Origin of the sequence: Nocardia sp. 2TAF39 (genome assembly GCF_052114905.1) — a bacterium.
Lineage (GTDB): Bacteria > Actinomycetota > Actinomycetes > Mycobacteriales > Mycobacteriaceae > Nocardia.
The window spans coordinates 1-104,501 of the sequence record NZ_JBFRFQ010000023.1; the positions used below are offsets into that span (position 1 = coordinate 1).

The window sequence follows — 104,501 nt, forward strand, 5'->3', positions numbered from 1 at the left end:
GATGACAGTTGGCGCTATCACCGTCACCGCCCAGGCCACGAGTTCCGGGCATGACACGACGAGCAAGGGAATGGGGACTTCTACTTGGCCGCCAGCGGCGACCTACACTTGGCCACCCGTGGGGACTTTCTCATGGCCACGGACACCGTGTAACTGCGGGAGCGCTATACCTCCGCCGAATACGCTGAGGCCTTGAAGATTCGGGATTTACGAACAATAGTGTCGTCCGGTAGTGCGCACACGGCCTTCGGATCGGCGAGCAGAGGTGGCTAAATCGTTGCTGCAGCAGTCTATTGGCCAATTCGTTTAGCGTTAGGTTCGTTCGGCGATGTAGTCGTTCCAGTCGCGCTTGGCCCAGTGGGGCCAGGCGACGGCGTTGCCGACCGGGGGCCAAGGCGGGGAGTTCGCCCTCACCGCTTCTGAAACACTCCACTCAGCAGCCGAAGTAGTAAGCCGCCGCAAGGCGGCCCGGTCTACACGCCGGGCTTACCGTGCGCCGAATGCCTTCATCTGGTTCCAGTCGAGTCCGGCGTCGTTGACGTCGTCCTCGGTCAGGAGAATGTAGTGCCACTTGCCATCGACCCTTCCGCTGTTATTGACGGTGTTGGCCCAGGTCTTGGCAGCCTTTGCCTTGGCCTGGACGTCCTCGGCATGGGCTTCCTTGTTCATCTTGGTCTCGATGAGCCAGCATGTTCGCTGCCCGTTCTCCTCCTCGATCGCGACGAGGTCGGGGTTGTACTCGCGGCCCTCCTGGGTCCACGTAATCGGCAGGTCGTTGCGGTGGAGGCGTGCCCACACGATGACGGTCGGGGTCCCGTCGAGCGCCTGAGCAGCCTTGTACTCAGGCGAGGTATCGAACCAGGCGTACTCATACAGGGACTTCTTCCAACCGCCGTAGGCGACCGACTTTGAGTGCGGCTCGGAGTGTCCGTCGACGTGCTCTTTGGTGGTTTGGCGCTCTTTTTCGAGTCTTTGCAACCGCACCTCGTCGGAGAACACAACGTTCTGGTTGGCGACCTTCTTCAGTTTGTCCGAAACGAGGTTGGTGAGCCTTCGGGCAGCACGCTCCCAGAACGCGGATAGGTACTTTTGCGCGTCGGTTCCCATTGCATCGACGACCAGATCGGCGAGGCGTTGTGCGGCGCGTGCTTCCCCCGCCTCTGGGCGGACGCTCGGGACGCGCATGATGGCCTTCACGAGGCCGGCGCGAGAGGTTTCGAGCGGGATATCGAGGGCGAGGGCCTCGACCCTCGCCTCGGCTTGGACGCCACGGACGGTGCCGCCTTCGTCAGGCCGCAGCAGTGTCCGGCGCAAGTCGGTATCGGCCTCGGTCGCGAGGGCTTTACCGAGCGCCGTGAAGGGGGCGTCGTCATGGATCTGGTTCAGGGAGACAACCGCTTTGGAAGCCACCTTCTCCGTGTAGGGGATCACAATCTCGGCCCGGTCCAGAAGCGGGGAGTGCTTGCGCACTTTCGACTCGGTCTCGTCTGCCGCATCCTTGGCTTGTCCCAGAAGACTTTCCAGGTCGACGATTCCGCCCGCTGGCTTGGGCTCGGCAACGTGGGTACTGGACGTCATTGAATGAGTCTGCGCGGCGTCCGGCGCCGTCTCGTCGGTGGTGCTGTCGCTCGGTGCCGGGTTCGGCGGGATGACGTCAGCCTCTTCATTGACGATCTTCTTGCGAGCCACGAGCTTTCCTGCTGCGGTGCGGCGGATCTCGGCGAGCACGGCGTGGTCGATGAACTTCTCGTTGAGCGCTTGCCGCTTGGCTAGCAGGGCCTCGTATCGCTCGTGAGCGAGTACCTCGACGGTGTCGAGCATCTCAACACCGGTGTACTCGCCGAACGGGAGTCGCATGCCTCGTCCGAGAGTCTGCTCGGTCAGCACCGATGAGACGCTAGCGCGCATGGAGGCGATGACGTAGACGTTCTTGACGTCCCAGCCTTCTTTCAACATGCCAACGCTGATGATGATGCGAACGGGTGAATCAGGGTCCTCCACGTCCTCTAGTGCGGCCAGCGCGGTTTCCTTCTCGTCGCCCTTCAGGTTCGAGTGGACGAGCAGCGTTCGGCCTATCCAGGCTCCGTTGTCGAACGATTCACTGTCGAACAATTCCTGATACCGGTCTGCTTCGGCCGTATCTTGAGCGATGACAAGCATCACCGGATTGATTCGCGAGATTCCCTCTTCGTCGCACCGCGCGTGAGCGAGGCGCTCCTTGTAGCGCAGCAGCGTGACCCCGTCGAGGAGTTTAGTGTGGTCGTCGCTCCGGTCGTCGTTGCGTGCGACCAGGACGGGCGTCTTGACGAGTTTGTCCTTGATCGCGCGAGCCAACGGATAGCGGTAGACCACGAGATTCTCGTCTGTCTTCGCGGGGGTTGCCGTCAGACCGACCACGAGTTCGGGCTGCAGGTCGGTGATGGTCTTCGAGAACGCCGCGCCGCGGTAGCAGTGGTGCTCGTCGGCGAGGATGACCAGGTCGTCGAGGCTGCTGAGCCAGCTGAACAGGGATCCGCCCAGCCACTCCTGGTACTCGTGTGTCGCGCGTCCCTCACCTGTCTTCGAGGTGAGGGCCTGGACGGTGAAGACAAACAGCTTCGTTCGGCTGCTGTCCTCCATCACTTTGCGCGTCGCCGGGCTTTTGAAGTTGTCGGCCGTGATCACGAACGGCTCGGATTGCATTGCGCCGGTTAGTGATTTGCGGTGGCCTGGGCTGAAGTTCTTGATGCTCTTGTCGCGGATCGTGCGGCCCGGGGCGAGGAGCAGAAAGTTGCGGGCAGGGGTCTCCAGCCCGGCGAAGTACTCGATGAGTCCGGCCATGACGAAGGTCTTGCCAACTCCGGTAGCCGAGTCGACCACACACTCGAACGGAGCGGTGTTCATATCGACGTCGAAGTGCATCGAGGTCATCGCCGCGACGCTTTCGACCGCTTCGCGATTGGGATTGCGCAGGTCGAGCCGGTGGGCAATCTCGGAGAGAAGGTCGTCGTCGATCTGGATGCCGCTCATGAGTCGGCTCCCCCCGGTTCCTGAATAGCGCGCTTGAATGGAGTTGTCTTCGCTGCCCGTCGACGGTAGGTGTCGAGAACAGCTTCTGGGATCTTCGTGAGCCGAGATCCCTTCCGGGACTTGCGAAGAGACTCCTCCGCATCCAGATCGATCTGAGTCGCCCAGACTTCAACGATCTGCTTCTCGGGAAGTTGGTCGAGGATCGCCGACACGGTGCCGTGTCCGACGAGACCGTCCAGGATTACATAGCGCACCTGACCGCGCTTGGCTGCGAAGATCCCATCGGGCCGGTAGCGAACGCCGAGTTGGGCGCACATTGCTCGCGCGAGGTCGCCTTGGGTTGCCCACTCAGCGAGGACAATAAAATCATCGATGCTCTCGAACATCGATGGGCCGACTTCGAGATGCGAGAATCCGCCCCCGCCATGCCAATTGGTCGTGGTCTGGTTCTTCGTTTTCGTGACGTTCCGGAGCGCCTTTATCGCGTTCGTGTCGACATCGACAGCTTTCACCACCTTGTTCAGGACACGGTTGAACTCCTGTGCCTCCTCGGGCGTCAGGTCGTCCAACAGGTTTGCATCTGCTACACGCTCCGTCGATGTCGTAACCCCGCCTGGGTCATCACCTTTCACCACCCGCGCCAGCCGTGGCTTCGTGTAGGTAGCCACTGTGGCTGGGAGCAGTTCGACGGTCACCCAGCGGCGCCCCATCTTGTGTGCGACCGCTGCGGTTGTTCCAGAGCCGCCGTAGCAGTCGAGCACGATGTCTCCGGGGTTCGAGCCGATGTGGATGACCCGCTGGAGCAGTTCCTCCGGCTTCGGGGTGGCGAAGGCGTGCAGGTCCGGGAACAGATCGCGTACCTGGTTCTTGCCGCGCAACGACCCGCCGACATCTGATGCGAACCACAGTGTCTCCGGGACGCGTCCCTCGTCAGCCAAATGCTTCTTGCGTTGGATCCGTTCCTTGTCGAGGTCGAGAAAGACCAGCTCGGGCCAGTGTCCCGCCTCGTACCTGGCGCGCGCCGCCTTGGCTGCTTCTTCCAGCGGCTCCGCAAGCATGATGGCCGGGACGCCCGGCTTCACTTGATCAGGGGTAGTGCCACAAATCATTGCTCGGCGTTCCTCATCGCCGATGTCGCGCAGTTCGTACTTCGCGTACTCGTTCATCTGGTCAAAGAACCAAGACTGCGCCTTCCCCCAGCATCGCCCAGGGGTTGGGTACATAAGCCCGCCGGTGACCGGGTGCTGGATGCCGTAGACCATCGGGTGGTTGGTCGCAGCCTTTCCGGCCGTTGCGTCGCCGTCGCGCCACGGTACTGGATCACCATCCCGGGAGCGGTAACGAGATGTGTTCGAGGATGCAAGCCGCTTCATCCGGTTCGGGACCCAGCGATCGGTCTTGCCATACACCAACAAACTGTCGTGCGAGACCGAGAAACCTGTCGTGTCGTTTCGCGGCGATGTGGCCTTCTGCCATACGACTTCTGCAAGGAAGTTCTCCGCGCCCAGTTCTTCGTCCAGCACTGATCGGCAGCGGTGCACCTCGGCATCGTCGAGATGGACCCACACCGAGCCATCGTCAGACAGCAGCGGTTTGATCTGCCTCAACCGGTCGCGAAGCATCGTGAGCCAGACCGAGTGCTCGATGTTGTCGTCGTAGTTGGTGAACGCCTGCCCCGTGTTGAAAGGAGGGTCGATGTACACCAACTTCACCTTGCCGAGGTAGCACTCGGCGTACTCGGGCACCTTGTTGAGGACGTCCAGAGCATGCATGGCGTCGCCCGTGATCAGGAGGTTGTCGGTCGTAGGCTCGGGCAACCCATCAGGCCGATCTTCGGGCGGCGGCGCTTCGATGCGCTCAACCTCATTCAGGAGGCGAACCTCGGAGACGCGGTAGTCGGCTCGATCGACGAATGTGTAGTCGTACTTGCCGTCCCCGGTGGACAGGAGCGTTTTGTCCTTGTTAGTCCAGGTGAGTTCGAGCCCTCCGCTGTACCCCGCCGCCATGCAACCTTCCGTCCATTACGTCCCAGCCCGCAGGCGCCAATGTTGTCGACCAGTCAGGCGCCTGCGTGGAAGACGGCCCGCCTGATCCGATTTCAGCCGAAGTATTCTCACGCTGCCCTGGCTACCCCGGTAGACCCACCCCAAAATACATGCAAGTGCGAACCCTCGTATGGCGCCAGCTTCGATTTCAGGCCAGGACCGGTCGGCGTGGTGGTGGCCGTTGCCGGGTCAGTGTCCGATAGGACCCGGTTTCGATGCCGGTTCCCGACAGCACCCGCAGCGAGTCGACCTTGCTGTTCGGCTCGATTATCCTGGCCAGCACCAGGTCTCGGAAACCTCATCGCCACCGGCTGCGGCATCCAGGCCGAGCGCCTGGTAGGCCCGGCGCAACGCCACCCGTAGATCACTCGCCCGGGATCCGGTGTTTTCCAGAGTCCCACTGACGTGGGGAATGGTGAGTTGGCTTGTGCCGCAGCCGAGATCGAGCCGTGCTCGCCGACAGGTCACCGCCGCCGAGATCCGCGCCACACGCTGACCACGCGGCCAACGTCCGCGTGTTGGCGGCCGGTCGGGCGCATAAGCATCACCGCAGTCCGCATCCGGGGCACCAGATCAGTCCGGTCGTCCTCGGTGCGCAGCAATCTGCTCAGCCCATACCCCATGCGAAAAAGCTCGCCACTCGCCGACAAACCAACACTGCATAAGATCGAAAGCGGCAGCCAACGAGCGAAAGGAGGATCCCTGATCGCGGCTACGTACAGGACGTTTGCAGCGTTCGGGTATGGATACCCGTCTGCCGGCTGCCAGCGAACATCGTCTGCGTCGTCCAGACGGCCGACACGGCCGGTTGGCCACGTTGCGGGACACACACCCGAAGCTGCGCCTTGTCCGCCAACGTGTCGGACTCACCGGCGGTGGTGCGGCTGGTACAGCAGGCGCAGGAGTCGGTTTCCTTGGAAGACGACGATCGAGGACAGCATGCCTCGTTTGATGTCGCGCACCCGCGGTGCTGCGGGGCCGTCGCTGTTGAGCAGCCAGTCAGCGAGCAGTTCCGGCAGCGCGAAAACCAGGCGGAACTGCGGCGACCCATCAGTGGGGACGATGACCCAGTCGCCCTCGTGTTTTCCGCGATGGACGAACTCGATGTGCACGGCGATCTCCGAGCCGGGGTGCCGGGCGAGATAGGTCCCGAAGTCTGCCCTGGACTCGATCCTCAGAACCAGGATGAAGGGCGCGGAGGGAAACCCGACGATCAAGTCACCGAGTCGGTCGCTGTGCATGTCGGTCACGATCGTCATGAGCCGGGCGTGCGGAAGCACCTGCGAACTTCGTTTGCCAGGCATGCGACCCACATTCATGTATTGCGAGACCTCCTTGTCCGGGATCCACTCGTTCTGTGCGTCTGTCTCGGCGCTCTCAGCGGGGGTTTCGAATCCTCCGGTCCATGTGCCCAGTGCGCGCCGGAGGGCTGCGCGCACTTGCCCAACTGGGAAGCGGTTGATCTGGCGCGTTAGCGCGAGATCGCGTGTCGCGTCCGCGATATCGCTGACTAGTGCGAGAAGCTCAGCGAAGCCAGAACCGGACAGATCGACGAGCGAGATCTGTTGGGCCAGCGCGTATCGCTGCGCCTCCGGCGCGAATCCGCTGGCCGAGAACAAGGTGTAGCGGTACTGGTATCGCCGGATCGGCACCGAGTGCACGCCCGAGGAGAAGGGCGAGTACTGCTCGTTGACGTCGTGGATGGTGCCGTGGGCGTTGCGCACCACCGCTATTCCGACCTTCTGTTTGGTGAACTTGGCTTCGACGAACAGTCGCAGTGGAAGGGAGAACGGGACAGGTAGGTCGAGCTCGCCGATGACGTCGGCTTGATGCTCGCCGCCGCGCCCACGCACGAGCAATCCGTGCTTGGCCTGCTTGAGCGCATCGGGATCCTGGTGCTCGGACACGAGGAGCTTGTAGCCGTTGTCTTGTAGCAACCGCGCCAGTACCTCTTCGAGAACGATTCCACGCAATGCTTCGCGACCAATCACCGAAACTCCCTCCCTGAATCCGAAGGCACCGATAGTAGTTCGCGACAATAGGAGGGGCTGGCGGATCAACAGCACGATCGCCCCGCTCGCATGCCAGAAGCATCAGGATGACGCACGGTAATCGGCGAGCCTATCGGGCCGGGCAACCGGACCGGCTGACCGATCAGCTAACCGCATGCCTGGCGGTGCGGGTCCAACTGGCAGGTGACCAGCCTGGTGCTAGATCCCAGTCGACACTCGGACTCCGCCACACAGTCCCACCATCGCCCACGTAACCTGGGAGAAAGTCAGCCGGGTCGGCATCCCCTGCATCCATTCATGGGCTGCGGCGCCTGACTGGACGTGGCCGCGAGGAACCTCGTCGTCGTTATTGTTCGGTGAATTCCTCAGTCCGGGACTACAATTCGTGATCACACCCGTCGGATGAGTGGGAGGGGAAATCTTGTCGGGCCTGGCTGCGCCCCCTGTGTTGGTCGACCGTACCGACGAGCTGTCCCAACTACTGGATCGCGTAGACCTCGCGATCCAAGCCAACGAGAGTGCTGTGGTCGTCCTGCGTGGTGAGGCCGGCGTCGGCAAAACCAGCTTGCTGGCGACCTTTGCCCACCGTGCGGTGCAACGGCACGCGGAGGCTGGTCTGTTGTCCGGTTATGGGCAGGCGATGCTGAATTCCCTTGCCTCGGACTCTTTTCAAGCCGTCCGAGAGTGTCTGCGATCTTTGACCTCATCGGCCGAGCGTTCCGGGTCGCGGACTCGGCTCGAACGGGTCGCGTCGTCGTTCCGCCAGCATGCCCCGGACTGGATCGAGTCGGTTCCGGTCGTCGGCCACCTCCTCGCCGCGGGTGTGCGCACCGGACAGACGTTCGCCCAATCCGGCCATGAGCAGACCGAAATCGATAGTCGGCTCGACCAATTGATCCGCCTTATCGAAGACCTGCTCACCGACAGCCCGGTGCTGATGGTCCTCGATGATCTGCATTGGGCTGATACCGCAACCATCGACTTGCTGACCACGATCGCGCTGCGAGTCAAGGGTCCGCTGATCCTGGTCTTGGCCTATCGTCCTGATCAGCTGTACTCGGCCGAGCAGACACATCCATTGCAACGGGCCGTCTTTCGGCTGTGCCGGTATCTTCCCGACACCGGCGTCATCGACCTGCCTCGGTTGTCCAACACCGACACCGAACAGCTTGTACGCCAAGCCGCGAGCGATACCGCCGTTCCACCTCATGTCGTGTCCAGGATTGTCCGCCTGAGTGCGGGCAACCCATTGTTCGCCGAATCGTTGGTGCGTCTCGGCGATCGGGCGGGCGGGGCGGCACCGCAGCAGATCACTGCTGTGCTGGAAGAGCGACTGTCATATCTGACTGGCGCCGATCAGCAGCTACTCGAAATCGCCGCATTGATCGGGTACAGCTTCGAGGTCGACTACCTCGCGCAGCTGGCCCGCATGGACATCGACGACGTATACGAGCGTCTGCACCTGCTGTTCGCCGAACACGGACTGGTACGCCCCGCCGAGCCGCGCGGAGACTTCGACCGCTACCTCATTCACCACCCGTTGTTCGCCCAGATCCTGCGCGAGCGCGGGGCTTCCAACGCACCGCGCTGGCGACGACACCACACTCGGCTCCTGGCCATCCTGGAAGCCGAGCCAGACTGGGACGACGAACTGCAAGTCCGGGCAGCAGCAGTGGCCGTCGCGGCACGGGATCGGGTGAAGGCAGGCGCTCTCGCGTTGGCGGCGGCGCGACGCCAGTTCACCTTGGGTGCGGTGTCCAAGGCTCGTGATCTCGCACGGATCGCGGTCGAGCAAACACCCTCCTTCGACGCATCCGCTCTGCTGGCCGAATGCCTTTCTGCTGAAGGTGACCATGTTGCGGGCACCGAAGCCTGTGCCGCGGCCCTCGCCCGCGCCGCGACCGAAACGGTTGCCCCGGCGCTGGAAGCTCATGTGCGGCTGCTGTGGGCTCGCAACCTTCGCATGACCGGCCGCTGGGATCAGACCAGCCAGGTACTCGACGGGCTGATCGATGCCCATCCTGAACCGAGCGACATCCGGGCGCAGGCGCTGATCCTCAAGGCCGAAGTCGAATTGTGCGGTCCGGTACAAGACACATCGTGGTGTATCGAGCTGTGCGATGCGGTCACGGCGATGGGTGCCGACGCGGAAGTGCAGTCTCGAGCACATGGGCATCGCGGACTCGCCCACCTGGCCGCCTACGAGCCCGCCGATGCTGAGCGCTGGCTGATGCTCGCGATCGAGGTGGCTCGGACAACCGGGCACCCATACGCCGAATACGAAGCGCTGCATTGGTTGAGCAAGAAAACCCTGGCTTGCCTGGAACTCGACCGCTCGTGGCAGCTGCTCGAACAACTGGCCCGCATGTCCCAAACTTCGGGCGTCGCCAGCGAGAACCCGCCGCACCTGCGTGACTCCAGCAGGGTTCTCGGCTTGCAGCACCGGCTCACCGAATCCGCCGAAGCATTCGCCCGTTACCTCGATGTCAGCCTGCCTTCGGCGCTCGGTCGGGTCGCGACCACACTGGCCTGCCAGATCCGCGAACTCGAAGACCTGTCCGGGCCATTCGCTGGGGAGCGTCTGCTCATCGAACTCCGCAGCGCGTGCCGTGAGGATCTTATTGCCGCCGACCGATGCAACCGACTCGCCGACTATCTGCGCGCACTCGGGCATCGGGCTCGCGAGTGGGACCCCGTCGCATTCGCCGTCACGGAATTCGGCGTCGCACAAGACGATGCCCAGGCCGCAGACGCGATCTTCCGGTTCGATGTGCCCAGCCTGTCCCAACTACGCGCCGCGGTCCGAAGCAACGGGGCCGGGTCGTGAAGCCTGCCGCGTATGACGAATTCGCTCTCGCGCCCGGCCTGATCCAGCTCAACCACGCCTCCTACGGCCTCACATCACGACAGGTGATGACCGAAGCCGAACGCATCCGCACACACATCGAATCCGACCCAACCCGACACCTCGGCGCCGAACTCACCGAACGCCTCACCGCCCAAACCACTCTCACGGCAACAACATTCGGCTTCAATCCAGGCCGAACAACGTTGTGCACCAATGCCACATCCGGCGCGGCCGCGATCATCGAGTCGCTTCCACTGGCGGGCGACGACACAGTTGTCGTGCTCGACACCGAATACTCCTCTATCCAGCGGGCTTGGGAGCTCGCGTGCGCCAAGACCGGTGCACGCCTGGTCATCGTTCCGGTGTCGCTGCCATTCCACGGTCCGCAGCAATTGCTGGACGAACTCGAGGCTTTCGTCCCGGACTCGGTGACCTATCTGCAGATGAGCCTGATCTCCTCATCGGCGGCCATCCGGCTACCCGTCGCCGACATCTCCCAGTGGGTGAAACACCGCGGCGGCCAACTGATTCTCGACGCCGCCCACGGTCCCGGCCACATCCCCATGTCTCCAACGCAATGGGACGTCACAGCGATGTTCGGGACCCTGCACAAATGGCTACCCACACTGCGACCCGTCGGATTCCTCTGGCTCGCACCGGAACTCACCGCCCAAGTCCGGCCCGCCGAAGTATCCCTGACATGGGACTCTCCCGACCTGATCGAACGATTCTCGTGGCCGGGAACCTTCGATCCCGTCCCACGCCTATGCCTGGACACCGCAATAGCGCAGTGGAACCAATGGCGCGGCGGCAACCAATTCTCCTACTGCGAACAGGTCGCTGACAGCGCATCCGATGCCATCACCGGCCTCGGCGGACAACCGACCGCGACCACCGAATACCTGCCACCACGGATGCGATCGTTCATCCTCGACGGTGTGAGCGTGGCCGAGGTCAAAGCAGCCCTGCACCCAGCCGACGTGCGAACATGGATCGGTCCCGGTCCGGCCGGTGAATGCCTGCTGCGAATATCCACCCACATCTACAACGACCAGCGCGACATCGAAACCCTTACCGCCCGGATCCAGGAGGTACTCGAACGATGATCGTGCCTCCCATTCCCAACCGGCTCGAGAAGGCGATCATCTTCCTGCGCGGCGAGCCAGACGGACGATCCTGGCTGGATGCGCTGCCCGCACGCATCGCCAACTACGCCCGGCAATGGGATCTGACCCTGCACAGCATCGCTGACAGCGGAGCCATGTCCTGCTGCGTCTACTGCACAGCTCCTAACGGCACGCCAGCGGTGCTGAAGATCCCCGTCGATCCAGAATCCGGATACACCGAGATGGCGCTCCTGCAACGCTGGGCCGCAGCAAACGCCGCACCAGCAGTACTGCAGCGCGCCAGCACATCCGGAGTCTTCCTGATGACCCGCATCACCCCCGGCACCATCGCCTGGCCCGACAACGACGCGACCGACTCAACCCAATTCGGTGAACTACTCACCCAACTGAATCAACCCCACCTGCCGGAACCACCCAAGCTCAAAGACCTCGCCGACATCGCACACATGCGCATGGACTGGGCCCGTGAACGATTCGCCGACCCCCAATACGCCGAAGCGATGCAGCGATTCGGCGCCACAACCCATCTCGCACACGCCGAGAACGTACTCGACGCACTGCTACACACAAGCTCGGCCCGGCACGTGCTCCACGCAGACCTGCAAGCCAAGAACGTCCTTCAAGGCCCCAGCACCTGGTACGCCATCGACCCCCTCGGCGCCGTCGGTGACATCAACGCCGAAGCGGGCCTGTGGATTGCGATCCAGAACGGCCCCACCTCCATCTCAGAGCGACTCGACCACCTGAACAGTCACCCGCTACTGGACCACGTCCGTTTGCGCGCATGGACATTCGTTTTCGCTGTCGCCGAATACCGCTCCTATCTACCTGCGCCTGCCGAACGGATCGAGATCTTCATCGAGAACGCTGATCCCGTGCGGATCGTCGACGAAGTCGGGACAGTGTGAACTGCGGTAGGGTGCTGGGGGTTCAAGCTGGACAGTTCCACCGTTGAATTGGGGGGCGTATGGGTACGTTCAAAGCTGATCTGGAGACGCTGGGGAAGCTCGGAACAACTCTGCACGACCTGGCCCGTGAGGCCGAGGGCGTCAAGCCGAAGCGAACATCCGATGTGAGCCCGCACGAGAAACTGCAATCCGTCAGTGCCGGTCTGCTGTTAGAGAGCGAACAGCTTCTCGGCGTTCTCATTCCAACGGTAAAAGAGCGCCTGGGCGAGACCGGTGACGTGATGGCCAACGTCGCCCGCCAGTACAAGGACACCGACGACAGCAACGCTGGCAACATCATGGATCTCTATCGCAAGTCCACCGGCGACTGGACGGTGTAGGGGCGGGAATGACTCTGAAGAACTGGATCGAGTACGCCGATCCGTCGAAGCTGATCACACTCGGTGATTCCTGGATCACCTTCGGTGCGGACCTCGAGCACCTCTTCGACCGGTACGTCGACGCCGTCACGAAGGTGAACGGCACCTACTGGGACGGACAATGCGCCCAAGCGGCTCAAGAACGTGCTCAGGCTGACCAGAAGACCATGCAGACGCTCGCCGATAAGATCGGTGCTGTCGCACAGCGCGCCAAGCAGGGGTATGACGAGATCGATGCACCACTGCGGCGGGCTCGGGGTGCTCTGATCGAAGCGGAACGGCGTGGCTATGCCATCGCCGACACTCTCGCGCTGAGCATTCCGCCTGGGAAGTCGGTCATCGATGCGGACAAGCAGGCACTGCTTGACCTCCAGTCCGAGCTGAATGACGCGGTCCGTTCCACCGTGCAAGCCGACAGTAAGGTCCGCGACGACCTGAACAACGCCCGTGCAGATCTGCGGGCGGCCTTCGTCGCCACTGCTGCGCTCGGTGCTGACCAAGGCAAGGCAGACGGCGCGAGCCTAACTGCTGACTCGGGAATCCTGGGCCCGGACGGCGTGCAGCGCCTCATCGAGGCTGGTCAGCTGACACCTGAGCAGGTCGCGGCGTTGCAGCGGGGAGAGACCTCGACAATTCCCGCTTCGCAGATGGAATACCTCAACGGGATCAGCCAGTCGCTCGATGGCAAGAGCCCCCAGGAAGTCCAGCAGATCATGAGCAAGCTGCCACCGGATGCGCAGCGCGCGTTGGCGAACTCGCTGCAGATCGTGTCGAATCCGTCGATCAATGCGGGCCCGGTTGCCACCGGGGACAAGGACCTGCCCAATGGCGGCAAGGGTGGTCTAAGCCAGTTGCCTGCGAAGATACGCGAGTCGCTGACCCGTGATGACCTGGTCACGAACGAGTCCAGCTACCTCGTGAACCATGAGATGAACCTCAACGGAGTGGCTGACAACCAGGCGATCGCAAAGATCATCGGAGCGGGTGATCCGCAGTACCAACTCGGCACCGATGTCGATCGGAAGCTTCTCGAGGTCGGGTCGAAATACCTCGATGGATACGAGCAGTACAAGGGCTCCGACCACGGCTTGGGCGGAACCTCGCTGAAGATCGACGGCGGTGATGGTCCGTCGCCAACCCAGTTCGGCCAGCGAATCAGCGAGGACATGTTCGCTGTCGGGGGTAGGGACAAGGAGGCGGTCGAAGAGTTGGTCACCGGGCCTGATCACGAGCAGTTGCTGAACAATGTGTTCACCCACGAATGGAGTGATCAAGGCCAAGCCGTATCGACCATGTTCGACTTCGGCGACCGTGACGCAACTGTGGAGGACCCCGGAAACCCTGCCGACGTACAGACCGCCGAGCGGACGGGCAAGATCATGAGCTCGGTCGGACAGTACATCGCAGGTGGCGACGGTACCGGCGGAAATCCGGCACAGCGCTGGCAAGAGCTGACAGGACTCGAGTACGGCGACCGTCATACCAGTGGCGCATTGAATCCGAAGCTGATTCAAGAGGTCTCGCAAGGGATGTCGCCGTACGTCGACACCTTGGCCGGGCACCCTCGGCCCGAACTTCCCGGGTTCGATGTCCCCCGGCACGTCGACGGCGACAAGGTGACCAGCTGGCTCGATCCCCAGGGCAATGGCACATACCAAGGCGCCGCGAATATCTTCGCCTTGATGAATACCGACGATCAAGCGGGTGCCCACCTCAACGGCGCGGCAATGCTTGGAATCCTTCGCAACGAAGCAGAGTACGCCAACAACCCATACCAGCCAGGATCGACGGTCGGACTCACGACCGCAGGACGACTGAACGGACTGATGGATGCCGGTCTGTACATGGAGTCCAAAGCAGAGCACGACAACCAGTACGCCGACGAAAAAGATATGTACGACAGGCGACTTGCTGCCTACGAAAGCATGAAGTCGATCGGCACCCGCGGGCTCACCGAGAGCTTCTCCGGTGGAAAGTTCGGTGGCGACTTCATGACCGGCGGAGGTGAGTGGTTGAAGGCGAATCTGATCGGTCCCAAACCCGACGGCGTATCGGAGACGGTTGAACTACGACCGCCCGACTTCGCTCAGCGAAACTACGAAGTACTGGCTCGCACTCAGGTACCGACCGATCTGCAGAGCACCTATCCCGACCTTTTCGAGAACGGGAGCCTCAAACCTTGGACGGCCATACAACTGGATTCGAATCAGTCGGAGCTGACAGCACAGGCGAACGAACTGTTCAACTCGATCGGCCGACCGGGGGATGGTCACGGACACACCCTGCGCGACGCTTGGGAGACCGTCACCAACTCGATACCGAAGTCCAGATGAGGTTCCGGAAACGGCTTTTCGCCGTGTTCCTGGCGGCTCTCGCAGTTACACAGTTGTCCGCTTGCGCGGACAAGCCAGCACCGCAGGAATCATCGATCCCTTACGCGAATGTCTGGTCGGCCGACCCTGGAATCGACCTGTTCTCTCGAGAAGCTGAACTGGTGCGGGCCGCACATGAGTCAGGCTGGCTTGTCTACAACGCCGGGACGAACTACGCCTACTCCGGTTACCCGGAGGCGGTTTCGGAGTTGGCCGGCCGTGAGCCCACTGGCGATCTGGAGCGCGATTCTGCATCTGGCTATCTGTTCACCCATGGCAAAGGGACCCAGAGCGGGGACTGGCTGAAGGACGCGAACGAAACGGACTACAGCCACATCACCGCGTTAACTGCTGCTGGCAACAGTGTCACGGCGACAGTGTGTCGATATGTGGTGCCGACAGGAGGTGTCTCAAGCTCGGCGGAGCGCTCTGAATTCGCGAGGGACATGTCCGTGATTGAAATTCGACTGGAGAATTCCTCCAACGATCCAGGTCTGCCGGGTGTTGCTGATCGTGCCCCCGATCAGCATGATCCGGCAGCGCGCCGCCCACCCACATGGAATGTCTTCGGACGCTGGAACGTCACGTCCATCAGGCGCGAATTCAATACCGACCCCCCAGGGTGTAGAACATGGTTTCAGCAACGGTTGCCGTGGCTGAAGAACGAGCCGGGATCTCCGACACTACAATTTCCAGATTCGTTCACTGTTCCCGCGCAACCGGTGGCGATCCAGTACCCCGAATGGATTGGCTCATCAACGTAACCAAAAACCAAGTAAGGCTTGCGTCAAGGACTTACTTGGCGGGGAGGGCTGGCTCTACGATTCCTGCGATCTCCTGAGCATGGTCACACGCGTTCCAGTCAGTGAGTGCTCCCGTGCTGCTCACTGATACGTCGAGAGTGCTGTCCGGACCGGTCATGACTACGAAGCAGGCTTCTCCTTCAGGGCGCCGGTAGGTAATCGCGTCGCGACCATTGACCTTTATTCCTGCGGCTTTGCCGCCTTCGCGCTTCCGGAACTCATCGAGCGTCACATTGGTCGAAGAAATCGTCAATGAACCCACCCCCAGGATGTGGCCACGCACTTCTTGTTTGCGCTCGAAGGCACAGCTGATGAACGCATAGTCATCATGAACTTGATCGGTGCGCTCTCGGGTTTTCGGGTCGAACCCCGCTTTGGCGACGGTGTCATCGCCGATTTCGAAACACGGATCGAACTTCACTGGACTTCGGGAGTTACGAGGCTGAGTCGGGGCAGGCTTGACGGATACGGCGATGCTGGGTGCTGTGGTCGTCGATGTGGCCGCGACCGTCTGCTCACCCCCATCCTCACGACTCGAGCAACCGCCAGCCACAATGGCGGTCGACACCAAAGCCAGAGCGATGTAACCGTGATTCATTGAGCCCTGTCACCCATCTCCGGCATATCTCCCAAGAGTTTGATTCGGTTCGCGTTGAGCTGATCGGCCTCTGCAATGAGCTGGCCCGCGCGAAGGTAGGCTTCTTGCAGGCGCATGGCTCCGTCGATCAACTGGTTGATCACCTCGACCCCTTCGGCCGCCTTGTTCGAAAATCCCTGTTGCAGCTCCTGTCCAGAAGGGAAACCGCCAAATCCCTTCGCGTCTTGAAGACGAATCAGCTTGTCGCGGATCTTCGTCAGTCCGTTGACCATCTGGTCGTACAGCCGGACCGCTTCCTCAACAGCCAGCGGATCGAACTCGATAACTCCAGCACGGGCTGCGTCGTTGAACGCATTGATCCTGGTTTGCCCGTAGTCGATATTCGCTGTGCTCACCGCTGCCCCCAATCTGCTGGCTTCCGAAGCAGATTACACGAGGCGACCACGGGTTCGGCTGCCCAACGTCTGGCCTTGCGCCCCGGTTGGTCCAGCGCTTCCGGGGGTACGGGTTGCAAGCCGTACCGAGCCTCAACTGCGAAGATCTGCTCGATGGGGCGTGTTAGGCTCCGGATGGACGGATCGGTGATGCCTAGGGGGGAATGACCACGATGGGCGATCAAGACAAGCCCTCCACGGGGTCGATTCCCGGTTTGCAGGATCTGTTGGACCAGCACGACGTTCAGGTCGCTGCGCAGCGGTCGGCCGATTCGCAGTCGCGAGTCCGCCGCGATGACGCGGAACTCAGCGACCTAGGTGCAGGCGCTGACCCGGATTACGTCAACAGCGAAGAGCACTTCGAGGGCATGACCCTGGAAGCCATGTACGCAGCGGTCCACGGTGACCCTGGAGGTTCGGGTGGTTTGGACGCGGCGGGCCTTCAGACGATGCGCAGAACTTGGTTCGAGTGCTTCTCCGAGCTCGCCAATCTGTCGACGTTCAACCTGATGGGGCTGAATCGGGTCTTCGGCAACGGGCTCTGGCAAGGCGCGAGCGGATCAGCGGCTCAGGGTGCCTCCCAACAGTATTCGGCCGTTGCCAATCAGGTCGGCCGGGTGTTCGAGACGATGAGCCAGCGACTGGACTCTCTTGCCTGGGCCGCAGAGGCAGTGCGGATCGCGGTCCCGTCTCCGCCGTCGTCGGTCGTGATGGGGCTGGATCCGGACAACCCTGCCCAGTCGATGCTGCCAGGTCTGATCAATCCTGAATACTCCGACCAGCTCGACAACGACCGAGCAGAGGCCCGGCAAGCGGCCATCAGGGTTCTCAACACCGTCTACAAGGAGACGTTCCCGCCTGCCGGATCCGGGGTGCCCACGTATGCGACGGTTCCGCAGATCGGGGCGAATGGGGACCCGGGCGTCGTCGGCGCGAACGATGGCACCGGTACCGGACGTACTGGAGCTGGCCCCGGCACGTCCGGAGATCCATCCGGCGCTGACAGTGCTACGGCACCGCAAAATGCCGTATCTGATAACTCGTCCCCGACCGCGACCCAGCCATCCGGTACGAGTCCGGCAGGGGTGCGCATACCGGACGTGACGGGCACCGGTCCGAGCACGACAACGGCACCTGCGGGTGTTGGTAACGGCCTCAGCACGCCCGGAGCCTCGGGGTTGACCGGACTCGGGCGGGGAGCAAACGGTGTGGGCGGCCCCGGCACGAGTCCTCGGATGGGTGGCTCGGGTTCGTCGGTTCCAGGTGCACCTGGTGCTGCTGCTCCTGGGGCGGTCAGCTCTGCTGCGGGCGCGGCGGCAGCAGCTCGGACTGGGATGGGCACTTCGGGACCAATGGCGCCTGGTGCTGGTGCTCGACGTAAAGACGGTGAAGGCGACGGTGAGCACCATGCTCCCGACTATCTGCGGGGAGTCGCCTCGGACTGGACTGAGGGGTTGGATACGCCTGTCGAGGTGATCGGTGATGCTGGTTTCCCCGGAGTGGATCCGTTTGCCATCGTCGAGGCGATTCCGCCGACACCGGTCCGCGCTCCGCAACCAACAACACCGACTTTCGTTGAGGCTGCACCCGTCGAGCCGCGAACCGCGGTCGACGCCGCATCCGCGCCGCCTGCGAATACGCTGCCAGCGTCGGATCCCTCTGCATCCCCAGACGCCGAAGCAGAGCGCGGCGAGTCGGCTGGGTTCTCCGGGACGGGCCCCTCGCTCGATGACCTCTTCGCCGAATACGGGTGGAGCGCAGATGATGCCGATGCCGGAACGGCGACGGAGCAGCCAGCCGGTGAGCCCGGGAAGCGAAGGTCGGGCGCCGAGTAGTGAAGACCCAGACGGTGTGGACCTTCACTCCGGACGAATTCGCGTGGATCTGGACCGAAACCGGGCTCGACGTATATCCGGACCCGATCGCCGTCCTCGAATCAGCCACGACCGCAGAGGAATACACGCCGTTGATCCAGGAGATCAGCGCCCGCTACCCACGCGGAGCGGATCCTGATCTGACCGGGCCCCTTCGGGTTCTCGCACATCCTGATCTACGCATCGTCTGCAAAGGCCGATCCCTCAACTCTCCCAAGCGGGTTCGCTCGCTCGGTGCGGCGACGGCAGACCTCGGCGTCATCCTGTTCCAAAAATCCGGTCCAACCCCAGATTTCGGCGGCGACATCAAACTCGTTGTCACCCAACGGCACCACCTCGCCAAGCACATCGCCGCGACCATGCCGCCATCCCCGGCCGGTGCTGTCGAAACGATGATCGGCTACACGCCACGGGTGCGTGGCGAACAGCCGCCGACCTCGTGGAAACCAGCGCCCAACGGCGAACGTGCCGTCGAGGAACGCATCCGCGCTCTGCTGCGGCTACCCCGTACCACCGAGGGCCACTTCCGGATCCAACGCCACACCCACGGTCAACGGCCGCAGCCACCGGAATACCTGAGCTGGATCGACATCCGCAACAACCACCCAGCCGCAGGTCGCTACCTCATCGACGTCAACGACAACGACACCACCATCACACCCGCCTCCCCAGCAGTTATCGTCCGCGAACTGCACCGCTGCGCTGCACTCGACCGCGTTTGAGGAGTGGCTTACCAATACGGGCCACGCCTGTGATCCAGTTCGGCCGAATCTCCCTCCGTCACTGGGAATGAGAAGTCCGGCAGTCGGCGCGTTCCGGCCGCGATCTCGAAGCACAGATCGCTGTAGCCCGCGGCCAGCTCGGTGAGGCGATGCTGGGTGTAGCGAGAAACCAGTGTCGACGTGCTTTGCGTGGAGGCGACGCGGGCATCGACCGAGAACTGAGCGAGCCGGTCGATCACCATGCCGACCGTCTCGGTGTGCTGGTATGCGGCAGCAAAGGCTGGCGGTTGATCGGCGGTAACCCAGCTGTCGATGCGCGACACCAGTCGATCGCGCTCGCGGTCGATTGCGCCGATATCGGCGTTCTCGTCTTGACGGGCCTCGTGCAAGCTGGCCAGTTCGTAGGCGCCTTGCAGGATCGGATGCTGGATGGCCACTGTTCCAGCGCAGGCTTGCAAGATCATGTCCTTGGACGGCAGCGGTGTCCTCATGACTGCCTCACCGTGTGGGCCAGCCGCCCAGAATCTGTGGTCGCCGAACCCTCTGCTCGCGGTGACCGCCGCTGTCCTAGTTGACGGTCGGATGGAATCGCGGTTCGGTGGTCGGAGGCGGTATCCAGCATGAGCCAGCGCGCGATTTGAGTGCGTGTGCGCTCGAAGATTGTTGTCGGGGTGATCATTTCGTCTCCTCGATGTGCGCTTGGAGTTCCTGTAGTTTCCGGAGTTGGTCGGCAAGGTGGTGATCCAGTTCGTTGGATCGCTCTGATCGCAGGGGAGTGGTCGCGGATCGTTGTGTGGGGTCGGCGGCAGTGGAGTGGGCGTGTGGGGTGGCGATCGAGGGGTATTCCGTGCTGAGGGTGTCCAGCGCCCGCCCGAGAACCAGACATTGGGGTGGGCAGCTGTGGTGGATGCTCATGGCGCGTATCGCGTCGTTGTCGGTGAGCACGCCCGGGTCTGTGAGACAGTCGTGCCGGTACGCACCATCGTCAGGATCGAGAGCCGTTGGTGTGTTCATGAGATCGCCTGTGCCGCCGCAGCGGTGTCGTTGATGATCAGCGCTCCGACCCACCGGCACGGTTGGGCGTCCCATGTGCGGTGTTCGTCGATCCGGTTGTCGGACACCGGGACCGAGCCGCAGAACACGGCGGGACACGCCACGCTGACCAATCGGTTCTCGCTGTCGAACTTCGCGCGCCCGCAATCGGCATACAGCCGCACATGACCCTCGCCCGCAGCGATGTACCTGGGCGCAGGTAGGTGATAGCGAGAGGTTGCGCGGCCCGAGATACAGGGCGTCTGCGGTGGATGCGATTGGATCCAGCGTCGCCAGTTGCGAAGTGCGAGGCCCGCCGACATGGCATCGGTGGGGAAAATGTGCAAGGCGCGCGTCCTGTCGTGGTATCGGTCATTGAACATGGGGCAGTGCACTCCTTTTTCACGGGATGATCGGCGTTGGTGGGTGGAAATGCTGTGGGGGACAGTGCTGTTCACTGCGGTGTGGCGTGTTGGGGTAGTCGGCGGATGCCGCAGGCGAGGTCGTCGGCGAGGTCCTGATACGCATCGGCGGCATCGGCGAGTTGCAGCGAGGCGTCGTAGAACAGTCCCTCTGGGGCGATGGCGAGGGTGATATGGGTGTGCACGGTCAGCTGCGCGAGCTGGTCGATGACCTGCCCCATGGTGTGGGTGTAGGTCTTCGCGGCAGGGAACGGAACTGGTGTCGCCTGCCGCACCCACTCATCGATGTCGCGCATCAACCTGGTGCGATGCCAGTCGAGTTCTTCAAGTGCGCACCAGGGAGTGCTCTCCCGGGTCTGATGCAAGCCAGCGAGCTCACCGGCGGCGTCGAGCATCGGATGATCGGTCATGTTCGGGAATCCTCGGCAGGCGGCCAGCACGGCATCCTTGCCCGGGAGTCCGGTGACGGTCACCGGTGATCCCCCAAGGTTGGAAGTCGCCGCGCCCGCCGCGCGATATCGGTGGTCAGATCGGTGTAGCCATCGACCAGCTCCGCCAGCCGGTACCAGGCCGCGTGCACGGCCGGGTCGGCGGGATCGATAGTCATCAGCAGGTGGTAGGCGTATACCTGTGCCTCGGCCAACCTTGCTATCACCGCTCCCAGCGTCTCGGTGTGCATCCTCGCCCCCAGATGCGGGATCGGCAGCCGGTCGGTAACCCACACATCCACCGCGAACGCGAGTTCATCTCTACGGCAACGACACTCACTGCCGAACGTGGCCCCACGCCGCTGATACAGCAGCCCGAAGTCGTGCGCCAGCTTCGCCAGTGGATGGATTCCTACGTGGTGCCCCCGGATCGCCGACAACAGCGCCTCACCCGAGGGGAACAGCACTACTGCGTCGGGTTCGGAACGGCCCGAACCCACTGTGCTCGTATCTGGACCTGGAACGGCGTGCATAGCTCACCGCCACACCACAGCAGAGCGTGCCGGGCTGACGTACCGACGAGCAGCGGATATCACGCTGGTACGCGACGGCAACGAATGCGCGGTCGAGGGCAGCGATACCCAGTACCACCCGGTCGGGTGGTCGGTCATCGGAAACCACACCCGCTCACCGGACTCCAGGATCCGTACGCCGCGCTCCTCCAACTGGGCCAGTGTGTGTACTCCGAGCCTGCCGCCCCACGCCGGGCCGACGAGGAAGATCCACTCGCGATTCGGTCGTGAGTAGCTGATGATCGGCACCGACACGCACCGGGTCTCTTCGAGCAGCTCCTCACGCACCTGCTTGCCGAGACCAGCGGGCATCGCCACCGCACCCAAAGCTGTCGTCGCAATCAACGACACACGCTCGAACGCGCACGACACCGCGAACCCCAACCCGCGATACACGTGGGCCACCTCGCCGACGCTGTGGCAGCTCTCGAACATCACCGCCCCCTCCGATGACGGCCAGCAGGTTCCGGCACCACCGAGAGGCGGGATCGCGACCCCTGCCGCGCCTCCGCCGCCACACGACGACCACGCGCCGCACCAGCACTGAACGACACGATCATCGACGCCCGCGCCAAAGCCTGTCGATCCATCACCAGGACACCCCCAACCACGGCAACGCCTGCGAACTGACCGCGATCCGTGCTCCACGCTTCAATGCCCGGCGGACCATCATCGCGACTCCCTGCATGGTTTCTGCCAAGTGCGTGCTCGGCGGCGGTCCGGGGGCGGCCACGCGCACGGGACCGAAGCCATGCCCACCAGTTCAAGAGCGGTCAAGCCCAATAGGGCGGCGTACGACTTGAGCGCCGCCAGCTGCTCAGCGGCGTGAACTGCTGCAAGAGCCTGTTCTTCCGACAGCGTGCGACCGGGAAGGAAGTTCACGACGCAGTCGCCCTGCCCCACGGCTTTCGCGTGGTGCTCCGTGAGATGGCTGAAAATCATCTGCGCGTCTACGTGTACGGACATGGGCGGACCCTCCGTGTGTGACATATAAAGAATGAATATTTCATTCTTGGTGACCATTGACATGTCTGACGATAACTTTGACAACTTGTCATCACAAGTGCAGACAACAGATCCGTACACAGTTTCGGATGCGCGGTAGGATCTGGTCAGACACAGAGGAAGGAGCTGTCGGCGTGCCGACGTCACCTACGGTCGCGCGGTCAGAGCTACTGCTTCGACTGAACCAGTGGAAGACCGAACAGAAGATCGACGTTCAGACAGCGGCCAAAGCCCTGAAGATCACAACCAACCACTGGCACCAGCTCATGAGCGACCGTCGTGCGCTCACCGATGAACACTTCAACGCGATGATGAAGCTGTTCGGCCTTGACGCTGATGATCGAAAGATCCTCGAAGATCTGCGCGTCGACGCGCGGGAACGCGGCTGGTGGATGGACTACACCAGCCTGTTCGACGATGAGCATCGCCGACTGTTCGGGTTCGAGCATGGTGCGCAGAGCATTCAGAGCTACGAAGGGCTCATCATCCCCGGACTGCTCCAGACCGGGGACTACGCCCGCGCCATCATGAACTCTGACATCGCTCGCATCCGTCCCCTGGATGCGGACCTGTATGTCGAGGTGCGGTTGCGACGTCAACAGCGACTGACCGGCGAAGATCCGCTACACCTGACTGCGTTGATCCATCAAGCGGCGCTGGAGCAGCGGACAGGCACGGATGAGGTTATGCGCGGGCAACTCCGGCACCTGACTGCAATGGTCCGTGAACACCCAGGAACGATCGACATCCGGATTGTCCCGTTCACCGCAGCCAACCGGCCGATATTGTCCGGTTCACCATTCCACATCATCCACTTCGCTAGCCCGATGCTCGGACCGGTTGTGTGGCACGAATCGGTGGCTACACGAGGCATTATCGATGATGCTGCGAGAGTGCGTGAGCTACGCATCCTGTTCGACCGTCAGTTGGAGTCCGCGATGAGCCGTGACGACTCGCTGACCCTGATAGACCAGATAGCAGATCGGATAGCCTGATAGACATGAGCGCAATCAAGCCCGTCACCAGCAACAACGGTGTCTTCTTCAAGTCGTCATTCTCGAACGACGGTCCCTCGTGTGTCGAGGTGAAATTCGATAAGGAACGGGTGCTCATCCGCGACAGCAAGCAGAACACCGCGTACGTCAACGCTCCTGATGAGCAGCCGACGATCATCTTCCCGGCTGCGCAGTGGGCCACCGTTCTCGACCTCACCCTGGCCGCCAAGTCCGGCCAGGTCGATTCCCTCACTATCGATCTCCGTAGCGACGGCGGGGCCGACCTCAGCGGCGTGGCCATCGGAGGCGATTCTGTGAGACTGACCTACATGCCGGATGAATGGGACGCCTTCACCAAGGGCGTCGCGGGCGGCGAGTTCGACTACCGGTAGCAACCGTCTCACGGCTCTTGGCGGAATCTCAGAACGTTCGGCGGTGACGTGGCGGATCCGCCACTGTTCTGAGGTCCTGCACTCTTCTCAGGCAGATTGGCACGGTCGGCCGGTGCGGGATCGAAGCAATCTCGGCCGACTACCCTGACCGCTCGTCGGCATTCCTTCTAACGATCGGCTCGAAGCGTGGCGGTCCGGCTGCGCTGTGACGCTGAGGACGGAAAATCCTGCTGCCATGTGAGGGGTCAGGACCGCGGTGACGCGGGGTGCTCAGGACCTGGACACTGGACACCATCGCACCGCCGTTCCTGCTGAAATTTCTGCTGCGCGGTACGAGCGTCGACCGGATTCGAGCCACCGCGACGGTCAATGTGTCTCCCTCGATGAGCGGGAGCAAGCTCGCTGACTTCGTTATCGCGCTGCCGCCGCTCGCATGGATCATCGCCAACGCCACCTGCCTGGCCGCGCTACCTACCGGAATCGATACCGCCCGCCACAGTCACATTCGGGGACGTAGTGGCAGCGGTCACCCGCCCGGGTCTCGCACTGAGACTCGTGTCGGAATTCTCCAGCCGCGACAAAACAACTGGGAAGCCATCGACGCCCTCGACGGTGCTGGGGCTGTCCCGCCCGGAAACACCCGACTGCTGGTGATCATCTCCGACGTGCGTTTCTCAGCCCAACCCCGTGCCAAGGCACAGAAACGCCTCGCCCGGCTACGCGCGAACGGGTGCGCGGTGCTGTGGCTGGCACCAAGAGAAAGCCGACCCGTTGACCGGCGCGACCGTGCGCACATCGTCACCGAACCGGCCACCGCCCACGAAATCGGACGTACCGCCACTGCTGCCGTACATACCGTCTGACCACTGACCCGGGCGTGCACCACGCACGGCGCGCGCCTAGCCGAAACCATGTAACCGGCACCACGGAATCGGCAATTTCTGGTGTGTTGCGTTGGCGCGCTGTAGATTTCGGTGGCAAGCAGGGGCGGGGAGGACTCGTCCCGAACCTCATGGGGGTTTGGTTATGTCCGGCAATTTCGACGTCCGTGGTTCCGATCTCGAGGATGAACGGATCATGGCGGAATATCGCGGTACCTCCGAACATGTCAACGATGACGGGGACCTGGCGGAGGCGGGCATGATCTCCGAGGTAGATCTACGACTGTGGGGCTACCGCAAGCAGGATTTGGAGTCGCTTTTCGGTCCTCGCACCGAGATCACAGCGAGCGGTCGCCAAGTATGGAACCTCGACCACGTCCGCGCGATCGAAGCCCAACAGCTGGCACCGTTTCGCGGACGCATCATGCGGGAGCTACGATACTGCCGCGATATCGAGACCGCCCTCGAGACACTTGAGCACATGTTCGACAAACTGGGCCAGCCCGCGATCGAACGGTAGAGACATCGGGTCAGGTTAGTGTCGGAATCGGGTGTGGGCGAAGGGGTACCACAGATGCAGCCCGTGGATCTGAGCACTATTGATTGGCAGTCCTTCACGGTCGACGTCGAGTTGAGCGGTTCGATTGTCGCTGGAGCCGAGCCGGATCCGGGAGTCCTCGGATGGTCGGGTCCAGCCCAGTACCTGGTCGGTGCCGCGCGGAACCATCGTGTGGGAATGCAAGTGGACCAAGAGCTTTAGTAGTGCGTGGCTCAAAAGCTGGCCGAAGATGCGGAACGCCAGGGGGCAGCCATAGCCGTACTGGTCAGCGCGGCGCTGCCCAACAAACCAGAGAAGATAGAGGGCTCCAGATGGGTCGACGGGATCCCGGTCTGCGACTTCGCTACCGCTGTGCATCTCGCGGGCCCGCTCACGGCAGCTGGTTGTGATCGGCAAACGGCACGCCTTGGCCAACGGAGCGCGGAAAGGCAAGGCCGACAAGGTCTACGACTACGTCACACGACATCATCGACACCATCTTCACCGTGGCCGGCATATTGAGGCAGCTGGCACGACATTGCCCCCGCCGCTGCGCGCCGAACTCCCACCCGGCGAACGCCTCGCACTCCCACCGGCCAACACTGAGGAGCCGGAAGTCGAGCCCGAAGAACAGAAGTGAGGCCGCCGATGCGGCTGCTACTGTGCGGGCATGTACCAGGGTCTGTGGAGCGCGACGACCTGCTTTGCTGGGCGCACGCTACTGCTGCCTGCTCCCTGTGATCGATGTTGGTCTTGCTCGATATGACGCGACTCTGGCCAGGAGATCAAAGATTTCAATTACGTAGTTGTCTGCTAGCTAACTAGCCTTATCCAGTTTCGACGGCACTCGTCCAGGACGATAGATTGTTGCTATCGAGTCTGTGATCGCTAACGCTGCTTGAGTTGCTGGCCAAGCTCGGCTTCGCGTGCGCCGCTGATGGTTTCGTGTCGTCGTGGGTACAGCGAATTTTCATGGCGGGCTGATCTGCACGCCGGTGCGACACCACAGTGTCCGCGTGTCTCACCGGCGTGTCGAAGATTGTCTTCAGATGTCAGTGGGGTCGGGCCCGGAGTAGGGCTGGCGGATGGCGGTGACGAGTAGGACGTGCTGGTTTTGGGTCAGGTCGGCGATGCTGATGCGGTAGGACGCCAGATCGTGGGTGTCGGGGTCGCGCCGGTGGAGCAGGTCGTTGACGTGGCGGCCGTAGGCGACCTGGGTGCTGGAGTTCCACAGGCGCTGGAAGTCTCGGTTGGGGCGAAGTTGGCGCATCAGGTCGCGGGCTTGTTCGGAGTCGCGGTAGGTGCCTAATGCCGCCCTGACGACGGCGACGGTGCGGTTGGCTTCGTAGCGCCAGTCGGTCAGGACTGCGCGGGCGGGCGGGGTGAACACCCATGCCCGCACATTCCCGTCTTCACTGATACCCGCGAGCAGTGATCGGTATCCCTCGGTCGAGGCCAGTATGTTCCACAGCGGGTCGACATACGCTGCGAAAACATCACGTCGCTCGAGCGCGCCCAGGTAGGTCATGAGGCCGACGTCGTCGTGCACACACCGGCGAAGGCTATCGGTGGTGCGCAGGTGCTCGGCGGGGGCGCGTAGCTCCCGCAGGTTTCGTGTGCGCGGGGGATCGAGTTCGTATCCGGCGATGAGCTTTTCGAGGGTTTCAGGTTTTGGTGTGGTGCGGTCGGCCTCGATGTCGGCCAGATAGCTGGTACTGATCCCGTGACGTTGCTTGGCAACCTCACGCGAGAGCCCCAACTCGGTGCGGATCTGGAAGCAGGTGCTGCCCAGGGTCGGGATGTGCGGCAGTGGCCCGCGTCGTGTGTGGTCGTGTGTACGGTGTGCAGGATTCTGGCTCATGTGCAGAGCCCCCCCATCTTTCTAGAGTCTTCCGCTACAGATCTAGCAAGGTTATGGTGATTGGTTGCCCCCGAGATGATGCTCTTGTTCCTACCAGACGGTCTCTGACACGACAAGGTCTTTCGCCGTGAGATCGCAATGAGGTAGCTCACCCACAAGCCATCCATGGTCGTGCTCTGCCACGAATCAGTCTGCCGTGCAGACGATCCAGCGAAAAAATTTCATTGACGTTCCCAGCGACAATTCACCGGCAAACCCGCTGGACAAGCCCAGAATAGCAATTTGACGATCTGATCCTCACCTAAAAATAGGTGAGCGTAAACCCTGGCATTCCAAGCGGTTTCACGGTTTGGATAGAGAAGTAAGTTCAAACCGATTGAAAGGAAACCGATGTGGATCCCCTCCAGATGTTGAACGACGGCCTGATCGTGGCATCCAACGCCTTGAACGTGGTGTGGCAGGCGCTGTCGATCATCTTCATGTTCGTGTGACCTGATATCTGAGAAGCGGACTCCCAGAAGCGTTTTCGCTTCTGGGAGGGCCGCCGACGACGCGCGCCCCCGCGTATTCACCATTCTTTTTCATTTATCGCCCTGACCGATGAAGGGTTTATTCGGCATGTCCAAATTACGGAAATCCGCTCGCTCACCTCTGGTGCAGCGCTGTGTAGTCGGCGATGTGCGCCGAAACCGTCTGCACACCAGTCTGTCTCGCGGCGGCAGGACGGTTGTCGCCGGTGCGGTGCCTATCGTGATGCTGCTGTCGGCGGCGACCACGAGCGCGATGAGCACGCCTGCGGCGATCACTGATCAGCCCGGTGTCACCAGCCCCGCGCAACCCGGCACCTCCACCCCAGCTCCGCCGCCTGAACCCGCACCGCCCCCGCCGGTGTACTACTCCCAGCCCCCCGAGATCCGCAACCAGTCCGGGACCCGCCCAGCACCGGCGGCGGACGAACCCGTGGAGCCGATCGCGATCGCGGATCTGCATTTGCCCGAACCAGTGGAACCGGTAGCGCCGATCGAGCCGCCGGAGAACACGATTCGAGTCGGGCAATGGGAAACACCACGCCCGGACTGGCTACCCCCGGAATGCGCCGACGCCATCAACGACGCTGCCGCAGGCGCTGAAGCACAGGTCGCGACCGCGCTGGATTCGGTCGGCATCCCCGCCGGACGCTCCGACCGGGTCAGCGGAGCCACCCTGGGTGGGGCCGCCCTCGGCGGTGCCGGTGGCGCTGTCGTTGCCGGAGCACCGGCCGCGGCCCTGGGCGCGGTCGTCGGTGGTCTCGTCGGCGGCACCGTCGGCGGAATCGCCGGTGCTCTGGTCGGCACGGTGATCCCGGTACCGGTCATCGGGACGGTGACCTCCGGTGTGGCCGGTACCGCGTTGGGGGCGGCGGTGGGCGCGGCCGTGGGTGCGGTCGTGGCCGGTGTGCCCGCCGCCGTGGTCGGTGCGGTGGCCGGTGGCACAGTGGGTGCGGGGTTCGGTGCCGGTGTCGGGGTAGGCCAGCCATGACCGGAACCACGAACAACCGTGCGCGCATCCTCGCGGCCGTCGCGATGGCCACCGCACTCGGCACGGCTGGCGCGATCAGCGCGCCGACCCCGAGCGCAGAAGCAGTGCCGATCAATGGGTGTCCCGCACTGTATGTGCTCGGAGTACAGGGCACCGGGCAGTCCTCACCCGGGGCGGACCCACTGGCCGACACCGGGATGCTCGGCGCGTTGCTCGGTCCGGTGGTGGCCGCTGTCCCGGATCTGGTGCAGCGCAGCTACATTGCCTATCCGGCCGGGTTTGGGGGCGCGGTGGGCACCGGCGGCGGCTCCGATGCCTACGCGGACTCGGTGCGCGAGGGCCTGGCCGCGCTCGGGGCCGCCGCTGACCGGATCGCCGCCGCCTGCCCTGACACCGCGCTGGCCGCGGTGGGGTATTCCCAAGGCGCGCAGGTGGTGTCGGAATTCGCGCGAGCTGTTGGTGCGGGCGAGGGACCGGTCGGACCCGAGCGGGTCGCGGGCATCGCTTTGTACTCCGATCCCGATCGCGCGCCGGGATCGGTGGTGTTCCCCGGCCGCCCCGGGCAGCTGTCCCCGGACCCGGCTCCGGGTACGTCCGGGGTGGCGGTGTCGGGGGTGGCGATCACCACCGCGCCCGCGTCCGGCAGCGGGATCGCCACAGACGAGGGCCTCGATTACGGCGCGTTGACAGGGCGGGTCGCCCAGATCTGTGTCGAGGGTGACTTGAGTTGCGCGGCACCGGATCACGCCGCCCTGTTGCGGATGGCCGCCGAGATCGCCGCCCAGGCGGACCTGCGTGATCCGGTAGCAGCGCTCGGCTCGATCCAGGCACGGCTCTCAGGCGTGCTCGGTGACGCCTGGACCACCGTTGTGAACCGCGACTTCTATCTCGGTCCCGGCGTCGTCGATTACGTGCCTGAGGCCAGTCTCGCCGAGCGGCTCACCGCCGCCGCCGATCCCCGCACCCCACCTCCGACCCCGGAGGAGACGGCCGCGGCGACGGCCCGGTGGGGGCGGATCAGCGGGGTCGTGGCCTCGGATCCGGTCGGGCAGTTGCCGAAACTGGCCGGGCAACTCTCGGGCGCGTGGGGGCAGTTGGTCTCCGACAACGCCGATCTGATGAATCCGGCTGTATGGCTTCGGTACTCCGACGTGGTCGGCCGCCACACCGGTTACGCCGCTGCCGGGCAGCTCGCCACCGGGGTCGCGTGGATGATCGCACTCGCCCGCGACCTCGCCGGGAGGCGGCCGTGAACAGCGAGTTCTATGACGCGCCGAACCTCGACGGCCACCGTGCCGGGGACCTGGTGCGGACGCGGCCGGTGTTTGTGCCGCAGCTGACCCGGGCGGCGGGAGCGTGGCAGATCATCTACATCTCCACCAATTCCCGCTCCGAACTCATACCGGCCTCGGGGATCGTGCTGATCCCCGAGGCGATCGCAGCACCCGGCGCCACCGCGATCCTGGTGTACTGCCCGGAGTTTCGCGGACTCGGCGGGGCGTGCGCGCCCTCGCAACTGCTGGCGATCGGCACCGAACCCGACACCGCCGGGATCGAAGCCGCACTAGGGCAAGGGTGGGTGGTCGCGGTACCCGACGGTGAAGGACTCGGCGTCACCGGCCACGGACCGCATACCTTCCTGGCTGCCCGTGCCGGGGGCCGGATCGTGCTCGATCTCGCGCGGGCGGTCTATCGCGGTGCGAATCTCGGTGCTCCGGTCGCGCCGGTGCTGGCCTGGGGATACGCCGACGGTGGGCGCGCGGTCGCCGCCGCCGGTGAACTGCACCCCTGGTACGCGCCCGAGGTGGATCTACGCGGCATCTGCGCCGGAGCCGTCGCCTCCGACCTCGCGGCGCTGGCCCCCGCGTTCAGCCAAGGCGCGGGCGCGGGAGTCGGCCTGGCCGGGTTGATTGGACTGTCACGGGCCTACGAGCACATCCCGCTGCGCCACGTCCTGAACGAGGACGGAGTGCGGGCCGTCGCCGAGGCGCAACATCTCACCGGCACCGAACTGCTGCAACGGTTCCCGCAACCCTTGGCGCATTGGTGCCGACGCCCCGACCCCTGGAACGACGTGTGGTGGCGGCGGGTGCTGGCGTTGGAAACCCTCGCCCACACCAAGCCGGTGGTGCCGCTGCATCTGTATCACGGCAGTGCTGATGCGGTCGTCCCGGTGCAGGCCGGGCGTCGCACCCTCATCGCCTACCGGCAACGCGGCACCGAGGTCTCCTGGCGCGAGTACGACGCCGGCCACATCGACACCGCGAGTGCCGCCACCAGCGATGTCCTCGCGAGGCTGGGCGAGGACATCACTGGCCGGCCGCCGAACCCGGGCTGGGTGCCGCCGGACTCCGAGCACGCGGCCCGCTCCTAGACCCCTCCGGGGAACCTGCCCGCACCCCGGCCCCCTCCACGGGGTGCGGGCAGGCCCCGGGCGAAACACACAGTCCCCCGAAACGCGCGGTCCCGGACGCACTCCGACGTCTGAGCCGTTCGCGGGGCGGAGGTCGCGCTTCTATACCAGTTCGAGATGCCCTGTCCTCCCCTGGTGCCCCCTCCACCGGGGGAGGACAGGTGCCACACAACAATCCACCCCCCTTGTGTCACACAAGGATCCAACGAATTACGGAGGCATCATGACCGATTTCTACAGCACACCGATCCTCGGGCAGGGCCGTGTCCCTGGTGATCTGATGCGGCTGCGCCCGGCGTTGGTCCCCCCGTTGCCGGGCGCGGCGGTCACCGCCCACGCCACCGTGGCGCCGACGTTGTCGCGCGGTCACCGCGATAAAGGCAGGTGCGAGGTATGAGAAGCTACCGCGTCTTGGTGATTGTGCTCATCGTGGTCATCGCCATCGTGATCGCAGTGTTCGTGATCACTGTTTGCCACGACGACGGCGACCGAGACGCCGCCCCGTATTCGGGGACGGCGGCGACGGCGATGGAGCAGTCTTTCCCCGACCTGGCACCGACTACACCGGGGCCGAGGATCGACGCGTTGGGCACCTTCCTGGCCGGTCGCGCGGCCGGGCAGGTCATGCTCGATCTGGGCCGTGCCGCAGCCCGGGTCCCGGCCCGCAACGCCACGGATGCCCCGATCGTGTTGTGGGGTTACACCGACGGTGCCCGCGCAGCGGTCTGGGCCGGGGGCCTTGCGCCCGGCTACGCCCCAGAGCTGGATCTGCGCGGGATCGCTGCCGGGGCCGTGGTCACCGACCCGGGCCAGCTCTTGCGGCTCGTGGATACCAGCCGGGCGCGGCCATGACCTCGCCGGGCTCCCCGCTGATTCGGTTGTCGTCGGTCGATGCTCGTGATCTGACCGACCGGATCCGGGTCGGTGTCGAGGCGGTGTGGGAGCTGGTCAAACAGGCGTATGTGTCGCGGGCGTGGTCGGTGCTCGGCTACGACTCGTGGGACGACTACTGCACTCGTGAATTCGGGAACAGCCGGTTGCGGTTGCCGCGCGAGGAACGCTCCGAAGTCGTCGCCTCGATGCGCGAGATCGGCATGAGCACCCGGGCGATCGCCGCCGCGACCGGCGTCAGTGACATCACGGTTCGGCGTGAGCTGGCAGGTGCGACAAATGTCGCACCTGAGCCGGTCACCGGAGTCGACGGCAAGACGTATCAGCCGAAACCGCCTGCGCAGGAGCCAGAACCGCGCTCGCCTCGTCGGCGTCCGATCACGGATGCGTTCTTTGATGCCGCCTACACCTTGACCAAGGACACGGCGCGGATCGCGCGCCTGGCTGCTGATGACCGGTTCGGAAAGAACTCGGACCGGATCGCTGGCTCGCACTTGAGTGATCTGGTCCGCGCACGCGACGCGGTGCAACGCGTCATCGATCTCCTGACCCCCGAAGGATAGCCATGGAACCAGTCCATCCACCCGTCGAGACACCGCCGGACCCGGAGTCGACGCTGCGCCCGGAGGTGGTTGCTGTGGATGCGGCCCTCGCGACGCGGTGGCTGCGGCGCAACACCAACAACCGCAAGGTCCGCGAGAAGAAGGTGGCGCAGTATCACGCCGAAATGATCGAGGGCCGTTGGAAATTCAACGGTGAGGCCATCAAGTTCGACAGTATGGGGAACCTGCTCGACGGGCAGCACCGTCTCGAAGCGCTCGCCCGTACCGCCGGGACCGGACTGGCGTTCCCGATGCTCGTGGTCGTCGGTCTGGGCTCGGATACGCAAGTCACGATGGACCAGGGTGTGAAACGCACCCCCGCCGATCAGCTGGAGCTGCGCGGCATCGGTTCGGCCACCACAGCGCAGCTGATCGCGGGCGCTATCAGGGTGCTCGAGCGGTGGCTCGACGGCAACGTGTTCGGTGATCAAACCCGGGTGTCGGCGTTGTCGGCGCCGAGGGTTGTCGAGTGGGCAGAGCGCAACCCGCGCCACGTCGAGATCATCACTGTGTATGCGAGTCGGGGGATCACGCGGATCAAGGCACGCCCGTCGGTGACCTCAGCGGTCGCGGTACGGCTGCACCACATCGACCCGGATGACTGCGCGGAGTTCTTCGACCGTGTGCTCAGCGGAGCGGGCCTGGCGCTCGATTCACCGATCCTCGCGCTACGCGAGCGGCTGGACAGGATCAGAACCAACAAGATCAAGACTTCCGATCGGGAGTTCCTGGCGCTGTTCGTCCTCACCTGGAACGCCTTCCGCCGCGGGCGTCCGCTGACCAAGTTGCAGCTGCCCAAGGGCGGTCTGACTCGCGCCAACTTCCCGGAGCCGATATGAGCAACCGAACGAACCCGACTGCTCTCCTACCGCCGGACTCCGAGCACGCGGCCCGCTCCTAGCCCCTCCGGGGAACCCTGCCCGCACCCCGAACACACCCCTCCCGGGGTGCGGGCAGGCCCGGCGAATCAACCGTTGCGAGAACTACTCCCAATAGGGGAGGTGAATGATGTTGCGCAAGAAGCCCAAGCCCAGTGAGCCCGACCCGTGGGCCTGGCTCGAGCAGCCGCGAATGGCACCGGCCCTGCACCTCGTGTCCGACCCCGAACCCGATCTCGACCTTGAACCCGAGACCGAGACCGAGACAGGGTCCGGGGCGAGTCCGGAACCACCGGCACAGCAGGGCCGATGGTTGGTGGCGTTGCCGCAGACTCCGGACGCGGCAGACACAGCGGTAGCACGGCCACTGTGGAACAGGGGCGGGTATGGGGTGGCGGGGCGTGTGTGGGCCGCGCTGGCGGCCACTGTGGCCGTGATGATCGGCGTGGTGGCCCTATGGGCCGACGACGCACGCGACAACGGTGATCCGGTGCGTGCCACGGCGGTAGCGCCGAGCGCGACAGCGGCGGCGGCCGAGGGGGCGTGCACCGGGTTGTCGGGCACCCTGGTCACCGACCGCCCCGCAGACACCACCGCCACCGTCGCGGGAGTGATCGCGGCGTTCGAGGCGGCCTACTACATCGATCGCAGCGCCGAGGCCGCGATGCGGCTGCTGGCACCGGAGTCCCGGATCACCGCCGACGGGCTCGCCGCTGGGATCGCCTCGATCCCGATAGGCAGCACCCATTGCGTGGCGATCACCCCGATCTCGGAGACAACCGCGAACGTGCACGTGGTGCAGCTGGGTCCGGACCGGCAACGGGTGGACTACCTCCAGGTCATCAACACCCGCCCCGGTGACGGTGGTGGACTGTTGATCAGCAACGTTCAGGGGCAGGGATGACCACGAAGCCAGCACAGACCCCGGCCCGCCGAATCCGCCCGCCCGACTCTGTCGCGGCGGGCACGAGCGTGTCCTCGTGACCGCGACACCGGCGGGCGCGGGCTCGCAGGCGCCGCTGCTGATCGCGGTCGCGGGTCTGGGGCCTCGTGCCGGGACCACGACCACGGCGGTGGCTCTGGCCCGAGCCTGGCCCGGTCGCGAGGCCGCGCTGGTGGTGGAGGCCGATCCCGCAGGCGGGCAGCTGGCCGAATTAGTGGGCGGTGACCCGTATCTGGGGTTGGCGAGCTTGGCTCGCACCATCGACCCGAACGCACACGTGCAGGCCGACCGAGTGCTCGAGCACGTGCAGTTCCTGCCCAACGGCGTGCCAGTACTGGCCGCACCACCAGGCCCAGACGCGACTCGCGCCGCCTTGACCGCCTCGCTGCTGGCTGGTGCGCACGCGGGCTGGCGAGCCCTCGGGGCGAGTGTGTTCGCCGATTGCGGTGCCCCCGAGCCGGATTCGGCTCTGGCCCCGGTCTTGGCCGCCGCCGATGCCTGCCTGGTCGTGGTCCGCGCCGACTACATCGACCCCACACGCGCCGCCCACCGCATCCTGGCGCTCACCGAGGGTTGCCGTCACCGTGGAGTGCTGCTCATCGGGGAGAGCCCGCACACCGACTTCGCCACGGCCCTGGCCCTGCCGGTGTTGGGAGCCCTGCCCGCCGCGCGGGCCTCGGCCGTGGCGCTGCTGCACGGGACTCGCCAGCCACGTCGCGGTCCTCGTCTGCTCCCGGCCGCCCGCACCATCGCGGCGGCCGTGCGCGAGCAGCTGCTTCCGACACGACCGGCCACGACGGGCCAGCAACGGCGCCCTCGCCCGCCGACCCGCCACGCCGCCGCCCTCGCTCGCCGCCGCTCGGCCCCGCCTCCCACGGTGTACCGGCTCGACCCCGCCACCACCACACCCGCGCCCACACCCAGACCCGCGCGCTCGCAACCGGATACCGATGCTGCCCGCACCCGAGCGCACGCTGCTCCCGCGCGTGTACCGGAACCCCGCGACACCGCTCCTGGCGGCAGCGAAGAGCAGATCCGCCCACGCGAGGACGACCGAGCCGCCGATCCCCCTGCCCCCCAACACGACCCCACACCGTCGAGCCCGTCTGGCAAGCAGGCCGAGCCGGTGTTGGCGATCAGGGTGTTCGGGCCGACCCGGGTCCTGTGGCGCGCACCCGAGGGCGGTGAGAGTGTGGAGATCACCGGCCAGTTGCGGCCACGCAGCCGGGAGGTCCTGGCTGTGCTCGCCCTGCATCCCGAGGGACTGAGCAGGACAGAGCTGATCGATGTCCTCTGGGGCGAGCACCCCCCGGCCAAGCTCACCGCCGCACTCGCCAACACCTTGAGCCGCGTGCGCACCGGTATCACCACCGCGACCGGCGGCCAGGTCACCGCGCCGCTGGCCGATGACCACATGCACTACCGGCTCTCACCCCTGGCGATCACCGTCGACTATTGGGAGTTCACCGCGGCCGTAGCCGAACGCCGCCGCGCCAGCAGCGAGGCAGACCAGGCCGCCGCGTGCGAGCGGGTCGCGGGTCTGGCCACCGCCGTCCTGGCCACCGACCTCACCGACACCTGGGTCGAACCACTACGCGAAGCCGCGCGCCGCGACGCCCTCAACGCGCTGGGCTGGCTGGCCGCCCGCACCACCGAAAACGATCCCCGCGCCACCCTCGGCCTGCTCGAGACAATCATCGAGATCGACCCCTACAACGAAACCGTCTGGCAAGACATTCTGAGCCTGCACGCCCGCCTCGGCGAACACGCCGCCCTCACCCGCACCTACTCACTACTCACCCACAAACTCGCCGAAATCGACCAAACCCCGAGCCCCCGAACACGCCAACTCATCGAACACCTGAACCGCACCACGAAATAGACGTCGAGTCGGCCCGGCATCGGCCATACGAGGCGCGAGAACACGATCGCCTCTCCCGGGTTGCCATTGTATGAATTAATCAACCGAACGGGGTCCGAAAATCGCGTATATGATGGAAATAGCGATGCACCGCGGCCCGTGGAAATACTTGAGCGATATGTTTTACGGCACAGAATATTTGCCTATTTTTCATTCCAAATGACTTCAAAGCCATATCGGGTAATGTGCAGAATTTCTCGTGATCTTGAAGAGGTAGATGCGGGGGGTGTTCGATGGTGGTATTCCGTGTGGTGCTCGGTGGTGTGGTCAAAACACGCCACCCCATCGCGGTAAAACCGCAGGTGAGGCGGCATATATCCGGGCGGGTGTCATCGAGGATTGTCTATATACAAAGCTATATAGACATGCTCCGTCGCCGCTCGACGGCGGTCTCGTGGCCCCTGGCCGATGGGTGTTCATCCCTGTAGGTATCTCCGTATCCCTGTCCCCTGTCCTTCTCCGTCATTCTTTCTCTTTAGTCTTTATTATTTTCGGCGGTGTCGTCGTCACGGCCAGGTGTGACTGTGCGCGTTTCATTTCATTCTTGCGTTGTCGAATATGTAGGCTCGCGGGATAATTTTCGGAAATTGTTGTGTTTTCGGGTTGTGGACTCGCTGTGAGCCGAGCTAGCGTCGAGACGTGCCCCGGAATTCGCCGGGGAATTCACGAAATCACATTGGTGCCCTCGCCACACGTATGCCACGATCCCCGTTAATGGGCCTGAAATTAGGAGACGAAATGACATCACCCGCTACCCCGGTACCCGCTTCCGGTGCCCGTCTGGGGAATGGTGAATTGCGGCGCATGGTCGCCGGTGTACTGGCCGATAATCCGGGGCGCGAGCATTCCCCCCGTGAGATCGCGAAAACCCTGTCGCGTTCTTCCGGTGCTGTCGGTAACGCGCTCGAGGCGCTGACCGCCGCCGGTCACGCCGACCGCACCGCCACCTCGCCACGCCGCTACCGCGCCAACTCCCACACCGCCGGAGCCGCTACCGCTGCGGCCACGCCTGCCCCGGCGGCCCCCGCTACGCCCGCTGCCCCCGCTACCCCGGCCCCTGCGGCCCCCGCAGCCCCGGCCGCGACCGCCCCGCGTAGGCGGCCCCGGGCTGCCAAACCGACGAGCGGGCCGGTGGCGCGTCCGAACGGGCAGATGTATCACCCGCGCAAGCTCGCGGGTAGCGCTGATGTGGATGTGCTGCAAACGATGCGTGAGGCCGAGGTCCCGGTGCTGCTGTACGGGCCGCCCGGAACGGGCAAAACGTCGTTGATCGAGGCTGCGTTCGGTGACTTGCTGACCGTGCAAGGCGATGGCGACACCACCGTCGCCGATTTCGTGGGCGAGTACACCCAAGCCCCCGACGGCACCTTCGTGTTCGTACACGGCCCCCTGGTGAGGGCGATGCGCGAGGGCAGGGTGCTGTTCGTCGACGATGCCACGCTGATCCCGCCGACGGTGCTCTCGTGTGTGTATCCGGCGATGGACGGCCGCCGCGAGATCGTGATCAAAGCCAACGGTGGTGAGGTCATCAAAGCCGAGCCCGGGTTCTACATCTGCGCGGGCCACAACCCCGGTGTGCACGGCGCGATCCTGTCCGATGCCCTCGCGAGCCGGTTCGCGTTTCAGGTGCAGGTCTCGAGCGACTACGACCTCGCCACCAGCCTCGGGGTGAATCCGAAAGCGGTTCTGGTGGCCCGGAATCTGGCCACCCGCCAAACCAAAGGCGAGATCGGGTGGGCACCGCAACTGCGGGAACTGTTGGCCTTCCAGAAGATCGCCACCGCCACCACCACACTCACCGCCGCCGCCAACCTCATCGGCACCGCGCCCGAGGAGGACCGCGCCATCGTCGCCGAGGTCGTCAAAATCCTTTTCGGTGCCACCCTCGAGCCCCTGTCCCTGGGCACCCGCCTCTGAAACCCACACCCCCGCACCACTATCGCCAGATAGGACACCCCCCGCCATGACCGCCGCCCCGCACGTGATCACCACTCCCACCGCCGCCGCGACCGCCGCGCCGCCCGCCCGCACCGGGTGGGAGACCCTGTCCGATGCGATGACCGCCGAAACTCCCGCGATCGCCGACCGCGACGACCTCACCGTGGTCATCGCCCCCGGCGCGGCCGACGGGAATCTCGCGATGTTCGTTCCGGACGTGTCCCTCATCGCGATCGAGGGCGCGAACCTGGGGATCGATCCTGCCACCGCCCGTCCGTGGCGGCCCGCCGACCGCAACCGCTACGCCCCTACCTGGGGTGCGCTCACCCACGAATGCGCCCACGCCACCCACACCCGCTGGAGTCCACCGCCGACCGCGCACCCGGAGACCGCAGGGGCGGCAATGCTTTTGGAGGAGTCCCGTATCGAGGCCGCCCACCTGCGTCGCCGCCCGACCGACCGGCACTGGCTGCGCGCGAGTACCCGCGAGCTGGTCTTCGCCGACACCGGCGGCGAGCTGGCCACCGCCACGCTCGCGCCCACCCGCTACTCTGCCGCCCACGCCGCCGCGCTCATGCTGGCCCGCATCGATGCAGGCGTACTCGACACCGACGAATGCGCACCCGCCACCACCGCGATCGAGGCCGTGCTCGGCCGTGACACGCTGCGGCAGTTGCGGACGCTGTGGCGCATCGCGCACCGCCTGTCTGACACCAACACCACCGGCATGATTGAGCTCGGGCGGCGCTGGGCCGAGATCGTCGGCCCCGAACCCCACACCACCCCCCAACCAGGCTCCCCATTGGGCGAAGCTGTCACCGGCGCACTCGGAAACGTCGCGAAAAATGTTGCCTCGCACCGGCTCCCACCCGATCCGGCCGACGTCGCCGACCGGGCCGCGCGGGAGGAGGCCCGCCACACCGACCGCGCCGACACGACAGCGGCGAACGTGTTCGGCAAACGTCCCCGCACCGGCCGGAGTACTGGGCGCACCACTCGTGTGCCTCGCGACAATGAACGCGCTGCCGCGCGGGTGCTGGCCCGCGCGCTGAATACCGCCAGCCAGCGCGAGCGGGCGGTCACCAAGACCACCTCCGCGCTGCCGCCGGGCCGGTTGCGGATGCGTGGCGTGCTGGCGCGGGAAGCCCAGCGTGCCGCCGGGGCGGTCCCGACCGCGCAACCGTTCACCCGCACCACCCGCAAACCCGTTCCCGTGCCACCACTGCGGATCGGGATCGCCTGCGACGTGTCCGGGTCGATGGACGACTACACCGCCGAGGTGGCCTCGGCCGCCTGGATCATCGCCACCGCCGCGAAACTCGCCGTGATGCCAGCCGAAACAGCCACACTCACCTTCGGCAAGGAGGTACTGCCGGTCACCTACCCGGGCACCGCCCCGGCGAAGGTGACCGACTTCGCCGCCACCGCCCTGTACGAGGCCATCGATACCGCCATCGACGCCCTCGACGGTGCGCTCGGACTCTCCCGGCCGCAGAACACCCGCCTGCTGGTCATCATCTCCGACGGCTGCTTCCGGGACGCGCCCCGCGCCGCCGCACAGAAACGACTGGATCGGTTGCGCGCCAACGGGTGCGCGGTGCTGTGGCTGGCCCCGGACGAGTCATGGTCCAAACCGCTGACCGGCGCGACCGTGCACGAACTCACCAACCCCGCCGCCACCGCCACCGCCATCGCCCGCGCCGCCGTGACCGCCGTACGCACCGCATAACCCCGACCCCGCCCCCGTGGCGCGGGGGCAGCGAACCCCGCGCCACGGCAGGCCCGACCGATTCCTGTACCCGCTGAATCTCCTATTCCCGCAAGCATTTTCGACAACCCACACAATCCCGGAAGGAACCCACAATGACAAACGACGACACGACAACCGCTCCCGCAACCACCCCAACAGTGCCCAGTGTCGACTGCCCGATCCGGGTAGGTGACGAGGTCACACCCGCCGATCGGCCCGACCTACGAGGCACGGTCACCGATGTGTACCGATACCACGGCACCCTCCAGTGCTGCGTGCGAACACCGGAAGGTGCGCGTGTTCTGACTCGTCCGTGGCATCTGCTGCCCGCCGACGGCGCCAGCGAGCAATGGCACCAGCAGATGCGCGAACTACTCGCGGCCCAACGCGCCCACGCGGCCGACCTCCTCGAGCGGCGGCATCACCAACTGGCCGACCGGGCCGAGGCACTCGCCCACCGGCTCGCGGCCCTGGCCACCACCCTGCGCCACGGGCACCTGCCCGACCTCGGCGACGACCCAGCCGAATTCGACGCCCGCGAACTCGACGCCGACCTCGACGAACTGCACGACCTGCACACCGACCTCACCACCGCCGACCTCATAACCGGCCACGACTGACCACAACCCGCTTCACCACCACCACCGCGCTCCACGCGGTGGTGGCCTCGTCTCGACGGGCCACCCTTGATCGCCATTGCCTCGCTAGGAAATGCGGAAGAGTCGAATTCCTCTCGCAGTATTCGAATTCCGGCGACGGACGAGAGGAATTCGGGTGTGGATCATTCTTTTCACGATCCGCTTGACATCGGCACGGGTATCGAGCGTCCATAGTGATGGGAACGACGCCGACCCCCCCGGGGGGATTTACCCGATACGGCGTGGTTTCCGTCCCGGCCGGGACATGACCGAAACATCCACCGAAATCCCGTAATTCATGGAGGGACCTGTCATGTCCACACGAAAGAAAAACAAAAACACCACCACCCGCCCGACACCGGACACCACCGACCCGACCACTACCGCCGCCGCCCGGGGCGGGGAACCGGTTGCCGGTGTGCCCGTGCTGCGCACCGACACCGACAAAGCGCTGTGGGCGGCGTTGGGCAACAATCCCGGATTCACCGCCGACGAGCTGGCCGGTGCGGCCGGGATCGGCGGTTCCACCACGCGACGCATCCTGTCGGGCTGGGAAACCGCCGGGACCGCCCACTCCCACCGCGACCCCAACTCCCCCCGCTCGGCTAAAACCTGGACCACCGCCGAACAGGCCACCGCCATCGCACCCGCCGAACCCGCCGAACCCGCCGAACCCGCCGGGACGGAACCGGTTGCCGTTGAGCCGACCGAACCCGTTGCCGTTGCCGTTGCCGTTGCCGTTGAGGCGAGCGAACCCGTGATCGCTTCGGTGTCTTCGCAATCCGGCGCGACGGCACAGCCCGACAGCGGCACCGCACCTGCCGACCCCGGGCCGGACACGGGACGGCCGGAATCGGCCGTATCTGCCCCCACGGGCGACGAACCCGCCGATCCTGCCCCCGATACCCCGGCCCCCGGTCCCGATGTGGCAGTGGTGCAACAGGAGTCACCGGAGCGGCTGGCTCCGGGTGCGCTGCGGGGACAGGTGGAGGACTTCCTGCGCGATCACCCGGACACCGAATTCAGCCCCCACCAGATCGGCAAAGCGATCACCCGATCGAGCGGGGCCGTGCACAACGCACTGGTCAAGCTCACCGAAACCGGTCTCGCCACACAAACATCGGCCGCGCCGAAGAAATTCCGCTTCGCCGCAACGTAACCGAGCGACACGCGCGTGGCATCGGGAGCTGAAACGACCGATGCCACGTGTTCCGCGCACATTCCCACCTCCATCGAATCGCATCGACCGATCCACCGATGACAGGAGACTTTCAATGACCAATTCCAGCCACTCGCCCGACGAGCAGGCGCGCGCCGAGTTGACCAAATACGCCGACAGTAAGAGCACTTCCGAACTCGGATACACACTCGAATTCTTGGATCAGCTCGAAGATTTCAAACGTGTGTTCCTCCAAGAGCCGGGCGGGTCGGTGGCCAGCGAGCATCTGATGCGTGAGGTTATCCTCGACACGCTCTGCCAGCGTCACCCGGAAATCGCTGCGGCATACCAGGCATGCAAGCTTGACGCGGCGAGTATGGAAAAGATCGGCGACATTGTGGCCGCCGCTATCCGAAGCTTGGGTCCGCGCTACACGTACCGGGACAACGGCGAGGTGGTGTGTGGCACCCTCGCCGAGTATGCGGTTGCGTGGCAACGCGCGCAAGCGGTCACCGGGCCGGACGCGACGCTGTCGGCCGAGCTGATAACCCAGGACGGTCACCGTGTCGCGGTCGAGATTGATGAGCTCGACGGTTACGACAACGGCATCACCAGCGGAGTCGTGTACCGGTTCACCGCAGGCGATGACGTGATCGAGCACCACGTACCAGACACCCCAACCGCCCCCACCGATGCCGTCGGGTCCGTCGGTGCAACGGTCGCGGGAAACAACGAACACGACGGCCGGGTGTTGATCGCTCACCTGGACGAGTCGTTCACCTACTTCGATACCGGAGAACGAGTGCAGGCCACCCGCGATGTACGTCTGCGGATCGTGGCGTCGACCGTGTGTGGCCATGACAACGGCACCATCTGCACGACGTGCGCACCGTCATGGCAGCTCGACCACGACTTCGACGACCCGTTCCCGTTCCCGCGCACCCGACGGGTAACCATCCGCGAACTGATCGACACCGGACAACTCAAGCCCGGCCAGACCCTGACAATGCCCGATTCCAGCCTCTCGGCTGTGATCACCGCCGAAGGACTGCTGCTGCCCGACGGCCGTGTCTTCGACAACCCGTCGGCCGCCGCCAACGCGATCATGAATCCATCGCCAACGCCGCCGCGAATCCCCTTGTCAGAGTTGATAACACCCGATGAACCGCCGACCGGCGCACCGCAGGGTCGGTCCCCGCTCGGTCTGCCCGAGACACCGTCGCAGAGCTGGAATGTCGAACGGCTCAGCCACGACCCGGGCTGCCCCGACCGCGACCGAGTTGTCGTGGTGGCTATCGACGCCAGCAACGCCGAACAAGCCGAGCGGCGAACCCTCGAATGGGCCCGACACCCCAGCAACCCGCTCAGCGAGCACATCGACGCCATCACGGCCAAAGCCATCGATCTCATAGGCCCGAACCGCTGGACGGTAGCCCTGGCCCCCAAAACCGATCAACGATGAATTCCACAACAGACGAAACCGCGAACGACACCGAAGCAACTCGGCCACAGCCACGCGGCATCGCAAACCCTCACACCGACACTGCGGCAACCGATCTCGCCACCGCCTGTCCCGGGTACCGCAACCGGTCATCGCGTCGGACTCGTTTGTCATTTCATGGAAAGGCTTTACCGGTCATGATCAACACTTCCACTCCGGCCGTCGTCGCGGCGGCGTTGCATGATGTGTTCGCGTCGTCGCGCCACGCCGCTGACAGTCTCGAGATGTGGTTGGCGGTCACCGCCGAGGCCACCCGCCAATTCACCACTTCCGCTGAACCCGCCGGACCCGGTGTTCCGGCATCGTGGGTTCCGGTGTTCGCCGTGTACCGCAACCAGCGCACCGACGCCGACTACCACCCTGGGATCGCCGCCGTGCGGATCACCACGGGGCCGCTGGCCGGTATCACCTACACCGACCCCGCCAGCGCGGCCCGCGCCGTCACCACCACCTGCCCCGACCCCGCCCCCGACGACCCGGCAGGGCTGGTGCCGACGTGGCGGCTGCGCGTCGACCACGCCCCAGACCCGGACCCGCATGCACATCCCCGCCGCGACCCGATGAACTACTAGCCCGCCTGCGCCCCTGAAACGGCCGGTGGGGCCGAGCGAAAGCTCGGCCTCACCGGCCGTTTCGTCGTCGGTCTATCAGTTGTGTGTGGGTTATGTCGTGTGGTCGATGGCGTGTTCGAGCCAGTCCAGCAATGCGGTGGTGGTGTAGCCGTTGGAGTGGACCCCGGTGGCGGTGAAGCGGGCTGCGTCGCTGCCTTGGCGGGCCAGATCGCCCAGCGCGGTGCTGGTGGCGGGACTGGTGGTGGCGGTGTAGGTCTGGGCGAGCGAGCCGAATTGGGTTCCGGTGAACGCGGAGGCGGTGGCCGCGAGGATGTCGGTGGCGACGGGGACGACTCCTGACAGCGTGAGCAGGGCGGCGAGGGGGTCACCTGCGGCGAGTTTCTGTAGGGCGTTCCAGGCGATTTCTTGTGCTTGGCCGATGTCGGTGGCGATCCGTCCGATGTCGAGGTTCGCGAGGACCCCGACGATCTGGGCGGCCACCCCGACCCAGCCGGAGGGGTCCAACGGTGCGGCCAACATCAGCGCGCGGGCCACGAGATGCAGATCGATACCGGCGACCATGCGAACGAGGGGGTTGAACTGGAGGTTCAGGTCCCCGGCGACCCGATGCAAGCCGGGGACGTCGCCGGTGGCGACGAGCGCGGGCAGTTGGGCGAGGTCATTGATGATGGCGGGCACGTTCGCGGCGAACCCGGACAGCCCACCCAGCACGGTGACCACCTGCGCGAGCACTTGGGAGGGGTCCAGTCCTCCGATCGAGGCCGGGGTCGTGGCCGGTGCTGTCCCGGCCGTACCCGTGCTGGGTACCGCCGCCGACGTCGAGCCCGGGACCAGGACGGGGGTGGGATCGGCCGGAGCCGGGTCAGGGGTGGTAGTGACGGCGCGGCCGACCGCGGCGAGGGCGGGGTATGCCTGGGGTGAGGTCGAGCAGTAGAGGTCACCCTCCGCGCAGAGGCTGCGGACACGGTCGGTGAGATCACCGAAGCCCTGCGAGCGCAGACCGGCGATGCCCTGGCCGGACACCGGATTGCCGAGTTGGGTGGTGGCCGGGTCGCGGCGCGGGTCGGAGACGAGTCCGACCGCGACGACTCGGGCGGCGGGTATCGGGCCGCGGTTGTTGCCGATCGCGGTGGCGAGGTCACCGACGATATCGGCGCCTTGGGAGTAGCCGGCGAGCACCACCCGCGTGCCCGAGCACAATCGCGCCAAGGTGGCCGTGAGTGCTTGTGCGCCTGCGGTTTGCGAGGTGGTGTAGGGGGCGGCGTCGGCGGTGTAGGGCAGGGTTCGGACGTCGATGGCGCTGCCGTAGCGGGCGGCCAGGCCCTGGGCGACCGGAGCCAGCATCCCGACCGGCTGCGCCGGATCGGCGGCCGAGGTGGTCTCCCACGTGCCCGGTACCAGCAGCGCGGTCCAGCGCGGGCAGTTCGCGGCGGTCGGGGCCGGTGCCGGGTCTGCGGCGGCGACACCGGCCCCGACGACGGTAGCGGTGGCGACGGTGGCGCACAGCACCGCATGAGCGAAGCGGCGGGTGCGGGCGAGCCGGTGGGTGTGGTGGCGGGTGCGCATGGTGATGCGATCTCCTGTCCGGGTCGGAGTCGGTGTCGCGGCGCCGGGATTCGTGGTCGCCGAGACGTTTTCGAAAAAGGTCGGGTATGGTTCGGATATTCGCGGAACAGCGGGTCGTGGCCTCGCGCTACGGTTCGGCTTGGGAATCAGCGTGTGCCGCAGGGGGAATAGCGGCGGGGCGAGTAGCGGCGTAGTAGTCGTCGCCGCGCCAGCGATAATCCGAGATTTGTACTGGCTCGTTGAATGTTGGTGCGTGCAGCATCCTTCCGGCACCGAGGTAGAGCCCGACGTGGTGCACGTTGTTGTCGGTGGTGCCGTAGAACACGAGATCACCTGGGGCGAGCTGGTTTTCGGGGATGCGCGCGCCGGTGTGGATTTGGTCGTAGGTGGTGCGGGGCAGGGTGATTCCGGCGGCTCGGTAGGCGGCTTGGGTGAGCCCGGAGCAGTCCCAGCCGCCGTTGACGGCGGGGCCGTTGCCGCCCCACACGTAGGCGACCCCGAGCTGAGTGCACGCGAAGGAGATCGCCTGCGCGGCAGTGGGACTCGCGGCGGCGAGGGTGTGGCAGTCGCCGCTGCCGGATCCGGTGGTGGTGCGGTAGCGGGCGGCTTGGTCGAGGACTTGGTCGACGTAGGAGTCGGCGTGGTTGTAGGCGAAGATCGCCGCGCGCAGATCAGCGGGTGCGCCGGAGTCGCACAGGTAGTGGGCGGCGGCGTGGATGGCGTCACTCGGGTTGTAGCGCGAGGGCGGGCTCGCCCCACCCGCAGGCAAAGGGTGCCGGGCCACCACGGCCTGGAAGGTCGGTTCCAGGAACTGCATCAGGCCCCCAGCACCAGCGGAGTTCTCCCCGGAGCGCACGCCGGGTAGGGGTGAGCGGCCGTGGTCGGTTTCGATCTTGCCGATCGCGGCGAGCACCGACCAGTCCAGGCCGGGGCAATCACTCGCGGCCTGCTGGTAGAGCACCAGCAACTCGGGTGGAATGTCTTCTCGCGCAAGCGGGCTCGGTGCACTTCCTGTCCCCGCTGACGAGGCGGGGCCGGGGGCGAGTAGTGGCTGGTCGTAGATGATGACGGTGGTGACGACGGCGGCGATGACGACGATGCAGAACACGATTGCCGCGCTGCCCGCGCCGAGTGCCTTGGCCAGCATGGGCTGTTCACCAGTACTCGAGTGTGGGCGGGCGTAGTGGCGGTGGTGGCGCGAGCATGATCTGTCCGCCGAGGGTGGCCGCGCTCTGCTCGGTGTCGAGTTCTGGGTTGGGTGGGGTGCGGTGTGGCCACACGTCGGCCAGTTCGTGCAGGCGCAGACGGTTTGTGCTGGTGGTGTCGAGGGGGAGCCACACTCGGTCGGCGGGACATGGGTGGTCGAAGGGGGTGAGGAGTTCGGCGGCGGCGGTGGCGACCGGCACCGTCTCGGGGTCGGGCAGCCGCTCCCAGCTCTGGCGCATCGTGTCGCGCACGTTGGTTTCGCGCAACGCGGTTGGTACCCAGAACAGGACGGGGGTGATGAGGCCGGTGGTGCGTGCTAGTTCGCTGTAGCCGTTGAGTTTGGCGGCGACGCGGGGCAGGGCGGTGCTGGCGAGGTCGTATTCGAGGAAGAAATCCAACACCACCCCGGTGTGGGTGTAGCGGCCGAAGGCGTCGGGGCGGGCGAGGTCGCCCCACAGCCGCTGACAGCGGGTCTGGGACCACCATGCTGTGACTCGCCCGCCGCCGTCTTCTCGGTAGTGGTGGCGGTAGTGGCTGGTGAGGGTGGTGAACCATTCGTTGACGCCGAGGGTGTGGGTCAGGTGCAGGCTGTGGGCGACGGCGAGGGTGCGTTGATGGCTGTAGCCGAGTTCGCGCACACTGGTCCCGGCTTCGGCGGCGAGGACGGTGGCTCCGGCGGGGGCCAGGACCCAGTGGAAGGGGGCGCTGCCTCGGGTGCGTAACGGCCGGAACCGATCCAGGACGCGGTAGTCCTGGAGGCGGGCCAGGCGGCGCAGGGCGATCTTGGGGGTGGGGAAGGCCAGTTCGGCGAGGTGGTTGGTGGTCAGGACGCGGTGCTCGTGCAGCATCCGCAGGATCCAGCGGTCACGCTCGGTCAGCCGCGCCACGAGTTCGACGGTGTCACTCGAGCGGGGCCGGTCGGGGCGTGGTGCGCGGAGATCGGCTTGCCGATCGGGGTGGGCGATCATCAGCGTGGGGAGCCTTTCTCAGGGACGAGGACGCGGGAAACGGCGTCCTCGTCCCCGGGTTGGGTGGGGGTGTGCCCCCTTTAGGGCAGCCGGGGGTCGCGTCCGGCGGGTGCCGCGCCGCTGGGACCGGCTTTTTTGTGGCCGGGTGCGGGGCTGGCCGGGGTGGTGGTGAGGTGGGCGCGGGCGGCGGCGGCGATCTCGCGGGCACGACCGGGAGTCGGCGCGGGCAAGGGCCGGGTGGTGAGGGTGAACGGTCGGGCGTTCTGTCCGTCGACCAGCAGCCGGGCGGCGGCGTGGAAGGCGTCGAGGTGGGTCAGGTCGTGCTCGGACAGCCACGGGCTGGTGTGGCGGGCCAGATCACGCGCGTCGTCGGGCGAGACGGCGAAGATGATCTTGTTGCGGGCGTTGGCGGAGATGCCGTCGCGCAGCTCGCGGGAGAGCTGGCCGAGGTTCTGATGCGCCAGCAGCAGTGACAGGCGTAGCCCGCGGGCTTCGGCGAGCATGTCCTCGACCGGGGTGGACAGGTTCAGGAAGTTCTGTGCCTCGTCCAGCACCAAACTCGCGTCGGGGCGGTCGGCGGCGGGGATGCGGGCGCGGGCGGTGACGGCCTGCCAGGTGCGCGCGACGAGCAGCGAGCCGACCAGGCGGCTGGTCTCCTCGCCGAGCGATCCTTTCGGCAACCGGGCCAGGCAGATCCCGCCGTGGTCGAGGATGTCGGCGAATTCGACGGTGGAGGGTCCGCCCGCGACAGCAGCTCGTACGAACGGCCGCAGCAGGAACGCCCGCAACTTGTTGAGTAGCGGGCCGATCAGTTGAGCGCGGCCGGTGTCGGTGAGTTGTTCGTAGCTGTCCCAGAATCCGCGCAGGACCGGGTCGGGTGTGGTGCGGGTGACGCGGTTGCGGAAGGCGGGTTCGGTGAGCAGGCGAGGCAGGTCGGCGAGGGTGGGAGTCCCGGGTTGGGCGCACAGGGTGAGCAGGCTCGCGCGCATGATGTCGTCGGTGCGCGGCCCCCACCATTGGGAGAAGATCCGGTGGAACACGGTGACGAGGTTGTCCACCGCCAAATCCAGACCCGCCCGCCCGATCCGACCGATATCGAGGGGGTTCACACACGGCGGCGGAGCCGAGGAGTCGGCGTCGAACAACACCACCCGGTCACCGAGACGGCGCGGCAACCGCGAGAGCACGTCGGTGACGAGGTCGCCTTTCGGATCGACCACGATCGTCCCGCGCCCCGCCTCGGCGTCATCGAGAATCATCCGCGCCAGCAGCGTGGACTTGCCGACGCCGGTGGGGCCGAGGATGTGCAGGTGATGGCGGGCGTCGGAGACCTTGACCGCGACCGGGCGGCGAGCTCCGGTATCGGCGACACCGAGAGGTTTCGTGTGCGGGCCACTGGTGGGGATCTGCGGTGCCGGGGACAGCGCGCGGGCCCCGGCGCGTTGCAGCCCGGGTAGCCCGTCGTCGGTGGGCAGGTGCGCGATCGAGGCAAGTTCCGGGACCGAGAGCACGTCCCCGTGCCCGAGCCGCCGCTCGGCCATCAGTAGCGCGAGCCGGATCCGGCGGTGTCGCCGGTAGTAGTTGTGGTCGGTGCAGGCCCCGAACACTGTCGCCAAAGCGTCCGCCCGTCCTCGTGCGACCGCCCGCGCCTCGGCCCGGTCTCGGTCGTCGGAGACCGGGATCGAGACCGCGTAGCGCACGACGGTTTCCCAGTGCGGGCCGCGTGCCTTGGTGGCCGCTGCTCGTGCGGCGGCGGTGTACTCCATCGCGGTCTGCCGGTTCCCGGCCCGCTCGGCCGTCGCGCCACCGGTGCGCGGGGACCGGGTGAGGGGTCCTGGGGTGATCAGGTTCAACACATCGCGCAGCAGCGCGACCACGAACCCGGTGCTTGCTCCGGCCGCCCCGGCGGTGCGGGTGGCGTGGGCGACGCGGCGGCCGGTGACCGGACGGGCCAGGATCTGCACGCACGCGGCCTGCCCTGGTGCGAGGTCGTCGGCGGCGGTGATCAGGTCCCGCACGAGATCACCGCTGTAGTCGGTGCGCAACGGCAACCCTTCGCGGCGGCCCAACCGCAACTCACCGCCCGCCATGACCCGCCGAGTGCCGTCCGTGGAGTCCGGCAGCGGTGGTCGGGTGGTCTTGCTGGTGTCGGTGTGCGCGCCGGGCCACGCGGAGGCGACCGCGCGTTCGATCAACCCGGGCGGAATGGCACCGGGGACCCACAGCCGGATCGCGGCCCCTTCTTCGGGGGTGACGGTGTATTCGAATCCGAGGTGTGGTTGCCCGAGCAGAACTCGCGCCCAAGCGGGGCGTAGTTGCCCGATCAGGTGCGACCAGAACGCGAGCGCGCCTTTCGCGTCGACCTCGGGCGGGGTGAGCACGGTGACCTGGCGAGCACGCACACCCAGCCGGCGGCGGCGCACCCGCACGAGTGCTCGCGCCGCGGCGAGCACCCCGGCCACCCCCAGCAACGCTGCGATCCCGGCAGGCGAGAACACGGTGTGCTCGATGGTGTCGGCGAGCGCACGCAGTACCGCGCCAGGTGTGAGAATGAACCGGCCCAGCCACCCCTGCTCAGGGCTCGCGACGATGGTGTTCACGCGGCCACCGCCCCGGACTCGCCAGCGGTCGTGCTCGTACCCCAGAACGGGGCAGGTCCGCACTTGGGTTCGCGCTGAGAATGCTTCAGTTTCAATGAACTTGAGCAGTTCTGCGGTTTGCGGAGGATGACCACGTCTTCGTGCGCGATCAGGTGCATGGGCAGTCCGGCGGCGCGCTGTTTGACGATGAAGTCGCGCTGGAAGAAGCTGCTGCGGGCGACGAGATCCCCGTCAGCGAGTCGCCCCAGCAGCGCGACGCAGCGCTCGACCGGGACCAGCCCGGCCAGGGTGCCGCAGGTGATCAGGTGCGCGGGCAGGTTGACCAGTTCGGCGTGTTGACGCCACGGCCGGGCGGTGATCACCACATGCCCGCCGGGGGCGAGGTATTCGGCGGCGCCGGACAGGATGCGGGTGAACCCCGAGAGCAGTCGCCCGAGACCGACGTTGGCGAGGTTGCCGCGGTCGAGGACCGCACCGTAGCGGTGGTTGGATTTGTGCACGCCCTGTCCGGCGCGGACGCGGACATGGCCGTGGGTGGAGTCGCCGTAGGGCGGGGAGGTGATCACCAGATCCACCCGGCCCCGCAGCTCCTCCGGGAGCAGGGTGGGGAGTTTGCGGGCGTCACCGGTGTAGACGGCGGCGTCGAGATCGATACCCGCGTCGCGGGCGAGCCCGATGTTGGCGCGCGCCAGCTCGGCCCACTGCGCCTCGTATTCGACCCCTACGGCGCGGCGGCCGGTGTGGAGGGCTTCGACGAGGGTGGTGCCGATCCCGCACATCGGATCCAGCACGAGGTCACCGGGACGGGTGTAGGCCGCGACGGCGTGTTGCACGATCGCCGGGAACATCTTCGCGGGATGCTTGACACTGTCGGGGTGATAGCGGCCCCGCCGCTGCACCGTGGGCGCGTTCTGGGCCGTCGCCCACACCGACACCGGCACCACGGCGGGACCGGTCTCGGTCGCGGCTCCGGAGTCGACAGCGCCGGGGTCGACACCGCCGGGGTCGACGGTCCCGGGGTCGACGGTTCCGGGGTCGACGGTTCCGGGGTTCGTGGTGTCGGGGGTGGTGGAGTCGAGAGTCATCGGGGTCCTTCGCGAGATCGGTTGGTCGGTGGCGGCTCGGTGTGCCCCCGACGCCGGTGGCGGGGGCACGGGGATGGCGGGAGGTGTCACTGCGGGAGGGCCTCCTCGCAGCGCGGCAACAGGAACGCGAACACGTCGGTGTGCGCGACGGTGTGCGCGACCGGCCCCCGATCGGCGCCCGAGTCGGGTGCCTCGGCGGGCGGTGTGGCGGTGATGGTGGTGCCGGTGACGGGGACGGCGATGATGTGCTGGAGGTAGAGCAGATCGGCGGCCTGGGCGGCGGCCACGACCGCACCGGCTGGATCGATCAGCACCCCGTCGTCGCTGTGGCGGCAGCGACCGAGCACGACCAACAGTGCGCCCGTCGCCATCCGCGCCACCGCGAGCCCGGCGACTCGGTCGGCGGCGGCCACCGGGTCGAGGTGATCGGCGAGCAGACTCACCACGACCAGATCCACCGCCTCATCCGCACCGGGGTCGGGGTTGGGGTCGCGGCCCAGGGCCGCCACCGTCGCCAGCGCCGCCGCCGTGTCGGGTTCGGCCACGTGTAGACCGCCTCGGGTGGTGGGGGCGGGCCAGCCGATCAACTCCACCCGCCCGCCCGGTACGGAGAACTCGCGCACCGCGCGAGACAGGATCGGTTCGGGCCAGCGGTCGTCGGGATCGAGGGGGTCGCTCCCGGCGGCCCACAGGGTCGAGGGAATCGCCGCCGTGCCCGTCGCGGGCAAGGTGGGGCTGGTGGCGGACCGGGATGGACGCTGCGGAGTTTTCGCGGTCATACGAGGGCGCTCCTGACGGTGGGAGAACGATGTGTACTCGTCTACTTCCGCCGAAAACGCTTATTCGGGACATCGCCCACCAAAATTTATTTGAAGAATTTTTTTCGGGTGGAATCGGTAGTCCGAGGACCGTCCGTCTGGCACAGAAGTGCCGATATCGAACCGGGGTTGGATCAAATATTTTTTCAGATTTTTCTGGAGGGTTTGCCGATGGCGATTGGGCGTGATATCCGAAACGCACCCGAACCATATCCGTGTGCATATCCACCCTGATGGTCTGCGCTATCCCTGGGCGTCTGACCGGCGCTGGGCCGTGGATGCTTGATGATTGCTACATCCGTTTGGATGTGGCTCGGATATGTTTCAGATGCGGTTCGGGTGTTGTTTGGGTGTGTTTTGGATGTGTTTTGGATATGGGTGTGCGGTGTCCTTGCGAGGTCGGAATCTTTGTTGTTTCCACCGAGTAGGGAGTTGATGGTGACGAATTCGGAGTTCGTGAATTCCTCGGGACCGCGCGGTAATGCGCGCTCGCCGCTGGAGGTGGTGTTCTCGACGTTCGGCCCGATCGCTGGGCAGCCTGTGCCCGTCGATCCGCGACCGGCACCGGGGCTGTCGGATGGCGAGGTCGAGTCGTGGGACGGGTTACGCGAGCGGCTGTGGGATCGCGGTGTGCCGATCGCTGTGGTCGACGCGATCTGGGTGTGGCTGATCGAGCGATCACGCGCACACGGCCACGATGCGACGCTGGTGTGCGCCGCTCTGGCGGTGCCGATGCTGGCGGGGATGGCCGGTTTGTTCGCCGCGCCGGGCAGCGATCATCGCGACGACTTCGAGTCCGAGGTACTGACCGGGTTCCTCACCCATCTCGGATGCGTCGAGCTGGATCGGCCGGGGGTGTGGCATCGGCTGCGGTGGGCGGCTTACCGCGCCGCGATCACAGCGGTGCGGCGGCAGTTGCCGGTCGTGGCGTCGGTCGCCGACCTCGACCGTGATCTAGGCCCGATGGACCATAAGAGGCTGCTGATGGTGACCGGGCCGGGCCATCCCGAGACCGTGCTCGCCGAAGCCGTAGCCGCCGCAGTGATCACCACCGAGGCGGCGGAGTTGATCGCGGTCTCACGATGGGAATATCGCACGCTGACCTCGCTGGCCGCCGAACGCGGGCAGTCGCTGTGGAAGCTGCGCAAACAACGCCGACGCGCCGAATCCCGACTCGTGACCTGGCTCACCGAACGCGCCCTCGATACCGGTCGCACCACCATCGTCGAAGCCCACGCCATGAACGCGCTCTCACTCGCCGAGGGCACCGGGCCGTCGCAAACCCGAGTTCGTCAGCCAGGACAGCACTCGCCTGCACCGGCACACTCGACCACCGGGCACGAGCAGGTGCGCGCATGCGCGTGACTCGACTCCCCGACACCGATACAACACTCACCAGCCCCGCGCGGCGCGGGCGTGTCCGGCGATGGTCGACGATCCTCGCGACCGCTTGCACAGTAGCGATCGTGCTGATGCTGGCGGCCGGTTCGGCGGCGGCCACACCACCGGGGGACGTGCTGGCGATCGCGTCGTCGCTGGATCAGGTGCTCACCAACCTGCGCAACTGGCTGATCGGCATCCTCGCCGCCCTGGCGACGGTCTGCCTGACCGTCGCCGGAGCCCGCTATGTGATCGGGGCGGGTGATCCGGCCGAGATGGAGAAGGCCAAGAGCGCCTTCCGCGCGGCCTGCCTGGGATACGCGCTGGCGATGCTGGCGCCGCTGATCGTCGCGGTCCTGCAATCGATCGTGGGGGCCTGACGGTGAGCACCCCGAGTCCCGCCCGGCCCACCCTCGCTTCGCTGCGGCGGGCACAGCGCACCCTCCGGGCCACTGTGGCCACAGTGGCGGTGGTGCTCGCGGCGGTGCTGATCACCCTCACCGGTGTGATGAGTGCCGCCGCGCAACCACCACCGACGCCGCCCGTGCCGGTGCCCTCGGCTCCGGCGACACCCACACCCACGACACCGGCTCCGACCTCGGCGGTGCCTCCGTCGCGCTGGATCACGCCCCCACCCACCACCAGCCCGGCCTCACCCACCCCGGGCGTTCCCGACTCGAATATCCCCACCCCGGGCTCACCGGGGCCGGGGGCTGGCGAGTGCGGGGTGAGCAACATCTCCGGCTGCGTCGCGAAAGCGATCGACGGGTTCTTCCAGCGTCTGGTCGACTCCGCGCTCAACCCGCTGCTCGAATTGGTGTCGCACACCCTGCTCACTACCCCCGAACCCGGTGATCTGCCGCAGGTCGGTGTGTTGTGGACGCAGTCGTGGCAGTTGGTGCTCGCGCTGTATGGGCTGGTGGTGACCGCGGCCGGGGTGCTGCTGATGGTGCGCGAAACCCTGCAGACGCGGTGGTCGTGGCGCGAGCTGACGGCACGGCTGGTGGTCGGGTTCATCACTGCCGCGATGAGCATGGTGATCGCGACCGCGGCGATCGGGTTCGCCAACGCCCTCGCCCAATCCCTCGCCGGTGACGGTGTCGACTCCGACTCCGCCGCCGCCGCGTTGACCCAGCTCGCGGCGACCGGCGGCACGGCGCAGGGGACCTTCACGATCCTGCTGCTGGTCGCACTGGTGGTGATGCTGGTCGTGCTGCTGGTCTCCTATGTGGTGCGCGTCGCGGTCACCGTCATCCTGATCGTGGCGGCCCCGCTGGCGTTGATGTGTCACGCCCTGCCCGGCCTCGAGATGGTGGCGCGCTGGTGGTGGCGATCGTTCGCCGCGTGCCTGGCGATCCAGGTGGTGCAGTCACTGGTACTGGTGACGGTGCTGCGGGTGTTCCTCACCCCGGGGGGATGGAACTTCTTCGGCCCCACCGCGAACGGGATCGTTGATCTGATCGTCGCGCTCGCATTGATGGGTGTGTTGATCAAGACCCCGTTCTGGCTGCTGTCGGTATTGCGGATCGGGCACGGCCGCACCCTCGTCGGCTCGGTCGTGCGCAGCTACGTCGTCTACAAAACCTTCGGCCTACTCAAAGGCGGCAACACCGGTCGCGGGCGCGGCGGTGGCGGTTCGGTCACGCCCGCCCAGCCACGGCCTCGTGGGCGACGTGCCGTCGCGGCCGGGCCACGCGACCCGTACGCGCGGGTGCGCGCCACCCGCGACGGGCAGCTGATGCTGCCCTTGGAAGGTGTGCGTCGAGTCCGGCGGCAACCTTCCCCAGCAGCCGGACAATCCACTACCGCCCCAAAGACCACACCGGGCCGTATGCCGCGCGGCAGGCAACTTGCCTTCGACTTCGATCCGCCGGACCCCTACCGGGGGATCCGTCCCGGGCGCGGCGGCCAGTACTCGCTGCCGATCCCGGTGAGCAGGGTCCGGCCCACCGCAGCGGCCGAACCCCTACGACCACCAGCGCGCGCCACCGCGCCGCGAGGCCGCCGACCCCAACAGCTCGCGTTCGACTTCGAGACGCCCGCACCATCGGATCCCTACGACCGGATCCGGCCGCTGCGTAGCGGCCAGTACCCGCTGCCCATCCCGGTGACCCGCATCCGGCCCGCCCCACCACCGTCCACACCACCCCAACCACCACCCGCGCCGACACCGTCGCCGGGACGGCAACTGCATCTGCCGTTGCCCGATCTCCCGGTGCGTCGCCGTGCGCGCCGAGCTCCCCGAGGAGGAAAGCCTCTATGACGACGATCGTGCGTATACCCGCCGATGTCGAACGCAGTGACCGGTTGATCGGACCGTTCACCGCCCGACAACTCGCCATCCTCGCCACCACCGCACTGGCGCTGTACTCGGTGTGGATCGCAACCCGGGCCGTGGTCGCGCCGCTGGTGTTCCTGGCCGCCGCCGCACCGATCGCCGCCGTGGTCACCGTCGCGATCCTCACCCGCCGCGACGGGCTCCCCGCCGACCTGCTGTTGTTAGCCGCGATCCGCCACCGGTTTCGTTCGCGTCACCTGGTCACCGCCTCCGAGGGCACCATGATCGCGGCGGCGCCGAGGTGGATCACCGACCGGGCTACACGAGCCCGGCCACGCCCGCCGGTTCCCGCGGCGTTATCGCCCGAGGAGTTGCGGTTACCGGCGTCGGTCACACCGGGCGGCGGCGGTGTCGGGGTCATCGACCTCGGGGCCGACGGGCTCGCCGTCGTCGCGGTCGCTGGCACCCTCAACCTCGCCCTACGCACCCCGGCCGAACAAGACAGCCTCGTCGGACAACTCACCGGCTGGCTCCACACCCTGCGCCAACCCGTCCAGATCCTCCTGCGCTCGGCACGCCTGGACCTCACCACTCACCTCACCAGCCTGCACACCGCCACCCAAGACATGTCCCCGCACCTGGCCGCCGCCGCCCACGACCACGCCGCGCACCTCGCCGAACTGGCCGCCGGGGAGAACCTGACCCACCGCCAGGTACTGCTGGTGTGGCGCGAGCCCCTCGACAATCCCACCGCCGCGACCTCGCCGGGCATGCGGCTGCTCAAGCTGCGTGGGCGCGGCCGTGCTCGGCGGAGCCTGTCGGCCGCCGCGCGCCGGGCCGCCGAGTCACGGCTGCTGCGTCGCATGAACGAAGCCGCCGACCTACTCGCCCCGTTGGGAGTGACGGTCACCGCCCTCGATGACATGCAAGCCACCGCCGTCCTGACCGCCTGCTGCAATCCCGAGGGACTCGTGTCGTCCGCCGCTGATGTCGCACCCCGCGACGCCATCATCATCACCACCGCCGCATACACCGACACCGATCCCGACTCCTTCCCCGACGACCCGTTCACGCCCGACGGCGAGGCGGGGTTCGCACCGGAATCGCTGACGATCGGCACCCGCCACCTCGAGATCGGTGGCGACTGGGCGGCGACCCTCGCGGTCACCGGATATCCGCGCGAGGTGACGGCGGGCTGGCTCGCACCACTGCTGACCCATCCCGGACGGGTCGAGGTCGCCGTCCACATCGACCCCGTCGACCCGGTCACCGCCGCCACCCGGCTACGCCGCCAACTCGCGCGACTGGAATCCTCCCGAATGCACGACGCGAGCCGAGGCCGACCCTCCGACCCGCAGATCGACGTCGCCGTCGAAGACGCCGCCGAGTTGTCGGCGCGCGTCGCGCGCTCGCAGGCGCGACTGTTCCGGGTGGGGGTGTACCTCACAGTGCACGCCGACACCGAAGCCGAGCTGGCCGATGAGGTCGCCGCCGTGCGGGCGCTGGCCGCGAGCCTGCTCGTGGACACCTGCACCCTGGCCTATCGCGCCGCGCAGGGCTGGGCCACAACGCTGCCTCTCGGGTTGGATTTGATCCGGGTGCGGCGCACCTTCGACACCACCGCGCTCGCGGCGGCGTTCCCGTTCGACTCCCCACAACTGCCGGTAGCCGATCCGGTCCGGGCCGCCCGCCCCGAGGGGGTGCTCTACGGCCGTGACGCCGCGTCGGGGTTGTTGTTCGTGGACCGGTTCGCCCCCGACGCCCACAACCACAACATGGTGGTCCTCGGCCGTAGCGGGGCGGGGAAGTCGTATCTGGTCAAGACCGAGATCCTGCGCTCGCTGTATCGCGGTATCGAGCAAGTGGTCATCGACCCCGAAGACGAATACCGCCGCCTGGCCGAGGCGGTCGGCGGCACCCACATCCGCCTCGGCGCCCCGGGCGAGCGACTCAACCCGTTCGACCTGGAAATCCACACCCGCCCCGACGGCCGCCGCAGCGCCCCCGCCGATGCCCTGACACGCCGGAAACTGTTCCTGCACGGCCTCATCCAGGTCCTACTCGGCGAGCAGACACCCGCACAACGGGCGGCCCTAGACACCGCCCTGTCGGCTACCTACACCGCCGCCGGTATCACCGACGACCCCGCCACCTGGACGCGGCCCGCCCCGACCCTGAGCCGATTACGTGACCAACTGGACAGGCTCGCCACCCCTGCCGCCGAAGAGCTGGCGGCCGGATTGCATCCCTTCGTCGGCGGCGGAGCCTATGCCGGGCTGTTGGACGGACCGACCACCACCGACCCCGAGGGTGGGCTGGTGGTGTTCTCCCTGCGAGAACTACCGGAGGAGTTGAAGGCGATCGGCACCCTGCTGGTGCTGGACGCGACATGGCGGCGTGTGTCCAACCCGGCGAACCGGTGGCCGCGGATGGTCACCGTGGACGAAGCCTGGCTGCTCATGCGCCAACCTGCCGCAGCGCAATTCCTGTTCCGGGCCGCGAAGAGTTTCCGCAAACACTGGGCCGGGCTCACCGTCGCCACCCAGGACAGCGCAGACGTGCTCTCCACCGAACTGGGGCGCGCGATCGTGTCCAACGCCGCGACACAGATCCTGCTACGTCAGGCACCTCAGGCCATCGACGAGGTCGCCGCCGCGTTCAAACTGTCCGACGGTGAACGACAGTTCTTGCTGTCGGCTGCCCGGGGCAGCGGTCTGCTCGCCGTCGGGGGCACCGACCGCGCCGTCTTCGGATCGCTGGCCTCACTCACGGAAGACGCTCTGATCACCACCGACCCCAGCGAACTCGCCACCATAGGCGATGACGGCGGTACCGATATCGACATCGAACCGCTGCCATCGCTGCCTCCACTCACCGACCCCGGCGACGCTGGGACCGCTACCGCAGACGTCGGCGACAACGACAACGATGCCGACGGCGGGCAAGAGATAGTCCTCGACGGTCGGGCGGCATGATGCCCCCGGATTCGCCACCGTCGCGGTGCCGGGCACAAACCTCGACCCCCGCCCCTGTGCGCTGCCGCACGAGAATTCCCCCCGGTCGCCCAGGCGCGGCGCAGTCGCCTATCGCGGGAACCGGATTCCGTACCCCCGATGGTGGGCTGCACCCACACCCGACGCCCGAACCGGAACACCGGTCGCGCCGCCCGGAACGTGCGCCTGCCGCCATTTCACGGCGCGGCCGGTTCCCCACGATGCCCGACCCGGAATCGGCGGCGCTACGGCCCGACACGAGTCACGTCGAACACCCAGCAGTCACCCCCGCACGGTGATGCAGGCACCAGTTCGCTTGACGACAGCCGGTGTAGGGAGCGTTCATGGACCCGCATTCGGGCACGGCGGAAACGACATCGACACGCAAAGAAGACGAAATGACCGATACACCAGAAGAACTCGACTTCCCGACATCACCGAACACGCCCCCACCGGACCCGTATGCACCCGGCCACCGGCCCGCCACACCGCCGCCTGAGAGGAACCCGATGCCAGACCACGAACCCGCCACCCCCGCCGACACCACCACCCACCGCAACCAGCGTGAGGACTGGCTCACCACCGCTGAACTGGCCCACGAATACAAGTTCGCCATCGGCACCCTGCGCTACTGGCGCCACATCGGCTACGGCCCCGCCTCCTTCGCCCTCGGCCGCAAGATCGTCTACCGGCGCAGCGACGTCGAGGCATGGATTGATGAGCAGGAACAACGCACCCGGCGCGGCGGCACCACCGCCGCCTAACGGGGCAACCCCGATAACGCAGCTGGCCCCCGCCGGTTCAACCCCGCTGTTACCAGCAGCGGGCGACGGAGGCCAACACCACTACCCCCTCCAAAGGAATAGAGGCATGGTCCAGACTAAACGTGGCCGCCCCGAACTCGACCCCGGCACCGTCCCCGAACCCAACGTGAAACCGCACCCGAGCCTGCCGGGTGTGTGGACGGCATCGGGAAGACCCCGCGATTGGAACGGCAACTACCAGCGCATCACCCGCTCATCACCGCCGGAGACCGACAGCCGGGGCCGGACCAAACCGGACCGGACCGGTGAACGTGCCCGCCGCGCCTTCATCGATGACGCACAGGAGTGGATCGATTCCTCGGTCACCCTCGCGGGCGCACTGAACAAGCGCTCCACCCTCGCGCAAGCGTGGGCCGCGTACAAGGACGATCTACGCACGCGCGGACGGCTCCCCGAGACGATCAACAACTACGAACCGATGATGCGTGACACCGTGATCCCGAAGTACGGACGCCGCGAGATCGGTCTGATCAACACCGCCGTGATCGAAGACATGCTCGGCCATGTGGCCCGCGAGCGTGGCGGCAGCGCGCCGCGCATCTTGAAGGAGAACATTCTGTCGGGGATGTTCCGGTTCTGCATCCGTGTCGGCGCACTCGGACCGGGCAACCCGAGCAACCCGGTCCGCGAAGCGTTACTCCCCAAACCGGGCAACTTCTCCCGCCGCCGTGGCGGTGCCGCATTCGTCGACTCCGCGACGGTGGCGCGCATCCTGATCGACGTCTACACCTGCGATACGCCGTGCCCCACACTGGACAAGCGAGTGGGCAAGCGGGCGTGGAAACAGCGGGTGCCCACGGTTGCGGAGTTCTGCGAAACCGATGATCTGGCCGATTGGGTGGTGTTCGTGGCTGCGACCGGATGGCGGCTCGGCCAGACGCTCGGTGTGTGCGAGTCCGATATCGATTTCGAGACCGGGATCCTCACCCCGCGCGGGGCGGTCCGCAGCCGCGACGGATCGGCGCAGGTGTGGACCGACTACACCACGCCGGACGCCGAAGACCTGAGTCAGGGCAAGTTCATCACCAAATCTGTCCAGCTCCCGCAAGTGGTCCTGGACCTGCTCACCGCCCGGATAGACCGGTTAGAAGCTGTTCGGAAGGAAATCCGCAAGCGCCGGTTGAAGGCAGGGTTGCCGCCGCGCCCGACGAAGGCGGACTGGCCCGAAGACCTGTTGTTCTTCGATCTCGACGACGGCGGGCCCCGCAACCTCAAAAGCATGGGCCGCCGCTGGCAGCGACTCGCCGCAGCGCTCGGGCTGCCCGACGGGGTCACGCCCCACAGCTTGCGCAAACACCTTGGCACCGAAGGCATCTCGGCCGGACTCGACGTGACCAAGGTCGCCGACCAACTCGGCAACACCTCCCGGGTACTGCGCAAATCGTACGTGCGTCGCCACCAGCCACACGCCGACGTGACCGCACTCATCGGCGACAAGATCGGCCCCGCACTCAACGAGGTCGCACGCCGCCGCTCCAGCTAGATCGCGTACCGAACCGAATTGAGGGGTGGCACAAGCGGTGCCACCCCTCAACTATGTCCGCCAACGAACAGAACCCCGCACACCTCACCGACGACCGACCGCGACAGAACGCGTCGCACGCCGAACCTATCCTCCGTCTTCCCCTGCACCCGGCCCCTCCTCGCTGGCCCCGGCCCGACCAGGCGAAACGAAACACACCGCGTCACTCAGCACCGCCCTACACACACGTCGGCCGAATTCTTGACAAGTAGATGGCAAATGACCACAGAACACGCGGTACTGTCGCCCCCATGACCGGCGGATATGCTTTTAGAGGGCACATTGGTAACTCATCGGGAACGCCCAGAACTCGAGTGGCACCCACCGCAGGACCTGAACGCAAATCCCCCGTCACCCGACTGGTACGGCCTGAAGATCCGGAGAGGTGGGCAGCCTAAAGACCCGGAGAGGCGGCACCGGGCAGCGGCATGATGCGGACTACCGTGGTGGTCGTACTGCCGACAACGAACCACAGCCGCAGCACCGGCTGTCCTGACCGGTCGCTGGGCTCGTATCGGCTCCGTACGGTCACATGCTGGCGCGCGAGGACCGGCGCCACATATTCGATCACCGCGCGGTGCGGGCCTGCGAGCAGCTTGGGGTAGTCGACCAGGAACTGTTCCACTGCCTGCCAGTAACAGGCGTTGTTGACGTGGTTGTACTGATCGATATCCGTGGCGCGCACCGGGAACGGCATGTCGGTGTCCGATTCCGGCGGCGTGGCGTCTGCCAGGTACGGCCGCCAGCGCAGCCGATGCTCGTCGGTCGTGCGGGCCAGGTAGGCGAGGCCCTCGTCGCTGATCCGGGCGGGCATCCCGGTCGACTCGCTGATGTTGATCCAGAAGCCCTCTGTCTCGATCAAGCCACCGTTTCCGCTGGTGATCCGCACGCGCATATTGGTCCACCTGGTGGACAAGGCCGAGCACCAGCGCAACAGCCGCACCTCGTCCGGCCAGAGGATCGGTCGGATGACGTCGATGACTGTCCGTCGGACGATCCAATTCGGGTCGGTCCGGTGAAAGAAGGTCGTCTGCAGATTTTCCCAGGCAATGTCCTGGAGGTAGCGGGCGACGGCATCGAACCGCAACCGGTCGTAAGGATCCACATCGCCAGCCCGGACGGGCCACGCCGAAGCAAAGCCGATGCCCTCCTGGGAAAGCGGGGCGAGTGGCTGATCGAGTGACACTGGTGCTCCTCGCGCTGCACGGTGTGCTGCGTTTCTTCATGCGGTGCTGTTGTGACACGACTTTACGGGGCGCACGTCACACCCTGGCGTCGAGCCGCCTGTACTCCCGCATAATCCACCAAAAAAGCTTTGGACCAGGCAGGATGGCGGGGCGGACCGATTCGGTCCGGTTGCTGTCCCAGCGATTCTCCGCGAGCGGTTGCCCGCGGATTCGTGCTGGATGATCAGCGCGATCGCCCGCTCGAAATCGGGTCGTCTGGATACTGGTCCGCGGCGGCCGGTTAGGTTGGTCTCGGCGGCGTCGGCGAGTACACACGCCGTCGCGAGGACAGAGAGGTCAGCACATGCGCGCAGCCCAGGTCAGCAAGCTGGAAGGACCGGAAGCGATCCAGGTCGTGGACATCCCGGAGCCCGCGTCCTACCAGGGTGGTGTCGTGATCGACGTGCACGCGGCAGGTGTCGCGTTCCCGGACGTGCTGATGACACGCGGCCTGTACCAAATGAAGCCCGAGCTGCCGTTCGTCGTCGGCGGCGAGGTTGCGGGCATCGTGCGCGAGGCGCCGGAAGACGCACACGTCGCGGCCGGTGACCGGGTGGTCGCACTGACCCTGCTCGGCAACGCCATGGCCGAGGTGGCCGTCGTACCCGCGCAGATGGTGTTCCGGCTGCCGGACAACGTCTCGCTGGAGGCGGGCGCCGGCATCCTGTTCAACGATCTGACCGTGCACTTCTGCCTCCGCAACCGCGGCAGGCTGGCCGAGGGCGAGACTGTGCTCGTGCACGGCGCCGCGGGCGGCATCGGCACCTCGACGCTGCGGATGGCGGCCGCGCTCGGCGCGGGCCGGGTGATCGCCGTGGTGAGCACGGAGGCGAAGGCCGAGGTGGCCCGCGCCAACGGCGCCAGCGACGTAGTGCTCGCCGACGGCTGGCTCGCGGCGGTGCAGGAATTGACCGGCGGGCGTGGCGTAGACATCGTGCTCGACCCGGTCGGCGGCGACCGCTTCACCGACAGCATTCGTTCGCTCGCCTCGGCGGGACGGTTGCTGGTGGTCGGCTTCACCGCCGGCGAGATCCCCACCGTCAAGGTGAACCGGCTGCTGCTGAAGAACGTCGAAGTGCTCGGCGCGCTGTGGGGCGAATGGGTGATGTCGCACCCGGGGTATCTCTCCGAGCAGTGGGTCGAGGTGGAGCCCCTGCTCGCCGCCGGCAAGATCGCGCCGCCGGAGCCGGTGCTGTACCCACTGGACAGGGCCGCCGAGGCGGTCGCCTCGCTGGACAACCGCACCGCCACCGGCAAGGTCGTGGTCACGCTGCGCTGACGCGCACAGAACTGCCGTCCCTGGAGCACGCTGTGAAGCTGTCCACCCGGGTGCTGAATCGCACCCTGCTCGCCCGCCAGCACCTGCTGGAGCGCTCCCCGCGCACCGTGCACGAGATGTGCGACCATCTCGTCGGGCTGCAGGCGCAGGATTCGCCGCCGCCGTTCGTCGGATTGTGGAGCCGCATCTCGGATTTCGATCCGACGACGGTGTCGGACGCGCTGGCGGACCGCTCGCTGGTCCGAATCACCCTGATGCGCGGCACGATTCACCTGGTCACCCCGCCCGACGCGCTACGCATCGCGCCGCACGTGCAACCGGAGCTGGAGAAGGTGCCGTTCCGCAAGGGGTTCAACTATGGCGCGATGGTCGGACTCGACCCGGAGGAGGTGCGCAGGCACGGCGAAGCGGTACTCGGCGACGAGCCGATGTCCGCTGCGGAGCTGCGCGCCCGCGCTGCCGAGCTCTATCCGGATCGCAACGCGGGCGCGGTGGTGCAGACCTGGCTCTATCAGCTCCCGGTGTTGCAGACCCCGCCGCGGGGCCAGTGGAAAGACAACAGCAGGCCGATCTGGTCCCGGGTCGAGCCGTGGCTCGACGCTCCGCTCGACCCGAGCTACCCGCTGGCGGAGTTGCTCGTCCGCTATCTGCGCGCCTTCGGCCCGGCCGGCACCATGGACATGCAGACCTGGTCGAAGCTGCTCGGCATGAAGCAGGCGATGGACGAACTCGGCGACCGCGTGCGCACCTACACCGACGAGCGCGGACGGACCCTCTACGACGTAGCCGACGGCGAGCTCGCCGACCCCGACGTGCCCGCTCCAGTGCGCCTGCTCGGCTGGTACGACAATGCCCTTCTCTCCCACCAGGATCGGACCAGGATCGTGCCGGACGGTGCGGCCCCTCCGTTGCGCGCCTTCGCGGCACAGGTGTCTCCGGTGCTCGTCGACGGGTTCCTCGCGGGTTTGTACAAGGTCTTCGTCACCGCCGAGACCGCTCGGCTCCGGATCAGCCCGACCAGGACCTGGACCAAGACGGAAAGCGCCGCCGTGGCGGCCGAAGCGCACGCCCTGCTCGGCTTCCTGGAGGCGGGTAGGCGGGCAAGCGTGGAAATCCTCGACGTGGACGCCGACCTGCGTCCCTAGCGAGGACCGCATTTCGTTCGAAACGGTTGCCGCGGCTACGGTTCGTGGGTCGAACGGTAGGCGGGCGCCTTGGTGGTACCGGCCGGACTCACCGTGCGCAGCAGCGGCAGCGACCGGCGCGCCACCACTGTCGACAGCACGATGACGCTGTGCGAGCGCACCACCGACGAGGTCCGGTCGATGCTCAGCAAGGCGGCCTGCAGTCCAGCGTGCGAGTCGGCGCCGATCCGGCAGAGCACGTCGCCGGAGCCGGTGGTCGCGTAGGCCTCCAGCACACCGGGGATGGCGTCGAGTTCGGCCGCGACGGTGTCGAGCGCGCCCTGTGCGATCTCCAGCGTGACGAACGCCTGCACGTCGAACCCGGCCGCGGTGACGTCGATCTGCGGGTCGTAAGAGGCGATCACGCCGGACTCCTCCATGCGTCCGATCCGGGATTGCACCGTGGCCCTGGCGACCCGGGTGCGGCGGGACAGCTCGAGAATGCCCGCCTTCTGGTACTCGTGCATCGCGGTAAGGATGGCGAGATCGAGTTCGTCGAGTTTCGCGGACGTGCGCGACATGACGGCCTCCGTTCGGGGCATGGGCCAGGCTTGCTGCCTGTCCGGCAAATGCTATTCAAATTGTCCAGCATTACACGGCGCTTCCTAGCCGAATTCGCCACACTGTCTATCGATAATCGGCGCTGTTGCCTACCGTGCAGACCCGGCGATTTCCTGGGAACATGACCATTGATCACCTGCCCAACGCCCGGCGCGGCACCGCCCCCAGCAACCGCGAGCTGCGCACGCTCGTCGGGCTGGTCGACCACGACGACAGCGGCGATCCCTTCCCCGTGATCGGCTGGGATGCACTGGTCTGGGTGGTCGGCAACGCCACGCAGACCGCGCACTTCCTGGAATCCGCTTTCGGGATGCGGCTGGAGGCATACTCCGGTCCCGAGACCGGAAACCGTGACCACAAAGCGTTCGTCTTACGCAGTGGCGCAGCACGTTTCGTGGTTTCCGGGGCCGTCGACCCGAACAGTACGCTGGTCGCCCATCATGATCGGCACGGCGACGGCGTTGTCGACATCGCGCTGGAGGTGCCCGACGTGGATCGCTGTGTGGCATGGGCGCGGACGCACGGCGCCACCATCCTGGTCGAACCGCACGACGACACCGACGACTTCGGCACCGTCCGCTCGGCCGCGCTGGCCACTTACGGCGAGACCCGCCACACGCTGGTCGACCGTTCCCGTTACCACGGTCCCTACCTGCCCGGCTATGTCGGCCGGCGCTCGAACTATCAGCAACGGGCGGGCTCGCCCCCTCGGCTGTTTCAGGCGATCGACCACGTAGTGGGCAATGTGGAACTCGGGCAGATGGACCAGTGGGTCGAGTTCTATCGACGCGTCATGGGTTTCACCAACATGGCAGAGTTCGTCGGCGACGACATCGCCACCGAGTATTCGGCGCTGATGAGCAAGGTGGTCGCCAATGGAAACCACCGGGTGAAGTTCCCGCTCAACGAACCCGCCGTCGGCAAGAAGCGCTCGCAGATCGATGAATACCTCGAGTTCTACCGTGGTCCCGGCGTGCAGCACATCGCGCTCGCCACCGGCGACATCCTTTCCTGTGTCGACGCGCTGCGCCGCGAGGGTGTCGAATTCCTCGACACACCCGCCGCCTACTACGAGGACCCCGAACTGAGCGCCCGCATCGGCCGGGTCCGCGTGCCGGTCGAGGAATTACAGCGCCGTGGCATCCTGGTAGATCGCGACGAGGACGGCTATCTCCTGCAGATCTTCACCAGACCGCTCACCGACCGTCCCACCGTTTTCTTCGAGCTCATCGAGCGGCACGGCTCCCTCGGTTTCGGCAAGGGCAATTTCAAGGCCCTGTTCCAGGCGATCGAACGCGAACAGGAGGCGCGCGGCAATTTGTGATCGGTTGTCGCACTGTGTATTCAGCAGCACTCTCCTGGTCGGATCATTCGCCGGACACGGGGAGGATCGCGGCGGCCGGGAAAACCGCCGCGGTGGCTTTCGATCGTCATCGCGCTCTGTGGTGGGCGCGGATCCGGTCGCGCGGGCGGTGTGCGTCGACGCTGGATAACCGTTGCCGCCCGCGCGATCCGGACCCGACGGCCACGCCGTGGGTAGAGTGCAGCTATGCGGATAGGGGCGTTGGTCGGCTGTGCGGCGGTGCTGTCGTTGACGCTGACGGCGTGCGGTTCGGGGGGCGACACCGACGACACCCAGACCTCGCTGCGCCCGCCGCCGAAGGTGGCCACACTAGGTCCGTTCGTCGGCGAATGCGGGCACGCGACCGACGACGAGGTGCGCGATATCGCGGGTCTCGGCCAGATCTCCCTGGTGCTGAAGAACTCGGTGGGCTGCAACTGGCAGTCTGCGGGGACCGGTTCGTCCAGCGTCACCTTCGCCTCGTATCGGGGCAGCCCGATCGAGCGGGAGAAGGCATGGGTCTCCACTCAGGGCCGCAATCCGCAGACGATCGAAGTCGGAGGGCGTACCGGTTTTCAGGCGCTCGAGCCGAGCGGGCAGGTCTGTGACCTCGCGGTGCGGCTCGATGACGACTTCTTCGAGTGGTCGATGTCCTTCGGCCTGTTCGGCGCCAACGGTAATCCGTGCGACCGCATGCACAAGCTGGCGGAACTGACCGTGCAACGGCTGGGGTAGGGAAGGACCGATGACATTTCGGCGCGGCTACACCCGCGGAATATTCACCGCGGTAGCCCTGTTGGCCCTTGCGTTCGGCACTTCTGGTTGCGGCCGAACGATCAGTGGGTCCGCCTATCCGGCCGGATCCGGTACCGGGGACACCGTCAACACCAATTTCGACAAGCTGCTGCGTGAATGCGAGGTCGTCACCAGCGAGGACATCGCCAAGGCGGTGGGTGCGGACTCCTTCGTCCAGCCGTCCTTCTACGGTGCGGTCTGCATGTGGGATCTGCTGGGCGCGCCCGGCGGCGACGCCATGGTGACGCTCAATTGGTACGAGGTCGGTGCGCTGAACAACGAGAAGGCCAACAACGACAGGCTCGGCTACAGCACCAACAACATCACCGTGGAGGGCAGGCGCGCGTTGGAGACGCGCCGTCCCAACGATCCGGACTCCTGCGGCGTGAGCGCGGGCGCGGCAGATCAGGGCGTCATCGGCTTCTGGGTCAACTACCATCCGGGCTCGAGCCACCCCGACCCGTGCGGGGCGGCGAAAAAGCTGGTCGAGTTGACCTTGAATTTGGCGCGGTAGCGGGGGGCCATACCACCCGCTTTGACCCTGTGTCCCGGCCGCGGGTATCGTGGATCGCTGTGCCCGGAAGCATGCGGGCAAGTTCGTACGTGATCGTAGGCCAGCGAAAGCGGCTGACCACTCCAGCGTGCCCAGATTTCGGGCTTCGCGCCGCGTGCGACACGCCCGACCTCGGGACGCGAGAAACGTGGCCGGACGTGCGAGTGAAAGCTCGATGACAGCGACGTGAACGACGGGCCCGGAGGCGGAAGCTTGCGTGACCACGAAGGGCCCCGGGAGCGTCGCCAACTAAACAGACATGAAGTTCCAGACACCGCGTTAACTAATAAGGAAAGCCGGTCTATGCCAACCATCAACCAGCTGGTCCGCAAGGGTCGCCGCGACAAGGTCGCCAAGACGAAGACCGCGGCCCTCAAGGGGAGCCCGCAGCGTCGTGGCGTGTGCACCCGTGTGTACACCACGACCCCGAAGAAGCCGAACTCCGCGCTGCGCAAGGTCGCGCGTGTTCGCCTGACCAGCGCGGTCGAGGTCACGGCCTACATCCCGGGCGAGGGTCACAACCTGCAGGAGCACTCGATGGTGCTCGTGCGCGGCGGTCGTGTGAAGGACCTTCCCGGTGTCCGCTACAAGATCATCCGCGGCTCGCTCGACACGCAGGGTGTGAAGAACCGCAAGCAGGCCCGCAGCCGTTACGGCGCCAAGAAGGAGAAGAGCTGATATGCCACGCAAGGGCCCCGCACCCAAGCGTCCGCTGATCAACGACCCGGTCTACGGTTCGCCGCTGGTTACTCAGCTGGTCAACAAGATCCTGCTGGATGGCAAGAAGTCCACCGCCGAGCGCATCGTCTACGGCGCGCTGGAGCAGGCGCGCGAGAAGACCGGCACCGACCCGGTTGTCACCCTGAAGCGCGCGCTGGACAATGTGAAGCCGTCGCTGGAGGTGAAGCCCCGCCGCGTCGGTGGCGCCACCTACCAGGTTCCGGTCGAGGTCCGTCCGGGCCGCGCCAACACCCTGGCCCTGCGCTGGCTGGTCAACTTCTCGCGTGCGCGCCGAGAGAAGACGATGGTCGAGCGTCTGGCCAACGAGCTGCTCGACGCCAGCAACGGCCTCGGTGCCTCCGTCAAGCGTCGTGAGGACACCCACAAGATGGCAGAGTCCAACCGCGCCTTCGCGCACTACCGCTGGTGACGTCTGCCCGGCCCGTCGTCTGGGTCGGGAGGCACAGCCGGGACGCGGCACTTACCTGCCGCGTCCGGCGTTGACATAGAGACGACCACAGGGTCGTCCCCGATAATCCCAACTAGCTACGAGCGGGGAAGATTTCCGTGGCACAGGACGTGCTCACCGACCTGAACAAGGTCCGCAATATCGGCATCATGGCCCACATCGACGCGGGCAAGACGACCACAACTGAACGCATCCTCTTCTACACCGGTATCACCTACAAGATCGGTGAGGTCCACGACGGCGCCGCCACGATGGACTGGATGGAGCAGGAGCAGGAGCGTGGTATCACCATCACCTCCGCGGCTACCACGTGCTTCTGGAACGACAACCAGATCAACATCATCGACACCCCCGGGCACGTCGACTTCACCGTCGAGGTGGAGCGGTCGCTGCGCGTGCTCGACGGCGCCGTCGCGGTGTTCGACGGCAAAGAGGGTGTCGAGCCGCAGTCCGAGCAGGTGTGGCGTCAGGCCGATAAGTACGACGTGCCGCGGATCTGCTTCGTCAACAAGATGGACAAGCTCGGTGCGGATTTCTACTTCACCGTGCAGACCATCAAAGACCGCCTCGGCGCGAAGCCGCTGGTCCTCCAGCTGCCGATCGGGGCGGAGGACACCTTCGAGGGCATCATCGACCTGGTCGAGAACAACGCCAAGGTCTGGCGGGGCGAGACCAAGCTCGGTGAGCAGTACGAGGTCGTCGAGATCCCCGAGGACCTGAAGGAGAGGGCCGAGCAGTACCGCCAGGAACTGCTGGAGACCGTCGCCGAATCCGACGAGGCGCTGCTGGAGAAGTTCTTCGGCGGCGAGGAGCTCACGGTCGAGGAGATCAAGGGCGCCATCCGCAAGATGACGGTCAACTCCGAGTTGTACCCCGTACTGTGCGGCTCCGCGTTCAAGAACAAGGGTGTGCAGCCCATGCTCGACGCGGTCATCGACTACTTGCCCTCGCCGCTGGACGTGGAGGCCACGACCGGCCACGTGCCCGGCAAGGAAGAGGAGCTGCTGACCCGCAAGCCGAGCGCCGACGAGCCGTTCGCGGCGCTGGCGTTCAAGATCGCGGTGCACCCGTTCTTCGGCAAGCTGACCTACGTCCGCGTGTACTCCGGCAAGGTCGACTCCGGCGCACAGGTCATCAACTCGACCAAGGGCAAGAAGGAGCGTCTGGGCAAGCTGTTCCAGATGCACTCCAACAAGGAGAACCCGGTCGGCGCCGCCTCGGCGGGGCACATCTACGCGGTCATCGGCCTCAAGGACACCACCACCGGTGACACCCTGTGCGATCCGCAGAACCAGATCGTGCTCGAATCCATGACCTTCCCGGACCCGGTCATCGAGGTCTCCATCGAGCCGAAGACCAAGTCCGACCAGGAGAAGCTGGGCACCGCGATCCAGCGTCTCTCGGAAGAGGACCCGACCTTCTCGGTCAAGCTGGACCAGGAGACCGGTCAGACCGTCATCGGCGGTATGGGCGAGCTCCACCTCGACATCTTGGTCGACCGCATGAAGCGCGAGTTCAAGGTCGAGGCGAACGTCGGCAAGCCGCAGGTGGCCTACCGCGAGACGATCACCAAGCCGGTCGAGAAGCTGGAGTACACCCACAAGAAGCAGACGGGTGGCTCCGGCCAGTTCGCGAAGGTCATCATCGCTGTCGAGCCGTTCGTCGGCGAAGACGGCGCGCACTACGAGTTCGAGAACAAGGTCACCGGTGGCCGCGTGCCGAAGGAATACATCCCTTCGGTGGACGCCGGTGCGCAGGACGCCATGCAGTACGGTGTGCTCGCTGGTTACCCCCTGGTGAACCTGAAGGTCAAGCTGCTCGACGGCGCGTACCACGATGTGGACTCGTCGGAAATGGCGTTCAAGATCGCCGGCGCGCAGGCGCTCAAGGAAGCGGCTCGCAAGGCCGGTCCGGTGATCCTCGAGCCGCTGATGGCGGTCGAGGTCACCACGCCCGAGGACTACATGGGCGATGTGATCGGCGACCTGAACTCCCGCCGTGGCCAGATCCAGGCCATGGAGGAACGCAGTGGTGCCCGTGTCGTCAAGGCGCTGGTTCCGCTCTCGGAGATGTTCGGTTACATCGGTGACCTGCGGTCGAAGACCCAGGGCCGGGCGAACTACTCCATGGTGTTCGACTCGTACGCGGAGGTTCCGGCCAACGTGTCGAAGGAGATCATCGCCAAGGCGACCGGCGAGTAACACCGTTCGGGGCAAGTGGGACACTTGCCCCGACAGCCGGGCGTCAGCACGACCCCATTCAATAACCGCACTGCTGCAACTGCACGCACCAACAAGTCCAGGAGGACAAAGAAGTGGCGAAGGCGAAGTTCGAGCGGACGAAGCCGCACGTCAACATCGGCACCATCGGTCACGTCGACCACGGCAAGACCACGCTGACCGCAGCGATCACCAAGGTGCTGTCTGACAAGTACCCGGATCTGAACGAGAGCTTCGCATTCGATCAGATCGACAAGGCGCCRGAGGAGAAGGCTCGTGGTATCACGATCAACATCTCCCACGTCGAATACCAGACGGAGAAGCGCCACTACGCGCACGTCGACGCGCCGGGTCACGCCGACTACATCAAGAACATGATCACCGGTGCGGCGCAGATGGACGGCGCCATCCTCGTGGTCGCCGCGACCGACGGCCCGATGCCGCAGACCCGTGAGCACGTGCTGCTCGCCCGTCAGGTCGGCGTGCCCTACATCCTGGTCGCGCTGAACAAGGCTGACATGGTCGACGACGAGGAGATCCTCGAGCTCGTCGAGATGGAGGTCCGCGAGCTGCTGGGTTCGCAGGAGTTCGACGAGGACGCGCCGGTCGTGCGGGTCTCCGGTCTGAAGGCGCTCGAGGGCGACCCGAAGTGGACCGAGTCGGTTCTCGAGCTGATGGCCGCGGTCGACGAGTCCATCCCGGACCCGGTGCGCGAGACCGACAAGCCGTTCCTGATGCCGGTCGAGGACGTGTTCACCATCACCGGTCGTGGCACCGTCGTCACCGGTCGCGTCGAGCGTGGCGTGATCAACGTGAACGAGGAAGTCGAGATCGTCGGCATCCGTCCGGAGAAGACCAAGACCACGGTCACCGGCATCGAGATGTTCCGCAAGCTGCTCGACCAGGGCCAGGCCGGCGACAACGTCGGTCTGCTGGTTCGTGGTATCAAGCGTGAGGACGTGGAGCGCGGCCAGGTCGTCGTGAAGCCGGGCACCACCACCCCGCACACCGAGTTCGAGGGCCAGGCGTACATCCTGTCGAAGGACGAGGGCGGCCGCCACACCCCGTTCTTCAACAACTACCGTCCGCAGTTCTACTTCCGTACGACTGACGTGACTGGCGTTGTGACCCTGCCCGAGGGCACCGAGATGGTTATGCCCGGTGACAACACCGAGATGGCCGTCAAGCTGATCCAGCCGGTCGCCATGGACGAGGGTCTGCGCTTCGCGATCCGCGAGGGTGGCCGCACCGTCGGCGCCGGTCGCGTCACGAAGATCATCAAGTGATTCGCTGAATCGCTGAGAACGGCGCCGCTCCTTCGGGAGCGGCGCCGTTCGCGTTTTCTAGACGACCTCCAGCCATCTTGGCAGACATCTCAGATTCGCACTCCACGGGTAATTGTGTACACACTCGGGTACACAATTGGGATGTTGATCGAGACCCTGTCGGTACGTGAGGCACGCGAGCAGCTCTCTGGAGTACTGGCGCGGTTTCGCCGCGGTGATCGCACTCCAGTCGGCGTCGGGTCCCACCGCAGAACCGAGGCGGTGGTGGTGCCGGTCGAAGTATTCGAAGAATTAACTGCGGAACGTGCCCAATCGGTACGGCAAGCGTCGGCTTCGATTCGGGCCGAAGGGCTTTCGTCCAGTTCGGATGCCGATGCGATCCTCTAACAGTGGGCCCAGGACGAGATCAGCACAATCCAGATGCGCGAGCGCGTGCGGCGCTTGCACGGCCTGCGGTGACGGTAGATCCATACGTAGATCCCGAGTCGGGTGTGCTGTGCAACCGTCTTGAGATTCTCGATGCTGATCTGCTGCGCCGGGTCGAATCGGATCTGAGTCTTGCTGCGCTGGCGGACTTGGGAACTCGGATTCTGCCGGGAAGTTACGATCTCGATCATCTTCGGGCGTTCCATCGGGAGATTTTCGGTGACCTGTTCTCCTGAGCAGGCGAGATCCGGGTGGTGGGAATCGCGAAGTTGGATCCGTTTTGCCTGCCGCAGCATATCGAGCCTTATTCGGCGGATGTGTTCAGCGGGCTTGCAAAAGAGCGGTATCTGCGGGGATGTTCGCGTGATGAGTTCGTCGAACGGCTGACGCACTACTTCGCTGAAGTAAATGCAATCCATCCGTTTCGCGACGGCAACGGGCGCACACAACGAGCTTTCTTCCGGCAGCTCTGCCATGAGGCAGGATGGGGCATCGACTGGTCTTCACTCGATCGCGACGACAACGTGCGGGCCTCGATCGCATCGTTACGCGGCGACAATAATCGCGCTCCGCGACCTTCTGGACTCGTTGATAAGGCCGCTCTGCGTGAGATCGGCGGAGTTGGCGTCGTAGATGAGGGTCTGTGCTGCGCGATCCAGGAGAGGCGCCGGTCGCGTCACTGAGTTCGGCGTTTCGAGAGCGGCTTCGACGTCGCGAATTTCACTCCTTGTCCCTGGTGTGATCGGCTCAGCAGGTGTAGGCGCGGCCGACGGAGGGTTCGCGTTGCGATTCGGGAACTTCTTGTAGGCAGCCGAACGGGACGATGCCTTCGTCGCTGATCTGCACACCGGTGCGCTCGGTGGGGTTCACGCAGGTGAGGCCGGTAGTCGCGAGGCGGCAGGTGTAGTTCCCGAAGGTCAAGGTGCCGTCGTACGGAAGCGTCTGCCCTTTGCCATTGATGAAAAGCCCTGGGTCGCCGCGGAATTGGCCGACTGTCAACCGCTGCCCGGAGTAGGAGACAAAGCCGCCGAACCAGTTCCCATAGCCTTCCCGGGGCTGGGGCATCGGCGCCTTCAGCTCGACTTCGCAGTCGAATCCCTCGAGGCTGTAGGCGACACCGGTGATACAGCTGATCTTGCCGGTCGGGCTGACGAACGCGATGTCGGTCTTCAGATCGGTGGCCGGTCCGTTGCCGATCCTCGCCGAATGAAAGCCTCCGAGATCGATCGGTGTCCCCTGCTGAACCCATGAGATCCGATCCTGCAAGCCGCTGTCCCGGCTGGGCTTCGCCGCCGACGAAGTGTTTGTCTGTGACGAACTGCCCGCCACCCCCTGTGGTTTCCCTGCCGTGGTCTGGGAGCAGCCGCTCAGCACCAGGACAATCGCTACAAGTGCCGCAATCCGCATAGGGCAACAGTAGCCGTTGCGCCGCACCCTTTTCCGGCTCTGGCGACCCGACGCCTATCACCGCCGCCTCTCGTCGTTGAGGCCACCGCCTGAGCCATCGCGTTCGGACACCCCGTGTCTGCCGCATACCCAGTAGCGGCGACCCGCGCGACCACCCGCCATCAGCATCGGGTGGAGTCGAGGGGACGGATCACGCGGGCGGGGTTACCCGCCGCGACGACATCGGCGGGCAAGTCGCGGGTGACAACAGCGCCGGCACCGACCACAGTGTTGTCACCGATCGAGACCCCTGCCAGCACGATGACGCCACTGCCCAGCCACACGTTGTCACCGATCGTGATCGGGGCCGCCGATTCCCACTGCGCGCGCCGTTGGGCTGGATCGAGCGGATGGGTGGGCGTCAGCAGCTGCACGTTGGTGCCGATCTGTACGTCATCGCCAATAGTGATGGCGACGTCGAGCGCAATAAGCCCGAAGTTGACAAAACTGTCCGACCCGATGCTGATCCGGCTGCCGTAGTCCACCCGCAGCGGCGGCGATCTCTGTCCGCTCTCCTACCGCGCCGAGCAACTCGACCAGGAGCTCCCGCCGCCGAACTACCTCCCGCATAGGTGTGGCGTTGAACGCCTCCATCAGGTCCATCGCCTGCAGGTTCTGCTCCACCAGCACCGGATCATCAGCTGGATACAGCTCACCCGCGAGCATGCGATCGTGCATCGAACGCTCATCCACCACCACACCAACAGTAGACCCGACTGACCCCACACTTCGTCACCATGGCTCCGAACAGCGCACCCTCTCGATCGGCAACGGCACTTTGCCGCTGCGTAGCCGTCCACCTGGGGTATTGCCCCGACGCCACTTCGGAAACCAGGCAGCGGTCCATAACCGGAGAGGTCATCGCGGAGGGATGGTGAGTCCGTTAGCGTCAGGGCGACAGATGACGACCGACGACTCGGAGGGATCATGAGTAAGACCGCCCTGGACGCCGAGCTCGGGATCACGGAGGGTGTGTTGGAGCACGGCTTGCCGTATCTCGCGATCGGTGCCGGCCGGCCCCTGGTGTTCCTGCGCTGGTTCACTCCCGACCACGCAAACCCGCGCGGCTGGATGCGGGATTCCGAGATCAAGGTGTTGGCACCGTTGGCGCGGCAGTTCCGGGTGTACGCGGTGAATCGTGCGCCAGGGATGGCCGAGGGCACCACGATGGGCGATATCGCCGCCGAGCACGCGGACGCATTGCGCGCCCAGTTCGGGGAACCGGTCGATGTGCTCGGCATCTCATCGGGTGGTTCGGTCGCATTGCAGCTTGCCGCCGACCATCCCGGTGTCGTGCGCCGACTTGTCATCGCGTCGTCGGGGTACCGGCTGGATCCCGTCGCGAAGGAAGGTCAGATGCGTTACGCCGACGCGGTTTTGCGCGGCCGCCCGGCGATGCATCACTTGGCGGCGAGTACCTTCGCTTCGCCCGTGGCCGCCCGGCTCGCCGCCGTCGCCATGCGGTTGTTCGACCCGTTGAGCCGGCCGAAGAACCCCGCCGACACATATGCCTTCCTGCACGCCGAAGATCAGTTCGACCTCGACGAACGCCTCGGTGACATCACATCCCCCACCCTCGTCATCGGTGGCGAACGCGATGCCGCTTACAGCACCATGAACTTTCGCCGTACCGCCGACGGCATCCCCGAGTCCCACCTGGTCATCTACCCGGGCGCCAGCCATGTGGGCGCGATCAAACACCCCCGCTTCGCCGTCGACGTCAGCAGCTTCCTCACCCAGCCCGACGGGCCCACTGCCAGCGGCGCTGCCCGCTAACTTGCCGGCTACAGCTGCTCCCAGTGTTCTTCGCACCGCTGCTTGGGTCTCTGCAGATGCCGTGAGGTCTGCCCGCGGCGTTCTGAGCTACACTTGTTTGCCGGATCAGGGTTTTGGGGTGGTGGTCCAGTGGCCGGAGCGGCGGATTCCGCCCGCTGTGCGCGTGGCTGTGTGGATGCGGTGGGCCAGGTGGGCTGGGTCGGCCAAGTCATCCCAGGTCCAGCGGACCACTATCCAGCCGAGGGCGCGGAGGCGGTCTTCGCGGTTCTTCTCGGTGATCACTATCTGTTCGGGGGTTCGAGGCCCGCCTAACGCGCTCTGGTACTCGGTGTTTCCGTCGAACTCTCCGATCACACCGAGGTCGGCGAACAAGAAGTCCACTCGGCCGACGCAGATCTCGTCGTCGGAGAAGACGCGCGCTTGCAGTTCGGGGGCGGGGAGTCCGCATCGGTGCAGCACGATTCTGCTGAGAGATTCACCTGTGCTCTCGCTGCGTCCGTCCAGGAACCCGACGACCTGTGTGGCCTTGCGGCATCCGGGGCGGTGCCGAGCCTGTCGCACGTGCTCCTGTAGCTCGGCGATGGTCGTCAGGCCCTGGCGCAGAGCGGAATCGCCGAGGGCGACGGACTGCTCGAAGCCTTCCGAGCGGGCGATATCGATGATCGTCCGCGCAGGGGTGGTTACCCGGATTCCGTTGACGAGGGTGATCTCGTCAGGCTCCAAGCGTGCCGAGTGCACGACGACACGCCGGCCCATGCGGCCGCCGTTGATGCGATCCCTGGTCAGGTGTACGCGGTCGAGCGGAATGTCCCAGGTCGACATTCCGTGCAGCACTGCTGCGGAACAGTGGCTGGTGATCGCGGAATCGCACGTCGTCTCCGCGGTTGCGAGCGCCATCAGCAGGTGCCGACCCGTGACGCTGAGGTCGCATCCCGGCGAGTTCAGGTAGTGCCCGGCCCGCAGCCGTTGCCACCTTCCGGTTCGGCAGAGACGACGGAGGTCCTTATCGGACAGTCCGGACGCCAGCGCCTGCTGACGCGAGATCAGTTGCGGTGCTTCCATACGCCGATCGTGCTCGACAGCTGGGCATGGAACACCCATCTCACCATCGAATGTGGATAACACGCACGCTGTGGACAACTTCGATGCGACTGTCTGGGCGGGTGCAGACTGCCGCGACCGTTCGAATTCGCCTGCTCGAAGGCATCCACGGCGCGGGCCGAGTCGACTGCCGATCGCATCGACCCGATCCGACGGCCATGGGCAGCTACGTCTCGGCCTTCCTCGGCAGCCGTCGAAGCCGACGTGACACCCGCGCGCCCCGTATCGACCGTGACACCGGTCGGCGCCTGATCGTTCCGATGGTCTGCCGCGGCCACCGGCTCACTGTGCTGGTGGCGACGGCGTCGAGATCAGGTCGGATCCCGGCCCGCACGTGTACGAAGGATGCGCGAAGTCAGCCGAGCTGTGTCATTCCGGCCGCGACTACCTGGGCGACATTGAGCACCTCGTCCCCGGTGGGCAGGGGAATGCCGTCGAGTGCGTGTAGCCGGTCCGTGCTGGCGATGGCGAACATCGCCGAGACCCACGCGGCAGCGCAGGCGCGGAGCGTGCCGGGGCGGACCGGATCCGGCACGCTCGCCTGGAGCACCCTGGCGGTCACGTCCAGCATTTGATCGCGCAGGTGGCGGAGCTGGCGGCGTACGTCGGGGTGGGTGTCGGCTTCGCGCCACATGATCACCCGAAGCACCGACGAATGGTGGTCGCGCAGGTTCAGGGCGGCGTCGAGATTGACCAGGCTCGCCGCCGGATCGCCAGGCGCCACCAGGGTGCCGATGTCGTCGATCGGCCGTGGGGGTATCCGCTCGGCCATCAGCGCGGTGAGTATCGAGTCCTTGGTCGGAAAGTAGTAGAAGACCAGTCCTTTGGGGACGCCTGCCGCGGCCGCGATGGCCGCCGTCGCGGTGGCGTCGAATCCCTGTGCCGCGAAGAGCTTCTCAGCGGCATCCAGGATGAGCTGTCGGGCGTCGCCGTCGACTTTCGCGCTACGGCGACGCCCGGCGCGCCGGGGTTTCGGCATCTGCATCAGTGATGCGGAACCATGTCGTGCAGCCGGCCCGACACGGTCGGCAGTGCCGCTACCGCGACCACCGCCGTCACTACCCCGACTATCCATGCGGTCCAGGATGCGCCGCGGTACTCGGTGAAGTCCATGACCCAGGGGGAAAGGAACAACAGCACGCCGAACAGGCCCATCGCGTAGTCCGCCGCCGCCATAGCGGGTCGGGACATCTGCGCGAGGCCGGTCAGGGCGATGAGTACGCCGAGCACGATCAGCGACCACATGGCCTTGTCGGTCGTCTCTACCCAGATGGGTGACAGTGCGGCGAAGATCCCGAGCACGACAGCCAGTAGATCTTGCGCGCGGCTCTCGGTGAACATGTGTGCCTCCTCGGGCTGTGAATATGTCCTCTTCTCGGTATAACCCTGATTGACCGCCCGATCAAGATCCATCGAGACACGATTGCGCCGCTCTTGCCTGGACGGATCGGACGTGACGGGCCGCACCGCGAAAAGAAACAAGCAGACGTTAGGGTGAGCTTCGCATGTCGACCAGAACCGGTTGTCCGGTTTCAGCGAAGGGATGGCCGCATGACTGCGCCGATCGTGATCATCGGGGCCGGCCTCGCGGGCCTGCGCACCGCGGAGGAGCTGCGCCGCGCCGGCTACGACGGCGAGCTGGTCCTCGTCGGCAACGAGTCGCGCCTGCCGTACGACCGTCCGCCGCTGTCCAAGCAGTTCGTGCGCGGCGAAACCGATGACACCACGCTGCGGCCGCGGGAGTTCTTCGCCGAGAAAAAGATCGACCTGCGGCTGAGCACCGAGGCCGTCGGCGTCGACACCGAAGCGAGTCGAGTCCGCCTGGCCGACGACAGCACGCTGGCCTACGACCAGCTGATCATCGCCACCGGCCTGCGCCCGCGCCGTTTGCCGGGCCTGCCCGATTCGACCGGCGTCCACGTGCTGCGCGGCCATGCCCACGCCGTCGCGCTGCGCGCCGAATTGGCCGATGCCGCGACGGCGCTCGTGGTAGGTGCGGGATTTGTCGGCTGCGAACTGGCGGCCAGTTTCCGTGCCTGCGGTGTCGCCGTCGTACTGGTCGAGCCGCAGCCGACGCCGCTGGCCTCCGTGCTCGGCGCAGAAGTGGGTGCCCTGGTCGCCAGGATGCACCGCGCCGAAGGCGTCGACCTGCGCTGCGGCACCGGCCTCGACATGCTCCGCGCCGATGACGCGGGCCGGGTGCGCGGCGCGAGGCTTTCCTGCGGCACAGAGATCGCCGCTGACCTGGTCGTGATCGGGATCGGCTCCCGGCCGGAGACCGAATGGCTGACCGATTCCGGCATTGCGCTGGCCGAACCGTCGGCGGGCGGTGGGGTTCTCGCCGACGAGGTCGGGCGCACCTCCGCCGAGGGCGTCTGGGCGGTCGGCGATGTGGCAGCCTGGCTGCACGGGACGGGACTGCGCAATCGAGTCGAGCACTGGACCAACGCGGGTGAACAGGCCAAGCTGCTCGCCTGCGCGCTGCTCGGGGCCGAGCCGCCGACCGCCGCCCGGGTCCCGTACTTCTGGAGCGACCAGTACGACGTCAAGATTCAGGCCCTCGGCACCCCGAACGCCTCCGACGACGTGCAGATCGTCTCCGACGACGGCCGCAAGTTCCTCGCCTACTACTCCAGGGGCGGCAACCTGACCGGCGTGGTCGGCGCGGGCATGACCGCCCAGGTCATGAAGGCCCGCGCGAAGATTGCCGCCAGTGCGCCGGTGACGGACCTACACACACCCAGCTGAGCCCGCACCCCGAGCCGCGCCAGGATCGAAGCCGACGCCGACAGTTCGCACCGCTCACGGCGCAGCGGCGGCACGAGGAGCGAACCCGGTGCTCGAGGACGACGGCGACGACTGGGGATTGCCGGAGGCGCGGGCGTGGCTCGGCGCGCCGCTGTAATACGGTGGTCGAGTGATCGTCGCGCTCATCGACTCGGGTCTCGGGTTGCTGCCTACCTCCGCTTGGTTGCGCAAGTTGCGGCCGGATGTGGATCTGTTGCTGCAGTTGGACCCGGAGGGTGCGCCGTGGGGGCCGAAGCCGGAGAACTGGGTGGTCGAACGGGTGGTGGACGCCGCGCGGACCTCGGTCCGGTCGGGTGCGGACGTGATAGTTCTGCCGTGCAACACCGCCAGCGTCACGGCGTTGGAGCACGTTCGCGTGGAGGTCGGCTCCGGTGTGCCGGTGATCGGCACGGTTCCCGCGATCAAGCCAGCGGCGGCCGTGTGCCGCTCGGTAGCGGTGTGGGCCACCGCGGCGACAACGGCAAGCCGGTATCAAGCCGATCTGATCGCGAAATTCGGCGGCGACGCGAATGTGGTCGGCGTCGCCTGCCACGGTCTGGCGGACGCGATCGATCGCGGTGATCTGGCGGCTGCTCACGCCGCGATCACCAGCGCCGCCGAGCAGACTCCGCGGGACGTGCAGGGCGTGGTACTCGGCTGTACGCATTACCCGTTGGTGATCGATTCGATCATGGCCGCGCTGCCCGACGGCGTCCGTCTTTTCGACAGCGCGCAAGCCGTTGCCGCACAGACCATCCGGCGCATGGACGCCCTCGGCCGCCCGAGTACCGGCAACGGCGAGGTCCGGGTTCTCAACAGTGGCAGGCCCGGTGAACTGCCTGCCAGTGCGGCCGCGTTCGAGTCGGGCCGCATCCTGGGCGCGCAGGAGTGAATGCCGGCGTGCCACTGTCCGCCGTGGCGGTCCAAGAAGCGCTGCGGGCGATCGCAGACCCGGCCGATGCGATTCATCTGCAGCGGTTCTTCAAGACCGGTCCCGGTGAGTACGGCGAGGGCGACATATTCATCGGCGTCCGAGTGCCCGCGACCAGGGGCATTGCGAAACGTTTCGCGGCGCTGCCGCTCGACGAGATCGATCGGTTGCTCGACAGCACTGTGCACGAGGACCGGTTCGCCGGGCTGGTCATCCTCAACACGAGGTTCGCCGCCGTGTCCAAGCCGCGCACCTTCGACGACGCGGCCCGCGCGACCGTGGTCGATCTATACCTGGCGGCGGTGCGTCGTGGCCGGGTGAACAATTGGGATCTGGTCGACGTGTCGGCGGAGAATATCGTCGGCCCGTGGCTGCTCGATAAACCGCGCGAACTTCTTTTCCATCTGGCGCAGGCGGATTCGGTGTGGGAGCGGCGGGTGGCCCTGCTGTCCAGCTTCGCGTTCATCAAGGCGGGCGACGCATCGACCACCTTCGCGCTGTGCGCGGGGCTGCTCGACGACCGGCGCGATCTGATCCAGAAAGCGCTGGGCTGGATGCTGCGCGAAGTCGGCAAGCGCATCGATCGATCACTGCTGACCGGCTTCCTGGGGTTCCGGTAGTAACGGCGCAGAAAACAACGAAGTTCGTGTGGCCGCTGGTCAGGTAGGTGATGTGCGATTGGTGGTGCGGGGCACCGTGATTGGTGCTTGGCTGCTGGCGAGAGTTGATCAGCAGCGTGGAGGTTCAGGTTCGTGGCGACGCGGGTGTTCGCAGATGAAGAGTTGCAGCGCCTGCGGGAGTTCCCCGAGATCAGCCGTGAGGAACTGTTCCGGTTCTTCACACTGACCCCGGCCGATATCGCGTTCGTGGCGCCACGTGGGCGGGGACCGGCGGTGCGTCTCGGGCTTGCGGTGGCCTTGTGTACGTTGCCGTGGCTGGGATTCGTGCCGGACAAGATGACCACGGTGCCGGCCGTGGCGGTGGCTCGGTTGGCTGATCAACTGAATGTTGATGCGGGCGAGCTGCGTTCGTACGGGAAGCGGGCGCAGACCCGCACCGAGCATCTGCGGTTGGTGGCGCAGTATCTGAGCTGGCGTGGCCCGGGAACGATGGAGTTGAAGGAGCTCGATGAGTTCCTGCTGGCGCGGGCGATGGAGCATGATTCGCCGACGTTGTTGTTCCGGCTGGCGTGTGAGTATCTGATCTCGGCGCGGGTGATCCGGCCGGGTCCTGAAGTGGTGGTGCGTCGGGTGGCGCATGCGCGGGCGCAGGCCCAGCGTGAGACCTACGATCGGCTCGCGCACGAATTCACCCCGGCGCGGTGTGCGGAGCTGGACGCGTTGCTGGTCACCGACCCGTCGTTGAAGGTGTCGCGGTTGCGGTGGCTTTCGACCGGTCCGGTGGAGGCCTCAGCGGCCGCGGTCAAGACCGAGGTCGAGAAACTGGGGTTCCTGCGCGGTTTGGGTGCGGACACCGTGGATATGTCGGTGCTTCCGGCCGAGCGCCGCCGGTTTCTGGCGACGATGGGCCGCCGCCTCACCGGTCAAGCCCTGGAACGGCGGGATCCGCAGCGCCGGTATCCGATCCTGCTCACGCTGCTGGCGCAATCGGGCACCGATGTGCTCGATGAGGTGGTGCAGCTGTTCGACCAGGCGATCTCGGCGAAGTTCGGGCAGGCGCAGCGGCGGATGCAACAGCAGCTGGCTGAGCGCGGCAAGTCAGGCGAAGACCGGCAAGCCCTGCTGGATGATCTCCTGAAAATCGTTGTAGACCTGCAGATCCCGGACGAAGAGATCGGCGGCCTGATCCGCGGCGATGCGATCGGGTGGGAGCGGTTACGGGCGGCGCTCGCACAGGCCACACCCCGCTTGCCTCGTGATCACGGGCATCTGGCGGCATTGGATTTGTCGTACAACTATCTGCGCCAGTTCACCCCGGCGGTGTTGTCGGCGGTGCGGTTCGCGGGCGGGACCGCCGCGACGGAGCTGCTGGTGGCTGTGGCGATGCTGCGGGAGTTGAACGCGACGGGCCGCCGCAAGGTGTTCGACGATGCCCCGATCGGGTTCGTGCCGGCCAAGTGGCGCGGCTATCTCGAGGAAGCCCGCAAATCCGGCAGTGTCACCGCGTTTCGGCACTACTGGGAGTTGTGTGTGCTGATCGGGCTCCGTGACGGCCTGCGCAGCGGGGACGTGTTCGTGCCGGGGTCGCGCCGCTACGCCGATCCGGCCGCTTACCTGCTCACGCCCGAGCAGTGGGGGCCCCAGCGCGCCGAATTCTGCCGTCTGGTCGGCAAACCGGCCGATCCCGGCCGGGCTCTAGCGGCTGCGGTCGATGAGCTGCACTCCGCGGTCGGGGAACTGGAGACGGTGCTGGCCCAGGGGCAGGGTCCGGTCCGGCTCGACGAGGGCGGCGATCTGGTGATCTCGCCATTGACCGCGGAGGATGTGCCCGCCGAGGCGATCGCGCTGAAAGCGGAGCTGACCGAGATGCTGCCGTTCGCGCCGATCGTGTAGCTGCTGATCGAGCTGGACAAACGCACCGGTTACCTGGACTGCTTCACCCACGCCAGCGGCAAACAGTCCCGAACACCAGAGTTGAAACGCAACCTGATCGCGGTGCTGCTGGCCGCCTCGACCAACCTCGGGCTGACCCGGATGGCCGAGGCGTGCGGGATCTCCTACGACATCCTGTCCTGGACCGAGGAATGGTATGTGCGGGAGGAGACTCTGCGGGCGGCGAACCTGGCGATCATCGACTACCACCAGCGCCTCCCGCTGACCTCTGCGTTCGGTGGCGGCGCCCTGTCGTCCTCGGATGGGCAACGCTTCCCCACTCGCGGCAAGTCGATCACCGCGCGGGCCCTGAGCCGGTATTTCGCCGAGGAAGGCCTGTCCACCTACACCCATGTCAGCGATCAGCACGCCACCTATGGCACCAAGATCATCGTCGCGACCAGACGCGAAGCCCACTACGTGCTCGACGAAATCCTCGGCAACGCAACCGATCTGCCCATCACCGAGCACGCGACCGATACGCACGGGGTCACCCTGGTCAACTTCGGGTTGTTCGACCTGCTCGGGATGCAGCTCTCACCGCGCATCCGCGATCTGGGCCGGATCACCCTGTACCGGCCGGGCCCGCGCACCGACGCCGAGGCCCGGTTTCCGCACGCGGGACCGCTCATGACCCGCAAGCTGAACCTGGATCTGATCGCCGAGCACTACGACGACCTGCTGAGGTTGGCCGGATCGTTGAAGTTCGGGCACGCGACCGCGTCGCTGCTGGTCGGCAAATTGTCGGCGTCGAGTCGGCAGAACGCCCTGGCCGCGGCGCTCAAGGAGTACGGGGCGATGCGGCGCACGATCTACGCCGCGCGGTATCTGTCCGATCCGGGGTATCGCCGCAAGATCGCCCGCCAACTGAACAAGGGCGAATCCCTGCACGCGCTGCGCCGGGACCTGCTCTACGCCCACGAAGGCACGATCCGGGCCCGGCATCTGGAATCCCAAACCGAACAGGTGTGGTGTCTGACTCTCGCAACGAACGCCGTAATCGCTTGGACCACAGAGTATTACGGTCTCGCGATCGAGCAGATGCGGCGGTCGGGGCGGCGGATCGATCACGATGTGCTCGCCCACATCAGCCCGGCGCACAGCGAGAACATCAACTTCTTCGGCGCGATCGAGGTCGACATCGAAGGCGAGCTCGCCCAGCTGGGCCCGACCGGCTACCGGCCGCTGCGCGTGCGCGACACCCTGTTCTGATCAGGGCCCCAGGTGCTGGCGGCGGATGGATTGTCTGCTCAGCAGGTCCGTCGGACCTGCTCTACGCTCGGGCCGGTCACTGCTGGTAGCTCGGGAGGATGTTCCCGTTCTTGACGAACGTCAAGGCGGCGGCGACGTCGTAGGCGTGGACCGCGGAGGCGAGCGGTGCCAGCCGGCCGGACAAGCTCCCGATTGCGGTGCCGGCAAAGAACACGTCCCGTGCTGCGTTGTCGGTGAACCCGAGGACGAGGGAGGCGTGGAAGTGTTGGTCGCGGGGGTTGTCGTGGGCGACGTTCGGGGTATCCCAGAGCTTCTCGCTCCAGGGCAGGAACGTCTGCGTGCGCAGTTCCTTCAGCACTCCGGTGCCTGCGAGCGCGGGAGCGAGCTGCTCGTTGACGAACTTGCGGAACTCCCCGGCGCCGATCCCGTCTCTGCGGCGCAGGTAGATCGGGGCGTGGGCACCGATCCTCGGTCCGGGACCGCCGACGTCGTACCAGCGCGAGGAGTTCGGTGGGCCGGCGTAAAGCAAGGTGCGGCGGAAGACGTTGGCCTCGTCGGCGTAGGCGAGTTTCGTCTGCTTGCGCGCTTTCAGGGGCGCGAGCGCCGAGTGGAAGGTGACTTCGCCGAGACCGTCGAGCTTGCGGTCGGCGGGGATCGCGGTCTGCACCCCGTCTGTGGCCGGCCATCGGCCCGGGTTGTCCTCGGCAAGGTGGAGCTGGCGGTACTCCTCCAGGTCCGGGGTGCCGAACATGATCTTCGAGTGCGGTCCCTGCCAGTGGTCCATGCCGGTCTGGCGGGGCTGGTCGGTGCGCATCCACAGCAGCATCGAGGAGGTGAGGCGCTTCTTCTCCACGCCCAGCTGAGCGGCGGACGATGTGCTCACGGTGCTGCTCCTTCTTTGTGTTCATTCCCGGGGGTCGTGGCTGTTCGACGAGACCGGCGGCTGGTCGGCGCCGAGGGTCAGCGATCGATGGTGGCCATGTTTGCCTCGTTGTGGCGTTCGCCTGCGGCGGGTGTGAGGTTGTTGAGGCGGTCGAGTTGGGTGGTGCTGAGTTCGACGGTGTCGGCGGCGGTGTTTTCTTCCACACGCGAGACTCGCCGGGTCCCGGGGATGGGGGCGATGTCGTTGCCGCGGGTGAGTATCCACGCCAGCGCGGTTTGTGCTGGGGTGGCGCCGATTTCGGCGCCGATGGCCTGCACTTCGTCGACGATGCGCAGGTTGCGTTGGAAGTTCTCGCCGGTGAAGCGTGGGTTGGTCTTGCGCCAGTCGTCGTCGGTGAAGTCGTCGACGGTGCGGATCTGCCCGGTCAGCAGGCCGTGGCCGAGCGGCGAGTAGGGGACGAACCCGATGCCGAGTTCGCGCAGCAGCGGGAGGATTTCGGCTTCGACGTCGCGGGTCCAGAGCGAGTATTCGGTCTGCAGCGCGGCCACCGGATGCACGGCGTGCGCCCGGCGGATCGTTTCGGGGCTGGCCTCGGAGAGTCCGATGTGGCGCACCTTGCCTTCGGCGACCAGCTCGGCCAGCGCGCCGATGGTCTCTTCGATGGGTGTTTTCGGGTCGACGCGGTGCTGGTAGTAGAGGTCGATGTGGTCGGTGCCGAGCCGCCGGAGCGAGCCTTCGACCGCGGCTTTCACGTTGTCGGCGCTGCTGTCGATGACGCCGGGGCCCCCGCCTGCGTGGGAGACGAGACCGAACTTGGTCGCCACCACGACGTCGTCGCGCCGGCCCTTGATGGCCTTGCCGACGATTTCCTCGCTGTGGAAGGGGCCGTAGATCTCGGCGGTGTCGATGTGGGTGACCCCGAGGTCCAGGGCCCGGTGGATGGTGCGGATCGACTCGGCGTCATCGAGCCCTCCGCCCGTGGTGTAGACGCCGGCCATGGTCATGGCCCCCAGGCCGATGCGGGAGACATCAAGTCCGCCCAGTGATACGTGCTTCATCAGGTACTCCTTGGTTATTAATGGCCGTCAGGCCTGGTCGCGGTCATGGCCGTGAACCCATGACCCGTGTGGTGCGGCTCAGGCACGGGCGTCGCCGCAGGCCTGAGCACGGTTGTGCCACGTCAGTGCTCTTCGGTAGCCGGCTCCAGAACGAGGACCGGGATGTCACGGTCCGTCTTCTCCTGGTACTCCGCGTAGTCCGGGAACGCCTCGACGGCTCGGGCCCACCACAGGGCCTTCTCGTCCCCGGTGACCTCGCGTGCAAGCATGTCCTGGCGCACCGGGCCATCCTGGAGCTCGACTCGGGGGTCGGCGACCACGTTGTGGTACCAGACCGGGTGCTTGGGGGCTCCTGCCATGGAGGCGACCACGGCATAGGAGCCGTCGTGCTCCACCCGCATGAGCGGGGTCTTGCGGATCTTGCCGCTCTTCGCGCCCAGGGTGGTCAGGATGACGACGGGCAGGTCCCGGAGCTGCTTGTCTTCTTCACGGGCGACCAGGACGCTCAGCGTCGTTCCTTGTGTGCCGCCGGAGCTCTCGTAGAGTTCCACCTGGTCACGAACGAACTGCGTCGGGTTCGGCTCGTATTCGCCTGTGAGGGGCATGTTGCTTCTCTCTATGCTGTCGAAATTCACCCGGTAGTGGTCTTGCGCCTCGACCGGGTACGGGGCCGTGCTGCTCAGGCGTGCGCGTCGTCGTAGGCCAGGCTGTCGCCCAGTTCGCGGGAGGCCTCGGCCTGGGCGAGGAGTTCGGTTGCTTTGGCCTGGGCGGCCTCGATGGCGTCCGCGCCGGCGACGAAGCGCTGCAGGGGTTTGTCCTGGCCGGCGAGGGTGAGCAGGGCGCGGGCGAGTTTGGCGGGGTCGCCGGGCTGCTGGCCGTTCATGCTCTTCATGCCCTCGATCCTCGGGGCGGTCCGCGGGGCGTAGTCGTCGATGGACAGTGCGGGCCAGGTGGTGGAGCCGTCCACGAGGAGTTCGGTGCGGAAGTAGCCGGGCTCCACGATCGTGGTGTGGATGTTGTATGGCTCGACGTCGTGGCGCAGGGACTCCATCCAGCCTTCTTCCGCGAACTTGGAGGCGGCGTAGGCGGAGGTGAATTCCATGCCGACCAGCCCGGCGGTCGAGGTGATGGTGATGATGTGGCCGGCGCGTTGTGCTCGCATGATCGGCAGGACGGCGCGGGTGACGTTCATCGGACCGAAGAGGTTGGTCTCGAACTGCTGGCGCATCTGCGCGGGCGAGATCTCCTCGAAGTAGCCGGTGAAGAGGTTCCCGGCGTTGTTGATCAGCACGTCGATACGGCCGAAACGCTCGACCGTGGCCTGCGCGGCGGCCTCGGCGTCATCGGGGCTGGTGATATCGAGAGTGGTGACCAGGAGATTGTCCTGCGGTCCACCCAAGGTCTTCTCCACCTCGTCGGGGCGACGACCGGTGGCCACAACCTGGTGACCGGCGGCCAGGGCCGCACGCGCGATCTCGGCGCCCAAGCCGCGACCGGCGCCGGTGAGGAAAACGACTTTGCTCATGACCGACCATTTCCCGGTGCGGTATCGGGCACCGAAGGTTGTGTGGTTGACATTGTTGGAGCCGACTACCTCATCGACTTTCGCACCAGCACACGCACCTGCACAGAGGACAGTTCTCTCCTGGGAGAATCACATCCGGGGAGGAAAACCTCCCCCTCAGCATCGAACCATTCGGTGCCACACTGGTCGGTATGACTCGCAACGCGCAAAGCAACGAGTTGGGTGAGTTCCTCAAGTCCCGCCGGGCCGAGCTCACTCCTCGTGAGGTCGGGTTACCCGATCCGGGGAGCCCGCGACGGGTACCAGGTTTGCGTCGTGAGGAAGTCGCGCAGCTCGCCGCGATCAGCCCCGACTACTACACCCGCCTCGAACAGGGGCGCATGTCGGCCTCCGGCCCGGTGTTGGCTGTGCTGGCGCAGGTGCTACATCTCGATGACGACCAGCGCGAGTACCTGTTCGAACTCGCGGGCAAGGCCCACATCCGGCCCCGGCGGCGCGGCACGCAGCAGGTACAACCCACACTGCAACGCCTGCTCGATGATCTGAGCACCACCCCGGCCCTGGTGCTGGGCCGTCGCACCGACATTCTCGCGTGGAATTCGCTGGCCGCTGCCCTGTTCACCGATTTCGCGGCCATCCCCGAGAAGTACCGGAACAACACCAGGATTCTGTTCACCGATCCGGCGATGCGGACCTTGTACACCGACTGGGAAGCCGTCGCGCACAGCGCCGTCGCGCACCTACGCATGCAGGCGGCCACCCACCCCGACGACCCCCGACTCACCGCCCTGGTCGGGGAACTGTCGGTGCACGATCCCGATTTTCGGCAATGGTGGGGCGCGCATCATGTCTCAGCGCACACCGTGGGCACCAAAACCTTCCGCCACCCCGTGGTCGGTGAGCTCACCCTCGATTGGGAAACCCTCAACTGCAGCATCGACCCCGACCAGCACCTCATCGTGCTGACCGCCGAACCCGCGAGCCCCTCCCACGACGCGCTGCGCATCCTCACCTCGTGGGCCAACAGCCACCACGCGCCCACACCCGACAACGCCGTGTGACCCGCAACCCCCTGCCCGCGCCAGGCTCGCAATCTCTTTGCCCCGGATAATGGCCTGTTATCCGGGGTAACATCCGAGGCGGCCTGCGGCGATCCCGCCGTGACGGCGGCGTGAAGCGACCCCGTTATCCGGGGCAAGCCGAGGAAGGCGGATCCCATGGCGGCGACAGTGCACCGGATCCACACGCCCGCGCCCCGGACCCTGCGGTCCGCCGCCGAGGCGTTCCTCGACACCATCGGCTCGTCCAACACCCGCCGCTCTTACAGCATCGCGATCGTCAAGACCGTCGACCAGCTCGACGGCCGCGCTCGCGACGGCCTGCTCACACCGAGCCGCCCTCTGACCTCGGTCACCGACGACGAGATCGGCGCGACACTGGAATCCCTGTGGGGCACAGCGGCAGTCAATACCTGGAACGCGCGCCGCGCGGCCGTGGGTAAGTGGCTGAGCTGGTGTCGGGAACAGGGCTGGACCGCACCAGGCGTTCCTACCTCGGCGGGCCGGTCAACCCCGTCGGACTCCGACACCCCGGTCCGCTCGCGCACCGCGATCGACCGGCTCATCACCCGTCGTGACATCCACGTGCGGGAGAAGACGCTGTGGCGGATGCTGTATGAAACCTGCGCTCGCACAGACGAACTACTCCAAGTCAACATCGAAGACCTGGACCTTCCCGGACGTTGCTGCCCGGTGAAATCCAAAGGCGCGACACCGCGTACTCGCCGCCGCGGCGCCACACGGAACGAGTACGTTCTGGAAACTGTGTACTGGGACGCCGGCACCGCCCGCCTGCTGCCCAGGCTCATCAAGGACCGGACCTCGGGACCCGTGTTCGTCACCCATCGCCGCCCCGGGCCCGGCAAGTACCTCGCCGACCGCGACATCTGCCCCGACACCGGGTTGGCGAGGTTGTCCTACGACCAGGCGCGCAATCTGCTCGACGCTGCCACCGCGATCGACGGGATCGGAACCGGTTGGGACCTGCACGAGCTCAGACATTCCGGCCTGACCCATCTGGGTGAGTCCGGGGCCAGCCTGCTCGAACTCATGGCCAAATCCCGCCACCGCAAACCTGAAAACCTGCGCCGCTACTTCAAACCGTCACCGCAGGCCATGCGCGACCTCACCAGCCTCCTCGGGCCCGGAGCCGAACGACGACGCTGACCAGCAACTACACGAACTTCGTTGTTTTCTGCGCCGTTACTACCGGAACCCCTTCCTCGACCAGCACGCCGCGGTCATGGGCCGCACCGCATTGAACTACGCGACCGAACATCTGGAGCCCGCCGTCCGCGCCTGTTATCGCGCGCAATAGCCCAGCTCGGCCGAATTCACCTCGAGTTCAGGGCGATCGATGAAACCCGCGCCGCCCGGCATATCGGAACGAAATCGAAAATCCTTGCTGAGCAATCGATTTCGGCGACCGCAAGAATGCGTTTCCGGCGATGCCCGGTGCCTGATCAGAACTGAATCTTCAGGTGATCGCTCACCGGATGCGCCTGGCATCCGAGGATGTAGCCGTTCTCGATATCCTCCGGATCCAGGATCTCGGCGTTGTCCATGTCGACCTTGCCTTCCAGGACCGTGCATGCGCAGGAGCCGCATTCCCCTTCCTGGCAGGAGTAGGGCACGTCCAAGCCTTCGGCAAGCATGATGTCCACCAGAGTCTGCTTGCGTGGCCAGGTCAGCTCGTGCACCTCGCCGTCGAGTTCGACCTCGACGGTCGCTGCGTCGGCAGCCTCCTCGTCGGACACCTCGGCCGGTGCCTGATCGGCGAACGGGTCTCCGGCGAGGGAATTGAAGACCTCGGCGTGCGTGCGCGCCCGAGGTACGCCCAGCTGTGCGAGCGCGTCGTGCACCCGGTCCATGAACGGCTTCGGCCCGCACATGAACGCGTCATAGCCCCGGTAGGGCGCGACCAGGGTGGCCAGTGCGTCGGCCGTCGGCAACCCCTGCAGGTATTCCAGCCAGTGGACCACCGTGAGTCGCTGGGGATGCTTCTCCATGAGGTCGCGCAGCTCGCCGGCGAAGATCACCGACTGGTGGTCGCGGTTGGCGTACACCAGCACGATGCGGCCGGTGCCGCGCGCGAGCGCCGACTTCAGGATGGACATCACGGGTGTGATGCCACTGCCCGCGCCGAACAGCAGCAGGTCTTCGTCCAGATCCTTGGGCGTGAAGACACCCGACGGTGGTAGTACTTCGAGCTGGTCGCCCGCTTTCACGTTGTCGCACACCCAGTTCGACCCGTAGCCGCCCTCGGTCCGCTTGATGGTGACCTTCGGCCGATCGTCGGTGTAAGGCGAGCTGGCCAGGGAGTAGCACCGGGCCACCGAGCCGGTCCGGTCGCTGGGGATCCGCAGCGTGAGGAACTGGCCGGGCTGGTAGCGGAACTTTTCGGTCAGTTCGTCGGGGACGTCGAAGACCAGCGAACACGTGTCGGCCGTCTCGGTGATGACGGTGGATACCCGGAGTACGACCGAGCGCGAGCCGTGTGGAACCTCGACAGTGGTCATGTCGTCCTCTCGAACCTGGCGCGGGCGCAGCGGAGCGCGAAAACTAGAACGTGTTTCAGTTTCATCGTACGTCTGTCGTCGCCTGCCTCACAAGCTGGGCCTCGAGACCGGCGATCAGCACCTCCATGCCGAAGTCGTATGAATATCGCCCGCGCAGGTCCGCGATATGCCGGGTGGCTCGCTCGACAACGGCAGGCAGCGTCACGTCGACGGGCGCGGACCGGTCCCTCGGGTTCACCCGGCTGCGGCCGAACAGATAGGTGTGGATGGTCGCGTAGCCGGCGAGCACATTGCGGTCGTCGAAGCCCGCGTCGGCCAGGATGTCCATCACCGCGGCGATCAGGTCCAGCTGTTTGCCGAGCATCTGTTCGATCAAGATGTCGCCGAGGCCGGGGTGCTTGCGGAGTTTCTCGTCGATCTGGTCGACGAGGTCGCGGAGCCGGTGCTGCCACGGTCCGGACGCGGGCGGTGGCGTGCGAACCCCGGTCAGCGCCGCGGTCGCGACGAGGTCGAGCAACTCCCGCTTGTCGGCGACGTAGTAGTAGGGCGCCATGGGGGAGACACCGAGTTCGCGCGAGAGTCGCCGCATGGAGAGTTTTTCCACGCCGTCCGCACGGACCACCCGCAGCGCCGCCTCGACGATCTCGGACTCCGACAGTGTGTTGCCGCCTCCGTTCGTCTGCATTCGTCCGACTCCCATGCCACCTCTACCGCTGTGGGCGCGCGTCGCCCACCACGTGCTTGTTCAGCTGATTTCCATCCGAAGTCTAGAGTGCGGCGCCGCCGGCTCGTCAGCGCGCGTTCGACTCCGCGCGCGGATGGATCGCCCGGTCGCCCCCGATGACCGGCGCGATACGTCCGGTTGTCATCCCATTGAGCGGTACATGTTCCATTTTGTCAGCCGATGACGTTATCGTGGGATCCGGCTGCATCGGGTAGCCGGGCACACGGATCGTCCTCTCGGAGGTAGGCATGCCGGAATACGGATCCATCGGACACACCGACACCGACAACATCGGACGGGTGGAGACAGCCGCCGCGCGGTCGGCCGACGAGACGCCATTGGTCGAGGAGAGCCTTATCGAAGAGGTATCCATCGACGGTATGTGCGGCGTCTACTAGACAGGCGGTTGACGACGATGCTCGATCTCGATACCCGCTGGCAGCTGCACCCGCGAGTGGCGCTGCGTCCGGAACCGTTCGGCGCGCTGCTCTACCACTTCGGCACGCGCAAGCTCTCGTTCCTGAAGAATCCGCGGATCGTCGAGATCGTGCGGTCGCTGCCGGAACATGCCTCGGCCCGCACCGCCATCCGCGCGGCAGGCGTGCCGGACGACGGTGTCTCGTCGTACGTGAAAGCGCTGACACAGCTGGTCGATTCGGAGATGATCATCGGTGCGCCGGCGGCGCCCACCGCAGTGAGCGAGCGTCAGCGAGCGAACCGAGGACACAGCGCGCCACTCGGGATCGGGGCTTCCGCACCGTCGGCGGCGGGGGTGGTCCCGCCGTCGGAGGGGGCCGTGCGTCTGGTGGACCGCTTCGAATCCGGTCTGGCCGCGCCGATCTGCCTCACCTGGGAACTCACCTACGCCTGCAATCTGTCCTGCGTGCACTGCCTGTCTTCCTCGGGCCGCAGGGACCCGCGCGAGCTGAGCACCGAACAGTGCAAGGCGCTGATCGACGAGTTCGAGCGGATGCAGGTGTTCTACGTGAACATCGGCGGCGGTGAACCCACGGTGCGCCAGGACTTCTGGGAGTTGGTCGACTACGCGACCGCGCACCACGTGGGAGTGAAGTTCTCCACCAACGGCGTGCGGATCACGCCCGAGGTCGCGGCTCGCCTCGCGGCCAGTGATTATGTCGACGTGCAGGTCTCACTCGACGGCGCAGACGCCTCGGTCAACGATGCGGTGCGCGGGCCGGGCTCCTACGATATGGCCATCCGCGCGCTGGAAAACCTTGCGGCGGCGGGGTTTCGGGACGCGAAGCTGTCGGTCGTGGCGACCAGACACAATATCGGCCAGCTCGACGAGTTCCGCGCCATCGCCGAAAGATACGGCGCCACATTGCGTTTGACCAGGCTACGGCCGTCGGGCCGCGGTGCGGACGTGTGGGACGAACTGCATCCCACCCCGCAGCAGCAGCGCGTGCTCTACGACTGGCTGCTGCGCAACGGTGCGGGCGTGCTCACCGGCGACTCGTTCTTCCACCTGTCCGCGTTCGGCCAGGCGCTGCCTGGCCTGAACATGTGCGGCGCTGGACGGGTGGTCTGTCTGGTCGACCCGGTCGGCGACGTCTACGCCTGCCCATTCGCCATTCACGATCGGTTTCACGCCGGCAACGTGGTGGCCGACGGCGGTTTCGGTGCTGTGTGGCGGTCGTCGGAGCTGTTCGCCGAGTTACGCGAGCCCAGCGGCGGCGGCGCCTGCGCGTCGTGCAGCCACTACGACGCGTGCCGCGGCGGCTGCATGGCGGCGAAGTTCTTCACCGGGCTCCCCGCTGACGGTCCGGACCCCGAATGCGTGCAGGGCTACGGCGGGGCGGCGCTGGCCGACGCCGGCCGGATGGTCCCGCGCTCGTCGGTCGACCACTCCCGCCGGGCGACGCCGCGTGCCGGTGTGCGCGGGGCCGGCCCGATCCCGTTGACGTTGAGCGCGACGCGCCCGGCCGGATTTTCGCCTGAGCGCAGGCCTGTTCGAGCTTGCGACGAGAACCCACTGGCGTGATGCCATGCAGGTAACTGATAATTTGCTGAATCTTCGAGATTGGCGTTCGTCCGGTTGCGACCGGGGGATTGCCCTTGTGTTGCCGGATGCTCGAACAAGATCACAAGCGGGGTACCTGCACGGGTCGCGGCGAGTGCTGCGGCCTGGGGTGGGACCGTTTCGGCCGGAAATCCGTGCCTTTTTTCGGACTGTTGATGCTCCTGCGCGAAACTCCGCCTAGCATGCCAGGAATGCGCCATGATCGCCTGCCCGATGGATTCGGGGTGCGGATCGATCCTCGGGTACGCGCATACTCCGGTGGGCGGGTCCTGATCGGCGGTTCGCCCGCCCGGTTGCTGCGGCTTGCCCCGGAGGCCGCCGAGATGATCGGCGACGGGTACCTCGAGGTGAATGGTCCGAAGTCCGCCGTTGTTGCCAGACGGCTGCTCGACTCCGGGGTGGCCAATCCCCGTCCCCGGCTACTGCCCTCGCCGGACGATGTCACCATTATCGTGCCGCTGCACAACAACAGCGAGGGGCTGGTCAGGCTGCTGGCCGCGCTGCGCGGGCACAACGTCGTCGTGGTCGACGACGGTTCGGACCAGCCGGTCCGTATTCCATCCAACCGCGGCACCCGCTGCCGGGTGACGGTGCTGCGGCACGACCGCAAGCAGGGGCCCGCGGCCGCACGCAACGCCGGGTTGCGTGCGGCGACAACCGACTTCGTCGCGTTCTTGGACTCCGACGTGGTGCCTCGCAGCGGCTGGCTCGAGGTGATGCTCGGCCACTTCAGCGACCCCGAGGTGGCGCTGGTCGCCCCTCGGATCGTGGCGCTGGACCCGGAGTCCACCGCCCTGGCGCGCTATGAGCACACCCGTTCCTCGCTCGACCTCGGCAGGCGGGAGGCGGCCGTTCAGTCGCGCGGGCTGGTGTCCTACGTGCCCAGCGCGGCGCTGCTGGTGCGCCGCAGGGCGCTGCTGGCTCAGGGTGGCTTCGACGAGTCGATGCACGTCGCCGAGGACGTGGACCTGTGCTGGCGACTGGAGCGTGCGGGCTACCGGCTGCGCTACGAACCCGCCGCACACGTGGCGCACGATCACCGGGTTTCCTTCCGTGCCTGGTTCGGTCGAAAGATGTTCTATGGCACCGGCGCCGCGCCGCTGGGCGAGCGGCACGCGGGAATGGTCTCGCCGCTGTCGGTGCCGTCCTGGACAGTGCTCGCCGCGCTCCTGTTCGCCACGCTGACGAAGTGGGGACTGTTCGGCGGGATCATCACCCTGATCACCGCGCTGACTCGACTACGCCGCGTCTTCACCGAGTTGGACAACCCGACCCGGATCGCCGCGATCTATCTGTCCCGCGGCTTCTTCGCCGGGATCTGGCGGCTTGCCTCGGCCATGTGCCGCCACTATTGGCCGGTCACGCTGCTGGCCATGGTCATGTCGCGGCGGATTCGGCGTATCGCGCTGACCATGGCTGTCGCGGACGGCCTCGCCGACTGGTTCACCCACCGCGACGCCGGTGGCCTCGACCCCGTGCGGTACATCGCCTACAAGCGGCTCGACGACATCGCCTACGGCGCCGGGCTGTGGCTCGGCGCCTTCCGTGCGCGCAGTATGGCAGCGCTGAAACCCACGACGCCGCCGCGCTGATCGACGCGACCGACCCGAGATGCCCCGCATTCTGCCCGCCGCACCGAATCGTCGTCGCACGGCGACGTGCTCGGCGCCGAGATACTGAACGGGGCAGGTCCGGATGGCCGACACACTCATCGTCGGGGGCGGTACCGCCGGGTGTGTGCTGGCGGCGCGGCTGAGTGCGGACCCAGGCCACACGGTGCGACTGCTCGAGGCAGGCCGGCTGTGGACCACCCCCGGTGCCATTCCCGACGAGCTGCTCGACGCGACCGCCATGCCGATCGGCCCGCACTCGCCGTGGCTGTGGCGCTACGAGGTCACGCTCGCCGCCGACCCGCCGGTGGTCGGAAACATCGTGCGAGGCCGGGTGATCGGCGGCTCGGGATCGATCAACGGTGGCTACTTCGTCCGTGCCACCGCGGCGGATTTCGATGCGTGGACCCGTGCGGTGGGTGCGTCGGCCGCCTGGTCGTTCGACAACGTGCTGCCGATGTACTGCCGCGTCGAGCACGATCTGGACTTCGGCTATCGGCCGTGGCACGGCCGCTCCGGTCCCATCCCGGTGTGCCGCACGGCGAATCCCGCCGCCCTCAGCGAAGCATTCGTGACAGCGTGCCTGTCCGCCGGATTCGCAGGGGTCCCTGATCTCAACGCACCGGAAGGTGGCGAAGGCGTCGGCGCGGTGCCGTGCAACGTCGCCGAGGGCAGACGGATCGGCGCGGCACTGGGCTATCTGCTTCCCGCGTCGGCCCGCCCCAACTTGATGGTCAGCGGAGGTACGCATGTCACCCGCATCCGTTTCGACGGGACACGCGCGATCGGCGTGGACTGCCTGCGTGCGGGCCGGACCTACACCGAATGGGCGGACCGCATAGTGGTCAGCGCCGGGGCGATCGAGTCGGCCGCGTTGCTGCTGCGCTCCGGCATCGGTGACCCTGGGCGGCTACACGCACTGGGTATTCCGGTGGTGCACCCCAGCCAGGTCGGCTCCTGGTTCAGCGATCATCCCGAGATCGGGATCGACTATCTGCTCGAGTCGGACGAACAAGCCACCGTCCCCTTGGAATCCGTGCTCGAGCTCGACGACGTCGAAATCCGGCCCTACGCCGTGTCGTTCACGCCGGGTGTGCGCCGGCTCGGCGTCGCGCTGATGCGTCCGCGCTCGACCGGCGTGCTTCGGCTGCGCTCGGCCGACCCCGCCGTCGCTCCGCTGATCGACCATCGGTATCTCGCCGCGGAGCACGATCGGGCCCGGTTGCGTGCCGCGGTGTCAACCGCCGCCGAACTGCTGCGGTGGATGAACGTGCACCCGCTCGTCGAGCCGATTCCGGCGCGTGCGGATCTCGCTGGCGCCTGGCTACGCGCACATCTGGCAACGTCGCAACACTTATCCGGAACCTGTCGAATGGGACGGGAAAACGACGAAGCAGCGGTGGTGGACGAGTCGTGTCGAGTGCACGGGGTGACCGGATTGTTCGTTGTGGATCTCTCCGTCGTGCCCGTACCGCTGAGCCGTGGACCGCAGGCTACGACGATGATGATCGCGGAAAAGGCTGCCGAGTACCTCGCCTCGTGAAGTGAGAGAGGTTCGGCTCCTGGTCTGTCGATGGTGCGGCAGCTCGGCCCCGGGCGGCCGAGAATGTGGTCGCGCCCACACGTTCTGTCCGCGACTTCCGGCGCTGGTAGTGACCGTGGGTGCAGAGACAGAATTTTTTAGAGGAATTTATTCCTTTTTGTTAAGGAAGCGCCTAGCATTCGCCATGCACGGATCACCCTGCTGCGATGTTCGCCGAATCGCACCTGGTGCCAGCCGTCGTGCGCCAGAGCTGACCAGCCCTGGCGCTGGCCTTGTTCTTGCTGCCCCGAAGCGCTCGGCCGGCTGTGGTTTCGCCATCTAGGAGGCTTCTGGTGCACGGTGCGGACTTGGCTGGCGTCCGTGCGCTGCCGCAGCCGACCAGTGCCCATCCGGATCGGCAGGCAGACCGGTACGAGGCGGTACCGTGCCTGCCGGTGCCCACGCGCACCGGCGCGTCGCCGCGGGTGCTGACCGGCGCCCGCCTGCACAATATGTATGGTCCAACGGAGGCGGCGGTCGACGTCACCTCTCGCGAAGTGACCGATACCGATATCCTCTCGGTGCCGATCGGCGCGCCGGTATTCAAGACCCGGCTCTACGTGCTCGATTCGCGGCTTCGGTCGTTACCGATCGCGGGTGAGCTGTATCTGTCGGGGGTACAGCTCACCCGGCGCTACCTCGCGCGCGCGGAACCGACTCCGGCACGCTTCGTCGCCGACTCGTTTGCCGTGCGCCCAGCCACACACCGCGAGCTCGAATGCCTCGGGCGCAGTGGCTTCCAGGTGAAGCCGCGGGGGTGGTGGATAGAGCTGGGCGAGGTCGAGTCCGTGCTCATTGCGGTCGATTCGGTGGTCCGCGTAGTGGCGGTGGTGCGTGACCAACCCGGAATCGGCGAGCAGTCGGTCCCCGACGGCGTCGAATCCGAGCTGGACACGCGGCAACTCGCGCTGTTGCCCGCGGCGGTGGTGCGGGCGGCGGCAGAGGTCGCCGCCCGGCTCGGCGCCGAACTGAACTGCCCGCTCGGGGTCCGCGAGCTGCGCACCGCTACCGCGGTGACCGAACTCGCCGAACTCATCGAGCGGGCGGGTGGATCCGGCGGCGCGTCCTTGGTCGCGCAGCTGCGGGCGCGGCCACGGCCGCCGCTGGTTCCACTTGACGCCGTGCGATGGCGCAGCACGGCGGCGCTGCGCACCGCGGTCGACGCCGGCAGTCCGTTCTCCGCGTTGCTCGTGCAGGTGCGCGAGCGTGACGTCGTTGCCTTCCGGTACGTCGGGATGCCGTTCGAGCATCGGGTCGAGGCGCTCGACCCGCCGCGCTCGCAGGGCCGCCACCCGCTGTTCGAGGTGCTGTTCGCCTTCGGCAATGCCGAGGCAATCGCCGTCGAACTGCCCGCGCTGTCGGTGGCCCCCAGTACCCTGGACACCGGAGTGACCGAGTTCGATCTCCAGCTCACGGTCACCGAGTACTCTGCCGGTGCCGGACTCGGGGAAGGTTCGGCACCGGCGGGGATTCCGGGGGAATTCGCCCGCGCCATGGATCCCCGCGACTACGCGCGATGGCAGGCCCGCTTCTTCGACACGGCCGCTGAAGAGTTGTCCCTGCGCGGCCCCACCGTGGCGCGCGGATTACCGTGCGCGGTCCGGACCTTCGGCCGAGCGCTTCGTCGCCGACCCCTTGGTCCCGCGGGTGGACGGCTCTCTCCGACCGGAGACCTGGTGTGGTGGACCCGATCCGGCGCGAAACGATTCAGCGGACGGACCGATCATCAGGTGAGGGTGCGCGGACTGCGCTCGAACTCGGTGACATCGACGCCATCGAGCTGCGCGTACGCCGTGGACGGGCGCCCTGCAGAACCGTGCGGTGGATGCCTCGCGCTGGCGGATGACCCCGGAATCCGCGCTCGACAGGATCGGCCACGCCGGCACCGTGGTGTCGACGGACCCCCGCATTCGGACCCCGAACCCCGACTCGACCAGGAAGAGGAAAGAATGACCAACCCGTTCGACGACGCCGACGCCAAGTTCTACGTCCTGATCAACGAGGAGGGCGAACATTCCCTGTGGCCGGTCTTCGCGGCCGTTCCTGGCGGCTGGACTATCGCCTATGGCGCCGCCAACCGAAAGTCCTGTGTGCAGTACGTGGAAACCCACTGGGTGGACATGCGCCCCAAGTCGCTCATCGAGGCCATCGCCAACGAGGCGAACTGACCGACCACCTGAATACGCGGGGCGCGCCGGTCTCATCCCGCTGGCGACCGGCGCGCCCCGCCCGATACTCGCGCAATCACACCGCGAGCGGATTCGATCACCGTCTGGGCTTGCTGCCGCCATTCGGCCTCGGCCCTGGTGCGCAGGTCCCCGAGTGAGAGTCGAACTGTTCGGCCCGCTTGGTGACCGTGCGGCCGTTATGGCTGGTGCCTAGCCGCGACTGCACTCAGGAGCCGCGAGACAGCAGGGCCGACGGCTACTGCCGCTGATCAGGCGGCGGCGGAGAGCGTATCGAACTCCTTGTCGGTCAGGGTGATCTGTGCCGCCTCGGTGTTCTCCTCGACGTGTGCGACGCTGGAGGTGCCCGGGATCGGCAGCACCACCGGCGAGCGGCGCAGCAGCCAGGCCAGCGCCAGCTGCGCGGGTGTGGCACCGTGGTCGGCGGAGATCGCGTCGAGCGGGCCGCCCGGCTTGGCGAGTTCGCCGGTGGCGATGGGGAACCACGGGATGAAGGCGATATTCTCCTGCTCGGCGTAGTCCAGCACGTCCTCGTCGGTGCGGTTGGCCAGGTTGTACAGGTTCTGCACCGACACGATGGTGGCGATGTCGCGTGCCTGGCGCAGTTGCTCGACGCTCACCTGTGAGACGCCGATGTGGCGAATCTTGCCTTCCTGTTGGAGCAGAACGAGCTCACCGAGCTGGTCGGCCAGCGGCACCTGGGGGTCGATGCGGTGCAGCTGGTAGAGGTCGATCCGGTCGATGCCGAGGTGACGCAGACTGAGTTCCGTCTGTTGACGCAGGTACTCGGGCCTGCCGACCGGACGCCAATCCTCGGGTCCGCCCCGGGTCAGTCCGCCTTTGGTGGCGATCACCAGTTCGTCGGCGTAGGGGTGCAGCGCCTTCCTGATCAGCTGCTCGCTGACGAATGGGCCGTAGGAGTCTGCGGTGTCGATGAAGTTGACGCCGAGTTCGACGGCGCGGCGCAGCACCCGCACCGCCTCGTCGGGATCCTTCGGGTCGCCCCAGACGCCGGGCCCGGTCAGCTGCATCGCACCGTAGCCGAGCCGATGCACTGGAAGGTCGCCGCCGAGGGCGAAGGTTCCGGAAGCTTCGGCGGGGCGTGCGTGGTCTGTGCTCATGGGATTCGGTTCCTTCCGAAGTGATGGAACTGCGCGAAAACGCTTGCGAGCGTCGCGCCCGCGCGGGCAGATCGTCGCGGAGTGGGCGCCGGCTCTCTTGCGCAAACGTCATCGCCATGGCGTCGATTCCCATATGGTCGTCCGTGTTCGCCGTGGGCGGAATGGTCAGAGGAGCTTCCGCGCGGTCTCGGCCGACCAGGCCGGATTCACCGCGGCGTATTCGCCGCCGGCCGAGAACAGGATGATCCGCATGAGGTCGACGACGCGCAGCCGCGAGCACACGGGGCTATCCGAGCCGAGGCGCTGGCCCAGATCGACCACCAACGTCAGTGCGGCGCGCACGACCGAGCATGATCACAGCTGATCGAACCATGGAAGAGGTCAGTGTCGAGATGCTGCGCGAGGATGGGCCGGCTACCCGCCAAGACGTGAGGCTCGGCGGGCTCGATATCGGCTTGGTTCAACGCGAGTCCGATGGGCGCGTCTACTTCTACGACGCTGACGGGTTCGTGGGCTCCAAGGTGTACGGCTGGGTCTACTCGCCCGGCACCGAGCCGGTAGGGAGTGACGCCCGACGATTCGGAAAGCTGTCCGGAGACTGGTACTCGTTCGTCTTCACCACCGACCGAGGCGGCTGGCGGCTCGACCCCAGAACCTTGCGATCCCGATGAACGGGCCCGCGCAGAGCTGGCCGCTACGGTGCCTATGACCGCGCGGGGCTGCCGAAGAGGACCAGCCGCATCAGTATGCGCACCCGGTCCTGCGCGGCCATCGGCGCGTTGCCGAAAGTGCGGCCCAGATCGACGACCACTGTGAAGGCCGCGTGGATGAGGAACCGCGCCTCGGCGGGAGTGAGTTCGGGACGCACCTCGCGCAGCAGCCGGGCCCACTCCTCGACGCTGAGCCGCTGGATATTGCGCAGCACAGTACGTTCCTCGGCCGGAACATGTTGGAATTCCGTGTAATACACGAAGGTCAGGGCGCGTTCGGCGAATGATCCCGCGACGTAGTGGGCGATCAGCGTGGTGAGCGCGTCCTCGGAGTCGGCGGCCGCCGTGACCGCGGGGCCGATGGCGCCGGAAACCCGTTCCGCGGCACGGCGGAACGCGGCGGCCAGCAGGTCGCTCTTGCCGCGGTAGAACCGGTACACCGCCGACGCGGCCGACAAACCCGCTGCGGTGGCGATGTCCTCCACGCTGACGTTCGGATATCCGCGCTCGTGGAACAGCTCCACCGCCTTGCGCAGCAGGAGTTCGTGTTTGAACGAGTCCGGGATCTCCACCACCGCGACCGGTTCCACGTCCCGCTCCTTCGGCAGGTCGGCGTGCACGATCGACCAGCACGCCGAACTCAGGAGACGGGCAAGCGATTTCACGGGCAGGTTGGCGTGGTGGTCGGCGATGCTGGTGATCGTGCTGAGCAGCGCGGTGCGCAGCACTCGATGATCGTCGTCGGTCAGCTCCGGGCGCAGCGCGGCCAGCTGGGCGCCGAGTGCGCCGAGCACCGTCGCCTGCTGCTCGTTGAGCGTGGTCTCGTCGTCGGGTTCGAGGTATCGGCCTTCCCAGCGGACCAGGGTCACCGTGGGACGATTCTCGATCGTGATCGCGATGAGCGCGTCGAGTACGTGTCGTAGCCGCTGCTCTGTAGGCCAGGTGGCCGCCTCTTCCGGCAGCTGGACCGATGCGGTCATAGCCCGGCCCACGCGCAGCAGTTCCTCTCGAAACAGCGCGTACTTGCTCGGATAGTGGCGGTAGAGCGCCGCCGAGCTGATGCCGAGCCCGGACGCGATGTCCTCCATGCTCACACCGTGGTAGCCGAGAGCGCCGAACGCCGCGGCCGACGCCGCCGCGATCTGGGCCCGACGATTCTTCGGCCTGCGCCGGATCTCCCGAGGTGCCGAATTGCCGCTGCTCACTCTCCGCGCCGTACGGCGATTGTCGACACCCATGCGGTCATGGTAACGACCTCTTACCAGGCAAGAAGCGGCACTGGCTCATTCGTGGCCGGGGACGTGTGCCGGTAGCGACCAGCGGGGCGAAATACGACTCCTGCTCCGGGGATGAGCCCTGGAAGCCGCGCGTGCTTCCGTCAGCAGTCATACGAGCCGCTGCGCGGTCACACCGCATCCTCTGGATTGTTCGTGTCGAACGTTGCCATACCCAGAGTGCGCCACGCATCCAGTAGACGCTTGTCACCTGACGCCGCGACGAGATCCGGGTCGTCGAGTTGTTCAGCGGAGGAGCAATGGATGGCGTCATATCCCCGCAGTGCACAATGATCGGCCAGCTCGGCCGCGCGCAGCATCAATGCCTCGTCGATCTCTATTACCTCGACCTGCGGCCAGAGCTGGTCCAATAGGCGTCGGCAGGCTGAATAGGGCCCGTCATCAAGGCGTCTCATTCGATGAGCCTGCGCGAGCGCTGCTGTGGTCTCCACGTAGAGGAGCCTGTTCGACACCACTGCGTCGGCATCATCCCAGAAGCGGCGGCAGGCTCTACTGCTCGGCTCGTCGACCAGTAGCGGGACCAAAGCAGAAGTGTCGAGATACCCGATCACCGGCGCTGCTCCTCGATGAGTTCACTGACGATGCCGTTCCCGCGGATCGGTTCAGGGGCTGGCTTCTTATTCTTGCGCGCAGGTTGGATGCGTCCTTCGCTGCGGAGCTGTTCCAGTCGTGTCAGGCGGCCGACCGGAACGATGCGGGCGATCGGCTGCCCATGATCGGTAACCGTCACCGTATGTCCTGATCGAACCTCCGCCAGGTGTCGGCTGAGGCTATCTCGCAGCTCTCGAATTCCGACGTCCATGGCAGCAGCCTCCTCTTGTGGCCATATATTTGTATGAGATTATAGCCACAATTCTTACTACGTAGCGCCTTGCCGCTGGGTCGCGTACCAGTCGAGCAGGCCCGGGTTGTCGACCGCGCTGCGCTCGACGACGTGGGCGGGATCGGCGCCTTGGAACAGTTTCTTGATCGGCACTTCCAGTTTTTTGCCGGTGCGGGTGTGTGGGATGCCGGGGGCGAGGATGATCTCGTCGGGGACGTGGCGCGGTGATACCTCGGTACG

The 104,501-nt window shown here is 66.2% G+C and carries 95 protein-coding genes and 4 pseudogenes; 60 read left to right on the forward strand and 39 right to left on the reverse strand.

Annotated features, from left to right (window positions below; genetic code table 11):
• Window positions 1-486 precede the first annotated feature (486 nt).
• From AB4Z47_RS16340 to AB4Z47_RS16355, 4 genes are all read right to left on the reverse strand, one after another.
• A complete protein-coding gene (locus AB4Z47_RS16340) occupies window positions 487-3,009 on the reverse strand; it encodes a DEAD/DEAH box helicase family protein (RefSeq protein WP_441951665.1) in 2,523 nt (840 codons plus the stop codon).
• On the reverse strand, window positions 3,006-5,015 hold the full coding sequence (locus AB4Z47_RS16345; RefSeq protein WP_441951667.1) for a site-specific DNA-methyltransferase: 2,010 nt from the start codon (window positions 5,013-5,015) through the stop codon (window positions 3,006-3,008). Before AB4Z47_RS16345 ends, AB4Z47_RS16340 begins: the two co-directional genes overlap by 4 nt.
• A gap of 187 nt (window positions 5,016-5,202) precedes the next feature.
• The gene (locus tag AB4Z47_RS16350) at window positions 5,203-5,337 is read right to left on the reverse strand and encodes a hypothetical protein (protein ID WP_441951669.1); all 135 of its coding nucleotides are present in this window, start codon (window positions 5,335-5,337) and stop codon (window positions 5,203-5,205) included.
• Between the two features lie 583 nt (window positions 5,338-5,920).
• Window positions 5,921-7,045 carry a restriction endonuclease gene (locus tag AB4Z47_RS16355; protein WP_441951671.1) on the reverse strand — a complete coding sequence of 375 codons (1,125 nt, stop codon included), beginning with the start codon at window positions 7,043-7,045 and terminating at the stop codon, window positions 5,921-5,923.
• Between the two features lie 442 nt (window positions 7,046-7,487).
• Between AB4Z47_RS16355 and AB4Z47_RS16360 the strand changes: the two genes are divergently transcribed.
• The 6 genes from AB4Z47_RS16360 to AB4Z47_RS16385 are packed head-to-tail and all read left to right on the forward strand — an operon-like array spanning window position 7,488 to window position 15,504.
• A complete protein-coding gene (locus AB4Z47_RS16360; protein WP_441951673.1) occupies window positions 7,488-9,893 on the forward strand; it encodes an ATP-binding protein in 2,406 nt (801 codons plus the stop codon).
• Window positions 9,890-11,020, forward strand: coding sequence for an aminotransferase class V-fold PLP-dependent enzyme (locus AB4Z47_RS16365; protein WP_441951674.1), 1,131 nt, complete (start codon window positions 9,890-9,892; stop codon window positions 11,018-11,020). The genes AB4Z47_RS16360 and AB4Z47_RS16365 overlap by 4 nt, the downstream gene beginning before the upstream one ends.
• Window positions 11,017-11,949, forward strand: a complete 933-nt coding sequence (locus AB4Z47_RS16370) for an aminoglycoside phosphotransferase family protein (protein ID WP_441951675.1) — start codon at window positions 11,017-11,019, stop codon at window positions 11,947-11,949. The genes AB4Z47_RS16365 and AB4Z47_RS16370 overlap by 4 nt, the downstream gene beginning before the upstream one ends.
• Before the next feature lie 59 nt (window positions 11,950-12,008).
• Window positions 12,009-12,329: a hypothetical protein gene (locus AB4Z47_RS16375; RefSeq protein ID WP_441951677.1), complete on the forward strand. Its 321-nt coding sequence runs from the start codon at window positions 12,009-12,011 to the stop codon at window positions 12,327-12,329.
• Between the two features lie 8 nt (window positions 12,330-12,337).
• Window positions 12,338-14,701 (forward strand): TPR repeat region-containing protein, encoded by a 2,364-nt coding sequence (locus tag AB4Z47_RS16380; RefSeq protein WP_441951678.1) that lies wholly within the window; start codon window positions 12,338-12,340, stop codon window positions 14,699-14,701.
• The gene (locus AB4Z47_RS16385) at window positions 14,698-15,504 is read left to right on the forward strand and encodes a hypothetical protein (RefSeq protein WP_441951679.1); all 807 of its coding nucleotides are present in this window, start codon (window positions 14,698-14,700) and stop codon (window positions 15,502-15,504) included. The genes AB4Z47_RS16380 and AB4Z47_RS16385 overlap by 4 nt, the downstream gene beginning before the upstream one ends.
• A gap of 31 nt (window positions 15,505-15,535) precedes the next feature.
• On the opposite strand, the gene AB4Z47_RS16390 is transcribed toward AB4Z47_RS16385, so the two are convergent.
• Both AB4Z47_RS16390 and AB4Z47_RS16395 read right to left on the reverse strand, forming a co-directional pair.
• A complete protein-coding gene (locus AB4Z47_RS16390) occupies window positions 15,536-16,141 on the reverse strand; it encodes a DUF3558 domain-containing protein (protein ID WP_441951681.1) in 606 nt (201 codons plus the stop codon).
• Window positions 16,138-16,536 (reverse strand): hypothetical protein, encoded by a 399-nt coding sequence (locus AB4Z47_RS16395; RefSeq protein WP_441951682.1) that lies wholly within the window; start codon window positions 16,534-16,536, stop codon window positions 16,138-16,140. The genes AB4Z47_RS16390 and AB4Z47_RS16395 overlap by 4 nt, the downstream gene beginning before the upstream one ends.
• A 212-nt stretch (window positions 16,537-16,748) precedes the next feature.
• Between AB4Z47_RS16395 and AB4Z47_RS16400 the strand changes: the two genes are divergently transcribed.
• Together AB4Z47_RS16400 and AB4Z47_RS16405 are read left to right on the forward strand one after the other, a co-directional pair.
• Window positions 16,749-18,410 carry a hypothetical protein gene (locus AB4Z47_RS16400; protein WP_441951684.1) on the forward strand — a complete coding sequence of 554 codons (1,662 nt, stop codon included), beginning with the start codon at window positions 16,749-16,751 and terminating at the stop codon, window positions 18,408-18,410.
• Window positions 18,410-19,171 (forward strand): ESX secretion-associated protein EspG, encoded by a 762-nt coding sequence (locus AB4Z47_RS16405; RefSeq protein ID WP_441951685.1) that lies wholly within the window; start codon window positions 18,410-18,412, stop codon window positions 19,169-19,171. Before AB4Z47_RS16400 ends, AB4Z47_RS16405 begins: the two co-directional genes overlap by 1 nt.
• A gap of 8 nt (window positions 19,172-19,179) precedes the next feature.
• On the opposite strand, the gene AB4Z47_RS16410 is transcribed toward AB4Z47_RS16405, so the two are convergent.
• The 6 genes from AB4Z47_RS16410 to AB4Z47_RS16435 form a co-directional block, all read right to left on the reverse strand.
• The gene (locus AB4Z47_RS16410) at window positions 19,180-19,662 is read right to left on the reverse strand and encodes a DUF4254 domain-containing protein (protein WP_441951686.1); all 483 of its coding nucleotides are present in this window, start codon (window positions 19,660-19,662) and stop codon (window positions 19,180-19,182) included.
• A gap of 184 nt (window positions 19,663-19,846) precedes the next feature.
• A complete protein-coding gene (locus AB4Z47_RS16415; RefSeq protein WP_441951687.1) occupies window positions 19,847-20,185 on the reverse strand; it encodes a hypothetical protein in 339 nt (112 codons plus the stop codon).
• Entirely contained in the window at window positions 20,182-20,586 is a 405-nt protein-coding gene (locus AB4Z47_RS16420; protein ID WP_441951689.1) for a hypothetical protein, read from the reverse strand. The genes AB4Z47_RS16415 and AB4Z47_RS16420 overlap by 4 nt, the downstream gene beginning before the upstream one ends.
• Window positions 20,587-20,657: 71 nt before the next feature.
• Window positions 20,658-21,098 carry a hypothetical protein gene (locus tag AB4Z47_RS16425; protein ID WP_441951690.1) on the reverse strand — a complete coding sequence of 147 codons (441 nt, stop codon included), beginning with the start codon at window positions 21,096-21,098 and terminating at the stop codon, window positions 20,658-20,660.
• A complete protein-coding gene (locus AB4Z47_RS16430; protein WP_441951691.1) occupies window positions 21,095-21,553 on the reverse strand; it encodes a DUF4254 domain-containing protein in 459 nt (152 codons plus the stop codon). Before AB4Z47_RS16430 ends, AB4Z47_RS16425 begins: the two co-directional genes overlap by 4 nt.
• Before the next feature lie 36 nt (window positions 21,554-21,589).
• Window positions 21,590-22,063, reverse strand: a complete 474-nt coding sequence (locus AB4Z47_RS16435) for a hypothetical protein (RefSeq protein WP_441951692.1) — start codon at window positions 22,061-22,063, stop codon at window positions 21,590-21,592.
• Window positions 22,064-22,647: 584 nt separating this feature from the next.
• Between AB4Z47_RS16435 and AB4Z47_RS16440 the strand changes: the two genes are divergently transcribed.
• The 5 genes from AB4Z47_RS16440 (at window position 22,648) to AB4Z47_RS16460 (ending at window position 25,958) form a co-directional block, all read left to right on the forward strand.
• A complete protein-coding gene (locus tag AB4Z47_RS16440) occupies window positions 22,648-23,625 on the forward strand; it encodes a DUF5753 domain-containing protein (RefSeq protein WP_441951693.1) in 978 nt (325 codons plus the stop codon).
• A 5-nt stretch (window positions 23,626-23,630) separates the two neighbouring features.
• The gene (locus AB4Z47_RS16445; RefSeq protein WP_441951694.1) at window positions 23,631-24,017 is read left to right on the forward strand and encodes a DUF397 domain-containing protein; all 387 of its coding nucleotides are present in this window, start codon (window positions 23,631-23,633) and stop codon (window positions 24,015-24,017) included.
• Window positions 24,018-24,283: 266 nt separating this feature from the next.
• Window positions 24,284-24,880: a hypothetical protein gene (locus AB4Z47_RS16450; RefSeq protein ID WP_441951696.1), complete on the forward strand. Its 597-nt coding sequence runs from the start codon at window positions 24,284-24,286 to the stop codon at window positions 24,878-24,880.
• 163 nt (window positions 24,881-25,043) lie between these two features.
• Window positions 25,044-25,418, forward strand: a complete 375-nt coding sequence (locus AB4Z47_RS16455; RefSeq protein WP_441951697.1) for a hypothetical protein — start codon at window positions 25,044-25,046, stop codon at window positions 25,416-25,418.
• Window positions 25,419-25,664: 246 nt separating this feature from the next.
• Window positions 25,665-25,958 (forward strand): DUF2130 domain-containing protein, encoded by a 294-nt coding sequence (locus AB4Z47_RS16460; protein WP_441951699.1) that lies wholly within the window; start codon window positions 25,665-25,667, stop codon window positions 25,956-25,958.
• 523 nt (window positions 25,959-26,481) lie between these two features.
• Here the strand turns inward: AB4Z47_RS16460 and AB4Z47_RS16465 are convergent.
• Window positions 26,482-27,297: an MmyB family transcriptional regulator gene (locus AB4Z47_RS16465; protein WP_441951700.1), complete on the reverse strand. Its 816-nt coding sequence runs from the start codon at window positions 27,295-27,297 to the stop codon at window positions 26,482-26,484.
• A gap of 618 nt (window positions 27,298-27,915) precedes the next feature.
• On the opposite strand from AB4Z47_RS16465, the gene AB4Z47_RS16470 reads away from it, so the two are divergent.
• The 15 genes from AB4Z47_RS16470 (at window position 27,916) to AB4Z47_RS16540 (ending at window position 44,021) form a co-directional block, all read left to right on the forward strand.
• Window positions 27,916-28,815, forward strand: a complete 900-nt coding sequence (locus AB4Z47_RS16470; protein ID WP_441951701.1) for a hypothetical protein — start codon at window positions 27,916-27,918, stop codon at window positions 28,813-28,815.
• The gene (locus AB4Z47_RS16475; protein ID WP_441951703.1) at window positions 28,812-30,068 is read left to right on the forward strand and encodes a cutinase family protein; all 1,257 of its coding nucleotides are present in this window, start codon (window positions 28,812-28,814) and stop codon (window positions 30,066-30,068) included. The genes AB4Z47_RS16470 and AB4Z47_RS16475 overlap by 4 nt, the downstream gene beginning before the upstream one ends.
• Entirely contained in the window at window positions 30,065-31,189 is a 1,125-nt protein-coding gene (locus tag AB4Z47_RS16480; RefSeq protein ID WP_441951704.1) for a lipase family protein, read from the forward strand. Before AB4Z47_RS16475 ends, AB4Z47_RS16480 begins: the two co-directional genes overlap by 4 nt.
• Before the next feature lie 262 nt (window positions 31,190-31,451).
• Entirely contained in the window at window positions 31,452-31,625 is a 174-nt protein-coding gene (locus AB4Z47_RS16485) for a hypothetical protein (RefSeq protein WP_441951706.1), read from the forward strand.
• Window positions 31,622-32,080, forward strand: coding sequence for a lipase family protein (locus AB4Z47_RS16490; RefSeq protein ID WP_441951708.1), 459 nt, complete (start codon window positions 31,622-31,624; stop codon window positions 32,078-32,080). Before AB4Z47_RS16485 ends, AB4Z47_RS16490 begins: the two co-directional genes overlap by 4 nt.
• Window positions 32,077-32,682, forward strand: a complete 606-nt coding sequence (locus tag AB4Z47_RS16495; protein WP_441951710.1) for a hypothetical protein — start codon at window positions 32,077-32,079, stop codon at window positions 32,680-32,682. The genes AB4Z47_RS16490 and AB4Z47_RS16495 overlap by 4 nt, the downstream gene beginning before the upstream one ends.
• 2 nt (window positions 32,683-32,684) lie before the next feature.
• On the forward strand, window positions 32,685-33,560 hold the full coding sequence (locus AB4Z47_RS16500; RefSeq protein WP_441951711.1) for a hypothetical protein: 876 nt from the start codon (window positions 32,685-32,687) through the stop codon (window positions 33,558-33,560).
• 166 nt (window positions 33,561-33,726) lie between these two features.
• Window positions 33,727-34,503 (forward strand): hypothetical protein, encoded by a 777-nt coding sequence (locus AB4Z47_RS16505; protein WP_441951712.1) that lies wholly within the window; start codon window positions 33,727-33,729, stop codon window positions 34,501-34,503.
• 76 nt (window positions 34,504-34,579) lie between these two features.
• Window positions 34,580-36,424, forward strand: coding sequence for a BTAD domain-containing putative transcriptional regulator (locus AB4Z47_RS16510; protein WP_441951713.1), 1,845 nt, complete (start codon window positions 34,580-34,582; stop codon window positions 36,422-36,424).
• Window positions 36,425-37,201: 777 nt separating this feature from the next.
• Window positions 37,202-38,380: an AAA family ATPase gene (locus AB4Z47_RS16515; protein ID WP_441951714.1), complete on the forward strand. Its 1,179-nt coding sequence runs from the start codon at window positions 37,202-37,204 to the stop codon at window positions 38,378-38,380.
• 46 nt (window positions 38,381-38,426) lie between these two features.
• The gene (locus tag AB4Z47_RS16520; protein ID WP_441951715.1) at window positions 38,427-40,130 is read left to right on the forward strand and encodes a VWA domain-containing protein; all 1,704 of its coding nucleotides are present in this window, start codon (window positions 38,427-38,429) and stop codon (window positions 40,128-40,130) included.
• A gap of 134 nt (window positions 40,131-40,264) precedes the next feature.
• A complete protein-coding gene (locus AB4Z47_RS16525; RefSeq protein ID WP_441951716.1) occupies window positions 40,265-40,771 on the forward strand; it encodes a hypothetical protein in 507 nt (168 codons plus the stop codon).
• 331 nt (window positions 40,772-41,102) lie between these two features.
• Window positions 41,103-41,948: a hypothetical protein gene (locus tag AB4Z47_RS16530; protein ID WP_441951718.1), complete on the forward strand. Its 846-nt coding sequence runs from the start codon at window positions 41,103-41,105 to the stop codon at window positions 41,946-41,948.
• A 115-nt stretch (window positions 41,949-42,063) separates the two neighbouring features.
• Window positions 42,064-43,410, forward strand: coding sequence for a hypothetical protein (locus AB4Z47_RS16535; RefSeq protein ID WP_441951719.1), 1,347 nt, complete (start codon window positions 42,064-42,066; stop codon window positions 43,408-43,410).
• Window positions 43,411-43,586: 176 nt separating this feature from the next.
• Window positions 43,587-44,021, forward strand: coding sequence for a hypothetical protein (locus tag AB4Z47_RS16540; protein WP_441951721.1), 435 nt, complete (start codon window positions 43,587-43,589; stop codon window positions 44,019-44,021).
• A gap of 90 nt (window positions 44,022-44,111) precedes the next feature.
• Here the strand turns inward: AB4Z47_RS16540 and AB4Z47_RS16545 are convergent, their stop codons facing one another.
• From AB4Z47_RS16545 to AB4Z47_RS16570, 6 genes are all read right to left on the reverse strand, one after another.
• Window positions 44,112-45,587 carry a cutinase family protein gene (locus AB4Z47_RS16545; RefSeq protein ID WP_441951722.1) on the reverse strand — a complete coding sequence of 492 codons (1,476 nt, stop codon included), beginning with the start codon at window positions 45,585-45,587 and terminating at the stop codon, window positions 44,112-44,114.
• 127 nt (window positions 45,588-45,714) lie between these two features.
• Entirely contained in the window at window positions 45,715-46,734 is a 1,020-nt protein-coding gene (locus AB4Z47_RS16550; protein ID WP_441951723.1) for a C40 family peptidase, read from the reverse strand.
• A gap of 7 nt (window positions 46,735-46,741) precedes the next feature.
• The gene (locus AB4Z47_RS16555; protein WP_441951724.1) at window positions 46,742-47,761 is read right to left on the reverse strand and encodes a replication-relaxation family protein; all 1,020 of its coding nucleotides are present in this window, start codon (window positions 47,759-47,761) and stop codon (window positions 46,742-46,744) included.
• Window positions 47,762-47,841: 80 nt separating this feature from the next.
• Window positions 47,842-50,361 (reverse strand): type IV secretory system conjugative DNA transfer family protein, encoded by a 2,520-nt coding sequence (locus AB4Z47_RS16560; protein ID WP_441951726.1) that lies wholly within the window; start codon window positions 50,359-50,361, stop codon window positions 47,842-47,844.
• Window positions 50,358-51,446, reverse strand: a complete 1,089-nt coding sequence (locus AB4Z47_RS16565; RefSeq protein ID WP_441951728.1) for a TRM11 family SAM-dependent methyltransferase — start codon at window positions 51,444-51,446, stop codon at window positions 50,358-50,360. The genes AB4Z47_RS16560 and AB4Z47_RS16565 overlap by 4 nt, the downstream gene beginning before the upstream one ends.
• A gap of 86 nt (window positions 51,447-51,532) precedes the next feature.
• Window positions 51,533-52,225, reverse strand: coding sequence for a hypothetical protein (locus tag AB4Z47_RS16570; protein WP_441951729.1), 693 nt, complete (start codon window positions 52,223-52,225; stop codon window positions 51,533-51,535).
• Between the two features lie 477 nt (window positions 52,226-52,702).
• Between AB4Z47_RS16570 and AB4Z47_RS16575 the strand changes: the two genes are divergently transcribed.
• From AB4Z47_RS16575 to AB4Z47_RS16600, 6 genes are all read left to right on the forward strand, one after another.
• The gene (locus tag AB4Z47_RS16575) at window positions 52,703-53,629 is read left to right on the forward strand and encodes a hypothetical protein (protein WP_441951731.1); all 927 of its coding nucleotides are present in this window, start codon (window positions 52,703-52,705) and stop codon (window positions 53,627-53,629) included.
• 107 nt (window positions 53,630-53,736) lie between these two features.
• Window positions 53,737-54,024: a pilin gene (locus tag AB4Z47_RS16580; protein ID WP_441951790.1), complete on the forward strand. Its 288-nt coding sequence runs from the start codon at window positions 53,737-53,739 to the stop codon at window positions 54,022-54,024.
• Between the two features lie 2 nt (window positions 54,025-54,026).
• Window positions 54,027-55,907 (forward strand): hypothetical protein, encoded by a 1,881-nt coding sequence (locus AB4Z47_RS16585; RefSeq protein ID WP_441951733.1) that lies wholly within the window; start codon window positions 54,027-54,029, stop codon window positions 55,905-55,907.
• Entirely contained in the window at window positions 55,904-58,897 is a 2,994-nt protein-coding gene (locus AB4Z47_RS16590; protein ID WP_441951734.1) for a TraG/VirB4 family ATPase, read from the forward strand. Before AB4Z47_RS16585 ends, AB4Z47_RS16590 begins: the two co-directional genes overlap by 4 nt.
• Before the next feature lie 527 nt (window positions 58,898-59,424).
• Complete coding sequence (locus tag AB4Z47_RS16595; RefSeq protein ID WP_441951735.1) at window positions 59,425-59,679, forward strand: helix-turn-helix transcriptional regulator; 255 nt, start codon at window positions 59,425-59,427, stop codon at window positions 59,677-59,679.
• Window positions 59,680-59,785: 106 nt separating this feature from the next.
• Window positions 59,786-61,222: a hypothetical protein gene (locus tag AB4Z47_RS16600; RefSeq protein WP_441951736.1), complete on the forward strand. Its 1,437-nt coding sequence runs from the start codon at window positions 59,786-59,788 to the stop codon at window positions 61,220-61,222.
• Window positions 61,223-61,655: 433 nt separating this feature from the next.
• On the opposite strand, the gene AB4Z47_RS16605 is transcribed toward AB4Z47_RS16600, so the two are convergent.
• Complete coding sequence (locus AB4Z47_RS16605; protein ID WP_441951738.1) at window positions 61,656-62,447, reverse strand: acyl-[acyl-carrier-protein] thioesterase; 792 nt, start codon at window positions 62,445-62,447, stop codon at window positions 61,656-61,658.
• 344 nt (window positions 62,448-62,791) lie between these two features.
• Here AB4Z47_RS16605 and AB4Z47_RS16610 point away from each other — a divergent pair, with 344 nt between their 5' ends.
• Both AB4Z47_RS16610 and AB4Z47_RS16615 read left to right on the forward strand, forming a co-directional pair.
• Window positions 62,792-63,766 (forward strand): NADPH:quinone oxidoreductase family protein, encoded by a 975-nt coding sequence (locus AB4Z47_RS16610; protein ID WP_441951739.1) that lies wholly within the window; start codon window positions 62,792-62,794, stop codon window positions 63,764-63,766.
• A gap of 32 nt (window positions 63,767-63,798) precedes the next feature.
• On the forward strand, window positions 63,799-64,911 hold the full coding sequence (locus AB4Z47_RS16615; RefSeq protein WP_441951741.1) for a winged helix DNA-binding domain-containing protein: 1,113 nt from the start codon (window positions 63,799-63,801) through the stop codon (window positions 64,909-64,911).
• 35 nt (window positions 64,912-64,946) lie between these two features.
• On the opposite strand, the gene AB4Z47_RS16620 is transcribed toward AB4Z47_RS16615, so the two are convergent.
• On the reverse strand, window positions 64,947-65,471 hold the full coding sequence (locus AB4Z47_RS16620) for an Lrp/AsnC family transcriptional regulator (protein ID WP_441951743.1): 525 nt from the start codon (window positions 65,469-65,471) through the stop codon (window positions 64,947-64,949).
• Window positions 65,472-65,632: 161 nt separating this feature from the next.
• On the opposite strand from AB4Z47_RS16620, the gene hppD reads away from it, so the two are divergent.
• The 9 genes from hppD (at window position 65,633) to AB4Z47_RS16665 (ending at window position 74,004) form a co-directional block, all read left to right on the forward strand.
• On the forward strand, window positions 65,633-66,835 hold the full coding sequence (gene hppD, locus AB4Z47_RS16625; RefSeq protein ID WP_441951745.1) for a 4-hydroxyphenylpyruvate dioxygenase: 1,203 nt from the start codon (window positions 65,633-65,635) through the stop codon (window positions 66,833-66,835).
• A gap of 225 nt (window positions 66,836-67,060) precedes the next feature.
• Window positions 67,061-67,588, forward strand: coding sequence for a DUF3558 domain-containing protein (locus tag AB4Z47_RS16630; RefSeq protein ID WP_441951746.1), 528 nt, complete (start codon window positions 67,061-67,063; stop codon window positions 67,586-67,588).
• Window positions 67,589-67,598: 10 nt separating this feature from the next.
• Window positions 67,599-68,162, forward strand: coding sequence for a DUF3558 domain-containing protein (locus AB4Z47_RS16635; RefSeq protein ID WP_441951748.1), 564 nt, complete (start codon window positions 67,599-67,601; stop codon window positions 68,160-68,162).
• Window positions 68,163-68,504: 342 nt separating this feature from the next.
• Window positions 68,505-68,879 carry a 30S ribosomal protein S12 gene (rpsL, locus tag AB4Z47_RS16640; protein ID WP_014353064.1) on the forward strand — a complete coding sequence of 125 codons (375 nt, stop codon included), beginning with the start codon at window positions 68,505-68,507 and terminating at the stop codon, window positions 68,877-68,879.
• A 1-nt stretch (window position 68,880) separates the two neighbouring features.
• Window positions 68,881-69,351, forward strand: coding sequence for a 30S ribosomal protein S7 (gene rpsG, locus AB4Z47_RS16645; protein ID WP_014353063.1), 471 nt, complete (start codon window positions 68,881-68,883; stop codon window positions 69,349-69,351).
• A 137-nt stretch (window positions 69,352-69,488) separates the two neighbouring features.
• A complete protein-coding gene (gene fusA / locus AB4Z47_RS16650; RefSeq protein ID WP_441951750.1) occupies window positions 69,489-71,591 on the forward strand; it encodes an elongation factor G in 2,103 nt (700 codons plus the stop codon).
• A 113-nt stretch (window positions 71,592-71,704) separates the two neighbouring features.
• The gene (gene tuf, locus AB4Z47_RS16655) at window positions 71,705-72,895 is read left to right on the forward strand and encodes an elongation factor Tu (RefSeq protein ID WP_441951752.1); all 1,191 of its coding nucleotides are present in this window, start codon (window positions 71,705-71,707) and stop codon (window positions 72,893-72,895) included.
• 455 nt (window positions 72,896-73,350) lie between these two features.
• The gene (locus AB4Z47_RS16660) at window positions 73,351-73,557 is read left to right on the forward strand and encodes a hypothetical protein (protein WP_441951753.1); all 207 of its coding nucleotides are present in this window, start codon (window positions 73,351-73,353) and stop codon (window positions 73,555-73,557) included.
• An 81-nt stretch (window positions 73,558-73,638) separates the two neighbouring features.
• Window positions 73,639-74,004: a Fic/DOC family protein gene (locus AB4Z47_RS16665; RefSeq protein WP_441951792.1), complete on the forward strand. Its 366-nt coding sequence runs from the start codon at window positions 73,639-73,641 to the stop codon at window positions 74,002-74,004.
• A gap of 64 nt (window positions 74,005-74,068) precedes the next feature.
• On the opposite strand, the gene AB4Z47_RS16670 is transcribed toward AB4Z47_RS16665, so the two are convergent.
• From AB4Z47_RS16670 to AB4Z47_RS16680, 3 genes are all read right to left on the reverse strand, one after another.
• The gene (locus AB4Z47_RS16670; protein ID WP_441951755.1) at window positions 74,069-74,728 is read right to left on the reverse strand and encodes a hypothetical protein; all 660 of its coding nucleotides are present in this window, start codon (window positions 74,726-74,728) and stop codon (window positions 74,069-74,071) included.
• A gap of 161 nt (window positions 74,729-74,889) precedes the next feature.
• Window positions 74,890-75,252, reverse strand: a complete 363-nt coding sequence (locus AB4Z47_RS16675; RefSeq protein WP_441951756.1) for a sugar O-acetyltransferase — start codon at window positions 75,250-75,252, stop codon at window positions 74,890-74,892.
• Complete coding sequence (locus tag AB4Z47_RS16680; RefSeq protein WP_441951793.1) at window positions 75,161-75,445, reverse strand: maltose acetyltransferase domain-containing protein; 285 nt, start codon at window positions 75,443-75,445, stop codon at window positions 75,161-75,163. Before AB4Z47_RS16680 ends, AB4Z47_RS16675 begins: the two co-directional genes overlap by 92 nt.
• 249 nt (window positions 75,446-75,694) lie before the next feature.
• On the opposite strand from AB4Z47_RS16680, the gene AB4Z47_RS16685 reads away from it, so the two are divergent.
• The gene (locus tag AB4Z47_RS16685; protein WP_441951758.1) at window positions 75,695-76,543 is read left to right on the forward strand and encodes an alpha/beta fold hydrolase; all 849 of its coding nucleotides are present in this window, start codon (window positions 75,695-75,697) and stop codon (window positions 76,541-76,543) included.
• A gap of 105 nt (window positions 76,544-76,648) precedes the next feature.
• Here AB4Z47_RS16685 and AB4Z47_RS16690 read toward each other — a convergent pair whose 3' ends face one another.
• The 3 genes from AB4Z47_RS16690 to AB4Z47_RS16700 form a co-directional block, all read right to left on the reverse strand.
• Window positions 76,649-77,605 carry a type IV toxin-antitoxin system AbiEi family antitoxin domain-containing protein gene (locus tag AB4Z47_RS16690; protein WP_441951759.1) on the reverse strand — a complete coding sequence of 319 codons (957 nt, stop codon included), beginning with the start codon at window positions 77,603-77,605 and terminating at the stop codon, window positions 76,649-76,651.
• A 394-nt stretch (window positions 77,606-77,999) separates the two neighbouring features.
• Window positions 78,000-78,629, reverse strand: coding sequence for a TetR/AcrR family transcriptional regulator (locus AB4Z47_RS16695; RefSeq protein WP_441951760.1), 630 nt, complete (start codon window positions 78,627-78,629; stop codon window positions 78,000-78,002).
• Window positions 78,629-78,985: an SPW repeat domain-containing protein gene (locus tag AB4Z47_RS16700; RefSeq protein WP_327110328.1), complete on the reverse strand. Its 357-nt coding sequence runs from the start codon at window positions 78,983-78,985 to the stop codon at window positions 78,629-78,631. The genes AB4Z47_RS16695 and AB4Z47_RS16700 overlap by 1 nt, the downstream gene beginning before the upstream one ends.
• Before the next feature lie 210 nt (window positions 78,986-79,195).
• Here AB4Z47_RS16700 and AB4Z47_RS16705 point away from each other — a divergent pair, with 210 nt between their 5' ends.
• The 4 genes and pseudogenes from AB4Z47_RS16705 to AB4Z47_RS16720 all read left to right on the forward strand — a co-directional run bounded on the left by AB4Z47_RS16705 (window position 79,196) and on the right by AB4Z47_RS16720 (window position 85,126).
• Window positions 79,196-80,392, forward strand: a complete 1,197-nt coding sequence (locus tag AB4Z47_RS16705; RefSeq protein ID WP_441951761.1) for an NAD(P)/FAD-dependent oxidoreductase — start codon at window positions 79,196-79,198, stop codon at window positions 80,390-80,392.
• Between the two features lie 169 nt (window positions 80,393-80,561).
• Window positions 80,562-81,323, forward strand: a complete 762-nt coding sequence (locus tag AB4Z47_RS16710; RefSeq protein ID WP_441951762.1) for a glutamate racemase — start codon at window positions 80,562-80,564, stop codon at window positions 81,321-81,323.
• A gap of 8 nt (window positions 81,324-81,331) precedes the next feature.
• Entirely contained in the window at window positions 81,332-81,982 is a 651-nt protein-coding gene (locus AB4Z47_RS16715) for a DNA alkylation repair protein (RefSeq protein ID WP_441951763.1), read from the forward strand.
• Between the two features lie 132 nt (window positions 81,983-82,114).
• Window positions 82,115-85,126 (forward strand): annotated as a pseudogene (locus AB4Z47_RS16720) (Tn3 family transposase).
• A 76-nt stretch (window positions 85,127-85,202) separates the two neighbouring features.
• Here AB4Z47_RS16720 and AB4Z47_RS16725 read toward each other — a convergent pair.
• From AB4Z47_RS16725 to AB4Z47_RS16740, 4 genes are all read right to left on the reverse strand, one after another.
• Window positions 85,203-86,009 carry a strictosidine synthase gene (locus AB4Z47_RS16725; RefSeq protein ID WP_441951765.1) on the reverse strand — a complete coding sequence of 269 codons (807 nt, stop codon included), beginning with the start codon at window positions 86,007-86,009 and terminating at the stop codon, window positions 85,203-85,205.
• Between the two features lie 77 nt (window positions 86,010-86,086).
• On the reverse strand, window positions 86,087-87,067 hold the full coding sequence (locus tag AB4Z47_RS16730; RefSeq protein ID WP_441951766.1) for an aldo/keto reductase: 981 nt from the start codon (window positions 87,065-87,067) through the stop codon (window positions 86,087-86,089).
• A 122-nt stretch (window positions 87,068-87,189) separates the two neighbouring features.
• Window positions 87,190-87,672, reverse strand: a complete 483-nt coding sequence (locus AB4Z47_RS16735; RefSeq protein WP_441951768.1) for a nitroreductase family deazaflavin-dependent oxidoreductase — start codon at window positions 87,670-87,672, stop codon at window positions 87,190-87,192.
• Window positions 87,673-87,746: 74 nt separating this feature from the next.
• Window positions 87,747-88,592, reverse strand: a complete 846-nt coding sequence (locus AB4Z47_RS16740) for an SDR family oxidoreductase (RefSeq protein WP_441951770.1) — start codon at window positions 88,590-88,592, stop codon at window positions 87,747-87,749.
• A 191-nt stretch (window positions 88,593-88,783) separates the two neighbouring features.
• On the opposite strand from AB4Z47_RS16740, the gene AB4Z47_RS16745 reads away from it, so the two are divergent.
• From AB4Z47_RS16745 to AB4Z47_RS16755, 3 genes and pseudogenes are all read left to right on the forward strand, one after another.
• Window positions 88,784-89,653, forward strand: coding sequence for a helix-turn-helix domain-containing protein (locus AB4Z47_RS16745; protein WP_441951772.1), 870 nt, complete (start codon window positions 88,784-88,786; stop codon window positions 89,651-89,653).
• A 156-nt stretch (window positions 89,654-89,809) separates the two neighbouring features.
• On the forward strand, window positions 89,810-90,817 hold the full coding sequence (locus AB4Z47_RS16750; RefSeq protein ID WP_441951774.1) for a tyrosine-type recombinase/integrase: 1,008 nt from the start codon (window positions 89,810-89,812) through the stop codon (window positions 90,815-90,817).
• A gap of 52 nt (window positions 90,818-90,869) precedes the next feature.
• A pseudogene (locus AB4Z47_RS16755) lies at window positions 90,870-90,968 on the forward strand (DNA alkylation repair protein); the annotation flags it as partial.
• Window positions 90,969-91,113: 145 nt separating this feature from the next.
• Here AB4Z47_RS16755 and AB4Z47_RS16760 read toward each other — a convergent pair.
• Together AB4Z47_RS16760 and mftR2 are read right to left on the reverse strand one after the other, a co-directional pair.
• Window positions 91,114-92,169: a 2Fe-2S iron-sulfur cluster-binding protein gene (locus AB4Z47_RS16760; RefSeq protein ID WP_441951775.1), complete on the reverse strand. Its 1,056-nt coding sequence runs from the start codon at window positions 92,167-92,169 to the stop codon at window positions 91,114-91,116.
• 61 nt (window positions 92,170-92,230) lie between these two features.
• Window positions 92,231-92,854, reverse strand: a complete 624-nt coding sequence (gene mftR2 / locus AB4Z47_RS16765) for a mycofactocin system transcriptional regulator MftR2 (protein WP_441951776.1) — start codon at window positions 92,852-92,854, stop codon at window positions 92,231-92,233.
• A 338-nt stretch (window positions 92,855-93,192) separates the two neighbouring features.
• Here mftR2 and mftA point away from each other — a divergent pair, with 338 nt between their 5' ends.
• The 6 genes and pseudogenes from mftA to AB4Z47_RS16795 all read left to right on the forward strand — a co-directional run bounded on the left by mftA (window position 93,193) and on the right by AB4Z47_RS16795 (window position 100,294).
• A complete protein-coding gene (gene mftA, locus AB4Z47_RS16770; protein ID WP_441951796.1) occupies window positions 93,193-93,291 on the forward strand; it encodes a mycofactocin precursor MftA in 99 nt (32 codons plus the stop codon).
• Window positions 93,292-93,308: 17 nt separating this feature from the next.
• Window positions 93,309-93,551 (forward strand): annotated as a pseudogene (gene mftB, locus AB4Z47_RS16775) (mycofactocin biosynthesis chaperone MftB); the annotation flags it as partial.
• A 114-nt stretch (window positions 93,552-93,665) separates the two neighbouring features.
• Complete coding sequence (mftC, locus tag AB4Z47_RS16780) at window positions 93,666-94,895, forward strand: mycofactocin radical SAM maturase (protein ID WP_441951797.1); 1,230 nt, start codon at window positions 93,666-93,668, stop codon at window positions 94,893-94,895.
• Window positions 94,896-95,125: 230 nt separating this feature from the next.
• On the forward strand, window positions 95,126-96,526 hold the full coding sequence (gene mftF, locus AB4Z47_RS16785; RefSeq protein WP_441951777.1) for a mycofactocin biosynthesis glycosyltransferase MftF: 1,401 nt from the start codon (window positions 95,126-95,128) through the stop codon (window positions 96,524-96,526).
• Window positions 96,527-96,629: 103 nt separating this feature from the next.
• Window positions 96,630-98,087, forward strand: a complete 1,458-nt coding sequence (mftG, locus tag AB4Z47_RS16790; protein WP_441951779.1) for a mycofactocin dehydrogenase MftG — start codon at window positions 96,630-96,632, stop codon at window positions 98,085-98,087.
• A gap of 332 nt (window positions 98,088-98,419) precedes the next feature.
• A complete protein-coding gene (locus AB4Z47_RS16795) occupies window positions 98,420-100,294 on the forward strand; it encodes an MbtH family NRPS accessory protein (protein WP_441951781.1) in 1,875 nt (624 codons plus the stop codon).
• 269 nt (window positions 100,295-100,563) lie between these two features.
• Here AB4Z47_RS16795 and AB4Z47_RS16800 read toward each other — a convergent pair whose 3' ends face one another.
• Both AB4Z47_RS16800 and AB4Z47_RS16805 read right to left on the reverse strand, forming a co-directional pair.
• On the reverse strand, window positions 100,564-101,433 hold the full coding sequence (locus AB4Z47_RS16800) for an aldo/keto reductase (RefSeq protein ID WP_441951782.1): 870 nt from the start codon (window positions 101,431-101,433) through the stop codon (window positions 100,564-100,566).
• A gap of 165 nt (window positions 101,434-101,598) precedes the next feature.
• Window positions 101,599-101,775: a hypothetical protein gene (locus AB4Z47_RS16805; RefSeq protein WP_441951783.1), complete on the reverse strand. Its 177-nt coding sequence runs from the start codon at window positions 101,773-101,775 to the stop codon at window positions 101,599-101,601.
• A gap of 8 nt (window positions 101,776-101,783) precedes the next feature.
• On the opposite strand from AB4Z47_RS16805, the gene AB4Z47_RS16810 reads away from it, so the two are divergent.
• Window positions 101,784-102,104, forward strand: coding sequence for a hypothetical protein (locus tag AB4Z47_RS16810; RefSeq protein WP_441951784.1), 321 nt, complete (start codon window positions 101,784-101,786; stop codon window positions 102,102-102,104).
• Window positions 102,105-102,136: 32 nt separating this feature from the next.
• Here the strand turns inward: AB4Z47_RS16810 and AB4Z47_RS16815 are convergent, their stop codons facing one another.
• From AB4Z47_RS16815 to AB4Z47_RS16830, 4 genes and pseudogenes are all read right to left on the reverse strand, one after another.
• Window positions 102,137-103,381 carry a TetR/AcrR family transcriptional regulator gene (locus tag AB4Z47_RS16815; protein WP_441951786.1) on the reverse strand — a complete coding sequence of 415 codons (1,245 nt, stop codon included), beginning with the start codon at window positions 103,379-103,381 and terminating at the stop codon, window positions 102,137-102,139.
• Window positions 103,382-103,548: 167 nt separating this feature from the next.
• The gene (locus AB4Z47_RS16820) at window positions 103,549-103,989 is read right to left on the reverse strand and encodes a type II toxin-antitoxin system VapC family toxin (protein WP_441951788.1); all 441 of its coding nucleotides are present in this window, start codon (window positions 103,987-103,989) and stop codon (window positions 103,549-103,551) included.
• Window positions 103,986-104,240, reverse strand: a complete 255-nt coding sequence (locus AB4Z47_RS16825; RefSeq protein WP_441951789.1) for a type II toxin-antitoxin system Phd/YefM family antitoxin — start codon at window positions 104,238-104,240, stop codon at window positions 103,986-103,988. The genes AB4Z47_RS16820 and AB4Z47_RS16825 overlap by 4 nt, the downstream gene beginning before the upstream one ends.
• A gap of 57 nt (window positions 104,241-104,297) precedes the next feature.
• Window positions 104,298-104,501 (reverse strand): annotated as a pseudogene (locus tag AB4Z47_RS16830) (acetoacetate--CoA ligase); the annotation flags it as partial.

Coding starts and splice junctions, on each gene's coding strand:
- AB4Z47_RS16340 (WP_441951665.1), bottom strand. CDS start 3,009: ATGAGCGGCATCCAGATCGACGACGACCTTCTCTCCGAGATTGCCCAC.
- AB4Z47_RS16345 (WP_441951667.1), bottom strand. CDS start 5,015: ATGGCGGCGGGGTACAGCGGAGGGCTCGAACTCACCTGGACTAACAAG.
- AB4Z47_RS16370 (WP_441951675.1), top strand. CDS start 11,017: ATGATCGTGCCTCCCATTCCCAACCGGCTCGAGAAGGCGATCATCTTC.
- AB4Z47_RS16375 (WP_441951677.1), top strand. CDS start 12,009: ATGGGTACGTTCAAAGCTGATCTGGAGACGCTGGGGAAGCTCGGAACA.
- AB4Z47_RS16380 (WP_441951678.1), top strand. CDS start 12,338: ATGACTCTGAAGAACTGGATCGAGTACGCCGATCCGTCGAAGCTGATC.
- AB4Z47_RS16385 (WP_441951679.1), top strand. CDS start 14,698: ATGAGGTTCCGGAAACGGCTTTTCGCCGTGTTCCTGGCGGCTCTCGCA.
- AB4Z47_RS16390 (WP_441951681.1), bottom strand. CDS start 16,141: ATGAATCACGGTTACATCGCTCTGGCTTTGGTGTCGACCGCCATTGTG.
- AB4Z47_RS16400 (WP_441951684.1), top strand. CDS start 16,749: ATGGGCGATCAAGACAAGCCCTCCACGGGGTCGATTCCCGGTTTGCAG.
- AB4Z47_RS16410 (WP_441951686.1), bottom strand. CDS start 19,662: ATGAGGACACCGCTGCCGTCCAAGGACATGATCTTGCAAGCCTGCGCT.
- AB4Z47_RS16415 (WP_441951687.1), bottom strand. CDS start 20,185: ATGAACACACCAACGGCTCTCGATCCTGACGATGGTGCGTACCGGCAC.
- AB4Z47_RS16420 (WP_441951689.1), bottom strand. CDS start 20,586: ATGTTCAATGACCGATACCACGACAGGACGCGCGCCTTGCACATTTTC.
- AB4Z47_RS16445 (WP_441951694.1), top strand. CDS start 23,631: ATGAGCGCAATCAAGCCCGTCACCAGCAACAACGGTGTCTTCTTCAAG.
- AB4Z47_RS16455 (WP_441951697.1), top strand. CDS start 25,044: ATGTCCGGCAATTTCGACGTCCGTGGTTCCGATCTCGAGGATGAACGG.
- AB4Z47_RS16465 (WP_441951700.1), bottom strand. CDS start 27,297: ATGAGCCAGAATCCTGCACACCGTACACACGACCACACACGACGCGGG.
- AB4Z47_RS16470 (WP_441951701.1), top strand. CDS start 27,916: ATGTCCAAATTACGGAAATCCGCTCGCTCACCTCTGGTGCAGCGCTGT.
- AB4Z47_RS16475 (WP_441951703.1), top strand. CDS start 28,812: ATGACCGGAACCACGAACAACCGTGCGCGCATCCTCGCGGCCGTCGCG.
- AB4Z47_RS16485 (WP_441951706.1), top strand. CDS start 31,452: ATGACCGATTTCTACAGCACACCGATCCTCGGGCAGGGCCGTGTCCCT.
- AB4Z47_RS16490 (WP_441951708.1), top strand. CDS start 31,622: ATGAGAAGCTACCGCGTCTTGGTGATTGTGCTCATCGTGGTCATCGCC.
- AB4Z47_RS16495 (WP_441951710.1), top strand. CDS start 32,077: ATGACCTCGCCGGGCTCCCCGCTGATTCGGTTGTCGTCGGTCGATGCT.
- AB4Z47_RS16500 (WP_441951711.1), top strand. CDS start 32,685: ATGGAACCAGTCCATCCACCCGTCGAGACACCGCCGGACCCGGAGTCG.
- AB4Z47_RS16505 (WP_441951712.1), top strand. CDS start 33,727: ATGATGTTGCGCAAGAAGCCCAAGCCCAGTGAGCCCGACCCGTGGGCC.
- AB4Z47_RS16515 (WP_441951714.1), top strand. CDS start 37,202: ATGACATCACCCGCTACCCCGGTACCCGCTTCCGGTGCCCGTCTGGGG.
- AB4Z47_RS16520 (WP_441951715.1), top strand. CDS start 38,427: ATGACCGCCGCCCCGCACGTGATCACCACTCCCACCGCCGCCGCGACC.
- AB4Z47_RS16525 (WP_441951716.1), top strand. CDS start 40,265: ATGACAAACGACGACACGACAACCGCTCCCGCAACCACCCCAACAGTG.
- AB4Z47_RS16530 (WP_441951718.1), top strand. CDS start 41,103: ATGTCCACACGAAAGAAAAACAAAAACACCACCACCCGCCCGACACCG.
- AB4Z47_RS16535 (WP_441951719.1), top strand. CDS start 42,064: ATGACCAATTCCAGCCACTCGCCCGACGAGCAGGCGCGCGCCGAGTTG.
- AB4Z47_RS16540 (WP_441951721.1), top strand. CDS start 43,587: ATGATCAACACTTCCACTCCGGCCGTCGTCGCGGCGGCGTTGCATGAT.
- AB4Z47_RS16545 (WP_441951722.1), bottom strand. CDS start 45,587: ATGCGCACCCGCCACCACACCCACCGGCTCGCCCGCACCCGCCGCTTC.
- AB4Z47_RS16550 (WP_441951723.1), bottom strand. CDS start 46,734: ATGCTGGCCAAGGCACTCGGCGCGGGCAGCGCGGCAATCGTGTTCTGC.
- AB4Z47_RS16555 (WP_441951724.1), bottom strand. CDS start 47,761: ATGATCGCCCACCCCGATCGGCAAGCCGATCTCCGCGCACCACGCCCC.
- AB4Z47_RS16565 (WP_441951728.1), bottom strand. CDS start 51,446: ATGACTCTCGACTCCACCACCCCCGACACCACGAACCCCGGAACCGTC.
- AB4Z47_RS16570 (WP_441951729.1), bottom strand. CDS start 52,225: ATGACCGCGAAAACTCCGCAGCGTCCATCCCGGTCCGCCACCAGCCCC.
- AB4Z47_RS16580 (WP_441951790.1), top strand. CDS start 53,737: ATGCTGGCGGCCGGTTCGGCGGCGGCCACACCACCGGGGGACGTGCTG.
- AB4Z47_RS16590 (WP_441951734.1), top strand. CDS start 55,904: ATGACGACGATCGTGCGTATACCCGCCGATGTCGAACGCAGTGACCGG.
- AB4Z47_RS16595 (WP_441951735.1), top strand. CDS start 59,425: ATGCCAGACCACGAACCCGCCACCCCCGCCGACACCACCACCCACCGC.
- AB4Z47_RS16600 (WP_441951736.1), top strand. CDS start 59,786: ATGGTCCAGACTAAACGTGGCCGCCCCGAACTCGACCCCGGCACCGTC.
- AB4Z47_RS16610 (WP_441951739.1), top strand. CDS start 62,792: ATGCGCGCAGCCCAGGTCAGCAAGCTGGAAGGACCGGAAGCGATCCAG.
- AB4Z47_RS16620 (WP_441951743.1), bottom strand. CDS start 65,471: ATGTCGCGCACGTCCGCGAAACTCGACGAACTCGATCTCGCCATCCTT.
- hppD (WP_441951745.1), top strand. CDS start 65,633: ATGACCATTGATCACCTGCCCAACGCCCGGCGCGGCACCGCCCCCAGC.
- AB4Z47_RS16630 (WP_441951746.1), top strand. CDS start 67,061: ATGCGGATAGGGGCGTTGGTCGGCTGTGCGGCGGTGCTGTCGTTGACG.
- AB4Z47_RS16635 (WP_441951748.1), top strand. CDS start 67,599: ATGACATTTCGGCGCGGCTACACCCGCGGAATATTCACCGCGGTAGCC.
- rpsL (WP_014353064.1), top strand. CDS start 68,505: ATGCCAACCATCAACCAGCTGGTCCGCAAGGGTCGCCGCGACAAGGTC.
- rpsG (WP_014353063.1), top strand. CDS start 68,881: ATGCCACGCAAGGGCCCCGCACCCAAGCGTCCGCTGATCAACGACCCG.
- AB4Z47_RS16670 (WP_441951755.1), bottom strand. CDS start 74,728: ATGCGGATTGCGGCACTTGTAGCGATTGTCCTGGTGCTGAGCGGCTGC.
- AB4Z47_RS16680 (WP_441951793.1), bottom strand. CDS start 75,445: ATGCACGATCGCATGCTCGCGGGTGAGCTGTATCCAGCTGATGATCCG.
- AB4Z47_RS16685 (WP_441951758.1), top strand. CDS start 75,695: ATGAGTAAGACCGCCCTGGACGCCGAGCTCGGGATCACGGAGGGTGTG.
- AB4Z47_RS16690 (WP_441951759.1), bottom strand. CDS start 77,605: ATGGAAGCACCGCAACTGATCTCGCGTCAGCAGGCGCTGGCGTCCGGA.
- AB4Z47_RS16695 (WP_441951760.1), bottom strand. CDS start 78,629: ATGCAGATGCCGAAACCCCGGCGCGCCGGGCGTCGCCGTAGCGCGAAA.
- AB4Z47_RS16700 (WP_327110328.1), bottom strand. CDS start 78,985: ATGTTCACCGAGAGCCGCGCGCAAGATCTACTGGCTGTCGTGCTCGGG.
- AB4Z47_RS16705 (WP_441951761.1), top strand. CDS start 79,196: ATGACTGCGCCGATCGTGATCATCGGGGCCGGCCTCGCGGGCCTGCGC.
- AB4Z47_RS16730 (WP_441951766.1), bottom strand. CDS start 87,067: ATGAAGCACGTATCACTGGGCGGACTTGATGTCTCCCGCATCGGCCTG.
- AB4Z47_RS16735 (WP_441951768.1), bottom strand. CDS start 87,672: ATGCCCCTCACAGGCGAATACGAGCCGAACCCGACGCAGTTCGTTCGT.
- AB4Z47_RS16740 (WP_441951770.1), bottom strand. CDS start 88,592: ATGAGCAAAGTCGTTTTCCTCACCGGCGCCGGTCGCGGCTTGGGCGCC.
- AB4Z47_RS16745 (WP_441951772.1), top strand. CDS start 88,784: ATGACTCGCAACGCGCAAAGCAACGAGTTGGGTGAGTTCCTCAAGTCC.
- AB4Z47_RS16750 (WP_441951774.1), top strand. CDS start 89,810: ATGGCGGCGACAGTGCACCGGATCCACACGCCCGCGCCCCGGACCCTG.
- AB4Z47_RS16760 (WP_441951775.1), bottom strand. CDS start 92,169: ATGACCACTGTCGAGGTTCCACACGGCTCGCGCTCGGTCGTACTCCGG.
- mftR2 (WP_441951776.1), bottom strand. CDS start 92,854: ATGCAGACGAACGGAGGCGGCAACACACTGTCGGAGTCCGAGATCGTC.
- mftF (WP_441951777.1), top strand. CDS start 95,126: ATGCGCCATGATCGCCTGCCCGATGGATTCGGGGTGCGGATCGATCCT.
- mftG (WP_441951779.1), top strand. CDS start 96,630: ATGGCCGACACACTCATCGTCGGGGGCGGTACCGCCGGGTGTGTGCTG.
- AB4Z47_RS16800 (WP_441951782.1), bottom strand. CDS start 101,433: ATGAGCACAGACCACGCACGCCCCGCCGAAGCTTCCGGAACCTTCGCC.
- AB4Z47_RS16810 (WP_441951784.1), top strand. CDS start 101,784: ATGATCACAGCTGATCGAACCATGGAAGAGGTCAGTGTCGAGATGCTG.
- AB4Z47_RS16815 (WP_441951786.1), bottom strand. CDS start 103,381: ATGGGTGTCGACAATCGCCGTACGGCGCGGAGAGTGAGCAGCGGCAAT.
- AB4Z47_RS16825 (WP_441951789.1), bottom strand. CDS start 104,240: ATGGACGTCGGAATTCGAGAGCTGCGAGATAGCCTCAGCCGACACCTG.